Here is a 115343-nt window from a genome sequence, read left to right on the forward strand (position 1 = left end):
GGTGCTCGTGGGGGGTCGGCGCCCGGGCGTTTGTGGGGGGGGGGGGCCCCCGGGGGGCCCCCCCCCCACCACCCCGCGGCCGCGTGCCGCACCCCACCCTGCGGCCGCGTGCCGCACGCCCCGACGGCGGCCCTGCAGGCCGTCGCCCCAGACGGCGGCCCGTGCCGTCCCGAACAACGGAGTCCGAGCGTGAGCGCACTCCTGCGGCTGACCGGCCGACGCCTGCTCCAGCTGCCCGTCATGATCCTGGGGATCAGCCTGCTGGTCTTCGTGGTGATGTCCTTCTCGAGGATCGACCCCGCCATCAACGCCCTAGGCGAGGGTGCCTCCGTCGAGGCGCGTGAGGCCTTCCGGGCCGCGAACGGCCTCGACGACCCTCTGCTGCTGCGCTACTGGAACTTCCTCGTCGGGCTCGTCCAGCTCGACCTCGGAACGTTCAGCGCCCGCCAGACCCCGGTGGTCGACGAGGTGGCGCGGGCGTTCCCGATCACCCTTCAGCTGACCTTCCTCGGCCTGATCATCGCCGTCGTCGGCGCTCTCGTCCTCGGCATCCTGGCCGCGCTCTACCGCGACCGGTGGCCGGACAAGGCGATCCGCATCATTTCCGTCGGCTCCCTCGCCACGCCGTCCTTCTGGCTCGCAGTGCTCCTCATCCAGGCCTTCACGCTCGGGCTCGGGCTGCTGCCGGCCTCCGGCCCGCTGCCCGCGTTCTCCGAGGACCCGGGCGCCTACCTCGCCCGCATGGCCCTGCCCGCCTTCGCGCTCGGCGTGCCGGTCGTCGGTCAGCTCACCCGCGTGATCCGCACCGCGGTCGTCGAGGAGCTCGACAAGGACTACGTGCGCACCGCGCTCGGCGCCGGCATCCCGCGGTCGGTCGTCGTGGGACGCAACGTGCTGCGCAACGCGCTGATCACGCCGATCACGGTCCTGGGCCTGCGGGTCGGCTACCTCATGGGCGGCGCCGTCGTCATCGAGATCATCTTCGCCCTCCCGGGCATGGGCACCCTCATCCTCAACGGCGTGACCAACAACGAGCCCAACCTCGTCCAGGGCGTGACGCTCACGGTGGCCATGGCCTTCGTCGTCATCAACATCGTGGTCGACCTGCTGTACGTGCTGGTCAACCCCCGCATCAGGACGGTCTGACATGCGACGCAAGCTCACCGAACGTCTCTCCGCCCCGGGCCTGCGCCTGCGGGCCCTCCCCGCCGGCTCGAAGGTGGCGCTGGCCTTCGTCGTCCTCGTGGCGCTCGTGGCGGTCCTCGCGCCGCTGGTCACCGCCCACGGACCGCTGGCCTCCGGCGCGCCGGTGCAGCCGCCCAGCGGCGAGCACTGGTTCGGCACCGACCGCCAGGGCCGCGACATCTTCTCCCGCGTCGCCTACGGCGCCCGCTACTCCCTCGTCATCGGGCTCGGGGCGACGGCGATCGCCCTCGCCGTCGCCGCCGTCCTCGGCTCCGTCGCGGCGACGGCCAAGAAGTGGGTCTCCGAGACGCTCATGCGGGTGCTGGACGTCGTCATGTCCTTCCCCGGCATCGCGCTGGCCGCCGTCTTCGTCACGGTCTTCGGCCGCTCGCTGCCCGTCCTGGTTCTCACCATCGCGTTCCTGTACGTCCCTCAGCTGACCCGGGTGGTCCGCGCGAACGTGCTGGACCAGTACGGGGAGGACTACGTCGCCGCCTCGAAGGTGATGGGCGCGCGCACCTCCTGGGTCCTCGTCAAGCACGTCGCCCGCAACTGCATCGCCCCCGTGATGGTCTTCGCGACCGTCCTGGTGGCCGACGCGATCGTCTTCGAGGCGTCGCTGTCCTTCATCCAGGCCGGCGTGCCCGACCCGGAGCCGTCGTGGGGCAACGTCATCGCCGCCGGGCGCGACCTGGTCATGGCCGGCTACTGGTGGGCGACGTTCTTCCCCGGCCTGGCCATCATGCTGACCGTGCTGTGCCTGAACATCCTCTCCGAGGGCATGACCGACGCGATGGTCGCCCCCAGGGGCAAGAAGATCGTGGAGACCCCCGCCGAGGCCGCCCTCGCGGCCGCCGCCGGCGAAGAGGTCGCCGTCGCCGGGGAGCCCGCGGTCGAGGCCGCCACGGCCGAGGTGCCGCTCGAGGAGCGGCTCGCGGAGCTGCGCGCCGTGGAGGCCGCCCGCACGGACCGCCTCCAGTACACCGGCGACGCGGAGCCGCTGCTCGAGGTGGAGGACCTGTGCATCCGCTTCCCCGAGCGCCACGGCGACGTGGACGTCGTCGACCACGTGTCCTTCTCGGTCCGCCCGGGCGAGACCATGGCGCTCGTGGGGGAGTCCGGCTGCGGCAAGTCGATCACCTCGCTCGCGATCATGGGGCTGCTCGACCGCAGCGCCGAGATCGGCGGCCAGATCCGCTACCGCGGCACGAACCTGCTCGACCTCTCGCCGCGGCAGCGCGCCGGGCTGCGCGGGCGGGACCTGGCGATGATCTACCAGGACGCGCTGTCCTCGCTGAACCCCTCGATGCTGATCTCCGCGCAGATGAAGCAGCTGACCCGCCGGGGCGGGACGCGGACCGCCGAGGAGCTCCTCGAGCTGGTGGGACTCGACCCGGCCCGCACGCTCAAGAGCTACCCGCACGAGCTCTCCGGCGGCCAGCGCCAGCGCGTCCTCATCGCCATGGCCCTGACCCGCGACCCGAAGCTGGTCATCGCCGACGAACCGACCACCGCGCTGGACGTCACGGTGCAGAAGCAGGTGATCGACCTCCTCAACGACCTGCGCGAGAAGCTGGGCTTCGCGATGGTGTTCGTCAGCCACGACCTGGCGCTCGTGGCCAAGGTGGCTCACCGGGTCACGGTCATGTACGCCGGCCAGGTGGTCGAGCAGGCGCCGACGAGCGAGCTGCTGACGAACCCTCGGCACGAGTACACGCGCGGCCTCCTCGGCTCGGTGCTCTCGATCGAGTCCGGCGCCGACCGCCTCCACCAGGTGGCCGGGACGGTGCCCTCGCCGCGCGAGTTCCCCGCGGGCGACCGGTTCGCGCCGCGGTCCTCGCGGCCCGACGTCGGCCTGGACGAGCGGCCCGTGATGCGGGAGCTCCCCGGGCGCGACCACCGCTACGCCGCCCACGCCAGCGACCCCGAGCTCGTCGTCCCCGGAGGTGTCCGATGACCGCCACGCAGGCTGCCCCGCCCCGTCCCCGGGACGGCGACGTCCCGATCGTCGCGGTCCGCGACGTGCACGTGGTCTACAAGAGCCGACTCGGCGGGATGTTCTCCGCACAGCGGGTCCGCGCCGTCGACGGTGTCTCGTTCGAGGTCCGCCGCGGCGAGACGCTCGGCATCGTCGGGGAGTCCGGGTGCGGGAAGTCCACCACCGCCCGCGTGCTCACCGGCCTCGAGGAGCCCACCTCCGGCCAGGTGTTCTTCCGGGGCGAGCCGGCCACCCGGCGGACCGCCGCGGACCGGAAGCGGTTCGGCCGGGTCGTCTCGGTCGTCTTCCAGGACCCGGCGACCGCGCTGAACGCCCGCATGCTGGTCCGCGACACCCTGCGCGACCCGCTCGACGTCCACCGCGTGGGGACGCCCGCCCAGCGTGCGGCGCGCGTGAAGGACCTCGTGGCGATGGTGGGCCTGCCGACCTCGGCGCTGGACGCCCGGCCGAGCCAGCTCTCCGGCGGCCAGCGCCAGCGCGTGGCCATCGCCCGCGCCCTTGCGCTCGCCCCGGAGATCATCGTGGCCGACGAGCCCACCTCCGCGCTCGACGTCTCCGTGCGCGCGCAGATCCTCAACCTGCTCATGGACCTCAAGAACCAGCTCGGCCTGTCCATGGTGTTCATCTCCCACGACATCCAGACCGTGCGCTACATCTCCGACCGGATCGTCGTGATGAACGCCGGACGCATCGTCGAGGAGGGGACCCCGGCGCAGATCTTCGAGCAGGCGCAGGACCCCTACACCCGCACGCTCATGGGGGCCGCGCCCTCGCTGCTCCACCCGGCCCGCTGACCGCGGCGCCCCGACCCTGTCCGAGCCGTCCGGCTCACCGAGAAATGGAGTCATCGTGACCGTCGCCCGCCTGCGTGGCATCGTCCCGCCCGTCGTCACCCCGTTCACCGCCGAGGGCGACGTCGACGTGCCCTCCCTCGAGCGCGTCACCGAGCACCTGCTCGCCTCGGGCGTGCACGGCGTGTTCGTCCTGGGCTCGACCGGCGAGGTCGCCTACCTCACCGACGACCAGCGCGACCTGGTGGTACGCACGGTCGTCGGGACCGTCGCCGGCCGCGTCCCCGTCCTCGCTGGCGCCATCGACCTGACCTCGGCCCGCGTGGTCGAGCAGGTGCGCCGGTCGGTCGCGGCTGGCGTGGACGCCGTCGTCGCCACCGCCCCCGTCTACGCGATCAACGACGCCGCCGAGATCGAGGACCACTTCCGCGCCGTCGCGGCCGCCTCCGAGGTGCCGGTGTTCGCCTACGACATCCCGGTGCGGGTGAAGGTCAAGCTCGGCGCCGACCTGCTCGTGCGGCTGGGCATCGAGGGCGTCCTCGCCGGCGTGAAGGACTCCTCGGGCGACGACGTCGGCTTCCGCCGGCTCGTCGCGGCGAACGCGGCGGCGGGCTCGCCGCTGACCCTCTTCACGGGCCACGAGGTGGTCGTCGACGGCATGCTGCTCCTCGGCGCCGACGGCGTGGTTCCCGGCCTGGCGAACGTCGACGCCGCCGGCTACGCCCGCCTGTGGGACCGCGCCGAGGCCGGCGACTGGGCCGGCGCCCGCGCCGAGCAGGACCGCCTCGCCGGGCTCTTCGAGATCGTCTTCCAGGCGGCGGGCCGCTCCGGCGACGCCGCCGGCGTGGGCGCCTTCAAGGTCGCGATGCAGCGTCAGGGCCTCATCGACACCGCCACCATGGCGTTCCCGGTGCGCGCCCTGGACGGCGCGGTCGCCGGGCGCATCGAGGAGATCACCCGGGCGGCGGGGCTCCTCGCGGCGCCGGAGGCGTCCCTCTCCGCGCGGTGAGCCGGATGACCGGCACGCCCCCGCTCGACGACGCCGTGGTGATCGGCGTCGACCTGGGCGGCACGAAGACGGCCGCCGCCGCGGTGTCCCGCGACGGCGCCGTCGGGCCCCTCCGCACGGTGCCGACCCCCGCCCGGGCCGGCCCCGGCCCGATCCTCGACGCCGTGGCCGGCCTCGTCCGCGAGGTCGCCGCCGGCGCGGGCGGACCGGTGCTCGGCCTCGGGGTCGGCACCGCCGGCGTCGTCGACGTGTTTACCGGCACGATCGTCTCCGCCACCGACGCGATCGCCGGCTGGACCGGCACGGACGTCGCGGGCGGGCTGCGGGACCGGCTCGCCGACCTGGCGCTCGGCGGCGTCCACGTCGAGAACGACGTCGACGCCCACGCCGCCGGGGAGGCCTGGCGCGGCGCGGCCGCGGGCCTGCCGAGCGTCCTCATGGTCGCCGTCGGGACCGGCGTGGGGGGCGCCGTCGTCCTGGACGGCCGGCCCCTGCGCGGCGCCCACCACGTGGCCGGGGAGATCGGGCACCTGCCCACCCCGGGGGCCGAGGGCCTGCGGTGCACGTGCGGGCGGCCCGGGCACCTCGAGGCGCTCGGCGCCGGACCCGCGCTGCATCGCCACTACCTCGCCCTGGGCGGGGACGCCGCCAGCCCGGACACCCGCGACGTCGTCGCCCGGGCCGACGCCGGCGAGGAGACGGCCGTCCGCGCGGTGCGCGAGTCGGCCGCCGCCGTGGGCCGGGCCACCGCGGCCGTCGTCACGGTGCTCGACCCCGCCGCCGTCGTGGTCGGCGGCGGCATGGCCGGCGCCGGACGACTGTGGTGGGAGGCGATGGAATCGACCCTGCGCGGCGAGCTCATCGCCCCGCTGGCCGGGCTGCCGGTGCTGCCGGCCGCCCTCGGCGGGTCGGCCGCCGTGGTCGGAGCGGCCCGCGGCGCCTGGGACCTGCTGCCGAGAACGTCCCCGGCCGGCGCGCCGGGAGAGGAAGGAAACCCGTGAACCCCCTGATCGAGTCCCTGCGCGGCCGGCTGGTCGTCTCCTGCCAGGCCTACCCGGGCGAGCCGATGCGCGACCCGCGCACCATGGCCCAGGTCGCGGCCGCCGTCGTCGAGGGTGGGGCCGCCGCCGTGCGCGCCCAGGGCGTCGAGGACGTCCGCCAGGTCGTCGCCGCCGTCGACGTGCCCGTCATCGGGCTGTGGAAGGACGGCGACGACGGGGTCTACATCACCCCCACCCTGGACCACGCCGTGGCGGTGGCCGAGGCCGGCGCGCAGATCGTCGCGCTCGACGGCACCCGGCGGCCGCGCCCCGACGGGCGCACCCTCGCCGAGACGGTCGGCGCGCTCCGCGAGCGCTCCGACGTCCTCGTGATGGCCGACTGCGGGTCCCTCGCGGACGCGCTGGAGGCCGAACGGGCCGGCGTCGACATCCTGGGCACCACCCTGGCCGGGTACAGCGGCGAGCGGCCCCGCACCGACGGGCCGGACTACGACCTGGTGGACGAGATGGTCACCGCCTGCCGCCTGCCCGTCATGGTCGAGGGCCGCGTGCACAGCCCGGCGCAGGCCGCCGAGGCGCTCGGCCGCGGGGCCTTCGCCGTCTGCGTCGGCACCGCGATCACCCACCCCACCACGATCACGGGATGGTTCGCCGAGGCGGTCGCCGGCGCGCGTTGAGCCGCCCGCCGCCTACCAGCGGTGGTGCACCTCGGCGCGGATCCGCTCGTCGTAGAGCGCGGCGACAGCCTCGAGCAGCTCCTCGGACAGCGGCTCGAGGTCGGCGGCCGCCGCGTTGGCGCGCGCCTGCTCGGCGCTGCGGGCCCCCGGGATGACGGTCGTGACGCCCTCCTGCTGGATCACCCAGCGCAGGGCCACCTGGGCCGGCGTGGCGCCCTCGGGGCCCAGCTCGGCGACGAGGCGGGAGAACTCCTGGGCGGCCGCCACCCCGGTGGCGAAGTCGACGCCGGAGAAGGTCTCGCCGATGTCGAACTGCTCGCCGTTGCGGTTGTAGGTGCGGTGGTCCGTCTCCGCGAACGTCGTCCCGGCCGTGTACCGCCCCGAGAGCAGGCCCGAGGCGAGCGGGACGCGGGCGATGATGCCGACGCCCTCCTCGACGGCGCGGGGGAGCACCTCCTCGAGGGGCTTGCGGCGGAAGGCGTTGAGGATGATCTGGACGCTGACGGGGTGGAGCGCGTCGATGGCCGCGAGCGCCTGGTCGGACGTCTCCACGCTGACGCCGTACGCGGCGATCCGCTCCTCGGCGACCAGCGTCTCGAGCGCCTCGAACACCGCCGGCGAGGTCAGGACCTCGGAGGGCGGGCAGTGCAGCTGCACCAGGTCGAGGCGGTCGACGCCCAGGTTGGTGCGCGACCGGTCGGTCCACCCGCGGAACGCGGCCAGGTTGTAGGACTCCGGCACCTGCTCCGCGCGCCTGCCCATCTTGGTGGCGACCGTGAGCTCGACGCCCGGGTTCTCGCGGAGGAACGCCCCGATCAGGCGTTCGCTGCGCCCGTCGCCGTAGACGTCGGCGGTGTCCAGGAACGTCACGCCGGAGTCGACCGCCGCCGCCAGCACGCCGCGGGCCTGCTCCTCGTCGATCTCGCCCCACTCGGTCCCCAGCTGCCACGTGCCCAGGCCGACCACCGAGACCTCACGTCCCGACCCGCCCAGCGTGCGCTCCTCCATACCGTCCTCCTGACGTGTTCGCGTGCGTCCCATCCTGCCGTGGCCGGACGGTTCCCGCCCCGGCAGCCGGTGTGACGGATGTGACTGCAGTGACGGGCGCAGCCGCCTCCGGCACCCCGGGAACCGCGAAGACACGCGGAAAAACGGCGCGTTAGATGCGACAACGGCGCCGACGTGTGCGTAGTGTCGGCGCAGCGGCACCAGCAACGGGTGCCCGAACCCGAACGATGAGAGGGATTTCATGTCCGTCAACCGCACCGAGCTCGTCGCCGCCGTCGCCGAGCGTTCCTCGCTGACCAAGACCCAGGCCGACGCCGCGCTGTCCGCGCTGCAGGAGGTCCTCGTGGACTCGCTCGGCAAGGGCGAGGCCGTCAAGGTCACCGGCCTGCTGAGCGTCGAGCGCGTCGAGCGCGCCGCCCGCACGGGCCGCAACCCCCGCACCGGCGAGGAGATCCAGATCCCCGCCGGCTACGGCGTCAAGATCTCCGCCGGCTCGGCTCTGAAGAAGGCCGTCGCCAAGTGACCCTGCGCTGAGACGCGCCGGGAGCGGGCAGGACCGAGGACGGTCCTGCCCGCTCCTGCATGTCCTGACGCCGTGCGACCGGCCGACCTGACGACCCACGGGCGCCGGAGACGTCTGATGTCTCGTCGGCCGGGCGGTAGGGTGGCGGTGCCGGAGACCGTCCGGTACCGCTCGAGGGGAATGGGGTAGCCCGTGCAGGTCGTCATCCAGCCGGACGCGGAGGCCATCGCCACGCTCGTCGCCGACGAGATCGAGCGGCTGCTCAGGGAACGGCCCGAGACCGTGCTCGGCCTCGCGACCGGGTCCAGCCCGCTGGCCATCTACGACGAGCTCGTGCGCCGGCACGAGGCCGGCCGCATCTCGTTCGCGCGGTCCCGGGCCTTCATGCTCGACGAGTACGTCGGCCTCCCGGACGACCACCCCGAGCGCTACCGCAACGTCATCGAGCGGGAGATCGCGGGCCGCGTCGACTTCGCCCCGGGCGCCGTGCAGGGGCCCGACGGCAACGCCGAGGACATCCCCGCGGCGTGCGCGCAGTACGAGGCCGCTATCGCCGGCGCGGGCGGCGTGGACCTGCAGATCCTCGGGATCGGCAGCGACGGCCACATCGCGTTCAACGAGCCGGGCTCGTCCCTCGCGTCCCGCACCCGCATCAAGACCCTGACCTCCCAAACGCGCCGGGACAACGCCCGGTTCTTCGACGGCGACGTGGACGCGGTGCCGCACCACTGCCTCACCCAGGGGCTGGCCACCATCATGTCGGCGCGCCACCTCGTCCTGGTCGCCACCGGCGCCGGGAAGGCCGAGGCCGTCCACCACCTCGTCGAGGGCCCCGTCAGCGCCATGTGGCCCGCCACGGTCATGCAGCACCACCCGCGCGCCACGGTCCTCCTCGATGCGGCCGCGGCGTCCCGGCTCCAGCTCGGGGACTACTACCGCGAGGTGTTCGCCAACAAGCCCGCGTGGCAGGGGCTGTGACGGCGCGCACGCCCCGTCCCCACCACGGCCGCGTGCTTAGACTGTCCGCATGAGCTCGACGACCCCCTCCTCACCGTCCGGCCCGCAGCAGCCCGCAGCGCCGTCCTCCCCGGCCGGCGGCACCGGGGTCCTCGAGCGCGAGGAGCTCCGCGAGCAGGTCTCGCCCGGGGACGACGAGCGGTACGCGCACTACGTGCGCAAGGACAAGATCACCGCCTCCGCCGTCTCCGGCCAGCCCGTCATCGCGCTGTGCGGGAAGGTGTGGACCCCCGGGCGCGACCCGCGGAAGTACCCCGTGTGCCCCACCTGCAAGGCCATCTACGAGGGCATGAGCGACGGCGCCGACTCCGGTTCCGGCAAGGGCCGCGGCTGGCCGTTCGGCCGCAAGGGCGGCGCCTCGGGAAGCGGGGAGTGACCGCCCCGCACCTGCGCAGGTCGACGCCGACCCACCCAGCCGGACCCGCCGCCGTCTCCACGGCCGCGGCCGAGCAGCTGTCGCCCGCCTACCCGGCGCGCGCAGCCTGGGGGACCGCGTCGCGCCTGCGCGCGTGGCAGGCGGAGGCGCTCCAGCTCTACCTGGAGAGGCAGCCGCAGGACTTCCTCGCCGTCGCCACGCCGGGCGCCGGAAAGACCACCTTCGCCCTGCGCATCGCGACCGAGCTGCTCGCCTCCGGGACCGTCCGGCGTATCACGGTGGTGTGCCCCACGGAGCACCTCAAGACGCAGTGGGCCGATGCCGCCGCCCGCGTGGGCGTGCAGCTCGACCCCAACTTCAAGAACGCCCAGGGCCGGCACGGGGCGAGCTTCGACGGCGTGGCCCTGACGTACGCGCAGGTCGCGGCGAACGCGGCGCTGCACCGGGCGCGCACCTCGGCCGAGCCGACGCTCGTGATCCTCGACGAGGTCCACCACGGCGGCGACGCGCTGAGCTGGGGTGACGCCGTGCGCGAGGCCTTCGAGCCCGCGCGGCGGCGGCTGGCGCTGACGGGGACGCCGTTCCGCTCCGACACCGCCGCCATCCCCTTCGTCGAGTACGCGCGGGACAAGGACGGGATCCGGCGCTCGAAGGCCGACTACTCCTACAACTACGGCGACGCGCTGCGCGACGGCGTGGTGCGCCCGGTCATCTTCCTGAGCTACTCGGGGCAGATGCGTTGGCGCACCAAGGCCGGGGACGAGGTCTCGGCCACCCTCGGCGAGCCGCTCACCAAGGACATGACCGCCCAGGCCTGGCGCACGGCGCTCGACCCGAAGGGCGAGTGGATCCCGGCGGTCCTGCAGGCCGCCGACCAGCGGCTGACCGAGGTACGGCGCAGCGTCCCCGACGCCGGCGGCCTCGTCATCGCGACCGACCAGACGGCGGCCCGCGCCTACGCCAGGACGCTCCACAGCATCACCGGTGAGAAGGCCGTGACCGTCCTGTCCGACGACGACGGCGCCAACCAGCGCATCGAGGACTTCGCCGCCGGCGACCAGCGCTGGATGGTCGCCGTGCGCATGGTGTCCGAGGGTGTCGACGTGCCCCGGCTCGCGGTCGGCGTGTACGCCACGGCCACCTCGACCCCGCTGTTCTTCGCCCAGGCCGTGGGACGCTTCGTGCGCGCCCGGCGCCGCGGCGAGACCGCCTCCGTGTTCCTGCCCTCCGTGCAGCACCTGCTGGGGCTGGCGAACGAGCTGGAGATCGAGCGCGACCACGCGCTGGACCGGGTGCTCACCGCGGAGGAGAAGGGCGCCTTCTTCAACCCGGAGGACGCCCTCGTCGCGGCGGCCAACAAGACCGAGCAGGCCAGCGACGGCCTGCTCCCGGGGTTCGAGGCCCTCGAGGCCCAGGCCACCTTCGACAAGGTCCTCTTCGACGGCGGCGAGTTCGGCACCGGCGCGGAGGTCGGGTCGGTCGAGGAGCAGGAGTTCCTCGGCATCCCCGGCCTGCTCGAGCCCGAGCAGGTCACCTCGCTCCTGCGGGCCCGCCAGGCGGAGCAGGTCAGGACGCAGAAGCGCCAGGCCACGGCGGACGCCGCCCGGCGCACGAACGCCGGGGTGGACGACCACCGTCGTCGCCAGGCGGCCCGCAAGGAGCTGTCGACCCTGGTCTCGGCCTGGTCGCGGCGGTCCGGCAAGCCGCACGGCGTCGTGCACACGGAGCTGCGCAGCCGCTGCGGGGGCCCGGAGGTCGCCCTGGCGCGCACGGAGGAGATCGAGGCGCGCATCGCGATGCTGCGCGAGTGGTTCGTCGGACGCGGCTGAAATCGCGTCAGAATCGTTTCAGGATGCGGTCAGTCCCGAGTGCTGGGACGCTTGTCGCATCGTGCAGGCGGGACTTCCGGTCCTGCCCCTCAAGTAGAAAGGGCGTGCCGTGAACATCTGGCTCATCCTCATCATCGTCGGCGTCGTCATGCTCATCCTGGGCGTGGCCGTCGAGGCCGCGCAGGTTCTCCTCTGGATCGGCATCGCCGTGCTCGTGATCTCGCTGATCATGTCCTTCGTGTCGCGGGGCAGGAACAGGGTCTGACCCACCTGCCGGCGGCGCTGCCCGCCGGTCAGCACGATGAGGCCGCCCCGCTCGGGGCGGCCTCTCCGTGTCTACGGGGTCGATGTCTACGGGCGTCAACGTGTGTGCGGGCGCCGACGTGTTGGGGGCGTCGACGGGGCGCCACGACGGTGGGCCGTGCTCCGGCCGACGTCAGATGATCGCGGCGGGGTCGCGGTCGTCCGCGGGGAAGATGTCCACGTGCCGGGTCGGGATCGCGGGCTCGCCCTCGCTGAGGCGCCACCCCGCGTAGGGCAGCTCGGCGCGGGAGGCGAGGTGCCGCTGGGCGGCTGCGGCGAGCGTGCCGTCGTCGCAGTGCTCGGCGACGGTCTCGCCCTCCCGGACCAGCTCCACCTGCAGCGGCCGCGCCCCGGCCCGCTCGAGCTCGGCCAGCCCGTCCTCGAACCTCTCGCAGGAGACGACGAGCTCCTCGGCGGCGCGGCCGTCGTCGTCCAGCACGCGGCCGGCCACCTTCAGCCCGCCCACCGAGGCCTTGGACTTCGAGGCCTTGGCCACCTCGTGCATCCGGCCGTCCGCACCCTCGCGGGCCACGAGCTTGTAGACCAGCTCCGCCGTCGGGTGCCCGGAGCCCGTCACGAGCTTGGTCCCCACGCCGTAGGAGTCCACCGGGGCTGCGTTGAGGGCGGCGATGGCGTACTCGTCAAGGTCGGAGGTCACGGTGATCCTCGTCGTCGTCGCGCCGAGCTCGTCCAGCTGCTTGCGCACGGTGAATGCCTGGGCCACCAGGTCGCCCGAGTCGAGGCGCACGGCGCCGAGCTCGCCCCCCGCCGCCCGCGCCGCCGCGACTGCGCGCTCCACGCCCCGCGTGACGTCGTACGTGTCGACCAGCAGCGTCGTGCCGGGGCCCATCGTGGCGACCTGCGCGGCGAACGCGGCCTCCTCGTCGTCGTGGACGAGGGTGAAGGAGTGGGCCGCGGTGCCGATGGCCCGGATCCCGTAGGAGCGTCCGGCCTCGAGGACGGACGTGCCCACGAACCCGCCGACGACGGCCGCCCGGGCCGCGGCCACGGCGGCTCCCTCGTGGGTTCGGCGGGCGCCCATCTCGAGGCAGGGCCGGCCGTGGGCGGCCATCGTCATGCGCGAGGCGGCGGCGGCGACGGCGCTGTCGTGGTTGAGGATGGAGAGGATGACGGTCTCGAGGACGACGGCGTCCGCGAAGGTGCCCTCGACCGTCATGATCGGCGAGCCGGGGAAGAAGCACTCACCCTCCGCGTAGCCCCGGACGGTGCCGCGGAAGCGGTAGTCGCGCAGGAGGTCGAGCGTCTCCTGCCCGACGATCCCGGCCTCGGCGAGGTAGTCGATCTCCTCGGGCCCGAACCGGAAGGCCCGCACGGCGTCCAGGACGCGTGCGGTGCCGGCCACCACGCCGTAACGGCGCCCGGCGGGCAGCCGCCGGGTGAAGACCTCGAAGACGCTGCGCCGGCCGGCGGCGCCGGAACGCACGGCGCCCTCGATCATGGTGAGCTCGTACATGTCCGTCAGCAGTGCCGTGCTGCCCAGGGTCCGCATGGGGTCACGTTAGCGGCCGGGCCCTCGCGTCGCCCCGGCTGGCCGACGGGCGGCGAGCGGAGCCCCGGCCACCTCGTAGTCTGGAGAGGTGAGTGTCACCCACCTGGCCGCCGCCCCCGCCGAGCAGGAGTCGACGGCCCAGGAGAGCCAGGTGGTGCCCGACCGCGTCTGGCGCACCGTGGTGTGGGACGACCCGGTGAACCTCATGAGCTACGTCACCTATGTGTTCCAGTCGTACTTCGGCTACGACGAGCCGACCGCGAGCCGGCTCATGATGCAGGTCCACACCCGTGGGCGCGCCGTCGTCTCCACCGGGCACCGCGAGCAGATGGAGGTCGACGTGCAGGCCATGCACGGGTTCGGGCTGTGGGCGACCCTCGAGCAGGAGGGTGAGTAGCTTGCACGCCTTCCTGCCCGTCCCCGGCGGGTACGCCTCCCGCCTGGACGACGTCGAGCGCACGATCATCGCCCGCCTCGTCCGCGACACCGCCGAACTGCTCGGGACGCGGTTCGAAGGCGCGGGCGAGACCCCCGCGCCGCGCCACACCGCCGGCGAGGACCCCTCGCCGCGCCACACCGCCGGCGAGGACCCCTCGCCGTGCCACGCCACCGGCGAGGCCCCCGCGCCGCGCCACACCGCCGGCGAGGACCCCTCGCCGCGCCACGCCGCCGGCGACGACGCCGTGCTCGCGGCCCTCGACTTCGAGCCGGCGTCCGACCGCGCCCCGGACGCGCCGTCGGACCCTGCCCTGGCGCGCCTGCTGCCGCCGATGAGCCACGACGACCCGGCCCTCTCGGCCGAGCTCCGCGCGCTGACGGAGGGCTCCCTGCGGGCCGGGAAGGTCTCCCGGCTCGAGGCGGTCTGGCGCGAGCTGGCCGAACCGGCCGTCCGGCCCGACGCCGTCGTGGTCCACGCCGGCCAGGAGGGCAGGTGGCTCGCCGCCCTCACCGACGTCCGGCTCGTCCTCGCGAGCCGGCTCGGGATCTCCGACGAGGCAGACGCGGAGGCGGTGTACGACCGGGCGCACGGGGAGGGGGCGGCGGAGGACGAGCGCGACGAGGTCACCGACGCCCTCGCCACGATGTACGCCGCGCTGACGTGGTGGCAGGAGTCACTGCTGGAGGCTATGTCCCGGACAAGGCGCGGCCGTTAGGCTCCAAAACCGTGGACGACGCACCCATCGGCATCTTCGACTCGGGCGTGGGCGGTCTGACCGTGGCACGCGCGGTGATCGACCAGCTGCCGGGGGAGTCCGTCCTGTACCTGGGCGACACGGCCAACACCCCGTACGGGCCCAAGCCCATCGCGCAGGTGCGCGCGCTGGCGCTCGAGGTCATGGACCGCCTGGTGGTCTCGGGCGTCAAGATGCTCGTCATCGCCTGCAACTCCGCCTCCGCGGCCGTGCTGCGCGACGCCCGCGAGCGCTACTCGATCGACGCCGGCGTGCCCGTGGTCGAGGTCATCCAGCCGGCCGTGCGGCGCGCGGTGGCCGCCACGCGCACCGGCCGGGTGGGCGTCATCGGCACCCGCGCGACGATCGACTCGGGCGCCTACCGAGACGCGTTCGCCGCCGCCCCGCAGCTGCAGCTGACGATGGCCGCGGCCCCCCGGTTCGTCGAGTTCGTGGAGCGGGGCGTGACGTCCGGCCCCGAGGTGCTCGCCGCCGCCAAGGAGTACCTCGCGCCGGTGAGGGCCGCCGGGGTCGACACCCTCGTGCTGGGCTGCACGCACTACCCGCTCCTGACCGGCGTCATCTCCTACGTCATGGGCGAGGGCGTCACGCTGGTCTCCTCCGCCGAGGAGACCGCCAAGGACGTGTACCGCACCCTCGTGGCCCACGACCTGCTGCGCGACCCGACGACGCCGCCGCCCCCGCACCGCTTCCTCGCCACCGGTGAGCCGGGGTCGTTCGCCCGGCTGGCCCGCCGCTTCCTCGGGCCCGAGGTCACCGAGGTCCACGCGGCCGACGAGCTGGCGGGTACCCGATGAGGCTGACCGTCATCGGCTGCTCGGGGTCCATGTCGGGGCCGGCGTCGGCCGCCTCGTGCTACCTCGTCCAGGCCGACGGGACCGACGACTCCGGCCGGCCCCGCACCTGGTCCCTCCTCATGGACCTCGGCTCCGGCGCCATGGGTGCCCTGCTCAACCACGTCGACCCCGCCGAGGTCGACCTCCTCGCGCTGTCCCACCTCCACGCCGACCACATGGTCGACATGATCGGCATGCAGGTCTACCGCCGCTGGCACCCCGTCGGCGGTCTCGCCCCGCTGCCCGTGCTGGCCCCGGCCGGCGCCCTCGACCGCGTGCGCGGCGTCGGCGGTGACGACGAGAGCGAGACCTACGCCGGGGAGTTCACCTTCGCCGAGCACCGCCCCGGCGCCCCGGTGCGGGTGGGGCCGCTCACGGTCGAGTCCTTCCCCGTCAACCACCCGGTGCCCGCCTACGGCCTCCGCGTCACGGGGCCGAGCTCGCGGCCGGGCGGCCCGCAGCGCGTGACCCTGGCCTACACGGGCGACACCGACCTGTGCGACCAGCTGCTCCACCTCGCCGCGGACGTGGACCTGCTGCTCAGCGAGGCCGCGTTCCAGGAGGGGCGCGACACGGTGCGCGGCGTGCACCTGACGGGCCGGCGGGCGGGCCAGCTCGCCGCCTCCGCGAACGTCCGCCGCCTCGTGCTGACCCACCTCCAGCCCTGGACGGACCCCGAGGTGGTCCGCGACGAGGCCCACGAGGCGTTCCGCGGTCCGGTCGACGTGGCCGCGCCGGGCACCCGCTGGGTGCTCTGAGCCGCCCGTCCCGGCCGCGTCCGGGGCGTCTCACCGCAGACGCCCCGCGGACGAGAGCTGCGCCGTCGTCGGTAGCCTGGTCGGCATGAGCGACGCTCCCCGACGTGACCCCCTGCCCGTCGACCGGCACTCCCGCGGCGCCGCCAAGCACGAGATCCCGGACGCGATGCGCCAGGACGTGCGGCTGCTCGGCGGCCTGCTGGGCCAGGTGCTCCGCGAGTACGGCAGCGCGGGCCTGTTCGAGGACGTCGAGGCGCTGCGCGAGCTCGCCATCGCCGCGCTCGAGGACCCGGGCAACGACGCGCTGAGCCGGGCCGAAGAGCTCGTGGACTCCTTCTCGGCGGAGCGTGCCGAGGAGGTGGCCCGGGCCTTCACCTGCTACTTCCACCTCACGAACCTCGCCGAGGAGCAGCAGCGCGTCCGCATGCTGCGGTCCCGCGACGGGGAGGTGCCGCTGGCGGAGCAGCGCGCCTCCGACTCCGTGGCCGCGGCGTTCACGCACCTGGCCGAGGAGGTCGGTCAGGAGGAGGCCGAGCGGCGGCTGTCCGGGCTCGAGTTCCACCCGGTCCTCACGGCGCACCCCACGGAGGCGCGGCGCAACGCGGTCGCGGCGTCGGTGCGGCGCCTCGGGATCCTGCTCGACCAGCGGGACGACCCCCGGCTGGGACCGGGGGCGCTGGAGGAGAACCGGCGCGAGCTGCTCGAGGAGGTCGACAGCATGTGGCGCACCGCCCAGCTGCGCCCCTCCAACCCCTCGCCCCTGGACGAGGTCCGCACCTCCCTGGCGGTCTTCGACTCCTCGCTCGTCGACGTCTTCGTCGCCTCCTACCGCCGCCTCGACGATTGGATGCAGGGCGAGGAGCGGGGGCTGCGCGCGCCGAAGGCGCCGGCATTCGTGCGCCTGGGCACCTGGATCGGCGGGGACCGCGACGGCAACCCGAACGTCACGGCCTCCGTCACCCGCCAGGCGGCGGCGCAGTCCGCGGAGCGCATCCTCACGGCGCTGGAGGCGGCCGCCCGCCGCGTCGGCCTGGCCCTCACGCTCGACGACCGGTTCGCGGCCCCCAGCGCCGCCCTGACCGCGCTCTGGGGCCGTCAGCGCATGCTCAACCAGGAGCTCACCGACCAGATCGCCGCGCACTCTCCGGGGGAGAGCCACCGGCGCGTGCTCCTGTTCGTCACCGAGCGCATCGTGGCCACCCGCCGGCGCAACGCCGACCTCGCCTACCCGGACGCCGCCGCACTGCGGGCCGATCTCGCCGTGGTGCAGGAGTCGCTCGTGGCGGCCGGCGCCGCCCGCGCCGCGTACGGCGACCTGCAGGACCTGATCTGGCTGGTGGAGACCTTCGGCTTCCACCTGTCCGAGATGGAGGTCCGTCAGCACTCCAAGGTCCACCTGCAGACGCTCGCGTGGCTGGACGACCCGGCCTCCGTGCCGGCCCCGGCCGTGCCGCCGGAGGAGGTGCTCGAGACGTTCCGCGCGATCGCCTCGGTGCAGAAGCGCCACGGCGTCGACGCGTGCCGCCGCTACATCATCTCCTTCACCCAGTCCGCGCAGAACGTCGCGGACGTCTACTCCCTCGCCGAGCGCGCGCTCGGGTCCGCGGACGCCGCCCCGGTGCTCGACGTCATCCCCCTGTTCGAGACCTTCGACGACCTGCAGGCGGCGCCCCGCATCCTCGACCAGATGATCCGCCTGGCGCCCGTGCAGCGCCGGCTGGAGCAGACCGGCCGGCGCCTGGAGGTCATGCTCGGCTACTCCGACTCGGCCAAGGACGTCGGCCCCGTCTCGGCGACCCTCGCCCTGTACGAGGCCCAGGCCCGCATTGCCGCCTGGGCCCGGGAGAACGACATCGTCCTGACCCAGTTCCACGGCCGCGGCGGGGCGCTCGGCCGCGGCGGCGGCCCCGCCAACCGCGCCATCCTCGCCCAGCCGCCGCACTCGGTGGACCTGCGCTTCAAGGTCACCGAGCAGGGCGAGGTCATCTCCGCCCGGTACGGCAACCCGGCGATCGCGGTGCGCCACATCGAGCAGGTGGCCGCGGCCACCCTCATGGCGTCGGCGCCCTCGACCGAGCGCCGCAACGCCCAGGCCGCCGAGCGGTACGCCGACCTCGCCGCCCGGCTCGACGCCGTCTCCCGGGAGCGCTTCTTCGGCCTGATCAGGGCCGACGGCTTCGCCCCGTGGTTCGCGGAGGTCACCCCGCAGGAGGAGATCGGCCTGCTCGCCATCGGCTCGCGGCCCGCCCGGCGCGGGCTCAGCGTGGAGTCGCTGGAGGACCTGCGGGCCATCCCGTGGAACTTCGCGTGGACGCAGGCGCGGATCAACCTCACGGGCTGGTTCGGGCTCGGGTCCGCGCTGGACGCGGTCGGCGACCTCGAGCTCCTCCGCCGCGCCTACGGCGAGTGGCCCCTGTTCGCGGCGATGATCGACAACGTCGAGATGTCCCTGGCGAAGACCGACCGGCGGATCGCCGTGCGCTACCTCGACCTCGGCGACCGGCCCGACCTCGCGGAGATGGTGGTCGAGGAGCTGGACCTCACGACCCGGTGGGTGCTCGACGTCACCGGCCACGGTCGCCTGCTCGAGGGCCACCGGGTGCTCGGCCGCGCCGTGCAGTTGCGCAACCCTTACGTCGACGCGCTGTCCCTGCTCCAGCTCCGGGCGTTGCGCACCCTGCGCGACAGCTCCCGCGAGCTCGACGAGCGGGACGTCGCCGACCAGCAGCGGCTGCTGCTGCTCACCCTCAAGGGTGTCGCGGCCGGCCTGCAGAACACGGGCTGACCGGACCTCCCGCGCCCGCGCCCCGTGGTGCACGCCACGGGCCGCGGGCCAGGCCGTGCCCCGCCGGACGGTAATCTCGAGGTCATGACTTCTCCGGACCTGTCCACGTCCCTGCGCGCCGACGGTCGCCGCCCCGACGAGCTGCGCGAGGTCCGCATCACCCGCGGCTGGCTCGACGCCGCCGAGGGCAGCGTGCTCGTGGAGTTCGGCCGCACCCGCGTGCTGTGCGCGGCGTCGTTCACCGAGGGCGTGCCGCGCTGGCGCCAGGGCTCCGGCGAGGGCTGGGTCACAGCCGAGTACGCGATGCTGCCCCGCGCCACGAACACTCGCAGCCAGCGCGAGTCGGTCAAGGGCCGCGTCGGGGGCCGCACGCACGAGATCTCCCGGCTCGTCGGCCGGTCCCTGCGGGCGATCATCGACGTGGCCGCGCTCGGGGAGAACACCATCGTCCTGGACTGCGACGTCCTCCAGGCCGACGGCGGGACCCGGACCGCGGCCATCACCGGCGCCTACGTGGCCCTCGCCGACGCCGTCGCCTGGGGCACCGAGGCCGGTCACATCCGGCCCTCCCGCAACAAGCCCGTCCTCACCGACTCCGTGGCGGCCGTGTCCGTCGGCATCATCGAGGGGCGTCCCGTCCTCGACCTGCCCTACGTCGAGGACGTGCGCGCGGAGACGGACATGAACGTCGTCGTCACCGGCTCGGGCGACTTCGTCGAGGTGCAGGGGACCGCCGAGGGGGTGCCGTTCAAGCGTGCCGAGCTCGACGCGATGCTCGACCTCGCCGTCGCCGGCACCGCCCGGCTGCGCGACCTCCAGGTCGAGGCGCTCGCCCGGCCGCTGGAGCGCCGCCCGTGAGGCGCGGCGCACCCGCGGGCCAGACGGACGGCGGTGCGCGGCTCGTCCTCGCGACGCACAACCGGCACAAGGTCCGGGAGCTGCGCGAGATCCTGGCTCCGCTGCTGCCGGGCCTCCGCCCGGGCGACGTCGTCGGGGCGGGCGACGTGGGCGCGGAGCCGCCGGTCGAGGACGGCGTCACCTTCGCGGAGAACGCGCTCCTCAAGGCCCGCGCCCTCGCCGCGGCGACGGGCCTGCCCGCCGTCGCCGACGACTCCGGCCTGTGCGTGGACGTGCTCGGCGGCGCCCCCGGGGTCTTCTCGGCCCGGTGGGCCGGCCGGCACGGCGACGACCGCGCTAACCTCGAGCTGCTGCTCGCCCAGCTGGCCGAGGTCCCCGAGGAGCACCGTGGGGCCCACTTCGCCTGCGCGGCGGCCCTGGTCACCCCGTCGGGTCTCGAGGTGGTCGAGGACGGCCGGATGCCCGGCGTCCTGCTGACCGCCCCCCGCGGAGACGGCGGGTTCGGCTACGACCCCATCCTCCGGCCGGCGGGGGAGAGCCGCTCCGCGGCGGAGCTGACGCCGGAGGAGAAGAACGCCATCAGCCACCGCGGCCAGGCGTTCCGGGCGCTCGCGCCGCACATCGCCGCCGCGCTGCGCCGGGGCGCCAGCTGGGGCTGAGCCGCCGCACGGGACGACGGTCCCTCGGAGACCGCCGGGCCGGCTGGTGGACTGGGAGACGGGCACCGAGGACGGTGCCCGTCACCCGCGGCCGACGCGACCCGTCGCCGCCGGAGCGAGAAGGTGAACCATGACCCAGACCCTGCCGCCCACCCCCGCGGCCGACGTCGCCACCACCATGCGGGCCGCCGTCGTCGAGGAGCTCGGCGCACCGCTGACGATCGAGACCCGTGCCGTCCCCGAGCCCGGCCCCTTCCAGGCCCTCGTGAAGGTCGAGTACACCGGTGTGTGCCACACCGACCTGCACGCCGCGCACGGCGACTGGCCGGTCAAGCCGTCGCCGCCGTTCGTCCCCGGCCACGAGGGCGCCGGGACCGTCGTCGCCGTCGGCTCCGCCGTGACCCGCGTGCGGGTCGGCGACCGCGTCGGCAACGCCTGGCTCGCCAGCGCCTGCGGCGAGTGCGAGTACTGCGAGACCGGCTGGGAGACGCTGTGCGAGTCGCAGCAGAACAGCGGGTACTCCGTCGACGGCTCGTTCGGCGAGTACATGCTCGTGGACTCGCGCTACTGCCCGGTCGTCCCCGACGGCGTCGACCTCGCCGCGGCCGCCCCGATCCTGTGCGCCGGCGTCACCGTGTACAAGGGCCTGAAGATGACGGACACCAGGCCCGGCGAGTGGGTGCTGATCTCCGGCATCGGAGGGCTCGGGCACATCGCGGTCCAGTACGCCGTCGCGATGGGCCTGCGGGTCGCCGCGGTGGACGTCGACGACGCCAAGCTCGAGCTGGCCCGCCGCCACGGCGCGGAGGTCACGGTCAACGCCCGCACCGCCGAGGACCCCGCCGCGGCGATCAAGGAGCGCACCGGAGGCGTGCACGGCGCGCTGGTCACCGCGGTCAACGCGCACGCCTTCCCGCAGGCCGTCGGCGCCCTCCGGCGCGGTGGCACGGTCGCCCTCGTGGGGCTCCCGCCCGAGCAGTTCCCGCTGGACATCTTCACCACGGTGCTCCTCGGGCTCACGGTCCGCGGCTCCATCGTCGGGACGCGCAAGGACATGAGCGAGGCGCTCGACTTCTTCGCGCGCGGCAAGATCGCTCCCACCTACACGGTGCGGCCGCTGGCAGAGATCAACGACATCCTCACGGAGATGGAGGAGGGCCGCATCGAGGGCCGGGTGGTGGTGGACGTCCGGGCCTGACGCACGAGCGGCGCACCGTCGCGGCGCCCCGGTCAGCGCGCCGCGGCGGACGACGGCGGCCCGCCGGCTTCCGCCGGCGGGCCGCCGAGCGCGGGCCGGGGGAGTCAGCGCCGGTCACAGGTAACGCGCCTGCCGCTCGTGGCGGCGCTCCTTGATCTCCAGGACGCCGCGCCAGCCCAGGATCAGCACCGCCAGCACCCCGGCGGTCACGAACGGGAAGGCCCCGGACACCCCGCCGCCGGTGACCGCCCGCAGGCCCAGGCCGACCACGGTGGTCACCGCCCACACGATGACGCCGGTGGGCCAGAGGATCAGCGGCAGCGAGCGCACGCCCGGCAGCGCCCAGGCGATGGCCAGGCCGAGGACGAACGGCCACGCGGTCAGCACGAACTCGCCGGCGGGGGATCCGTGCATGACCATGCCGACGATCGTGAACACGACCACGCAGGCGAGGTCGAGGCCGAACCACCTGAGCGGGTTCGTCGCCCCGGGGACGATCGGTTCCGGTGCGGTGTCCATCAGCGCAACCTCCCCAGGTGGGCGAGCGCCTGCTTGAGCAGGATCGCATGCCCCTCGATCATGTCGTTGAGGATCTCGGGCGTGACGGCCTCCGCCGGGGTCAGCCAGGTCAGCTCGAGGGTGTCGTTGGCGGGCTGGCAGTCGCCGACCACGGGGACGACGTACGCGAGCGAGACGGCGTGCTGGCGTGGGTCGTGGAACGGGCCGCCCGGGGTGGGGAAGTACTCGCCGACGGCGTAGGGCACCAGCGACTGCGGCAGCCGAGGCAGCGCCATCGGTCCGAGGTCCTTGTCCAGGTGCCGCGCGAGGGCCTCCCGGATGGTCTCGTGGAAGAGCACCCGCCCGGAGACGAGCGCCCGGGAGATCGTCCCCTCCGACGTCGCCCGCAGCAGCAGGCCGACCGACTCGACCTCGCCGTGGCCGTCCAGGCGCGCCGGCAGGGCGTCGATGTAGAGGATGGGCACCTTTCGGCGCACCTGGTCCAGGTCCTCGGGGGAGAGCCAGGGGCCGAGGTCACCGCTCGCTATGTCGCTCACCCTCTGTTTCTATCGCGCCCGGCGGCCCGGCGCGACAAGGCTGGCCGGGCGGCCCGGGCTGGAGCGTTTCCGGCTTCGTCGTCGGAGACGTCGCGGCCCGGGCCGATGTGGGCGCCCGAACACCCCCGGGACGCCCGCGTGCGTGTGCACCATGGGGTGTCAAATTTCCGAGGAGGTAGCCATGTCGGACGAGGAGCGCTTCCCGGACGGCGCGGTCGTGGCCGGCGTCGACGGGTCGGAGAAGGATCTGCGGGTCGTGGACTGGGCCGCGGCGGAGGCGGGGCGCCGGGGCACCGGGCTCCACCTCCTCTACGCCGTCCCGATGTACACGGGCCCGTCCTACTACGACGTCATGCCGCCCAAGGAGCTGCTGGACGCCGGGAGACGGATCACGCGTGCCGGGGTCGACCACCTGCGGGCGGCGCACCCCGAGCTGGCGGTGACGTCGGAGGTGCTCCGGGCAGACCCGGCCTCGGCGCTGGTCCAGGCGTCCGAGCGTGCTGCGTTGGTCGTCGTCGGGGCGCGGGGGCTGGGCCGCATCGCGGGCCGTGTCCTCGGGTCCGTCTCGCAGAAGGTGGCCGCTCACGCGCACAGTCCCGTGGTGACGGTGCGTGACCTGGCGGCTGTCCCGGACGGGCCAGTCGTCGTCGGGGTGGACCCGGACCACATCGCGCCGGAGGTCATGCGCTTCGCCTTCGCGGAGGCCCAGCAGCGTGGTGTCGGGCTGCGCGTCGTTCACGCGGGTGCCCGCGCCCAGCTGCGGCCCGAGCTCCAGGATCCCCGCATCGACGTGCTGCTCGACGGTGTCGCCGAGAACCGCGCGACCGAGGTGCAGCGGGTCGCGGACGAGTGGTCCGAGCGCTATCCCGATGTGCCGGTCGACGTGCGGATCGTGCGTCGCCACCCCGTCGAGGCCCTGGCGGAGGCGGCGGCCGGCGCGAGCCTGCTGGTCGTGGGGAGCCGGACGCGTGGCGGCCTCGCGAACGTCCGCCTCGGCTCGGTCAGCCGCGGGGTGCTGCACGAGGCGCCCGTCGTGGCGGTCGTCGGGGTCGGTCACGAGCCGGCCAAGGGCACCTGAGTCACGGGACGAGCGAGCAGCGACTGCGAGTCGAGTGCGCGAGAGGGGACTCGAACCCCTACGCCCGAAGGCACCAGGACCTAAACCTGGCGCGGCTGCCAGTTACGCCACTCGCGCTCGCGGGCCAGCCTATCGGGCCGGTCAGGCGACCCCGAGCAGGGTGCGCAGCCGCGCCACGTGGCCGGTGGCCCTCACGTTGTACTGGGCGAGCTCGACCGTCCCGTCCTTGCGGACCACCACGGTCGACCGGATGACGCCGACGTACGTCTTCCCGTAGTTCTTCTTCTCGCCCCAGGCACCGTAGGCCTCGAGCACCCGGTGCTCGGCGTCGGAGGCGAGCGGGAAGGTCAGTCCCTCGGCCTCGGCGAACCGGGCCAGCTTCCCGACGCCGTCGGGAGAGACGCCGACGACGGCGTACCCGGCCCCCTGGAGGGAGGCCAGGGAGTCGCGGAAGTCGCACGCCTCCTTGGTGCACCCGGGCGTCCCCGCCGCCGGGTAGAAGTAGACGACCACGCCCTTCTCCGCGTCGGCCCGCAGCGCGGAGAGCGAGACCTCGCCGCCGTCGGCGGTGGGGAGGGTGAAGTCGGGGGCGATGTCGGCGGGTTCGAGACGAGGCATGTCACTTCCTGGGCAGGGCGGGCTGGCGGCGCCATCCTCTCAGACGGCGGCCGCCGCTCCCGCCACGCCCGGCCTCAGCGCACGTCGCGGCAGCGCCAGGCGGCGTAGACGCTCTCGGCCTCGAGGAGAGCGCCCTGGCCGACCAGGCCGACCGGACGGGCGGGCGCGACGAGCGGCTCCCCGTCCGCGCCGCGGCCGACGACGGGCCCCGCCAGCAGCCAGGCACGCGAACGCTCGGAGAGCAGGTAGGAGTGGCTGACGAGCTGACGGGCCACCCAGACGTTGTCGCCGGCCGGCCACCACGGCTCGGGGCGCAGCGGCCAGCACGCGAGCCCGGGCAGGGGATATCCGCTCTCCTGATGGCGGCTGCCGCTGCGGACGTCCGCCGGTCCGTGGCTGACGCGGAGGAACAGCTCGCCCTCGCGCTGCTGCGCCTGGACGATCTCCCGGACGGTCTCCAGCATGGGCAGGTCCGGCGTCGACCTGTCGTCGTTCTTCGGAATCTCGATCACATCGGCGTACGACATTGTTCGCTCCAGTAGTCGGTGCTCGCACAGGTGCAAGCACTCGCCGCCAGGGTCCGGAGCGGCAGGTCCCGCCGGATGTTCTGGGGCGGGCTGTTACGAAACCGTAACTCGTCCGCCAAAAAGGTGGCAACCGGTCCGTTAGAGCCGCAGGCCCATCCGGACGATCGCCTCGGAGACGTCCCGGACCTTGACGCTGTGGCTGCGCGCGTGGGAGCGGATCCGCTCGAAGGCGCTCTCCACCGACTCGCCGCGGGACTCGGCGACGACGCCCTTGGCCTGCTCGATGACGATCCTGGACTCCAGGGCCTGGGTGAGCTGGTCGTTGAGCTCCTGCTGCTGGTGGTGCGACGAGGCGTTGATCAGGTAGGCCGTGGCCATGTCCCCGAGCAGCGCCGCGGCGGCCAGGTCCTGCTCCGGCCACTCGCGCTGCCCGGCGTACATGGACAGCGCGCCGTACGTGTTGCCCGCCAGCGCCAGGGGCAGGGCGGCGACGGCGAACGTGCCGGACTCCCGGGCGACGACGGCGAGGGCCGGCCACCGCTCCTCCAGCTCTGCCGGACCCGAGACGACGACGGCCGCGCTGCTGCGCACGGCGTCGACGGACGGGCCCACCTGGTGCTCCTCCTGGAACTTCTCGAGCAGGGTGAGGTGCGGAGGGACGACCGTTGCCGCGCGGACCTTGCCGTCCTCGGCCAGCGAGACACCCGCGGCGGTCAGGTGCAGCACCTCCTTGACGCGCACGGCCAGCGCCTCGAGCACCGCGTCGACGTCGTAGGGCCGGATCAGGGCCCGGACGAAGTCGGAGAGGGTCTGGACGAACAGGTCGTGGTCGTACAAGGTCTCCTCCTCCTCGCCGCGGGCTCCGGGATCTGCCGAGGCTAGTTCGGGCGGACGACGGCGGCATCCGGGCGGCTCTCACGCGTCGTCGCGGCCGTCGCCGGCGGGGAACGGTGCCAGCCCCCAGTGACCGAGCTCGACCGCCGCCAGCCTCGCGGTGGTCACGGGGTCTCCGGCCCGCCAGGCCGCGGCGGGTGCCGGCCCGACGGCCGCGAGGACGTCGGGCGGACGCGACGCGAGCGCACGCAGCGCGAGGAGGTCGGCCCCGCCGGGCCCCGCCCCCAGGCGCCGTACGGCGCCGGCCCTCACCGCGTACCGCACGCGCAGGGCCAGCCACGGGAGGAGGACCACCCCGGCGAGCAGGAGCGCGAGGAGGACGGCGACCAGGACCGCGAGGGTCTCGACCAGGGCCGCGCCGTCCACCCCGGCCTCCTGCAGGCGGGCCCCCGAGGCCGCGACGTCGTCGAACGGCTGCCGGAGTCGCTCGCCCAGGAGGGGAAGCTCGCCGGCGCCGCGTCCGGCGTCGCCCATGCCGTCCTCGATGGCGCCGCCCACCTCGGCGACGCGGCGCAGCGGGGCCGCGCCCGCCGCGAGGAACGCGTGGACGGACCGGCCCAGCACCGCGCACCCCACCAACCAGGCGGCCACGAGGACGTCGCCGGCCACCTGGCGCGCGCGGCGGGAGGGCAGGTCGGCGTAGAACGTCATACGGGGGTTCTACCCGGGCGGTACCGGCGGCGCACCCCTGCCGGAGGTGGCGGGGCTGCAGGGTGCCCCCGCACGGCCCCCTCCGGGCGTCACGCGGCACGGCGGCAGGGTGCGTGGGCGAGGGTGTTGTGCGCGAGCGTGCGGCGGCGCACCATGACCGGGTCAGGGCTTGTCCTCCAGCATGCCCGCGCCGCCCTGCCGACACGGGCACCCTCCAGCTCAGGCCACGTCTTCGAGCAAGGGTCTTCCCATGAACGGACCTCGGCGGCTCCTGGCCGCCCTGCTCGTCGCGGTCACCGGCGCCGCGGCGTCGAGCGTCCTCGGCGCACCGAGCCAGGCGCACGGCTCCCGCGGGGACCGCGACCCCGCCGTCGTCGAGCGGTGGAGCGCCATCGCGACCCGCACGGTGGTCGCGGAGAACTCGGTGCGACCGCCGGTCTCCGCCCTGTACACCGCGTTCGCGTCGCTGGCCGTGCACGACGCCGTCGTCGCGGTCGAGGGAGGGTTCGAGCCGTACGCCGACCGACCGCGCGCCCGGCGTGGCTCCTCGTCCGAGGCCGCCGCCGCGACCGCGGCGTACGAGGTGCTCCGTCACTACTTCCCGTCCTCGGCGGATGCGCTGAAGAAGGACTACGACGCCGAGCTGGCCGGCGTCGACGAGGGGCTGGCCGGCGGCGTGCGGGTGGGCCGGGCAGCCGCGGCCACGCTGGTGGAGCTGCGGGCGGACGACGGCCGCGGCGACACGACGGTCACGGTGCCGACGGGTGACGAGCCAGGTGAGTGGGTGGCCACGACCCCGGGCGTGGGCATGTACGCGCCGTGGCTCGGCCACGTGGATCCCCTGGTGATCGACGACGTCGACCGGTTCGAGCTGGCCGGGCCGCCCGCGCTGCGTTCTCGGCAGTACGCGCGCGAGCTCGAGGAGGTCAGGACGTACGGCGCCAGGGACGGCTCCGCGCGGACGCCGGCCCAGACCGGCACGGCGATGTTCTGGACCGTGAACCCCATCGCCCAGCTCCAGCGGGCGACGGGCGACCTCGCGGCCCGCCGCGAGCTCGACATCGCCGAGACCGCCCGCGCCTTCGCGATCCTGGACAGCTCCGTGGCGGACGCGCTCATCGTGGCCTGGCGGGAGAAGCTCGAGCACCCCTTCTGGCGGCCCGAGACAGCGATCCCCCGGGCCGACACCGACGGGAACCGGCGGACGACGGCGGACCCGGACTGGACGCCGCTGACGGCTAGCCCGCCCTACCCCGAGTACCCGAGCGGGCACGCCACCGTCGTCGGGGCCTCGACGGAGGCCCTCGCCGAGGTGTTCGGTCGGCGCCGTCTCGTGGTGAACGTGCCGTCGTTCGTGGAGACGACGCCCGCGCGGCGTTACGAGAGCCTCCGCGAGCTCGACGAGGAGGCGATGGACGCCCGTATCTGGCAGGGCATCCACTTCCGCACGGCCATGGAGGACGCGAACGAGCTCGGCCACGAGGTGGGCGACTGGGTGGCCGACCACCGCTTCGGGCCAACCCGCCGGCACTAGGCGACGGTCCCGCGGCCCGGCTGCCGGGCCTGTACGACGAAGGTCCCCGCCCCGCGGAGCGGGACGAGGACCTTCGGAAGTACACCGCCTGGGACTTGAACCCAGAACCCACTGAATACACGCAGCCGCAGGTCACAAGCCCGGGCGACGACGATATCGACGGCCCTTCGCACCCGCCGTTCCGGCCCCACCTCCGCATCGTCGCCTGACGGGGAGATCCACAAACGGCACCGAGCGCTCACGCCCATACCGCCTTCGCAGCCAGCAGTTCTACACAGCCACACCGACCTCTCGAATGCCGCCCGCCTGTGGAAGCAGGCGGGCGACGGCATGTCCGTCGGGTCACGCTCGTGGCGGTTCATGTCGTTTGGTGCTTGATCGTGAGGTGGATGCGAGATGCGAGAACACTCGGACGGGAGCGGCGTCGCGACGCCGGTGATCGGGAGCTACCTGCTGCCGGAGCACTGGCGAGCGCCGATCACCGGCTGGCTGCGGTGGCTGAAGTCCGACGGCCGGCCCAACGACTCCGTGGCCGTGCGCAGGACGCAGATCACCCGGCTCGCCCGTGAGCGGACCGACCGGGACCCGTGGAGCCTGACCACCCAGGACCTCGCGGAGTGGCTCGCGGAGCACCCCGCCTGGACGCCGTCGTACCGACGTGCCGTGCGCGCCGCCGTCCGAGGTTTCTACGCCTGGGCCCGCGCGGTCGGAATGGTCGACCATGACCCAGCCAGCCTCCTGCCCCGTTCGCGGCCTGGTCACTACCAGCCGCGCCCCATCCCCGACGACGTGGTCGAGCGGGCGATGAGCACCGCGACCCCTCGGGTCAAGTTGATGCTCGAGCTCGCCCGCGACTGCGGCCTGCGCCGGGCCGAGATCGCCGCTGTTCACACCAGCGACGTCGAGCGACACCACGGCATCGATTTCCTGCGGGTCAACGGCAAGGGCCGGCGTGAGCGGCTCGTGCCCATCTCGACGAGCCTGGCCGAGCGCATCCGGGAGCGACCGACGGGCTGGCTCTTCCCGTCACCCCACCGCGCGAGCCACCTGTGCACCGACCGGGTCGGCAAACTCATCACCGCGGCACTGCCGCGACCGTGGACGCCGCACTCTCTCCGACACGGATACGCGACGGCCGCTTACGCGGTCGAGAACGACCTCGTCGCCGTCCGCGACCTCCTCGGACACTCATCGGTCTCCACGACACAGATCTACGTCCTGGCCCCCGCCGGCGCCGTCCTGCGAGCAGGCTCTGGCGCGCGGCTTCACTCTGCGAGAGGCAGTGCAGCGTGATTCCTCAGCGTCGCGACGGCGGCGAACTCGAAGACCGCGAGGCAGAACGGGCGCTCGTCCTTCCGCTATTTCGCTTCTACACACTCGCCGAGGCCGCAGGGCTTCTTGGCATCAGCAAGGCACGGGCATATGGCCTCGTCCATAGCGGGACACTTCCGGCCGAACAGGTCGGGCCACACAGGCAGTGGTGTGTGGACGCCGGAGACCTCATCGCTCTACTTAGGTCTACCCCCAAGCGTTAAGCACAGTACGGCTAGAAGATGAGCAGGTGAAGAAGCGAGAAGCACTAGCTCGGAGGCGGAGGAGCGGTTCAAGGTCTCGGCCTCACCGCGACGCCTAGATTGGCCGAGAAGAGTTACCTATTCATATCGAAACCCGCTCGCACGCTCGTGTGAGAGTCGAGCATCACTCACCCGGCAAGCGCGTCGGAGATGAGACAAGTCAAGAGAGATGACCCGTAGGTGAGGAGTGCGGTCCCGTCCGTGGCGTGGTCAGCAACCTCGCGGTCGAACGTCACACGGTGCTGCTGCCCCTCAACAGTGAGCGTGTACACGTCTGTAGCCTCGGCCGGTTTGAAGTGGTTTGCTGTCAGGGGATTACTCATCAGACGTTCTCGCAGAACGTTCAGTGTGACCTCACCCTCCAGGATCGGCGGTGGGACCATCTCGGCCGGGCCGCCCAGGTCGGTGTTCTGCACCGGGGCAGATTGGACCTCTGCGGCCTGGGTGAGGACCTTCTGCACGCTCTTGCCCAGGTCCTTGTCGTCGATCATCGCGTGCTCTTGGATGATGTTTTCCACCTCCGCCAGGACGGGTTGGGCGTTGCCGACGATGTCGGTGAAGTCGCCGTAATCCTCCTTGATGCCCTCGTAGACGCGCTGCTCGACGGTGCCTGCGTAGAAGTAGTTCGTTATCTCGATGTTCTGGTAGGAGGAGCCGATACGGTCCACGCGGCCGATCCGTTGCTCGACGCGCATCAGGTTCCACGGCATGTCGTAGTTGATGAGACGGCCGCTGGTCTGCAGGTTGAGGCCTTCGCTCATCGAGTCTGTGCCCAGCAGAACGGTGAGCTTCCCAGTGCGGAACAGCTCCTTGATCTCGGTCTTCGTCGCCGGGTCCCACCCTCCGGTGTCAGAGTTGTAGACCTCGCCGCCGCGGCCGGAGTAGCAGCCCACGCGGTTCAGGCCGGCTGCGACCACGCGTGCGCGCACGTAGTCAAGAGTGTCGGTGTACTGAGTGAACACCACGACCGAGTCGTAGGTATGCAACGCCTCCTGCAGGTGGGAGGTCAGTCTGGAGGCTTTTGTGTCCTCGCCGGTGATCTTGCCCAGCTCGTGCAGGAACGAGCGGAGTTCCGTGATTTCGTCCTGGAGGAGGGCGGTGGAGATCTCGAACTCCTCAGGATCGAAGAGCTCGTCCTCGACGTCGTACTGGTCGTCCTCGGTAAGCAGGTCCGCCAGGGACTTGCCCTCTTCCAACACCTCCAGCCGTTTGTTCAAGGACCGTCGAATCGCCTCGAACGATGAGGTCAAGCGCCGTCGATAGATCGTCATGATGAAGCCGAGGGTCTGCTTCTTGTCGGTCTTGTAGGCGTTGTAGTGACGCCGGATGTAGGTCTCGATGCGGTCGTACAGCTCTTGCTCGTCGTCGCCGAGCTCAATGAAGTCGTCCGTGACGTGCCGGTACGGGACTGTCACCTCTGGTGGAAGGATCCCGGCGGCTTGGTAAGCGCGCATCGTCTCCCTGGTGTTGCGGAAGACTCGATCCTTCATTGGTGTATGGCGGCGCAACCACTGATCGATCAGGTCCACCTCGGTATCGGTGAGGTTGTCGACCGTCTCTGGGGGCATCGACTTGTTGTGGAGGTCGGTGACCTTCCTGGAGCTCGCAAACCCGAGCTCGGTTAGCGCGCGTGCCTCCAAGGTCTCGTCGCGACTGGCTTGGGGGTCGGTGAAGTAGTCGCGCAGCATGTGGCACAGGAACGGCCAGGACCGTTCTTTCGGCGGGCGGCGCAGGTTGTTGAAGTAGGAGATGAACTCGGTGGCGCCCTGCCCCCACAGGCCTGGCAGGTCGAGCAGCTCGATCAGGTCCCAAGCCTCGTGAGCGTTCATCTGCATAGGAGTCGCCGACGCCAGGTACAAAGCCTTCCACGACGCCTCGTGGTGCATGGACTGCAATAGCTGGAGCAGCGAGTTCGGAGTGTCCGTCGCCTTGGACCCTCGCCGGCGGGCATGGTGTGACTCGTCCACCAGAACCACGTCCCACGGCCCAGCGGCGAGGATCTCCTTGCGGCGGGACTTACGGCGGGCGAGGTGGGAGGAGGCCAGGACTATCGGGAACGCCGACCACGGGTTCCCGCCGTCCCAGTCGACCTGCTCATTGTTGCGGTCGAAGAAGGTGCCTTTGTCGTAGCGGGAGACGTCCAGGCCGATCTTCTCGGACAGCTCCTCCTGCCACTGGCGCATCACCGTGGCCGGGACGAGCAGGAGCACCCTCTTTGCTGCCCCGGACAGGAACAGTTCGCGAAGGACCAGGCCAGCCTCGATGGTCTTACCTAGACCCACCTCGTCCGCGAACAGGTACCCGCGTGGGTACGTCTCCACGACCCGTTCGACAAGGCGTGACTGGTGGGGAAGAGGTGTGGCAGGGGCGGTCCCCACCGCGGTCCACTGCGATCGAGCTGGGGCGTCCCGCAGCGCGATCAGGTCCTCGCGCGCAGCGACGAGATCCGGCTCCGGCTCAGGTGCAAGGAACTTCCAGATCGGATCCGCCACCGGCGGGGTGTAGTCCGGTGGGCACAGCTTCAGCAGCCGGTCGTCCACGTCCGCCAGGTTCATAACCGCCCACCCAGAGTCCGGGTGACCATTCCAGTGTTTGTCGAACCGGGCTTCGATCCCTACGCCCTGCTCGGACCACACTTCCGCCAGCCAGGACTTAGCCACTGTGAACGTCTCGTGGTTGTACAGCCATCCGGACGCGGACTCGTTCTCCGACCCGATGAACGCCACCTTGTCACCGGCGGTGTCGGTCAAGATTCCGTACTTGGAGTGGAAGTACCCACGAGCCTGGGCCGGCTCCAACGGGTTGCCCTCCGTGTCGATCGGAATGCCGACCTTAATCTGGAGGAGGCCCTCGCGGACCATCCAACCCAGTGCCTGCAGGTACTGATCGCCAACCGGGTCACCGGTGGTGGTGATGTCGGCCGCCTGGGCGGCGTCCCGGATCGCCTCGTTCCGAGCCTTGGCCCCCGCACGGACCGCGGCGACATCGGTTGGAGAGAGCTGTGTCCCGACGATCAACCGCATCCCGCCGTCATGGTCGACCGCGTTGTGCAGGAACGGGACCATGCCCCGGGCGGTTACCTGCAAGACAGAGGAGGAGTAGTAGCCGGCCATCCGGTCGTACCGGAAGGACGCTGCCAGTGCGGGTATGTAGAACCCGGTAAGCGACTTGTCCCCAGTGGAGTACGTGCCTGCCATGGGCAAGTCCCGCAGCCGCCCCAACCGCTCGATGAGGGCGGGGCGGCTCGCGGTTTCGGCTCTGTGCTTGCCGGTCACCGGCTCACAGGCCTTCCAGCTCCAACGAGAGTTCCTCGAACTTCGCGGTGACCTCTTCCACCTCGGCTGGCAAGGTCACGCCAGGCAGGTAGGCGGTCACCAGGGTGTCGAGCAGACCCGCCTCCGGCACCACCCACTCACCCTTGACCCTCGTGCGCGGGATCGCGTTGACCAAGCCCTGTACGGTCGCCAAAAACCGGGCGTCCTCGACCAGGCGGTGACGGTCCAGGAGCGCCTTGGCGGCGTGCGTGCCGTCCATCTCGGCCACATACAGAACCGTGTCGACCGCGTCGATCATCGAGGTGAAGGACTCCGCGTCGGGCCGCACCCCAGGAAGTGTGGCGTCGCCACCCCGCCGAACGCGAGCCGTCGGTGCCAGGAGCGTGACTGTGCCGGTCTTCTTGGTTAGGACCTTCGCCCGTTCCAGGTCCTCCACGCTCTTACCTCCGGTCGCCAGGGCAAGCAGTCGGGCGGTGTCGTACGGGAACTCCCTCGCGGCAAAGATGTCCCAAGCGATCAGCACGAAGTCGGTCAGATCGTCGATCTGTGCGGTCTTGCCGACCAGGCGCTGACGGCGCAGCCGGACGACCTCCGCACGAGCGAGGTCCAAGGCCTCCTCCGGGCGTAGGAGGCGCTCTCGGCCGTTCTCATCCGGGGTGGAGGACATGACGGGCCAGTGCTGGGAGATCACCGACAGGGTCGGCCCGTAGGTGGACAGCAGCAGGTCCACCCCCGCAATGCCGTCGTGCTGGAACCGGGTGACAGCCTCGCGGGCAGCCTCACGAATTTCCAGCTCGATGTCGTCCAGGAACACCGGCGAGGTGTCCGGGCGGGCGGGTTGCTTGCGGCAAACCAGCATGATCGTGGACGCCGCGGAGTTCATGTTCGCCTGATGCAGGGACGTCTCGGACTCGGTGTTCACGGGCCATGAGGTCTCGATAGTGAACCCGGCCTCAAGCAGGCCCATACCCAGCGTGTCCCAGGCCTCGGCGCGCTTGTGAGTGAACATCACCGACAGAACACCGTCATCGCGCAGCACCCTGCGCGCTTCGGTGAAGATGGCGGTCATCTTCGCCTCGTAGTCCAGATCCGCAAGCTCCTTCTTCCGCTTCCCCATCGCGGCGAATCGAGCGTGGTTGGCGACGGCCTCGTTCTCCTTGTCGGTGAGATCGTCGTGGAAGAACCCAGGGATGAGCCGGCCCAGGGTTCGCTTCTCCCAGACGTAGAAGTAGTCCGCGAGCTCGGCGTACATGACGTTGTCGTAGTACGGCGGGTCCATACAGATGTGCGCGAACGCTGCGTCAGGTACCCCGGTGAGATCGCCTGCGCCGCCCTGGGTGACAGTGACGTCCCGGTGAAGCGGCTCGGAAGACGCGATTGTCGGCGCACCAGTGGCATCCACCAACTTTGCGATGCCGCCGTAAGCGTCGACGAGCTGGTCAAGGCACCACCGGTACAACGCCGTGGCACCCTCAAACTCCGCGAACGTCCACTTGAACGCGAAGTCATGACGCTCGAACACGCTTCGCATGACCTGCTTAGAGACGTGCCAAGAGGCGAGGCGTGAGTTGTAGTTCAGTGCCTTTCCCTGCATCAGAGCGAGCTCTACCAAGATGGCCTCAGCGTCATCCCCCGCAGCTGCCCGAACTTCGGGGACTAGTCGTGCGAACTCCTCACCGAAGGTCCCATGCACGAGCGCCTGGCGGGGAGTAAAGAAGTCGGCCCAGTGCGTCATTCCATAGTTGCGGGGGCGCTCGTCGTTGCCCTCGGGGTACTCCTCGACCGGGAGGACGCCGTCGGCTTCCCACTCGGCGCGCGCAGCTTCGAACGCCTCCTGGGCCTTTGCAAGTGCCGCCAGGTCGGTTTCGTTGGGAGCGCGGAAGGCTCGCTTGCCGTCATGCGTGCGTATAGCGACGGCGTACAGCACCTGCCTCATGCGCCCGGCTTGCGCCTCGTCCTTGATGTACCCAGCGTCGATTGGCAGGTAGTCGTACGGGCTGACCGCTGCGCCGCGCATGACGTAACCCGTCGAAGCATCAGCGGCATCGACTTCGCGACCGGTTACGACCGTGAACCTAGGTTCGCGGAGCTCGACACCACCAAGACTGGTGACGACCTCCACGGCTGCTTCCTGCCCCTTGGTCTTGCGGAGCCACTTGTCCTTAATGAGGGGCACGAGACGCCGAGTGCGGGGGCATTCCACGGCATTGGCGAAGAGGTAGGTCGCGACCTGCTCGTTCTTACCGCTCGGGAAGTACTCGATCAGTCGGTCACGAATACGTGCGACGAGGATCTCGCCCCACTTCTTCAGGTCAGCCACCAGGGCGGCGCCGTGGAGGGCGGGTGCCTCGACGCCCGCCTTGAGGACGGACGCCGCGACGGAGTTCAGGTCGTTGGCGAAGGTGGGAATGCCTAGCCGTGCCGAGGTGAACGGGATGCTGCCACCACCGGCAGTCACGTCAGCGACCGTGGGGAGCTCGCCCCAGGTGTGACGCAGGACGGCGTGGAGGAGATCCACATTCGCCCTATCCGGGCTGTTCCGAAAAGCCTGCCTGTAGGTGTACGGGTTCGGGATGCGTACACCCGAGGCCACAGCTGCGTCATAGGCGGTTCGTGCGGTGATGGGGTCACCCCAGATGCCCACGAGGTGAAGGAGCCACCGTCGGTAGGCCGACTCGGTACGCAGTTCTGCTGCATCGGGGAAGGCGTCAGCGAGATCCTGGGACCATGCCGGCAGGAGGCCACCGAGGACGACTGCGGCGGAGGCGACGAGAGGGCGGCGTGCCCACCAGATGTGCAGGAAGTTCAGCGGGGGGAGCGCCGACGCGGCGCCACGTTCGCGGCGGGACTCGATGCCGAGTTCCTGGACGGGGAGCCAGTCCTCGATGAGGACGCGGGGCTGCTGGTTCTCAGTCATGGGAGGGTCCTGTCAGTCATCTGCGAGGAGGACGCGGAGCGCCTTGCGGGCGCGGCCACCCCCTGGGCCAAAGCACTTGGCGTACCAGTAGTAAGTTTCTTCGACGCTCATGGCGTTCACGCCGGCGACGACTGCGCGGATGCGTTCGTGCTTGGTGATGGGCTGGGTCGCCATGAGTGTCAGGGTCAAGCGCACCCCGGCGGCTTCGTTCAGCCGGATGGGTCTCTTGCGGTTGAACGCCAGGGCAGTGGTGGAGTGCCCGGAGGTGCGCACCGCAGTTAGGACGGCGTCGACGACGCGGCCGGTCTGGGCGGCGGTGGTGGTGAGGACCTTGGTGGCGAGGGTGTGTCCGTTGTCCCCGTAGGTCTCCTCGATGACAAGGCCGTAGGTGTCGCCGCGGCCGGGTGTCAGGGTGAGCCGGAATGCGCGGGCCGTGTCTGTCTTGGTTGCGGTCACTTGGTCACGTCCGCGGTGATGTCGACGTGCTGGATGCCGAGGTCCTTGATGACCTTGTGCAGCTGGGACCAGGCTCCGTTGGCGACGTCCACAGACGGCGTGAACACGACCTGGAGTGTCAGAGACCCGTCGACGACCTTGGCGGCCTTCAGTGCCTTGCCGACCTGGTTGTAGATCGACTGGAACTTGGAGCGTTCGGCGGCGCCCTTGAGTATCGCGCCACCGGTCAGGCCGTCGTACTCGGCGGCCAGGTCGACGGTGACGGTGATCTGGTGCTTCGGGAGCATCCCGAGGGCGACGACGGCAAGGTCGATGTCGCCCATGCCGCGGATGTTGTCGGCACTGACTCTGATCGTGGCCTTTGAGATGGTCTGGATCGTGAAGTCTGTGATCTGGTCGGTAATCTGCTGGATCGCGATCCCGCCGGCGCCGGCAGCGTTGAACGTCTTGCCGGTGACGATCCTCTTGGGGATGACGACACCATGCTTGTCAGCCACAGCTCGGGGCATCACGTGCAGGGCGTCTAGACCCTTGTCCCGGATGCTTGACGGGGTCAGGGCATGCACGTCGCCGGCTGTCGGGTCCTGGTCGGTGACGACGATGGTCTCGTACTGCCCGGCTTGGACGGCGCTGGCGAGGACGTCGAGGACCTCTGTCTTCGCCGGTTCTCCACCGGTCTTGGCCTCGAGAGCGGTGCGGATGCTTGCCCCTGTCGTCACCGACTGGGGCAAGACCATGTTCAGGTCCGCGATGGTGGGTTTGCGGACCAGCAGGTTGCGCGTGGTGGCCTCACCGGTAGTCATGAGCTCGACGTCGGGGCGGAACTCAACCTTCAGTCCCTGCATGGTGGTGCCGGTGTGAACCTTGCCGGTGGAGGCGTCGTAGTACACCCAGCCGTCATTGCGGATCCCGTTAGTGATGGCTTCCCGGACCAGGTTGGCGTCCCGGACCATCGGGGAGCCGTGGTCCATCCAGAACCAGTCCAGCATCGCTTGGGTAGTCACCGATTCCTGCCCGGCCGGCCACGTCTTGGACTTCAGGAACGAGGACGTCATGGGGTTCGTGCGGATCTTGTTCTCGTCCTCCAGGAGGGTCAGAACAGCGCGCGTCGCGGTCTTGGTGTCCCCTTGCTGCTGCGGCGGGAGCTCGTGGTGTCGCAGGAAACCGGTGGCCTTGTCCCCGACGGGATAGTAGACGTGCTTGTAGCAGCGGGTAATTGCCACCCTGGCTTCCAGGGCGGCGGACTTCTGGAAGGCGGTGATCTTCTTGTGAATCTCCGGCCCGAACTGCGCCATCCGCGCACTGTCGGCCGCGAGCGTGTCCGCGGCGATCGTGCCCCGGATCCTGTCTTTGAGCGCGTCCACCTGGTTCTCATCAGCGACAGCGAACACGACCGCATTCTTGAACCGGCGCAGCGACCCCGACGACCCGGTGCTCGCCAGGATCTCCTGGAGGAGGCCGGGCGGGGTGTCTGCGATCTTGGCGTTGACGGTCACCTGGTCGTGGTGCATGACCGCCAGGCGCAGGTTGGCCTGGTCGGAAACACTGGCGGGACCGGTGGGAAACAACACGGTGGTAGCACCGCCGTCGTTGGAGAACGCCGTGGTGATGTGGTCGTCCAGGACGGCGGCGACCTGGGTGTTCTGAACGTTGCGCTTCTCTGTTTCAATGATGGCGTTGACATTCGGTTCGACGTTGAAACGGAATCGGGACCCGTCGTAGGACAGGTGCCAGAACACCTTTTCGGCCTCGACCAGGGCCTTCTCGAAGACCGCGGGATCCTCGCCAGGCCGTATCGTCCCCAGGAGCCAGTCGTTTCGGGAGGCGCCGGCGCCGGCCTTCATCTCCAGCGAGTGGGTGAAGACGGTCTGGGCGACGCGGCTGGTGTACGGCGGCCGGCTGGGGAACAGCTTGGCGTCCAGGGCGGCGGCGTGGGAGGTCGGACCGGCGAAGTCGGCGGTGGCAACGTTCTCAAACTCGCCCCTACCCAGACCTTCGGTCAGGTGGGACAGAACGGGCTGGTCGGAGTAGTCAATGTCTCCGACGTTGATCACAGCGGTGGTGTCGCCGTCGAGGTAGGCGTGGTGGACGAGCGCAGCGAGGAGTTTCAGGGCACCTCGGGCGCGCTGGAACTGGGGGATGTCACCGAGGCGCTTGTCGAGGACGCGGACGAGCTCGGGGTGCAGCGGGTAGTACTTCTCGACCTGTTCGGCGTACTGGGCCGGGTGTTCGGCACCACCGGCGAGATCCTCGGTCGTCGACAGATTCTCGTACAGGTTCTTGTACGCGTCGGCGGCTGCCCTGGCGGCCGCTGGGTCGATGGACTTGAACAGCCGCCTCTTGAGAATCTCCCCGATCTCAGAGTCATCAGCGGGACGGATGACCGCCGAAGGCGAGATCGATCGGGCAAGAACGTCCTTGGCTTCCGTAAGGGCGGTGCTGGTGGCCTCGGTGGCCTCGTCGAGCAGCTCGGTAAGCTCGTCTGTCTCCTTGCCAAATGCATTCGCGCTGGCCGCGAGGGTGATGATCACACAGAGCCTGTTGGCAGAATCGGAGGCGACCTCGAACAGGTTCTTGAAGAACACTGGGACCGCTTGGGCACTGCGGCGCACATCCTCGTCTCCGGACGAGGTCAGCTGGCGCAGATACTGGGCTATCTCATCAATGATGACGATGGTCGGTTTGCCGCCGAACGCCTGAGCGATCGTGTGGGTGCCAGGAGCAGAGCGCGAGATGTCGTTAGCGCGCATCGCCTCGTACGCGTCGTCACCGATCTGGGCGGCCATCTCACCCCACAGGGTGAAGGTGCGGTGACCACTTGTCGGGACGCCAGCGACGGGATCTAGGGCGTCGCCCACGAGCGCGGCGACCTGGACAGGACCGTCAGGCAGCACCGAGGTATCCATGAAGGCGTCGAGGTCTTCCGGACGGGCGCCGGTGGCAAGGTGGTAAATCGCGACCAGGTCGTGCGTCTTGCCGCCGCCGAACGATGTGGTCGGGCGAAGAACACCATGTTCCCCCGCGGTGCCCTTGGCCCCCGTGACACGACCGAAGGCCCGAGTGAGCAGAGCGTTGAGACCGCCCGTGGGGTAGGTGATCGCGAAAAATTCGTCCGGCTGCCCGTAGACCGGGTAGTTCGCGGCGTCCCGGACGACCTTGTCAAGCTGGGCGGCGAAGTGATTGCCGTCCAAGCCGCCTTCGAGGATGTCGGCACGTGCTTCGCAGGTCACGCGCAGCGGCACGAGGCTCATCGGGACTCCAGAAGCGTCCGCGGGTCCCCGCCTGGCCGTGTGCGCTGTGGCTTTCGATCCACTGTTCCTCCATGTGACGAAACCTCACGGGGAGACTATCGGGCGGAGGGAGTGGCTAGGGCCACGTTTCGGTCGTAGTTTGCTGCTTATAGGCGCGGGTGCACACAGTTCGATCTCGGGAGCCTTACCACGATGCTGAGTGTGGGTGGGCGAGGAGCGCCCCGAGACTCGGGGCGCTCCTCCGAGCTCGACGGTCGCGGCTCGACAGTTATCGGGCGGTGTTTGGAGCACCTCCGAACCCGAAGTGCCTGAGGAGTTCGGCAGCCTGGCGCACAGCTTCATTGAGTGCTGCGAGGAGGATAGCTCGGACTGACTGCCTGACGGGCGGACTGTTGAAGATACGTGCGAAGAACTGCCTCATTGCACTCTCGCTCTCTCATCGTCGTTCAAGTGGTATCTGTTTGGTCCCCCTAAGGGGTCAGGTAACCAGCCGTGCGCGAAAGTGTCAAGACCATACACACCCCGACCAGGTACCGTTGCCCCATGGACCGGGAGGAGACGCTGCGGGAGCAGAGAGCCCTCGGTGAGGTCATCAAGCAACTTCGAAGCATGAGCCCGAGCCGGAGGCAAGAAGCCTTACCCCAGGAGCGGATGACCAGGCAGGAGTTTGCGGAACTGGTCGGCGTGAGCCCGGTGATGATCGCCAAGATTGAGCAGGGGGCGAAACCGCCTCCCGCCCGCAGGTTGACTGCCATCGCAGCGGCGCTCGGTGTGGACCCGTTCGACCTGTCTGATCGAGGCGCTATGTGGGCGCGCATCCGGGGCACGAGTCTCGCCTCTCAGGCTGCGCTACGACGGATCGCGACGGGGCGCATGCCCACGCCTAACCCGCTCAGGCACGTCTTCGACCTTGCGGTCGGTGATGGGCGAGATTTCGTCCTCATAGCGGAAGCGAAGCAGCTAAACATAGACAGGTACCTATCGACACTGCGCGAGCAAATCCAGCAGCGCGTGGCGCGGGCGGACCTCGGCGAACTAGAGGCAATCGCAGCTTCCCTGGGTGTTCCCACGGTTGCCGATCACACACGGGCAGAAGGCATCCATCCTGTCGATGACATGCCGTGAGACTCGTCCAGTAATGGGTTGGACTGGCGAATGGTGAGATGCCGACCAAGATCGCCGAGGCACTTGCGGGTCACCAGGGCCAGCATCCACGGCCAGCTCAAGTGTGCGCTGCACGGCCGAATAACGCCGGAGTCTCAGCTTCATGGTGACAGCCCTGAGGGCACACGCTTCATCATCGAGCATGATGCACCGGACTCCGTCGACACCTTTACCAGACGGTTGCAGTCAACGCTGACGTTCCGCTTTTCGCCGGCCGATTTCAGGCGCCTGCGGATCAGACTCCATACACAGGGACGAACAGTGCGGCGCCAACGTCGTCGGTTAGCGGCTCGAAGCAATCCACGGAGACGACGTCGCGCACGGCCTGTGGCCATACCTCAGGAGAGGGAGCGAATGAGCTGCCACCAGGTGGAAGTAGTCAACGAGGACAGCATCCGGAAGATTCGCCAGCTCTTCCCCGCCGCCCTTGGGGATCGGAGTTCGCAGGCTCGTCTCGATGTGTCGGCAGTAGAAGCAATGATGAGCCCATGGACGCTCTGATGACATCATCGGCGGGAACGGTGGCCCTTGCACTGGTGACCGCGTGGGTCGGCTACCTACTCGGGGGCAAGCAGGAGCGCGAGAAGGAGAAACGTTCGCGCAACGTGCTGGCTGCTGGCGAGCTGACGGAACCGCTCCGAGAGCTTCAGCGCCTCCTCCGGAGGCTTGGCCGTGACGATGTTGATAAGGCCGAGGTGGTTTCCGCGTTCATCGACTGGTCGTCTGCCTACGACAACCACGCGCACCGACTCCCGGCCAAATGGCGCCACCTCTCGCGGAGCATCCGGGACGCCGCCGGAACCGTGTTTGGTGGCGTGTCACTAGTTCACATCCGCCCGAACCTCGCCCACCTGGAGCTCGGGGAGCCGGATGGCATGTGGCAGGACTACGCTGACGAGTACCTCGAATACGCGGCATCGTGCCTCCTGAAATGGGGCGACTCGAGCAAATCCGCGCCCACAGACTTGATGACCTATGAGGCCTGGCTCGTTTCCACAGGCCGCAGGGAGCCGTACGGGCACAACCGACACGAACCGGACGTCTGAGCCGCAACCGCATGAACGACGGGTCGGTGCGGGCTGAGCAGTGCGGACCGAGGCCCACCTGGCCGGCGTTCCGTAATCCGATCGGCTTACGGGCCAGCCCTGCCACGTGGGCAAGTGAGGTCGCCATGCACCTCGACAGACCTACCGCGCGCTGGGTGGTTCCTACAAGCCCGCCTTGAGCGCTCCGAAGAGCAACAACGTTTCGGCGGCAGTGAGGACGAAGTTTGCGGCCACGCCCCGGCCGTGAGCCCGGCGGTCTTGACGTGAAATGTGGAAGGAATCCACACACCGGCAAATGAGCCGATGGGGGCCCAGCCGGCGAACATGGCGACGGCCCTTAGAGCGACAGCAACGCACTCTCGTTTGCCCGGACCACCTGCGCAGCGTGCTGGCGGGTGCTTCCCCAGAGGTCAGCGAGACCATCGATTGCGTCCGTCACGTCCCAGGGCCGTAGCGGTCGGCGATTCTTCTGCGCGAACGGTCCGTCGGTCTCCACGACCAACCTGTCGGTGGGGATCTCAGAGACCAACGAACGACCTCGCGCCCCGGTGAGCATCGCTGGACCGACGCTGAACCAACATCCTCGTTCTGCCGCTCGGCGAACCTCAGCCTTGGTACCGGAGAACCAGTGCAAGACGACCTTATCCAACCCGGGATAACGGTCCAAGCAGCCGAGAACCTGCGACGCCGCGAGACGGCTGTGCACCGATAGGACCTTGCCTCCCGCCTGCTCACAGGAGCGCAAGACGTGATCGAACACCTGGATCTGCGAATCCCAACTGCTGAGGTGCCGTGGCGAACCATCCAATCCCACCTCACCCACAAACCGGGTCTCCGGCAGCAGACGATCGAACAGGTGCAGCTCTCGGTACCGCGCGCCGGCGAGCTCAGGGTGGAGACCCAGCGCGGTCCGAATCAGCGGTCGTCCCTTGGCCAGACGCGTGGTGCCCGCCCATGCGGCCGGTGTAGTTGTCACCGACAAGACCCCCACTCCACGCCGCTCGAGCTCGTCTGCGACGGCCACGGGATTGGGGTAAAGGTCGAGATGGCAGTGGAAGTCGATCACGCCACACCGTAGTGGTTTAGCAGACCGCCGAGCTCGTCGAGTGCGCGCTCGAGCATCGCTCTCAGGGCCTCGGTGTTCTGGATGTGCGGGGAGATTAGGGCGTTGCCGATCCACCGGTCCAGACCGTGGTCCTGAACCTGGATCCGCGCCCTGGCGATCGCGTGCAGATCCTCTAGGGCGGCACCACTGTAGGCGCCCAAGTCGTGATACCTGTAGGACGTCGTGTCCCGGAACCCCGCCGCGAGGAACGCCGCACGCCGCACGCTGCACGGCACGCACCGCCCGCAGTGCTCGAGCCCGTAACGCTGGTACCGTCCGCAGCTCGTCGACTCGATCGCGAGCTCGGCCAGCAGCTCCTGGTCGGCGCAGTCCAGGATCATCTGGCCCTTGGTCTTCTCCGCATATGGGTTCCGTAGCTCCACCCTGAGTCCGAGGGCGTCCAAGATCCCCTGGAGCTCCCCCAGGTAGTGCGGGTGAGCAGTGCGTGTGCTCAGGCTGCCGATCCGCGCCGCAGTCAGGGCCGGGTTGATCGCGATGAACCCGTTCTCGCAGATGTAGACGGGCACGACCTCTCCGTCCGCGTACCGCTGGGTGGTAGTCGCCGCGAGCACGGCAAAAGCCAGGAAGAGCAGCGACCGCGCCCGCTGGGACTTCTCGCTGGCCGCCCAAGGGGTGCTGACGTTGTGGTTAACCCGGAGGTGGTCGACCGCGGAGACCTTCTTCGCGAACTGAACCTGGTTGGCCTGGTCGCCGCGCACCGTGTGGCTGACGGCGAAGATGTTGGATCCGGACCTGTGGAGGTCGATTACGCCGACGAGGCTGTCGAGACCACCCGACAGGAGCACCGCCGCGTCCGCTGTGGACACGCGAGTCTTCTTCGGCGCCGAGGGCAGGTCGGCACCGCCGACGAACGTGACGGACCAACGATCCGTGGTTAGGAACGCCAGCGTTGACGCGGTCTGCGCACTGAGACCGTCCCACTGCGACGGGTCGCTGACCGCCACTTCCAGCTCGATCTCGCGGGTCCACCCGTCGACGCTCGTGTCCCGGCGGACTGTGAGGTCCGCCGCGACGGCGCTCAGCGCGAGGGAAACAAGGTCCCACGCAACTGGCGACGGCGCGAGGCCCATGCGTCGAACCGCTGCGGCCGCCGCCGCACCGGCCGACACGCCATCAGCGGGAGCCGGCTTGCCGTAGAGCACGACCGGTGTCACCTCCGATGCGGTCGCCACGCCAACGGAAGCCTTCGGACCACAGACGAATTTCACTCCAGGTACCCCTCGAACACCTTGAACGCCTCCCTCAGCGCGCCTTGCGTGAGTCGTGCCAGGTCCGGGCTGGCGGGCGTGCTACCCGAGGCCCAGAGTTTGTCGAACTCGGCGGCGACGGTCGCGGCGATGTACTCCCGCACCTCGGCGAACCGAGCCGACGCGGCCGATGGCGACGACGCATGCTCGTCCAGCTTCTTCCCGAGGTCGAGGCAGAACCGGTTGTAGACGTCCAGCCCGACGAACCGCTCGAGGACGTACTGCCGTTGGGCGTCGTCGAGGTCGAGCAGGTCGGCCTCGGGGTACCGCTCCAGGACGTCCGAAAGTGCGTCGCGGACCGCTCGCCGTGATGACTCGGCGTCCTGTGTGCCGTCGACCGGTCTGATCACCTCGACTATGGCGTCCAGTACGGACTGGGCGTTCTTCCCTCCGGCGATGGCGGCGTCGCGGGCTGCCACCAGGTCCGGTTGCGCGCCTGGCTGCAGCACCGCGCCCAGCCGGGCAGCGGTGCGCGAGGTCCCGTTCAACCTCCGGGCCATCGTGGCCCCACCGCCGTACCCGCTGCGGACGTAGTGCCCAAGGGCACGATGCATCTGCTCGTCGCTGCCGGTGCGCGCGTACCGCCCGATGTTGGTGCGCGCGTCACGGAAGCGTGCCGGGGCGGCGACAGGGATCGTGGCGTCGGGCGGAGGCTCGTCGGGGGACGGCTCACCCTTCGGGGGCTCCGGGGGGATGTCCTCGACCCACGGCGGGACGAGGGCGACGGATGCCGACGGTCCGCTGCTACTTTGCGAGGTTCCCACTTCTGCTCCGCTCGGTTATGGCGGCCTTGATAGGTGCCCTGACGTCGTCGGCCTCTTTCCACGTCTCAAACACCGTCGACGACCACTCCTGGTCGGCGATCTTGGGCACCACGCTGGGGTTGATCTGCGTGTGCGGCCGCTCGATCAGGAACCGGGCGAGCTTCTGACCCCATGCCGGGTCGATCCTCGCCATCGTCAGGCAGGCGTCGAGAATCGCCGGGCTGCCCCAGGACTGGATCGGTCGAGCGAGCGCGAGCAGGCGATCGAGTATGAACCCCTGTTCCACGCTGGGCAGTGCGGCCAGGCGGTCCTTCAGCCGCGCGGACTCGCGCGGGTGCTCGCTGAGCGCGGCAAGCAGCTCCACACCAGCTGCGGAGAGCTTGTCCGAGCCAGTGACGAGCGGTGCCTGCTCACGGCCGACGTAGAGTGCACCGCGCAGGTCGATGCCCGCCAGCTCCGGCTCTAGCCCCAGCCAGTCGCGAACGAACTCCGTGTCCCATCCCTTGGGGAGCTCGGGGTCTGCGCCAGCGGCCACCGCCGCCTCCCACGGTCCGAGGAAAACCGGGTGGCCGTCAGCGTCCTCATTGACCTTCGTCGCAAGCTCGATGAACTGAGCTGGCTCGACCACCCGTTCAAACAGTAGGAGCTTGGCCAGCACCGCCTCGTCCACGTCGACACCCTGGGCCCGCGCGATTGACATCCGGATCGACAGCGCGTTCAAGAAACGCTTGATGAGCCGCGGGTTGCCGACGATATGGGTGGCACCCGTCATCAGCGGTGCCAGACGCTGCGCCGTCTCAAGCCTCGTCAGAAGAGCCGGCGGTAGCGAGTTGTCGACCTGGGTCACGAACGCGTAGTCGACGCGCACACCCTTCCAGGACTCCCGCAGGCCCTTTGCGATCGCTGTTCGCAGCACGTCCTTCCGGGCGGTGTCGAGTTCCATACTGTTGTCAATGAACAGCATCATCATGTAGGCGCGCACCTCTTGAATCCCGAGGGCCGGGACCTTGATGGGCACCTGGATGAGCTTGTCGAAATAGTTCGTCACGAGCTCGTCGTCGTCGAGGCCACCGAAGTGCTTCTTGACGGCCCGCTTGATCATCTCGTCGTCAGCCGCGATGACGAAAGCGGTGTTTTGCAGGAACAGCAGTAGACGAATAGCTTCAAGCGTCGAGATCGCCGTCTCGGGCAGGCAACGGTCCAGGTCGTCAATCAACACCACAAGCGTGACCCCGATAGCCTCGAGCGTCTCCTCGAAGCTCTCGCGAAGCGCCTGGATCTCCTTTGGAGGAGATGCGGTCAGCGCCGGCTTGAGCAGCCCCGTACTAGCGGCGGCAACGGCGCCCCCGACGCTCTCGATCTGCTCCCCGTCTACCGTGCCTGCTCGTACATCGTTGACTAGGTCCGCGATGTCGCCGCCGAGACCCACCGGCGGAATCCCCAGGGCAGCGGCCGCAGCCGGCAGGGCGACGAGCTTCGCCAACCGCAGCCACCGAACCCGCCGGATGAAGTCCTTCACCTTGTCGGTTCCGGACTCCCGGTCCTTAGCGACGGCCTCTAGCTTGGCGGCGATCACGTCGAGCAGCGCCGCGCGGGCGTCGTCGTACCCCTGGTACAACCAGGCGTTGAACTCGACGAACACGAACTCCGTCGGATCTCCGGCGGCTCGCTTCTCGACGAGCGCCGCCCGGGTCAACTGGATCATCGACGACTTACCCACGCCCCAGGCACCTGAGACCCCGACTGAGATCGGCCGCCCCTGCGCCTGGAGGATGAACTCCGCGACGGTGTCGGCGACTCCCTGGAAGTTGAGGAGATCGCGATCGGTCTCATTGTCGGACCACACGTTTACGTGTACCTCTGTTCTTGTCTGTGCCATGGACGTGCTCTTTCCGAGAATAGAGCAGTTTCGGAGCGCGTCAGGCGTTAACCGGGCAGACCAGATCCGCCGCGGGCGGGTCAATGGAGCACGCCACCCGATCCAACGTGCCATTACCGGCGTACCGGCGGCGACGCCGCCACAATGTCTGTCACGGCGCGCGTGGCAGGTCCCGCCGCGGGATTCTCGTCTGTACCGGACTGCGATGCGCTCGACACCTTGCTACCGTCGCTGTTACCGCGGTTCTGGCCCATCACCGAACTGCCGCCTAGTTCTCGCTGCATTTCGTTTCCAGACTCCCCCACGGCTACACACCACGTGATGGCCCAAAGAGGCGAAATCACGCCTATGCACAACCTGAGCAGCACTGGTACGGACCTACACCACGAGCTCCATGAAGCGCCCAGGTTCGGTGCCGCATTCCGGTCGGGACGGTGAGAGGCGTCGCTTCGCTGGCGTCGTATCGTCCCGCTGGCCGAACCGTGGACGGCGCGGTAACCCGCGCTGAGCGCTGGCGTCCCGGAAGGGAATCCTCCTGCGAAGGATCGCATGGCGCTGCGAGGGAACTCGGATCGCCGGCACTTCATGCCGCAGGGGATTGGCCTATCGGGACGTCCGGAGATACCGAGACGCCCAAAATCGTGTACCTGCATGGAGTCGGTGGGCTATCGCTACGAGCGATGGAGCACTCGCATACACTTCGCGAGGGACGAATTGGACCACTAGAACTCCTCTGAATCGGTGGGCCAAACCTGGCCAAGACTGGACAGACCAGCCCTGGCGGCCCGGAGAGTGCTCCACGAGAGGATAACTGGTTATGACGGCAGAGGAGCCAGACAAGTTCGACTACGCCCCGATCGTGATAGAGGTTCTCCGTGAAGCCGGTGGGCTGATCAGCGGGGACGAACTCTATGACAGGGTCATGCGTCACCCCGAAGTTCCCTCCGACGAGCGCGACAACTACTGGGCGCCCCTACCCGGCTTCGAACGATCCTCGCGTGCAGCAACCCAATTGGGGATCATGTCGGATATTGAGACCCGCATGGCCGACGAGCGTGACCGTGGGGACGAGCCAACAATCGCGAATACGCTGGACGGTTACTGGCTTCTCGAACTCGGACCCCTGCCACTCGCGGAGGAACAGCGAAAAAGCGATCATGCCGACGAGCTTGCTCGCTGGCGAGATCAAGAGGCGCGGCGCGCTTGGCCGGCATACGATCCCTATCCAAAGCCGAGCTTGGCCAGCGAGAAAGGACTGCGAGAGGTCGCGGAGCAGCTCGTGGCGCGCAGAAGCATGTTGACTGGGCAGAGAATGGTCTCAGCTGGGCCACCGTCCCTTGCGAAGAAGCTGGCGAAGGGATTCGAAGAGGACGGCTTGCTAGATGAAGCCCGCCGTAGGGGCGAGGAGCGTGCACGGCGTATCGGTGTACTTATGGCGTGGTATGGGGATGCCGTTCGACGCACTGACGGCGCGGACCCGCAAGATCTCTTCATGCTCGCGGGCCTCGACTTCATCCGTGATCCCGAACGGACCCCTGCGCCAACGCGACAGCCGCAACCGACGGAAACACCGGCTCCGGCCACGGAGACCCATTCGATGGGTACACCGAAAGCCACGCAGTCGAGCGGCGGGTGCTACGTCGCAACAAGCGTGTACGGCCACTATGACGCGCCCGAAGTCCGCGTGTTGCGGCAGTGGCGCGATGACGTTCTGTCTCGAAGCCGCCCGGGCAGAATCTTCATCAGGTTCTACTACGCCGCCAGCCCGTGGCTTGTACGTTCGGTAGGGAATCGGCGATGGTTCAGCGCCCCCTCGCGTTGGGCGCTCGACCGACTCGTTCGGCGCCTGGATTCCTAGCGCCCGCGTGAAAGACCGAGGAAGGCAGCCGAGAAGCTAGATCGACACAACCCACGAGGGGTCGGTAGCGATCAGATCAGATGTCGCCCTGCTCTGCGAAATGCGAACATCCTCATTTGCCGCTGGTCGGCACGGGCGGTATGGCGTTCCGGCCATGCCGCGCCGATCTCGCTTGGCTGCCCAAACCGTCTGTGGTCCATCATGCGTAACGGCGGTCCGCCTTCCCGAGCGAAACCTACGCGGAGGCAACTCGCGAAGTCCGCGGCGGACGTGCCGATTCATGGTGTGCATCAAGCCGGCCGGCGGACAGTAACCCGTGCCGTTTAGTTCGCTCGACGGCGGTGTCTATAGTCCACGGTCCGGCCGGGCAATCCTCTCAAGACGAGTAGCCCGGGCACCTATCCCAGACCCGACGACCGTCGCGCGATAGACGGGCGCTCCATCTGGGTGCGCCAACGTTACTTCGACCGACCCCTCGGATGTGGCGACGGTGACGAGTTCCAACTGCGTTGCGTCCAAGTCATACCGAACCGCGAGTCGCTGGCGTACGTGCTGTTCAGCCTCGGCTTCGCTCATGACGCCATCCCCGCCCCGGTGAGTGACCAGACGCTCCACGACGGCCTTGATCGCGTCAGCGAGGTAGGCGGTGGCAATGCCAACGACGATCGCCTCGCCGACCCCCGAGGCGCCCCAATCGAACTCCGTGCGGCGACGTTCTATAACCACGCAATCATGCACGCCGCCGGCTGCCAATGCCTTCCGGATCTCTCCGACGATCGCGGGAACGCTCGGGTACTGACGGGGGTCAATCTCGATCTCTATGTCGAGACCCTCGAGACGCGTTACTGGGTCGAGCAACCCGTAGAACGATATGTCGACGTTGTCGAAGTACGCGTCTGCGGAGTCAGTCATATCCAAATACATACAGCGCGGGACGTCGTTGGCCGAGAAGACTCGCCCGTGACGGCATAGCCCTCTTGTTTCCACGCGGGAGACGCCTCCCCGGCACGGGCCCGGCCCGCAACTGCAGGCCCGCCAGGTTCCGGCTCCCGCTCATGCCGCGATCCGCGCGCTTGTCCCGTCTGAGGATCGTTTTGTGACACCACATGCCGAGCCTGTCATGCTCGGATCACGAGGAGACACTCACCGGCGAGCACTGTAGGAGGAAGCTGGATGGCTGGAGCGCCCTACGTCTCCCACGTCAAACTCTTCGAGAATGCCCACTCGGCCATGCTCTCGGCCATCGAGCTCTTCAACAAGCCTCGCATCGAGTATCGCAACGAGATCACCGTCATTCTCGTCACGACCGCCTGGGAGTTGGCTCTGAAAGGCCTCCTGCGCCACCACAGGGTTCGGATCTTCAAGAAGAAGGAACGCGGTCGACCATACGAGTCCATCGGGCTTGATCAGTGTCTAGCGGTCGTGCGCAACCGCAAGCTGTGGCCCGCACCCCTGGACGGTGCCGCCACCACCGTGAACATCCAGGCCCTGCAGGAGTTCCGAAACCGAGCAATCCACCTTTACAACGCCGACGGTCTCGGCACGGTGATCTACTCCTACCTTCAGCAATCCGTGCTCAACTTCCGGGACTTCCTCGTAGCTGTCAACGGTAGAGACCTCGCGGAGTCGATCACTTGGGACCTTCTGCCGCTAGCCGCCACCACGCCCAGCGAGGCGGTCCAGTTCATGCGGGTCGATCCCGCCGCCAGAGCAGTTCCCGCGATCAACGAGTTCTTAGCGGAGCTGCGCCGAGGTATCGAGTCAGTAGAGGACACGGGCGGGGACACGGGCCGGATCTACACCTACTACGACGTTGCCCTGCACTCGAAGAAGCAGGCAAGCGCAGCCGACCTGTCCGTAGCGGTTGACCAGGACGCGGACGGCAAGGTCCTGCGGCGCACCTACGACCCCAACGACGGGCACCCACTTAACGCCACCACGCTCCTCCAGAAAGTGAACGCGAAGCGCAAGGAGAAGCGTGTCCTGACCACACACGATCGAGACGCAGCCGTATGGCACAGCGGCATGCGGGAGAACTCGAGGTACGCCTGGAAGCACTCGACCGCACTGAGCCATGTGTACTCCCACGACGCCGTCGCGTTCCTGGCCTCCAAGCCTGACACCTACTTCGACGAGGCACGCAAGGCATACAAGGAGCACCTTGCTCGAAGGCGATCCGCTGCGAGGCGCGCGTCGTCCTGACGGCCGGTAAGGCTGAAGGTTCCTGATTTCTTCTCAACACGTCGTTCGAGGGCTGTCCGCAAACGAACGTTTCCGATGTGACCGCCCGAACTTGATTCGTCGTCGTCGGGGCACGATGTCTGCGTCAGTCAGGTGCACCGATCGAGCCGGCGTGGTCCTGCGTGCCATCACCATCTGGGGGGAAGGCATTACGCGGGCCGCGCTGACGGTGTCGGCGTCATCGGCGTCATGGCTCCCGGGTCGTGGTCTCACTGCCGGTGCCGAGGCCGACGAAGGTCGCGGTCTTGCCCTCGAGGGTGATCACGATGTCGACCTCACCCGCGAGCTCGCTGCGTCGCTCGGTAAGACCGAGAGCGTCGAGTGGGGCGCCGACTATCTCCACCGAAGGCTCGGAGCACTGCTCGGGGTCGGAGTCCTCGACCGAGTCGCACAGGAAGGGGACGTCGTCCTCGGTGACCAGGACTGCCTGTACACGCGCCTGCTCGCCCGGTTCGACGCTGGCGAGGGCCTCTCTGATGGAGGTCGGCTCCAGCACGGCGGAGCTGCTGGAGGTGGGCTCGTCAGCGGCCGACGCGTCCTCGACGAAGTCCACCACCCTCTCTTCGACAAACTTAACGACCACGTCAACGTTTCCCTCGAGGGCTCCAGTGTCGCCCTGCTCCACCAGGTCCAACTCGTCCAGCGGGACGCCCTGCACGACGAGGGAGTCCAGTTCTCCGCAGTACGACGGGATCGAGTCCCCGGCTGGCCGGTCGCACAGCCGTGCCTCATCGCGCCAGAAGAACAAGAACGACTGGATCCTTACGACGTCACCCGGTTCGGCGTCTTTCAGCGCTTCATCAACGGTTCGTGCCCCTTGGCCGTCAGTCCGGGGGCGCTCGGCCGTTGAGCTTGAGCATCCCGCCACCAGGAGGAACGCCGCCACTGACGCGACGGCTGTTGCCGCGCGGAACCGACTCATAAGTGGCGCCCCATTGCAGATCACGACCCACTTCCTACCGCGACTGTACCGTGCACCTCGCGCACGGAGAGCCCGATGAGTCGACCGCCCGCCGCCACCACTCCGCCAGCACCGCTACGGCCATCGAACGCGCAGAGAGGGAGAACGCACCCGGGCTAGGGACACGCACCCGACCCAGATTCCAGCAGCCAGCCAATTAAGGGACACGCCCTAGGGCGTGTCTCCTAAACGGGTCGCGTACGGCTTGGAATGCTCGGGTTCGTGTCGCGTACCGCTGTTCTCAGTGATGCAGAGTGGGCGTTAATCGAGCCGCTGATGCCGTCCACGCGGGGAAGGCGTGGTAGGCCCTTCCGGAACCACCGGATGGTGGTCGAGGGCATCATCTACCGCTACCGAACAGGGATCCCTCAGCGGAACATGCGCCGCTAGACGGCATGAGTGGGCGCCGGTGCGGCGCGACCGCAGCAATTTGGACTATGCCAGATGCGGTCGTTCCGTGGAGTGCGCCCAGGGGATGCCTGCTTCCTTGGAGGGAACCCCATCCACCACGTCCCCGCACCGGCGAGAAGGCCCGCGGCCAGCCACCACTTCGATCTCGTTCGAGTTCCGGGTCTAGCACGCTACGCGTGCGGATCCTTAGTGCGTGTGGCGTCGGGGTGTTCCGGCGCCGGCCGTCGGAGATCGATGTCGCCTGGTGAGGGTGGCCGCGATTGGTCCCACACGCGAGCGAAGGCGTCGGCGAGCTGTGGCCAGACGAGACGCTCGCCGTCGTGGACAGAGTGGATCTGATCTGCGAGCGGAGGCTGTACAACGATGTCATGGGGGATGACGCGGCCCGCCTCGTCGCGGCGCCCCAGTGGATCGGGGAAGCGCAGTGCCACGTCCGTGCCGACGCGCCGGCACAGTGCCCTTTCGCCTTCAGCGCCCCCGAATGCGCGTTCGTAAACGGGAAGAGGGTCGGGGTAACCCCCGTCGAGGAGGAACCGAAACCCCCAGGAGCGTCCGCGCGTAGCCCAGACGACTCTCACTTGAGGCTCTTGACGAGGAGGTTATCCCGTACCCCCTGGTCCAGGTCTAGCTTGAACTGCGTCAATGTCGCCCTGAGGTTGTCGCCAGTTACTCGTGCCTCAGCGTTGATGTTCCTGATCTGCGTCTCGCTAAGCTTGAGCAACGCGGCCAACGTTGGCCGCCCGATCCTGGCCAGAAGAGGGCCGACCTTCGGAACTTTCTTCAAGAACTCGTCGATGCCCTTCGCGCGCATGATTAGGGCAGCGAAGACGTCGGCGTTGTCCGCAAGCTTGTCTAGCCACCTGACGGGGATCTCGAACCGCTCGGCCCACCGGGCGAGTCTCTCCAGCGGAAGAAGACACGCCACGGGCAGAAGGAGGCCGAGGCCCACCCGCTCGGTCACTTCGATCCTGCCCGGCTCGAACTTCGCCGACGAGAGCAGCATGAAGTCCTCGCCGATCGATAGCGCTTGGGGAATCTGCACCATCCCCGTGAGCACGTCCTGCAGTGAAGCGAGCTCGCCCGCAGCCTTCTCGATGACGAGGTCTTGGAACCCGTGGACGTCGAACTCTGGGTGAAGGTCGGCTTTCGAAAGGGCCATGATCCAGATGCGGGGGAAACGCACCAGCGGCTCGCCGTCGTCGAGGAGCTCGGTCTTGAGTCGCAGGAGGCCGTCCCTGAGGCCCCAGATGAGCGACTTGAAGTACTTCTCTTCTTCACCCGCGTGGTCGCGGAGTTTCTGTCCGTCGACAAGAACGAGCGCGACGTCCGAACGAAGGAGCAGTCGGAACGTGTCGACGCGGCGACGCGCCTCCTCTTCGCTGCTTGGTTCTTCCTCGAACCACTCGCCGGGATAGTCGTGCCAGACAAGCCGCAGCGCGTCGAAGAGCCTCCCGTTGGCGGTCTTGTCGTCGCCTTGGTTCTTCATCTTGAGCGTGAAGCGGTAGGGCGTCGCCGCGAAGCGGGTGGTCTCGGGCACCCGCGCGTTGTTCTTCATGCCCAGGTAGTTCTGGCGGAGGCGGTTACCCTGGCCGGTGTCGTCGGAGATGACGTGAAACAGGCTCTCCTTCAGGAACGCCTGCTCCTGCGCCGCACCGTAGAACGAGGAGACCAGCACGGTCTTCCCGCTGCCACTCCCGCCGAACACCGCGATGTGCTGTTCCCGGACCCTGATTATTGCTGACACGCGGTGACAGTAGCAGTCAAGAATCGGCCACGTTCCTGCTTGCGGATCCTCCGCCGGACGGCGGTGTTCTGTTGGGTGCGGCGTCGAGTGCAGCAGCAATAGGTCTCATGCTCCTCCTGGACCTGCTGAGTGGCCCAGACTCCTCCTTTCACGCTCACGAGCGAGGCGATGTCGGTGGGTCGTGGGAGGTTTATTGCATGCTGGCTATCTCGATCATTGCTCTCGTCATCTCTGGGTCCGCGTTGCCCTTCACCGTCTGGGCCGCGCGAGCTGCCGCCAAGCAGGCGGAGGCTGCTCGAGTCCAGGCGAGGGCCGCGGAAAGCCAGACAGCGCTCCAACGGGAACAGGTCGCGGCCGCGCGAGAACAGACCGAGCTTCAGCGGCAACTCGCCCAAGAGTCGTCGCAGCCCTACGTGTGGGCGGATATCCAGCCGGACATGCAGCAGGGCACGGTCCTGCACGTCGTCGTCGGCAACAGTGGCCCGACGATGGCGGAGCACATCAGGGTGACATTCGATCCCCCACTACCTGCCGCCCCGCAACAGTCCGACAGAGTCGACCATGTGCAAAAGATTCTCGCCAGCGGCCTTCGGTCACTCGCACCCGGACGCATTCTTCGCTGGACGCTTGGAGCGGGCTACGAACTCTTAGCCAGTGAGGATTCTAAAGTGCGGACGGTACGCGTCGATGCCAGCGGACCCCACGGAGCGGTCCCTGCCACGGAGATCGAGATCGACATCTCGCAGTGGCGTCAGGCGCGCGACGCGCCAGACGGCTCACTCCATCACGTACGTGGGGCCATCAAGGACCTGACCAAGGTCGTCGGCAGCGTCGACAGGACACTCAAGCAGGCGGCGCTGCGATCCCAGGCCTCAGAGCAGCCCGAGTCGATTGAACTCGATGAGTTCGACGCCCCCTTCACGCGACGTCGTCAGATCGTTTCGCAGCAGGACGCGGACTAGGCGCTCGTCAGTGCCACTGGAAGCCTTCGTTAGCAGGAGGAAGGCACCAATATCGATAACCAAGCGGAGTTTGCCGCCCGAAATGGCAGGGAAGTCGGCGAGGAGGAAGCCGTGAAGTTGAGCGGCCATGATCCTGGCACTCAGGTTTGCGCGGCGCTCGTGATGATCGTCGACACGAGGTACTACTCATGCCGAATCCCGCCGCCGAGCGCGGTGGGGGATCCTGATTGGAGAGACGAAGTCCGTGTATCCGCACACGTCCGTCGCAACGGAAAGGGCGTGCAGTGCGCTTTCTCGAATGCCGTCCTGGGACAAGATGGGGCATGACCAGTGACGCGGTGATCGCCGAAGCGCTCGAATCGTTGGCCGGCATGAGGCTTGCACACAGGGACGCGGTCCAGCTCGTACCGAAGCACCCCGGGCTCTATGCGTTCTATGGCGACGACCGCACGTGGTCGGACCTCGGACTGAGTCGCGCCCATGACGGCCAGCCTCTGTACGTCGGCAAGGCGGAGAGAAGTCTGAACGGCCGTGATGTTGGCACTCACTTTGCTGCTGGCAAGACTGGCTCGTCGACCGTCCGACGCAGTCTTGCGGCCCTGCTCGTAGACGAGCTCCGTCTGGTTGCCGTGCCGCGCAACCTGGCCAAGCTTGACGGTAGCGCCAACTTCGGACTCGACGAGGCAAGCGAGGTGCGCTTAAGCGGCTGGATGCAGCAGCGGTTGTCGTTGACCACCTGGAGCAAGCCTGAGGACGCTGTCCTTGACGAAATCGAGACTGCAGTTGTGCGCCGACTACGTCCCCCGCTGAATCTCGACAAGGTCGGGGAGCCCAGGCAGCGACTTCGGGAGGCCAGGAAGCGCATGGCAGACATCGCGAGGGCTGGGCAACCGAGCGATGACCGCGGGGCTGACCCAACGATGTGACTGAGGCGCGCAGGCGGGATATGGAGAAGCCGTCCCGGAGAACGATCGCCCGACGGTGCCTCGCCCTGTCAACGCACGGATACCCACAGCAGCGGCCTTCGAGCGATGCTGCCCTTCCAGTGCTCGATCCGTAGGACCCTCGGGCCCAACGGTCATTCAGCCGCGCCGGACCTCGGATCGATCCACCCACCGTGCGAGAAGGCTGAGAGCGGCCAGCGCCTCAAGGGCCTCGACCTCCATCATTCCGGTATGGCCCGGTGCTTCATGAGCCAGTGGATTGCGGACGGCGCTGAAGAGGCCCTGGCCGTACTGGCTGATGCCGGCGTAGATGGCACGCACAGTCTTCTCGGCAGTGCCCTCGGGTAGCGGGAGCCGCAGTCGCGGGTTGTTCTCATCGGCCGCCTTCTGGCTGAAGAGCTGACCAATCAGATCGCCTTCACCCAGATCGCGTCGACTAACCTTGCCTCGCAATCGGGTGTTGAGGCCCCTGGCGGCTGCGTCGACTGCGTCCTCGTATAAGCCAGCCGTCCAGGCTGGCTTGGCAGAGTCCCAGATCCAGGGGTGGAGACTCGCACCGTCGAGGGTCGGACCTCGGTCTGATAGGTGCTCGTCGAGCTCCCCCTGGGCCTCGAGCACGGCGATGCACCGCTGGGTAGCTTCCCAAATTGCGCGAAATCGATAGCGCTTGTCCTTGTCCTGCTTCTCGTGCCAGTCCGGGGTGTACTTGTCGAGGATCTTTTCGATCACAGCGCTTTGCTTGAGCACCTGGTCCTGCGGGGCGGTGGTCTTGTACGAGTGGAACCCAGCCGTGCCCGGCGGACTGGGCACGAAGATGGGCTTGGCGTCGATCTCGAACTTCCGCAGGTGGTCGAGCGCCCACTCGATGTTCTTGTTCACGTACTCGAGGGTGGCATATCCGCACACGGTCATCGGCAAGCGGAAGACTCGAGTTGTGCGGCGTGGCGGGCCCCGGCCGCACGTCGAGCCTGCCGCACGACGAACGAGCGCCGGGATGGATGTACTGGATCATGGACATGTCCCTGGACTTGCTTCTGGGCAATGCTCGCGCCTGTGCTGCGATCCGCGACGAGGAAAAGGTATAGAGCAAACACGATCAGTGGCATGCGCGGGCGTGTTGCGGGACCCGCCGACGAACCGAATGCCGATCCTTCAAAGCCACGGCTCCGGACCCGCAGCGCGCGCGGGTACGCCAGGAACGAGTACAGGGGAACCCTCTCGGTCGAGCACAAGAACTGGCTCAGGCCCCACACGCCGTCCAATCCGCCAAGCGCCGGAAGACTGCGGGGAATGGCTAGGCGTTCGACACTACCGCAATAGGGTTGAATGGTGACATGGCCGGGACCTTGACCCTCAGCACCTTGCAGCTCCGTACCGGAACGACAGTAGAACTGCCGCCCACCGGCGTTCTCTGCATTGTGGGCGGAAATAATGTGGGCAAGTCGCGCTTGCTCGCTGATATCGGGATGCATCTTACCTCGAGGGACGCCCGCAGCACGCTGGTGCTGGAGAACTTGGAGTACGCCTTCGATGAGGTACCTTCGGACGTTGAGGAATGGCTTCGAAGGCATGCGGTGGTGCACGGTCAACCTGGTGAGGTTCGCCAATACTCGCCCCCGGGCGGCGGCAGCCTCCACGACGCCGCGAACTATGAAATGTTCTTTCGCAATCTGAAAGACTTTTCCTATCTTCTCAGCCCAATGATGTTCAGAGCCATAGACGCATCCGACCGGGCACAGATCGCAACGTCGAGCATGCCAGTTGGCCAGAATGTTGCCCATCCGCTGATCGAGTTGTTTCGTGATGGCGATCTCGAAGAGCGACTCTCGGACATATGCCAACGGACGTTCGGGTTTCCGTTAACTCTCGACCGGGTAAATGGCGAGGTCCTGCTTCGCGTGGGCACTCCGAGCGTGCCGTCGCCGCCACTACAGCATCCCACCCGGGAGTACTCCGATTCCGTTCTCGACCTACCGGCATTACGGGATCAGGGCGACGGCGTTAAAAACTACCTTGGCATGGTGCTGCACATGATGACAGGCACTGAATCTATTACAGTGCTTGATGAGCCGGAGGCCTTTCTCCACCCCGCGCAGGCGCGTGCACTAGGGCGTCATCTCGGAGAGGAAGTAGTAGCGAGGGAGCGACAGCTACTTACCGCGACTCACGACCGCGACTTCGTCTTAGGACTTCTCCAGACAGATTGCCCGGTCATGTTCCTCAGGCTGAACCGCACCGGTGGACTAAGCAGCGCTACAACCTTAGCCCCGGAGAACGTTAAGGCTATCTGGGACAGGCCCGTGCTCAGATACTCGAATATCTTGCAGGGGTTGTTCCATCGCGTGGTGGTGGTCTGCGAAGGGGATGCCGACTGCAGATGGTATTCGGCTGTGCTTGATGTCATGGGCAGGAGTGCAGTGGTTCCGAGCGAGGAAGTGCTTTTCGTTCCCGCAGGCGGGAAGGGACAGGTCCGGAGCAGCCTCGAAGCATTGGGGTCACTCGACGTCACATCGTTCGCGATACTTGACTTCGACGGGATTCTTGACCCCGACTACGTGGTTTCGTTGCTGCGCTCCTTGGGAGGTGATCACGAGGAAGGCGGAAGGCTAGCTCGTGCCATTTCTTCGCAACTCACCTCTTCAGAGCAGCGGAGGTGGGCAAAAGAGAGTGGTCTCGCAGGACTGCCGCCGGGGACGGTAACCGAGATGGCGCACAGGCTAATAGACGTTATGCGAGCAAGTGGTGTACTTATCGTACCGATCGGCGAGTTGGAGTCGTTCGACCGAACGATTGGTGGTCATGGTCCGACTTGGGTCACGGCCGCATTGAGTGCAGAGAAACACCAAGAAAGCGCCGCCTCTAGCGATTTGCTCCGACCGGTTCTCTCTTGCCTGGAGGTTTAGGTCCTTTCTAGCGACCGGCGGCCGATGTCTCAACGTGCCTCTGTCGGCCCACTCCTCGTGTGGAGGGAGCAGGAAGAGGTTGACGCCATGAGCGTTGACCGTCCCGTAAGCCGAACCGCCACCGGGACTGAGTCCAGCATCGGGCCCGGCCTCTATATCTGCGTGGCGGGGATGGTCCCGTGAGGCCCGCCCGCGAAAATGCCCGGTGAAGGGGCGCTATCCGGTGACACTGAAGGGATGAGTGCGCTCAAGATCGGCTACGCCCGCGTCTCTACCAACGAACAAGACCTCACGGCCCAGCGCAACGGGCTGGAAGTCCTCGGCGTGTCGGCCGATCGCATCTACGTAGACCATGGCCTGACCGGCACCACGCGCGCTCGTCCTGGTCTGCGCGAGGCCCTGGCTGCTTGCCGGTCCGGCAACACCCTCGTCGTGACCAAGCTCGATCGGCTTGCCCGCTCAGTCCCTGACGCGCGTGACATCATTGCCGAGCTGACCGCCGGCGGCGTCCACCTACAACTCGGCGGCTCCGTTCACGACCCCACCGATCCCGTCGGCCGGCTGCTGTTCAACGTGCTCGCCATGGTGGCCGAGTTCGAGGCCGACCTAATCCGTGCCCGCACCCGCGAGGGGATGGCCGTCGCGAAGGCGAAGGGCCGGCTGCGAGGCAAGAAACCCAAGCTCACGCCTCGCCAGGAAGCACACCTGGTTTCCTTGGCGCGTGCCGGCGAGCACACCACGCTCGAACTGGCTGAGCTTTTCAACGTCGGCCGCTCCACCGTCTACAGGGCCATCCAGCGAGCTGGCGGGCTTCATCTGACTGCGGTCACTGAGGGGTGACCCGAACAGGTTCTCGTCGGCGCAGACACCCGCGCGTACCGATCCGCTGCCCGACGTGTTGCGCCATGCTCAGACCCTTGGACATACCTGTCGCAAACGCCCGGATGAGGGCTCGGTGCAACAGCGGAAACGCTGGGACTCAGGCCGTCGCATTCGGGTGCACCCCGACGCAACACCAGACAGTCTGTGACTTTCACGGAGTTTCGGAAGGTCGGTGAGCTGAGCGCACCGCGCCACAAGGCGCCTCTACGGCCGCCGGAGAGACAGAGAACTCAACCCGCCGCAGGACCGTCGTCGATTTGTTGCGGGCACAGCATCGCAGATCCACAGGCTCACGTGGCCGGGGGAGATTCGACTGTGCGCTTCGCGACCAGGTGTGGGGTGAGCCCGTGTGCCTGGCCGCTGGCTCGTCTGTATGGATTTAGTTCGGCGGCAACCCGCTACAGGGTGGGGCTCGGCCCTTGCACCACCCTCTCGCTGTCAGTCTGACGTGTTGAGGCGGATCTTCTCCGCGGCCCGCCAAGCCCTCTCTGCGACATGCCTGACCTCATGCATCTCCAGCGACGGCTTTGGAAATATGACCGTCACACACGCTGCTTCATGCGACGATCCGAGGTCGAGAGGTACAGAAACCGCGGCGGTCTGGTAATCGACCACCTCATGACTGTAGGCGTACCGGACCCTGCGAGCCTGGATGGCGTCGGCATCGCCTTCAGGCAAGTCGCGCTGCATGGAGCGCAAAATAGCTCCCGACGCTCCGAGGTTGATCGGATGCCGCAATCCTTCTCGGTAGCGAACGGCAACTCTTACATCCGCAGCCTCGGCCGACATGGCGCAGACGACTTCGTCCGCCTCTCGAACCCCCAAGAATGCCGTGGCTCCGGTCTCTTGCGCCAGATCTTGGAGGATTGGGAGTGCCGCCTCGCGAAGTTCCTTCAGCGCGCTCCGGGCGAGCGTAAGAAGGCGCAAGCTGATCGTGTACCTGCCGCTTGACTCGTGGGGGTCGAGGAGCTTGTGACGGCTCAGGGTTCGCAGTAGCCGATAGGTGACAGCACGGCTGACGCCGATCGATGAAGCAATCTGTTGAGCCGACAGCGGGCGACCAGCCTGGGCGAGCAACTCAATGATCTGGAGGCCGCGGCTGAGGGTAAGAGAAATTGAGGTGTCCGGCTTCGCCACTTCATGGTGATTCACCGTTTAGCCGGCCTCCCTAGTCTTCCAACTCGCCGCGCCAGGTGGTGTTGCCGACGTTCGCCAGCAGACCTTGAAGTCACAGGTCCTTCTCCCTCTTCCCCTCGAACGTGATCCTAGGATAGTGTTCTAACTATCGAACCGCTGTTACAACTATCGTAACACCTGCAGAGAGGCAGGACTCGATGAGTACCGACGTGCCGAAGAGATGGCCGCGCGGCTACCGCTGAGCGGTCCCAAAGCCCAAGGAGCCGACGTGACACGGCGTTGGTGATTCCCCGACCGAGAGGATTTTGCATGTCTGTCGTTGACATCCACACGCACATGGTGAACCAAGAGTGGCTCGACATGCTGTTGGAGCACAGCGCCGGGAAATACACCGTAGGAGAGGTGCCAGGTGGCGACCAGGCTGTATACAAGGGCGGCACTGCCTTTATGACCCTCACTCCGGGAATGTTCGATTACGAAGGTCGAATCCGCGCCATGGACGCCGCCGGCGTCGACGTCTCCGTGATCTCCCTGACCTGTCCAAATGTGTTCTGGGGTGGCCAGGAAATCAGCGAGAGGGCTGCCCGACTTGTCAACGACGACATGGCCCAAGCCCAGGGCGCCTATCCCGACCGGGTGCGCTACTTCGCCAGCATTCCCTGGCAATATCCAGAGCGTGCCGTGGCAGAACTGGAGCGCGCCTGCGGCCAGGGGGCGGTTGGTGTCATGGTTCTGGCCAATATCGATGGGGCGTCGTTGACGGACCCCCGATTCGCGCCGGTATGGGAGGAGATCAACCGCCGTGGGCTGCCGGTGCTGGTGCACCCCGCTTCACCCCCGGGCGTGGAGCAGATGGACATGGATCAGTTCCACCTGGTCTGGAGCGTCGGCTTTACCTTTGACACCACGTTGGCCTTGTCCCGGATGATCATGGACGGCTTTTTCGAGAAGTACACCAATCTCAAGATTATCGGTGGGCACGCCGGGGGCTACCTGCCGTTCGTGATGACGCGGCTGGACCAGGGGTTTCGGTCCTTTGAGTCCTGCCGCGAGAAGATTACGCGGCTGCCGAGCTCCTATCTGAACCAGATCTACGTCGACAGCATTGTCTACGACACCCGCACGCTGAACGCGACCCTGGACATCATGGGGACCGACAACGTGCTTTACGGCACGGACTTCCCGCACAGGAACGGGAAGATGGAGGAGATAACCGAGATTGTCGGGACCCTGCCGGAAAAGCAAAGCTCGAAGATCTTCGGAGCGAACGCCGAGCGCATTTTTAACCTGGTCTGAGCGAGAGCCGAAGGGAGACCGAACGATGTCGTTGACGCGAACCAGCACAGACATGCCTGTCGCCAACGTCCTCATCGGAGGTGTGGTCCTGCCAACGGAGTACATGCCGGTGCGCAACCCGGCCAGGACTGAGGAGGTTGTGGGCCACTGTGCCCTCGGCACCCCGGGTATGGTCCACGAGGCAATCCGACACGCGGAGGCGGCAGCGGCTAACTGGCGCGAACTGGGCTACACCCAGCGCGCCCAGCTGTTGCGCGCGGCCTACCCGCGGTTGCAGGAAACCCTCGCCGACCGGGCAAACCTGCTCACGCGGGAGCAGGGCAAGGTGCTTTGGGAGTCGGTCGCTGATGCCCGAGGGCCGGAGACCATCATCGAGTACTTCGCCGGACTCATTGACGACGGTTACGGGAGAGATGAGCGCACGGACGAGCGAGGCAGGGTGATCGTCCGACGCGTGCCGCGCGGCGTCACGGCGGTCATCGTCCCGTGGAACTACCCGATCTATCTGGCCTGCCAGCACCTGATTCCTGCGCTCATCACGGGCAACACTGTGGTGGTCAAGCCTTCCGAGTATGCCCCGCTGGCCCTGTCCCATACCCTTGCCATCCTCGCTGAAGCGCTCCCGAAAGGTGTGCTCAACGTGGTGCCCGGTGAAGGTCACGTCGCTGGCCGCGCGTTAATTGAGTCCGATGGTGTGAAGAACGTGCTCTTCACCGGCAGTGTGCCGGTCGGCCAGGAAATTCTGCGGGCAAACGCCGAAACTGTGCGGGCCGCCTCTCTGGAGCTCGGCGGCAACGATCCCGCCCTCGTGCTTAGGGACGCCGTCTTCGACGAGAGCACGATGCACGAGATGGTGCGGGGAGTGTTCACGTGCGCCGGGCAGATCTGCTTCAACATCAAGCGGATCTACGTGCCACGCACCCGGATGGCGGAGTTTCTCGAGATGTTCATCGCGGCGGCCGACACAATCGCGGTCGGCGACGGGCTGGACGCGCGCTCCACCATGGGGCCACTGAACAACGCCAACCAGGCAAGCCGGGTTCGCCGCCTGCTCGACGCCGCGCGGGAGGCCGGCGCCACCGTCCAGGCAGTCGGCAGCCAGCTCAACCCCGACAGCTGGGAACGCGGCTACTTCATGCTCCCGCACGTTGTCTCGGATATCGACCACGACCACCCCCTGGTGCAGACCGAGCAATTTGGCCCGGTCGTCCCAGTGCTCCCCTACGACTCCTTGGACGAAGGCATCGCCATGGCCAACGGCACCGAGTACGGCCTGGCGGCCTCGGTGTGGACGGCCGACCCGGAGGCCGGATTGCAGGTGGGGGAGCGGCTGGAAGCCGGCAGCGTCTTCATCAACACCCACCGCCTCGGCGCCTCGGACATGACAATGCCCTTCGGCGGGATGAAGAAGAGTGGCCTCGGCCGCACCCACACCACCATGATCCTGGACGAGTGCACCGAGGCCCAGGCACTGAGTTTCAGAAGCGATGTCTCGGCCTTTCCAGGGCCCGCCCTCGCGGAGCAGGCGCGATGACGCCGGCACGACGGGCGGCCGATGTCCTGGTTGAGGTATTGCAGGACTGGGGCATTGATCGGCTCTTCATCTGCCCTGGCAGTACCGAGGCGGCGGCGCTGGAAGCCCTGTCGGAGGCCGGTATCGCGCTGTACCTGACGACACACGAGTCCGTGACCGTGGCGATGGCCGACGGGTATAGCCGCGCCACCGGTCGCCCGTCGGTGGTGTACCTCCACGCCAACGTCGGGCTCACCAACGGGCTGGCCCACCTGTGGGCCGCCCGTTTGGCCCGCTCGCCCGTAATCGTGCTCAACGGTCTTAAGGCCGCAGGCGTCCAGTCACGCGAAGGTTTCACCACCGCCCCCCATGTCCGGTCCATGGTCCAGGACCATGTGAAGTGGGACTGGGAGACCCTCGAAGCGGACCTGGTCGGGGAAGACCTCAACCGGGCACTCGGCCGAGCGGTACAAGAGCCCGCTGGGCCCACATGGCTCGGACTGCGCCAGGAAGTGATGGAAGCCAAGACGCAGGCCAAGCCGCCCGCAGCCAAGCGGTACACCGGCGCGGCACGCAACCGCCCGGATGAGGCGTCCGTGCGGGCAGCGGCCAGAGCCCTGCGCAGTGCGCAGCACCCACTGCTGGTCGCCGGAACGGACCTGGCACGTCACGGGGCGGGTGAACTCCTGGTCCAGCTTGCCGAGGAGCTCCGTGCCCCGGTGGTGCTGGAAGACCGGCGGAGCTTGGAGCGCGTGAGCTTCCCGACGGGGCACCCGCGCTACGCGGGCCCGTACGATCCCTCAGCGTCAGTGGTGCAGGAGGCCGACACCGTCTTCTTCGCCGGGTGCAATGCCTTCGTGCAGTTCGAGGACGTCGGCCTCCACCAGGTGTCTGACAGCGCAACGATCATCCACAGTCACCCCGACCCGGAGCACCTCAACAGGGTCTACGGCACCGACATCCCCCTGCTCGGCCACCAGGCACTCGCCCTGCAGGACCTGCTCGAGGCCGTCCGGGTCGAAGGCAGCTCGTCAGCTCGCCCGGAGCGGCGCCCTGTCGTCGCCGCACCGGTAGAACCGGCCGAGCTCCGGAAGGCTGCCTTGGCCGAGCCGCAAGGGAATGGTCAGCCGATCAGCCCGGCAGCCGCAGTGGCCACCATCACCGAACTTGTCGCCTCCGACGTCACGATCGTCAATGACTCGACCACGGCCAGCAGCCTGGTGCTACGGATGGCCCCGATCGAGTCGCCCGAGCAGTACCACGGAACTTCTTCCGGCTCATTGGGATGGGGCATGGGGGCCTCCCTCGGCTTCCAGCTGGCCAGTCCCGGCCGAAGAGTGGTGGCAGTCCTGGGCGACGGCGTCTTCCAGTTCGGCATCAACGCCCTATGGACGGCCGCGTACTACGCCATCCCGGTTACGTACGTGGTGCTGAACAACCAGTCCTTCGCAGCCAACGGCGCCGCGATCCAGCGTTACCGCCGTGCAGCGGGACTGGACCCGGACCGGAAACTGCCCGGCGTGGACATCTCCGGTACGGACGTCAGCGCCGCCGCCCGCGCCTTCGGGTTGGAGGCCGTACGCGTCACCGAGCTGTCTGAACTTCGCTCTGCAGTGCAGCGCATGTCCGTAGTTGCCGGACCGTCCTTGGTCGAAGTAATGACCGATCCCGCCGACCTAGGGCCGGCACCCTTCTGATCCGCTGACCCTCTGAGCCAAAGGCGTACTCCAGATGTCGATGTATAAGACCTTGTCAGAGCGCTTCAATCCAAAGCGGAATCGTGCGGGCGACCCGACCACCAGCCACCAGGTCCCCGCCGAAGAGAGCGACCCGGTGGCGCAGAAACACGCCCGCGACAGGGGTGACGGCACGCCACCGTGGTCCGGGCCACGTTGGCTCAACCGCGGCTTCTGGGCAACCGGGATCATGCTCGCGGCTGCGGCCTTCCACCTCTACACCGGCTTCACCGCGCCGCTGCCAAGCATGCAGCAACGTGCTGTGCACCTATCCCTGGGACTCATCGTCGTCTTCCTGCTTTATCCACCGAAGTCCATGGCGGGGGCACGGCCGAACCGTCGAATCGGCGTCGTGGATTTTGTGCTGGTGGTTGCCTCAGCATTTATCGGGGTGGTCATCTACCTGCAGTACAGCGACATCCTCCAGACCATCACTCATGACGACTTCCACGTTGTCCTCGCGTTCATCGCTGCCCTGCTAGTGCTGGAAGGCGCCCGGCGCACCACTGGGCCGGTACTCCCGGCCCTGGCGATCATCGCGATCCTCTACGCGTTGTTCGGCCAGAACCTTGGCGGGCTGTTCCAGCACTCGGGCAGTTCCATCGCTCAGATTGCCGGGAACCTGTTCCTCTCCACCGAAGGCATCCTCGGCCTGGCGATCGGGGTCTCCGCCACCTACGTGGTCCTGTACGTCATCTTCGGATCCCTGCTCCAGCTCTGTGGAGCGGGAGAGTTCATCCTCGAGCAGTCAAAGCTCATGGTCGGGCGCTTCCGCGGCGGCCAGGCCAAGGGCGCCACTATCGCCAGCGGCATGTTCGGCAGCATCTCCGGCAGTCAGGTCGGCAACGTCGCGGCGACGGGTCCCGTAACCATCCCGCTGATGAAGGCCACCGGATTCAGCGCCAAGACGGCCGGCGCCGTGGAGGCCACCGCTTCTACCGGTGGCATGATCATGCCACCGGTCATGGGGGCCACGGCATTCCTCATCGCCGAAATACTGCAAGTGCCCTACGCCGAGATCGCTCTCGCCGCACTTCTCCCGGCACTTCTGTACTACCTGGCCGTGATCTTCACCGTGGACTTCGAGGCGGGCAGGATTGGCCTGAAGGGTGAGCACACCGAGGGGGCCGTTCGTAAGCTCGGAAAGCTCTTCCTGTCCCAGGGCTACCAGCTCATCCCCTTGGCAATCCTGGTGTACCTCCTGATCTTCGCAGGGACGTCCCCGGCCCGGGCGGCCGTCTGGGGCATTGCAGGTGCCGCAGGGATCATCGTCGTCACCGGTCTGGCGACGAAGAACTGGAAAAGCATCTTCCGACTGTTCGCGGCTGGTGCGACCCAGGGCTTCCAAGCCACGTTGATCATCATCATGGCGTGTGGTGCCGCCGGCATCGTGATGGGAATGCTCGGCGTCACCGGGCTCGGCTTCCGGCTGTCCTACATCCTCACGCAACTCGCAGGGGAAAGCGTGCCCCTGCTGCTGGTCCTGACAATGGTCGCCTCGATCATCCTTGGAATGAGCCTCCCCGCCGTGGCGGCCTACCTCATCCTGGCCGTGACCGTGGCACCAGCATTGGCCGACCTCGGTGTGGAACCGGTTGCGGCGCACATGTTCGTCTTCTACTTCGGCGTGCTCTCCGCGATCACGCCACCGGTAGCACTGGCCGCATTCACCGCCGCCGGGATCTCGGGAGCACCACCCCACGCCACGGCGTTCGAGGCGGTTCGCCTCGCTCTCGCGGGATTCCTCATCCCGTATGCGTTTATCTACTCCCCGGGACTGCTGCTCATCGGAGGCCCAAGTGAGATCGCGCAGGCGTTCATTTCCTGCCTGATGGGCATCATCGCGTTGGCGGCAGCGGTGACCGGATACCTGTTTGCCCCGCTGAAGCTGCCATGGCGTGCGCTGTTGTTCGCGGCGGCCGTCGTATTACTGATTCCCGGCACCGTCTCGGACCTCGCCGGAGCGGTACTCCTCGGCGCCACCGCGGCGGTGAGTTGGACGAAACGGCGAAGGAAAGCCTCGGACAGCGTCGAGGAGAAAGTGCCCGCACAACGAGAGCGGGCCTGAACTACACCGCACTGCAGGAACCCAGATCCAATCAAGGAGGCACCATGAGAAGCAAGACACTTGGACAGACCCTCGCAGCTGGAACGGCAATCCTGCTGCTGGCAGCGTGCGGCGGCACCGGCACCGGTGCCGGCGACAGTGCCGACGGCGACAACTACGGCATCGTCCCTATCTACACACCGCGACAGGGAGGCACCGCCTACATCGTCGGCGGAGGCATCGCCAACCTCATCAGCGAGCACGTCGATGGCGCGCAGGCCTCAGTCGAGGCCACCACCGGAACCCTAGAGATGGTTCAGCGGCTCGATGAGCGGATGCAATCCGGGGACCCGGCTTTCACCCTGATGGATACGGCCGGTACCTTGTGGGCCTTCGAGGGGCAAGCACCGTACGAGCAGGAGTACACCGAGCTGCGGGCGCTGACATTCGCAGGCAATTCTGACCTTTACATGGTTACCCGCGCGGACTCCGGGATTGAAAGCTACGCGGATTTGGAGGGTAAGACCATCGGCATCGGCGGGCCCGGCTCACCCACCAACCTCCTGACGGTGGAGGTCCTGGTCGCCCACGGGGTAGAGGAGGGCGAGTACACCGGGGAGTTCCTGGGCTACGAGGACGTCGTGGACGGCCTGTCCAACGGGAGCATCGACGCCGGGGTCCTGGCTGGCTCCCCGCCGGTGTCCGCTTACGCCGAGTTGGCAACGCAGCAGGACGTTCGCATTGTCCCCGTGGACGAGCAGATCGCCGACCAACTGGTGAAGGAGAGGCCGTACTTCTACCGGGGCGTAGTCGAGGCCGGCCAATATCCCGGGGTTGAGGCGGAGATCCCAGTCATGGGCTTTGGGACGAACTTCGTGACACATTCTGAGACGCCGGATGACCTGGTCCGTCAAGTCATGGAAGTTATCTTCGACAACCACGACGCGCTGGTGTCTGTCCACGGCTCCGCCTCAGAGATGACATTGGAGAACGCCAACCGGGCGATCGGCATCCCCTTCCACCCGGCAGCGGAGGAGTACTTGTCCGAGCAAGGCGTCAACGTCGGTGGCCAGTAGCTCGCCGCCGAGTGTAACACCGTTGGTTCGACGTCGAACGTTGACCGACCAGCAGCCACTCGAAGGGCGCCCGGACGGCGCCCTTCGAGTGGTCTTGCAGGGTTACAGTTTGGCTTCACCATTCGGAAGGTCAAAACGCCGACCACATTTGATTCGGCATCGCGACTTGCTGGTAGACAATTCACCCGCTTCTGCCAGAGCCGCCGCCCGCGAGACGCGCGAGTCTGATGGGCGGTGCCGAGGACCTGGAGATTGCGGTCTGCCATTATGTCGACCGCGCCTGAAAAGTGACCCTCGTCGGCGGGGCGGTTTCCGGTCTGGTCGGAACATTCCGGTAATCGTCGGGTGAAGAATGGGCCCGGGGCGGCGTCTGCTGGCGGCCAAGCAGCAGCGCTTCACGGAGTTGCGCGGCCGTGGCATTCGGGCGCGGCGCGGGAGGTGGCGGTGTCGCGAAACCACGGGGAACAGCTGGGCACGCGGGTACAAGTTCTACCGCAAGGACGGCGTCAGGGGGTTCGGCCGCCGCTGGAGCCACTGGCTGTGCGACAGATCAGTCCTAGGTTCTTGCCCCAGGACGCTGGTGCGTGCACCCTTCGCAAGTAGGCATGGGTCTCGAGTTCGAGGCGCACCGGCACGCAACCGCATTGCGGCCCTCGGGCCTGGCTTCGCGGCGGAGCGCCCGCCGGGCGGGGTATTGGCCGACGCAGGGCCCGCCACCATCGCCGGCGCGACGAGCGCATCTACCAGGCCGCTCACCGCTGCGCTCGGGGCGCGACCCCACCGTTGCCCCAACCGCTCGGTCACCGTGCCTGCAGCAGATCAGCCGCCATTATTGATCGTCGCGTGCGCCCACCCCAACCGATCACGCGCGAGCTGCGGCGCAATGCCGGTATGGACCGCTGGGGGAGCCGGCGTCGCCGGGCGTTCCATCCGCGGCATCGCTCAGGCGCTCCACCAGCAGGGATCGGCGCACCCCATCGCCGGGCCCATCAGAAGTTCGACCGGCGACGGCCGCGGTTGGAACAGCCCATGCTCTGCCTTCACCAGCGCACCCTCGGCTGGCTGGCCTGGGCAGCGTGAGGTGAGAGGACGCGCAGAGGCTCATGTAGGGGCAGGGCGAGGTTTTCAGCGTAAACCTTGAGATTGAAAGCCGGGCCGGTCACGTCGTTGGGCGTGAGCGGGCAGTCACCAGCGAGAGCCTTGCGGGCGGCCATATGATCGGCAGGCTTGTTGACCGACTCGACGGCGGTGAGTTGGCCCTGATCGAACGCGAGGACAGAGAACTTGCCGGTTCCGACTTCCCCGCACACCGCGGTCTCGTCACCGGGCCGGGTCAGGCCGGCGATCTGCAGGCGGATCGGGCCCTGCTGGGACCAAAACCAGGGCAGCGCCGCGTAGGGGGCTCGGGAGCCGAGGATCGCGGCGGCTACGTGGCGGGCCTGGTCGGTGGCGTTCTGCACGGACTCCAAACGCACGCGGGTGCTGGCGTGCACGGAAGGGAAGGTGGCGCAGTCGCCCACAGCGTAGACATGGGGGTCACTGGTTCTGAGGTGGGCGTCGACGACGATGCCGTTGTCCACCTGGAGGCCGGCCGCTGCGGCCAGCTCGGTGCGCGGGAGCGCGCCGATGCCAACCAGGACCAGGTCGGCGGGGTAGACCTCCCCGCGGGTGGAGGCCACCGCAAGCACGCGGCCATCGACGCTTTCGAAGCTGTCCACCCCTTCCTCGAGGCGCAGGTCGACGCCCATCCGACGGTGAGCGCTGGCGAGGTACTCCGACATGGCAAGGGACACGGCGCGGCCCAGCACGCGGTTGGCTGTCTCGAGCACCGTCACACCCCGGCCTCGCTTGCGGGCAACGGCGGCCAGTTCGAGGCCGATGAACCCTGCCCCGACCACCACGACCGACTCGGCCCGGTCCAGCGCCCCGCGCAGGACCTGAGCCTCGGTGAGCGTGCGCAGGTGGTGCACGCCGTCCAGGTCCGCCCCGGGCAGGGTCCGGTTAGCAGCCCCGGTCGCCAGTACCAGCGCCTCGTAGTCGAGCACCGACCCGTCTGAAAGGGCCACCGAGCGTGCCGCGAGGTCCAGGCCGGTGGCCGCCAGCCCGGTGCGCAGGTCGATGCCGCAGTCGGCGAAGAACCGATCCCCGCGCAGCGGCAGTGGTTCCCCGGGCCCGCCGGGGCCGAGGTAGTCCTTCGACAACGGCGGGCGCTGGTAGGGCAGCCCCGCCTCCTCGCCCACAACCGTCACCGCACCGGTGTACCCGCCGGCGCGGAGCGAGTCGGCCACCTGCACCCCGGCATGCCCGGCCCCGATCACCACTACCCGGTCCATCGAAAAGCCCTCAGATCTGCCGTGCCGGCACATCGACCTCGATCTCGTCGAGGTGGACGCCCACCTTGATCTGGCAGCCGAGCCGGCTGCGCGCCGCGTCGCGCTCGGCGGCAGTGCACTCGAGCATCTCCTCTTCGTCCTCGCCGACCTCCGGCAAGGCCTCCAGATAGGGCTCCCGGACGTAGACGTGGCAAGTCGCGCACATCGCTTGCCCGCCGCACTCGCCCACGATCCCGGCCACGCCGTTCGTGAGCGCCGCGCGCATCACGCTCGTGCCCGGCTCCACCTCCAAGACCTCTGTGCCGCCACCGTCGTGGAAGTACGTCACCTTCGGCATCACACACGCTCCTTCGTCGGCCGCGACAGGCCGAGGCTATGCGTCCCGGCCCGGGGCCGGCTGGTCAGGGTCAGTCCCACTGGACGGGGAGGCTGAGCATCCCGCGGAAGACCCAGCCGCCGTCGACGGCAGGGTGCTCTCGGTCGAGGCGGAGTTTCGGCAGCTCGGCGAAGAGTCGGGGCATAGCCACGCCGACCACCGAGGCCCGTGCCACCCAGGCGCCTGCGCAGAAGTGGTTGCCGCCGCCGAAGGCGAGGTGCGGTTTGCGGGGGCGGTTGATGTCGTAGGTCTCGGGGCTCTCGAAGACGGCGGGGTCGCGGTTCGCGGCGCCGACGACGACGCCGAGGCGGGCGCCCTTGGGGATGGCGACGCCTTCGAGGACGGTGTCCCGGGTGGCCTCACGTGGGTACATGCTTATGGGCGCAACCCAGCGGATGGACTCCTCGAATGCATCCGACCACCGGTCGCCGTCTTGGACTTGGGCGAGCTGGTCCGGATTCGATAGCAATGCCCACACGGTGGTGCCGAGGGCGTCGCGGGGTTCGTTGAGGCCGCCGCCGATCGTCATCTTGAGGTTGGCGCGGATGGCCTCGAGCGGGATGGACATACTCGAAAGGCGCGAGAGGAGGCTTGCATCTGGCTTCTCGCGGAAGTAGGCGATCATCTCGTCGATCGCCCCATCGACCTCCCGGTAGGATTGTTCTGCCTTCGCCCAGACGTCAGGATCGTCCGCGTAGTTGCCTGTGCCGTCGATAAGCGTTTGCGACCAGCGCTGGAGGTCCGCCTGCGTGGCGTTGTAGAAGCCGATGATGAGGCGGAGGTTTTCCGCGGCGTACGGCGCCGCGAACTCCCGGATGAGGTCGGCGCCCGGCCCCACCTCCTTGAGGCCGGCCAGGTAGGTCGCGGCGTTGCGCCTGAAGACCGCGTCCCAGTGCTGCTTGATGGCCTTAGGCCGCAGCACCCCGCCGTAGGACCGACGCTCGATGTCGTGCTCGGGGTCATCCTTGCGCAGCATGCTGTGCCCCATCGCGCGCTTCATCAGCGAGTTGGTCTCATCGGCGGAGAACGTCTCCTGGTCCTGCTCGACGACGTGGCACGCCTTGTACCCGACGGCCATGTAGCGGTTCACGGCCGGGACCCAGTGCACCGGCGCCTCTGGCCGCAGCCGCTCGTAGATCGGGTACGGGTTGTTGTACAGCTCCGTAATGGTCACCCAGTCGGCCACTGGTACCGGTCGAACGTGCGCTGCCTCTGCGGTCATCTGGCTCTCCTCGTCGATAGCTCCCCGCCACAGGGGCCCGTTCCTGGGCCATGCGACGAGTGTGTCCAGACGGGCTCGTCAGGTAAAGTTCCAATAAGTTCGGTACATCCAACATTGAGGTGGGAATGATGCCGCGTTACACCCTCCGTCAACTGAACTACTTCATGGCAGTGGCCGAGGCGGGCTCGATCACCGGGGCCGCCCAGCGGCTCCACGTGTCGCACACCGCCGTCTCCTCTGCCCTCTCCGAGCTGGAGCGGCTGCTGCACGCGCAGCTGCTCGTCCGGCGCAAGGCCCATGGTGTGACACTGACGCCGACGGGCTCCTACCTGCTCTCCCGGGCGTCCGAACTGCTAGAGGCGGCTGAGGAGCTGGAACTGAGCGTTGCCAGCAGCGGTGAGGAGCTTGTCGGTCCGCTTGTCGTCGGCTCGTACGTGACGGTGGCGCCCACAGTGCTGCCGCCGCTATGGGAGGGGTTCGCCGCGCGGCACCCCAAAGTGGAGCTCACCTTCGTGACCGGCACCCAGGACGAGATCCCCATGCGTCTCCTCGACGGTGAGCTGGACCTAGCGATCGTCTACGACATGGCCTTGCCACGTGGTGTTCGCTCGGTCCTCCTCTACGTCACCACTGCGCACATCATCATGCCGTCGGGGCACCGGCTTGCCGATGCCGAGGCCATTGCGCTCGGCGACCTCGCCGAGGATCCCATGGTGCTGCTTGAGGCGCCGCCGAGCAGCGAGCACACGATGCGGCTCTTCGAGGACGCCGGCGTCGAACCGCGCATCCGGTACCGCACCACCGATTACGAATTCACGCGCTCACTCGTTGCGCGGGGTGTGGGCTACGCGGTGATGGTTCAGCGGCCTGCTGCAGACGTCTCCTACGAAGGCCTGCCGCTAGTAGCCAAGCCCATCGTCCCGCCAGCGCGGCCAGTGCGGGTGCTCATGATCTGGCCCGAGGCCGTGCGGCTCAGCGATAGAGCTCGCGCAATGGTCGTCCTAGCGGCGGACTCAGGCTTACGCAGCGGGACGTCAGCGGCTGCGCGGCCGGCAGGTGTAGCAATCTCGGGGTGACTGCGGCTTTGCCCTGCTGCGGAATTCCAACCGTTGAGCGCGAGTTGGCCCGATGGATTCCGTGAACTAACGCATCGACGAGGGGGGACACGGGGCTGAAGGCCGAGAGCCATTTGGCTCGCCGCCGCGCCGCCCTGTGGAGCCGGTCCCCGGAGGAACGACGGCGGATCGCGCCGTGGTGCTGTGGGTCCGCTGAGGCACCGGCATGACGACCCTGGCCCACCCCCGTCGCGTCCTCGACGTCTCGCTCGTATGAGCGTTGGACCGGATCTTCCCGAGTGTCGAGGCCGCGGCTGCCGTGGGGTGGAACGCCGCGAAGCGCAACCGCTGCCCGACCATGCCTCAGCGAGAGACAGCCGAGGTCGACCCGCAGCTGTGGGAGCAGTACGCGGCCGAGCTGACCGCGATGCGCGAGCAGCTGCGCAGCGTGCCGGGCCACGACCGCGCCACCTAAGCCCAGGTGGCACGGGCAGGCTGGTGACCTGTACCAACGGGTTCGCGCTGGTCGTGCCACTTGAACCGGACCCTCCAGGTTGAGGAACCGCGACCTGGGGGCACCAACTAGTCGGAGAGGACCGGGCTCGCCGTCCGATGAATGGGCTTGCACGTCCACTTGTCGAACAAGGGTGTGAAGCGCGCCCAGCAGTGCGTGATCCGGCGGGGCGGCGAAACTGCTGTTCCGGCCTCAGCAGCGTTCGTTTCCTGGACGAGAACGTGCTTTGTCGGACGCCCCGGTCGCCCCTGAGCCGCATACGAGGGCTGCCGCCCTCCGGTCGCTTCGCTCCCTTCGGTTGCCCTCGGAAAGGCTGCGAACCTTCCAGCCGTGAAGGCGTGGAGTACCTGAGTCGTGCGCTCTTCTGGGCAGTGGCGACGGGAGGGAGCGACGGTCGCCGGATGTTGAAGAGCCTTGGTCGGGTCTTCGACAGTTGAGATGCGACAGTCCGGCCGCATCGCTGATTCTTCCGCGCATGAGTGGCGGGACAGGATTCGTTTCTCGTCTGACCTCCGGGGCGGTTCTACGGCGTCGGGTGCCGGTGACGCCAGTATGTCCGCTCGGCTTCGTACGTTTGCTGGGCCCGCTCCCAGCTTGCGTCGGTGCCGAATGGTTTGTGCCCGAGCCTAAGGCAGGCGCCGCAGAAGATTCCGGTCTCGGGGTATGTGAAGAAGCCTGCGCCGCAGCGTACGCAGATCGGGCCCTGCGGTGGCGCTCCAGCGTCTGGGTAGAGGCGTTCGAGCTTGTCTGAGCCAGCGGCCGCGGCGATGGCCGCTTGTTGCAGTGCAGGGAGCAGCTCTCGGGCGTCCGCGGCCGTCAGAAACCACGGCAAGAGCGAGCGCCCCTCGTCACCGACCGCGGTACCGAGCGCGCAGGCGGTTATCGCTGCGAGGAACCGTCCCAACTGCTCGCCCGCCAGCCGGACGTGCCACTCCGTTCCCTCATGGTCTATCTCGAGAGTGCCGTATCCGGGGTCGTCGAGCATGATGCTGTATTCGGCGCGGAACCAGTAGGTGCTCATTGTTACTCCGTCAGCCGCCCAGCTACGTCGCCTACAGGGCCGACGGTGGCGGGTGCTTGCGCTCGGCTCAAAGATGGGCCACCGCTATCGCCTGGCGCAGATCGGCGTCGGGTAGGGGGGTCGAGACTTCCTCGGTTGCCCTCACCCCTCGCGTCCCTCAACAAGGCAATTGCCTCGCGCAGCCGGTCGGGTTGCAATCCGGACCACCATTGCTCGGCGTGCTCGACAACTGGCAGCGCTTGGTGCCCGGCAGCCCTGAATTCGTCAGCCTTCTTCGGGTGCCGCCCAAGGTCTACGACCTGGAAGGGCGCACCGGCCCGCTCGAGGACGTTCCTCGTCAGTCGGCAGGCCGCACAACTGGGCGTGCCGTAGATGGTGAGCATGGGTCCTCCTCTTGTCTGAATCGACTCGGCAGATCCGCTGGTGCCTTCTGCCAGGCGGTGTACGTGGCCGTTTCTTATGGAGCAACCACCGAGCGATGCGGTGTATTGGACAGACTCGGGCCGACTGCGAGGTCGGGCGTTGCGGGCCTCTGCTCGCGAGTTCGTCGGGTCGTTCTGTGTCCGAGGGTGGTCCGGGCGGAATTCAGTTGAGCCCGCGGTGCTCGTCCGTGTTCGTTCGTCGGGTACGCGGCTCTGAGGCTGTGGAGCGCTGTGACCAGGCGGGGTGCGTCGTCCAGGAAGTTGTAGCGGTTCCATGCGTAGGTTCCGGCATCTGAGTAAGAGATGAGCCAGCGTCCGGAGCTGAGTTGCTTGTTCGCAGCACGAGCAAGTTGCTCGACAACGAACGGCCCGTGGTGGATGAGGCCGCGTAGGGCGATGGCGTCGGGACCTCGAAGCGCCAGTGTTCCTGGTCGTTGTTCGCGGAGGTACTGCCACATGAGTGTGGTCTGAACAAGAGGTGTGGTGTCGCCAAGCACGAGCGCGGATACGTCCCGTGATTCGGGGCGAACCTCCTGTCCGATCCGCGTTGCCAGACTTCGCGCGAGTTCCACGCTGCGCCCGTGCTGGCGGGGCTCCAGGAGAGCGGCTGATGTGAGGAGGATGCGTGCCTGGCCGAGTGCGGTGCGGGCGATGACGTCGGGGCGTATCTCCTCTGCGTGTTCGAGCTGAGCCGGTATCCGGCGCTGTGCTTCGAGAAGCGCTGCAGTAGAGGTGACGGCAAGCGGGCGGGTGGAGCTCGGTGGGACGCGTAGCCCGGAGAGGTCTGGAAGCGCGCCCGCCCGCGAGATTGCGTCCGCTTCGACCGCGAGAAGTGAGGCCGGGCTCCTTTCGGCTTCTGCGAGAGCTCGAGCGACCCGATCGGCACCTTCGCCGTCAGGATGGACGCGCCGCGCGGAGATGAGCAGCTGGCGATCGAGGTTCTGTACGACCGGCGTCATGGCGGCGACGTCTGCGACGAGGCTCCACCGGTGGTGTGGCCCAAAGGCGCTTCTTTCGGCGGCGAGGTCGTGGCGAGCGATGATCGCGGACCGTGCCACATTGCGCCAGATCCCTGCCGTGGCGGAGGATAAACGCTCAGCACGTACGTCCAGAAACGACTGCTGCGTCGGAGTCAAGGGGTAACTCTCGATAGCCTGTCGGAGCGCCTCCACTGGATGGTTCATGACCTCACCCAATGTGACTCGTGAGACGACGTCCGGGCTCTTTGATCGCTTCCCGTGGTCCTGCCCGGTAGCCACTGCCATCGACTCCTGCATGAGCCGGATTGCTTCGTGCCGGCCCATAAGCGCGACGGCCAAACCGACTTCATCGAGGTACCTGGAGCCCAGACTGGTTGACAGGTGTGTCAGGTGTTGGGCCAGCTGTGCGCTCTCCTCTCGGTACGTCATGGCGTTCCGGCCCCATCGACGCCAAGTCGATCGCCCGCAAGTTCTCGGGCGGCGTGGGCTATCGCGGCGGCCTCCTCGATGGAGATGGCTGCCGAAGCCGCCGCCATCAGCGCACTGCGCACTTCTTCGATGTCTGGGACAGGCAGATGGCCAACACTGCCGGTCGGCGGGAACGGTGGATGTAATGCCTCGATGGCCCAGAAGGCGATACCGGCGTCGATGCCCTCAGCCACCATTAGCGCGCCGCCGTGGTCGGCACGGCGCTTGAGCAGTCGGCGGGCAACCGCCATCTGCTCGCTCTGGGGACGCTTTGAGATCCTGTTCATGTCGACGAGTCTTCGTCGGCGGAGCCGAGCGCGTTTGGCGCAGTGTGGACAGCGGTCGACCCCTTCTGGCCCTGTGGATGCGAGTGCACCAAGGGCGAATCCTCTTCCGGCTCCTTATGGGACGAAGTCGAATGCGGCGTGCGCTGCTCCCGCTCCGCGTCCCTACGGATACGCCGTACTTCTCGCGCTTCGATTCCGAGGAGTACAGCCACACGGCTCGGCGTCTCGCCGAGGTTGAGGAGGTCCTGAACCGTTGCGTCCATCCGCTCATCGAGGGCCTGAAGCTTGGTGGCGAGTTCGTCCCGCTCGTCCCCAGCGGTGTAGTACTTCGCAGCAGCCTCCTCAATTAGGCGATCCCGCTTGTCACGCTCGGCGTCGAGCCTCAGCCGTGCACTCCTCGCACGTTCCCTTGCGTCGATCTGACGGTTCGTTCGAGCCACCTTTTGCCTCACTATGCGTAGTTGATGTCGTCATGTTGTGTCATACTCAACATGCAGAGGTCTACACACCTCTTGCACTACTAGTGGCGTCGGGCGCGCACAGGGGGGCAGCGCTGGTGATGACGGTGCACGTGCTCCACGCCGGGGACGGCTACACGTACCTCACGCGTCAGGTTGCCTCGGGCGACACGTCCCGCCGGGCGGGTGAGTCGTTGGCGGACTACTACGCCCACGAGGGCAACCCTCCGGGACGGTGGGTCGGCGCCGGGCTCGCCGGGCTCGGGACTTCCGGGCAGGTCAGCGAGGAGCAGATGAAGGCCCTGTTCGGTGAGGGGTTGCACCCTGATGCGGACCGGCTGATTCGGGAGGCGATGGCCGGCGGGGCGAGCGTGGAGGAGGCGGTCAAGGCGGCCCGCCTGGGGCGCCGGTTCCCACGGTTCGAGCCGGTCGACGACGAGGAGTGGACGAGCTCGATCCGGGCCGCCTACGCGAAGTTCAAGGCCGAGCACGGGCGCGCACCGGAGGCCGGTGTCGAGCGAGACCTGATCCGGTGGGACGTCGCCGGGGCGATCCTGACGGGTCGGTTCGGGCGGGAGCCGGCGGACGCGGAGCGGTCGCACTACCTTGCGCGGCTCGGTCGCCAGCAGCGTCAACCGGTGGCCGGTTACGACCTGGTTTTCACTCCGGCCAAGTCCGTCTCGACGCTGTGGGCGCTGGGGGATGCGGACGTTCGCCGTGAGGTCGCGGCCGCCCACGAGGCTGCGTGGCGGGGTGCGTTCGGGTGGGTCGAGCAGGAGGCCGGCTTGACCCGGGTGGGCACGGGCGGGGCCGCCCAGATCGACACCCGCGGCCTGGTCGCCGCGGCGTTCGACCATGCCGACTCGCGCACCGGGGACCCGAACCTGCACACCCATGTCGCGGTGTCCAACAAGGTCCAGGGCAGCGACGGCAAGTGGCGGGCCCTGGACGCCCGTGTGCTGCACGCCCTGGGGGTGGCGGCGTCGGAGCGGTACAACACGCTCATCGAGGAGGAGCTGCGCAGCCGGCTCGGGGTGCGGTTCGTCGACGAGGACCGAGGCCGCGGCAAGCAGCCGGTGAGAGAGATCGAGGGCATCGATGCCCGGATGCGGGCGGCGTTCTCCTCGCGCCGGGCCGCGATCGAGGAGGTCTACGCCGAGCTCACCGAGCGGTACCGGGCCGACCACGGCCATGAGCCGCCGAAGGCGGTCCAGCTGCGCCTGGCCCAGCAGGCCACCCTGGAGACGCGGGAGGGCAAAGAGGACGGCGTGACGCTGTCCGAGCGGCGGGAGCAGTGGCGCCGCCAGGCCGCCCAGGTGCTCGGCGAGGACCGCCAGGTGGGGGAGATGATCGCCGCCGCGGTGCACCGCGACAGCGGCGAGGACGGGACGGGTGTCGACGTTGACGAGCTCGCCCGTCGGGTCGTCGAAGAGGTCCAGGCCAAGCGTGCGACGTGGAAGCCGTGGCACCTGATGGCCGAGGCGATGCGGCAGGCTCGCCAGCACGCCACCGGGGACCTGGCCGGCGTCGCCGAGCAGGTCACCGCCCGCGCGGAGGCGCTGTCGCTGCGGCTCGACCCGCCCGAGCTGAACCCGGTTCCCGAGGTGCTCCAGCGCGCCGACGGGGAGTCGGTCTACACCGTGCACGGGCAGCGCGTCCTGACCTCCCAGGCCGTGCTGGACGCCGAGCACAATCTCGTCCAGGGCGCGCTGCGCACCGGCGGGCTGGTCGTCGGCGAGCAGCAGTTCAGCGCCGCCCTACGAACGGTGGAGAAGGAGAGCGGGCGCACGCTGAACGACGGTCAGCGAGAGTTGGCGCGCGCGTTCGCCACCTCCGGGCGCGAGCTCGTGGCCGGGATCGGCCCGGCCGGGACCGGGAAGACCACCGCCATGACGGTGTTTGCCCGCGCGGTGGAGAACGCCGGTGGCAGGGTGCTCGCGCTGGCACCGTCGGCGGCCGCGGCGAGCGTGCTGGGCGAGGAGCTCGGGGTGACCGCGGAGACCCTGCACAAGCTCATCCACGCCCACCGGACCGGCGTGGTGACCGAGGCGCTGCGCGTCGACGCCTCGACGGTGCTGCTCGTCGACGAGGCCGGCATGGCGGGCACGCCGCTGCTCGACCAGGCCCTGACCCTGGCGCGGGAGCACGGGGCGAGCGTGCGGCTGCTCGGTGATCCCCAGCAGCTCGCCGCCGTGGAGGCCGGTGGGGCGCTGCGCCTGATCGACGAACGCGTCGGGGCCGTGCGCCTCGAGCAGGTCCACCGGTTCGCTGACCCCGAAGAGGCCGCCGCATCGCTGCGGCTGCGCACGGGAGAGACTGGTGCTGGTGACTTCTACCTCGGGCGTGGACGGGTGCGTGGCGGGACGCGCGAAGCCATGCTCGAGGAGGTCTACGCCGCCTGGTCGGCCGACACCGAGACCGGTCAGGACGCGGTCATGATCGCCGGGTCGAACACCGACGTGACTTCGCTGGCCGGGCAGGCCCGCCGCGACCTGGTCGCGGCCGGCCGGGTCGAGACCGACGGCGTCGTGCTCCACGACGGCAACCAGGCTGGCCGCGGCGACCGGATCGTCACCCGGCTCAACGACCGCACCCTGGCCACCGCGAACGGCAAGGACTTCGTCAAGAACGGCGACGTCTGGGAGGTGCTCGATCGCGCCAACGACGGCCGGCTCCGCGTCCGGCACACCGGCCACCGCGGCACGCTGAACCTGCCCGCCGGTTACGTCGCCGAGAACGTCGAGCTCGCCTACGCCGCCACCGTGCATCGGGTGCAGGGCATGACCGTCGACTCCTCCCACGCCCTGCTCGACGCTAGCACCGACCGCCAGGGCCTCTACACCGCCCTGACCCGCGGCCGCCAGAACAACCGGGCCTATCTGGTCACCGACACATTTCTCGGCGCCGACGGGCACGACGAGGCCGGCCCGGCATGGTCTCCCGCCCAGGTCCTAGCCGGGATCATCGCCCGGGACGGCGCCGCACTCTCGGCAACAACCGCACAGGAGACCGCCTACCGCGAGGCCCACAGCCTCGCCCGCCTGGTCCCCGAGGTCGAAGACGCCCTCGACCGCTTCGGGCACTACCCACCCGGCCTCGAGCCATGGCGCCCCGCCCCGGACGCCCCGGAGTGGATCACCGTGCCCGACCTCAGCAGCCACCCGCAGGTGCGGGAGTGGGCCGCCCGGCACGTCGAACTCATCGAGCAGCGCGTGGATCACCTCGCCGACCTGGCCCTCGCCGGCCGTACCGAATGGAGCCGGCGTCTCGGTCTACCGAGCGACGTGACGGAAGGAGCGGTCGTCGGGGCTCGGCTGGTGGCCGCCTACCGCGACCGGTATGGCATCACCGGTAGCGATCCGCTCGGTACCGAGCCCGAGCACGGCCGCCAGCTGGAGGACTACTGGCGCGCAGTGGCCGGACTGGATCAGATGCACAAAGGCCTGGACCGAAACGATGAGCGTGCACAATCGCTGGCCGGACAGGTCACCGGCGAGAGGCAAGACCAGCGACAGCGCACTTCCTCCGCGGCTGAACTGCTCCGCCGCCGCCCCAACCGCCCCCTGGACCTCAACGACCACGGAGACGAGCACGGCGCGACGGACAGACTCGACCGCGCGCGCGAGCAGCTGCGCAAGCGGCGCGAGACGCGCGGGAAAGCGGACCTGCCAGACAACAACGATGGCACTAAGCACAGGGGGCCACGACGCGGCGGACCGTTATACCTCTAGCCGGTGGTCATCGGCGGTGCGTCGGTTCAGCGTCACGAAGCCGGGAGATTGAGTCAGCCCAGTATCTGATCGACATCAGTCGCTCTGCCGGCCGGTCGACCGGCAGAGCGACTGGGCGTGCGTCTCGACGGGTCGACCCAAACTAGAGAGTGATACGAGCCCTAGAGACCTCCTGCGCAAACCACCGTGTGATCGAGGTGGGGTGCGTGATGGCCGTCCCTACGCACACAGCAAAGGCTCCGCGCTCGAGTGCAATCCGCGCATCATCCGGCGTCTTTATCCGGCCCTCGACGACGAGAGGGAGTTGAGCGAATGCCCTAATCTCGTCAACTAGCGCGAGATCTGGCCCCTGAGTCTTCACTCGATCACCTGTGTAGCCGGAGAGAGTCGTACTCAGGATGTCTACCCGCGCGGACTCTGCGGCTCGCGCATCCTCGGCTGATCCGCAGTCCGCCATTATGAGAGCGTCCGAGTGCTCTCTGATGCGCGCGACCGTTTCAGCGAGGGTGAGACCATCCGGGCGAGCTCGTCTCGTTCCATCGATCGCGACGATGTCTACACCAGTGGATGTTACCGCTCGGGCATGCTCGACAGTGGGCGTGATGTAAACGCCCGAATCCCCGTCCTTCCACAGTCCGATCACAGGTACGGGGACCGTTCCGACGATGGCCCGGAGGTCCTCCACACCCTCCACCCGGACGGCGCAGGCACCGCCGTTGATGACGGATCGTGCCATCTGCGCCATCGTGCGGGGATCCCGCAGTGGCTCCCCCGGGTAGGCCTGGCACGAGACGATGAGCCCGTTGCGAAGCCGTTCGAGGACGGACATCACGCGGTGACCGGCGAGCCGCTCGCCACTGCCGCAACCTGCACCGTGATTCCCTTTGTGACGGCCTCCTCCAGTGCGGCGACCACTTTGACGGCCTTTGCCGCTTCGCGCACCGTCACCGGGACCGCAGCTCCAGTCAGGCAGGACCGAACGAAGGTCTGCAGTTCCACGGCGAGTGCGCCCTGCGGGGAGCCATACAGTGGGGCACCGGCCGGCATCGGGAGCGCGAACTGGTCACCGGCGACATGGATGCCGCTGTCGAATGAGTCGATCGACAATGCTGCCTGTGAGCCGACCAGCCGGAATCGGGCGTCGAGGTCGGTCGGGTAGTCCTCGGGCAGGTTCCAAGACGACTCGACCTGGACTACGCCGCCGCCCGACAATCGAAGGTTGCCGAGTACCGCCATACTCTGTCGTCCGGTTCGTTCCAGCGCCGCTGAGGCGAACCCCTGGACCTCGATCACGTCTTCGCCGGTGATCCACTGCAGAGCGTCGATGTCGTGGATGCCCAGGAAGAACGCGACGCTGACTCGGCCGCCCGCTCGTTCGCCGACGGAGACCTTGTTGTCGCGGCGTAGGTATCCGTGCTGGACCTCACCGAGACCGCCTGCCTTGACCACTTGGCGGGCGTGGTGGTAGCGCGGCTCAAACCGAAGCGTCTGACCGGGCATCACGACGACGTCTGCATTCTCCGCGAGGAGCGTGAGCGCGTCTGCCTCTGCCGGGTCGGTGGTGATCGGCTTCTCCAGGAGGAGGTGAAGCCCTGACTCGATGATGCGCTTGGAGTCGGCGAAGTGGAGGTGATCCGGGGTGCAGAGACTGATGGCGTCGACTGCATTCGCAGCCAGGAGTTCGTCGAGCGTGGCGTAGGCGGTCGCGCCGGTCTGTTCGGCAACGTCAGCGCGGACTTCGTCCCGCGGATCGACGACGGCGGTCAGTACGACGTCGGGCGTCCCCCGGTAGATCCCAACGTGCTCAAGACCGATCGCGCCGAGCCCGACGACGCCGATTCGCAGCGGCGACTTCGCCGCCTGGTGCTGGTTTGTCATTTCACTCCTCCATAGGAAAGGCCGGTGGCCATTTGCTTTCGTGCCAAGATCGCGAATACGACGATCGGCAGCGTCCCGATTACGCCGGCGGCGGTCAGGGTGGACCAGTTGGTGCCGACGAAGCTCAGGAAGCCTGAGACCCTCACGGGCACCGTCTGTGTGGCGCCGCCGGTGATGACGAGCGCGTATAGGTATTCGTTCCACGACTGGATCAAGGACAGGATCAGCGTCGCGAAGATCGCGCCGGTCATGTTCGGCGCCACGCATTGAAGCATCGTGCGCCACTCGCCGGCGCCGTCGATCAGCGCTGCCTCACGAACCTCTCGCGGGAAGTTCACGAGGAACGAACGGAGGATCAGGACGGCGAGCAGGACGGCATAGTAGGAATGGATAAGGGTGATCCCGATGGTGGTGCGCGATAGGCCGAGGTCATCAAAGGTGCGGTAGAGCGGCGTGAGCCCCAACACCGGCGGGACCGTTGTGAGCAGCAGGATCACCAGAGCCACCCGGCGCGAGCCGTTGCTCCTTTCCGGCCAAACCTGCGTGGTCAAGTAGGCCAGGGGCAGGCCGCCGATGACCCCGACGAGGCTTGACACCACCGCGACTATCGTGCTGGTCAGCATTGCCTGCGACATGCCGCCCTCGGTCCAGGCCTGTGCGTAGTTGGACCACTGCGGCGTGAAAATCCACACCGGCTCGGCGCTGAAAGCCTCGACGTCTGACTTCAGTGAAGTGCTAACCAACCATGCCACCGGCGCCAAGCACCAAACGACGAATATATAAACGAGTACGGTCCTGACCTCGCCGATTAGGTGCTTCACTTCTTATCTCCGTCCTGCTTGCCAAACCCCATAATCCGACGCGCCAGCGGGAAGACGAGCACCACGAGCGCGACCGATGTGAGGAGTGCAAGCGCGGTCGAGTAGCCAATGTCGAACACCTCGAACCCGACTCGGTAGACGTAGTTGCTGATCGCCAGTGAGGACGTGCCCGGCCCGCCTTCTGTCATGGTCTGGACAAGCGCAAAAGTCTTGACGGCGTCGATAATTCGTAGCAAGAGCACGATCGACATGACCGGCGCAAGCATTGGCAAAGTGACGTGGCGCAGCATCGTCCACCCGTGTGCGCCGTCAAGTTGTCCGGCCTCGAAGGGCGCGGGGTCGAGCGACTCCAGGCCTGCAAGGACGATAATGACGACGTACGGAGTGTTCTGCCAGACCTCGACAAGGATGACGGCGAACAGCGCCGTGCTCGGGTTCGAAAGGAAGGCGTGGTCTGACCCCAGTCCCAACTGCCCGAGGAAGTAGTTGATCATGCCCGACGTCGGATCCATCAGTAACCGCCAGGTGAGCCCGGCCACTACGGGTGTCAGGACCATTGGCACCAGGATTAGAGCTCTGACGATGCCCTTCCCGAAGAACTTCCGGTGCATGAGGAGGGCGATCGCGACACCGAGCACCATCTCGACACCGACACCAACGGCAACGTACGTCAGGGTAACGACGATTGATTTTAGGAGCGTCGGGTCGGAGAGGGCCCGGGTGAAGTTTTCCAGGCCGACGAATGTTTCGCCGCTCCCAGGGATCAAGAGGTTCTCGCCGTGAAGCGCGAGCCAGATGCCCCTAATCAGAATGACAAGTAGGAACGGGATGATCACGATCCCGGCCGGGATCATCAGCGACAGCGGGGATCCTGTCGCTGACTTGCGGCGTCGCCGTTCCGCTGGGCTGGCGGTGGGCTCGCGTACTCGTTGGTTAAGGGTTAGGCCTGACATGAATCAGTTCTTTTCAGCCGAGCTGCCGGTTGATGTTCTCCGCCGCCATGTTCAGGGCGTCGGAGGCGCTGGTCTGGCCCGACAGAATGTTGGAGAGCGCCTGCCCTGTCTCGACGATGATCACGTTCGCGTTCTGACCGCTCGGAAGGTAGTCGACGTTCCCCGTCTCGAGCTGGGACAGCACGGCTTCCTGGAATGCGCCGTACTTCTCCTGGTACTCCGAGCCCGTCAGCACGGATTCGAGGGTGACGCCGACGGCTTCGGTAGTTGCAACGGCGTTCTCCTGCACGTCGAGACTCGTCGCCCAGGACATGAACTTGTACGTCTCCTCAGGGTTTTCGCTGAAGGAGCTCAGGTATAGCGCGTGCACGTTCAGCGAGTTGTTCGTGTTCTCCCCGGACTCGACGCCGTCCGCGTACGGAATGGCCGCGTACCCGACCTTGCCGGCCACGGTCGACGATTCGGGGTCCTCATTGAAAGGACCGTTGGCCGTCGCATCGATGGTCATTGCTGCCCTGCCCTGCGTGAAGGCAATGCGATTCTGCTCCCAGTCGAAGTTTGCGGCGCCCGAGGCGCCGTACTCTCTCAGGAGCGTCGACCAGTACTCCGCGGCCTCCACTGCCTCGGGGCTGTTGATCGCCGATTTGCCGTCGGCGTCGAAGAAGTCACCGCCGAAGGACCGCAGGAGCCCTGCCCACGGGTACACGCTTTGAATCCCTGGAGCGCCGCGCATGGTGATCCCGGCGACCTCGCCGCCGGAGCCCTCACTGATGGTGCGGGCGGCTTCCATCAACTCGTCGGTCGTCTGCGGCGGGCCGGCGATCCCGTGCTCCTCGAACAGGTCGGTTCGGTACATCAGGAACGTGCTCTCGCCGTAGACAGGCAGGCCGTAAACGGCGCCGTTGTCGGTACTCATCGGTGCGATGTATGGGTCGTAGAACGCGTCGAGGTCTCCGAACTCGGTGTCACTCTCCGCCAACGGCGCTAGGTCCTGGATGTATCCGGACTCGAAGTAGCCACTTCCGTAGACGTTGTCGGTGAAGACGGCGTCGTAGTAGTCGGATTCCTGCGAGAACTCCTGGAGAATCTTGGCTGCCTGGTCGCTGTAGGGGACAGTCTCGATCGTTACATCGATCCCCGTGGACTCCTCAAACTCTGGCAGCATCGTCTTGATGTTGTCCGTATAGGAGATGTCCTCCATGAGGACCGTGATCTTGCCTGAGTCACCTCCCGCCGAGTCATCACTGGTGCCGCACGCGGCGAGGCCGGTGACAAGTGCTGCCGACGTGCCGATAACGAGGAACTTCCTTGTTTGCATCATTCGAACTCCCGGGGACGGAGGGGCGCCTTCATTGGAGCACCCTATGGATCTTGTGAGTACCCTAGGGTGATGGCGGTCACTGTACGGCGCATGTGACGTACAACGCAAACACCCAGTGAACGAGCTGTAGGGGGAAGAGGGAGCGATGACGGCAGACATGCTGATAGGCGTCGACATCGGTGGAACCAAGACTGCTGCGGCGTGGGTCTCGCAGGAGGGGCGCGTGGGTCCGGTTGTTAGTACGCCTACGCCCGCAGCCGACGGGCCGAATGCCGTTTTGGAGACTGTGGTCAGTCTCGTCCAGTCCCTCCTGGGCGATCCTTCCGACCGTGAGGAGGGCCGTAAACGTCACGCTGTCGCGCTCGGAGTCGGGACGGCCGGACTGGTCGACGTGACCACCGGTGTCGTCGTGGGCGCAAACGACACGTTCCCCGGGTGGGTAGGGACGCCGGTAGGCGAGGTGCTCGCAAATCGGCTGCGGCTCCCGGTCCATGTCGAGAATGACGTGGACGCACATGCGGCAGGTGAGGCATGGGTCGGTGCTGCAGCAGGAGCCTCTTCTGCGCTTGTCGTCGCAGTCGGAACTGGTGTGGGGTGCTCCTTGGTGCTGGGCGGGAAACCGCTCCGCGGAGCGCACTCTGGCGCGGGCGAAATTGGCCACATGCCGTGCGCCCTCGCGGCGGGCCTCATGTGTCCGTGCGGACGACCGGGGCATCTGGAGGCGCTAGCCTCAGGGCCCGCCGTGCACCGCGAATACCTCAGAAGAGGCGGAAATCCGGAGTCTCAGGACGCCCCATCAGTCCTCGCTCAAATGAGGAACGGTGATGCCATCGCGTCGGGTGTCGTCAGAGACGCGGCCGTCGCGCTCGGTCAAGCCGTGGCAGGCCTAATCACTGCACTTGACCCGCAGATCGTCGTGGTCGGGGGTGGATTTGCGCTGGCCGATGAGACGTGGTGGGGCTGGCTCGAAGAAGAACTCCGGAGACAGCTCATTGCCCCGCTTGCCACCGTGCCGATTCGTCGGTCGGAACTGGGGGGCGCCGCACCTATCGTAGGTGCAGCAGCGGGAGCGCGCCGGCTGGTCAATGGGGGCCAAGGATGAGTCCTGTGAAGAAGTACGACGCCATTGTCAAAGACCTATTGGCGCTGATTGACACCAAGCGTCCCGGTGACCGCATACCGAGCGAGCAGGAACTCGCTGCTTCGTACAATGTGTCGGCGATGACCGTGCGGCGCGCGATGCAGGTTCTCAATGCGAGCGGACGGACCGTGGGTATACCTGGCAAGGGCACGTTTGTACGTGCGCCTACGGTGTTGAAAGCACTTTCATCAACGTCGTTTAGTGAAACTATACGCGCCTCTGGGAAACGTCCGAGCAGCCGACTTCTGTTGGCGTCGATGGAGCCGGCGAACGAAGAGGAGCGGGAGATCCTTGAACTCGCACCAAATAGTTTGGTCATTCACGTGCATCGCGTACGCTACGGCGACGATGTGCCACTGTGTGTCGAGCGTGCGACTTTGGTGGCAGACCTCTTTCCGGGGCTTCTGGGCCGCGACCTTACGGACTCTCTGTACGCGACCTTGCGCTCTAAGTACGGCACACTAATCTCGAGAACTCGTTTCGAGGTGACTGCAACTTTCGCCGATCGCGAGACATCAGCATTGCTCGAGATTGGGTCTCCAACTCCATGTCTTGAGACCCGCACCGTGAGCAGGAACCAAGACGGTGCGCTGGTCGAGTTCACGACGTCGCTCTACCGTGGGGATATGTATCGACTAGTCCTTGAGACGGGCTCGTAGCATGTCGGGGCCACCTGGCCGATGCGCAGAGTTAGCGTGCGCCATATGAATACATTATTTCAACGTTTGCTGATCGCCCGCTGGCCATAATCGTGATCCGCTAAATGCGCACGTTTGCTGTCAGTTCTGCCCGATGCCGGCGTGACGATTTGCGACCCTCCAAGGTGCGCGCCTCGGGCGGCCATGAAGGGCTCGGGGTCGGTGTGCTCGCCGTTAAGGTAGACACCGAAGTGCAGGTGGCAGTTGGTGGAGTTGCCGTCGTTGCCGACGAGAGCGATGAGCTGGCCGGCGGTGACGTGCTGGCCGGGCCGGGCCAGCAGGCCGCTGGCGTACATGTGGTTGTAGCTGGTCTGGATGCCGTCGCCGTGGTCGAGGACGATGACGTGCCCGGTCAGCCCGAGGCGGGGGTGCGGGCCGCCGGCGTAGGCGATCCGGCCGTCGGCGGCGGCGTAGATCGGTGTCCCGCATGCGGCGCCGAAGTCGGTGCCGGTGTGGAAGCTGGAGCCGAAGAGCAGGCGTGGCCCGTACGGGGAGGTGATGGGTCCGTCGACCGGCGCCATCCACTGCCCGGTGGGTCCGGCCGGTCCCGCTGTGGTGGCGGTGAGGCAGTCCAGTGGCCCGGTTCCGGCGTTCACCGAGGGAGTCGGGGTGACGTTGACGTGCGGGTGGTCGAGGTGGTTGGCGGTGTCCGAGCCGCGGTCGGCCATGGGCTGCCAGCCCTTGTCAGCCTCGGCGGCGCGCCAGATCGCTTGGCGCCAGATGATGTAGTCCACGCTGAGTCGGTCGGTGTGCTCGATGAGGTAGGAGACGATGGCGTCGCCGGTGGCGGTGTCGTCGTGGGTCATGAAGTCCACGGCGAGTCCGGCTGGGTGGCCGCCGGCGTCGACTGCGCTGTCCCGGTAGCCGCCGATCTCGGCGAGGTCGAACCGGGCGCCGACTTCCTCGGCGAGTGCTTGCGTGTGAGGTTTGACCGGGCCGAGCTCGTAGCGATGACCCGGAGTGGGGTCGTCGGTCGTGTCTGTCTGGCTGAGAGCCGTGACGATCTGGACGGCGGCGTCCCAGTAGTCGGCGTAGTGAAGCGGGTCGGCGTTGCGCTGGACCCGGTTGGCGGCCAGCGTGGGTTGGAGGTCGCGCCAGCCCTCGATCTTGTTCAGGGCGTCGAAGAACATGGCGGCCGAGCGGGCGGGGTCCATGCGGTCGGCGTAGGTGCCCCAGGCGCCGTTGTCGCGCTGCTGGAACAGGCCGCGGCTGTCGGGGCCGGCGGCGTCGCCGCGGTCGAGGATCCGCAGGCCGGACTCGCCCATGGCCGTCATGACGCCGATGGTCTGGCCCCAGGCGTCCATGCCGCGCTCGGCGCCCACGCGCATGATCGTGGCGGCGTTTGCCAGCTGCTCGCCGGAGTAGCCGGCGATCTCACCGTCGGGGACGTCGCCGACTGCGAGGGCAGTGCCCGGTGTGCACACGCCCGCGGGGGAGGGCCGGCTCAGGCCCGTGCCGACGAAGAGCACCAGCACGAACCCACCGAGCACGGCGAGCACCGTGCAGACCACGACGGCAGCCTTCTTCACGTGTTTCTCGTCCTCCCCCCGGGACGGGCGTGTTCAGTTGATCGGGTCGGCGTACTCGACCAGCCAGGGATCGGTGGCCCCGGTGCGGGTGAGCGTGACCAGGTACGGGCCGGCGTCGGTCCCGACACGGACCTCGGCGAGCGACGCCGAGCCGGTGTCCAGTACCTCCCCGCCGTCGGTCACGGTCGTGGCCGGCACCGCCGCCGGGTCGACGTAGGCGAAGGTCTCCACTCCGGTGGTGGTCATCAGCCCGGCGATCCCGGCGTGCCACTCCTGAGCGGTCAGGTCAGGGCGGGCGAAGGCGCGCATGAACGCCACCGCCCGGTCTGCGGCCTCCTCGGCCGCGGTCTCGTCCCACGTCGGCGGCGGTCCGATGGGGTCCTGCTCGTGCCCGGTCAGCTCCTCCATCGGCTCGTCCGTCGGCCGGGAGCTCGAGGTGGCCGGTGCGGAGCTCGGTGCCGCCGGTGCGGCGGCCGGCTGCGGCTCGGCCGGGGTCGCCGCGCACCCGGCGGCCGTCAGGATCGCGGCCACCGCGGCCACGATGCCGACGGTGCGGCGCGGCGTCACCGCTCCTCCTCGTCGGCAGGGAGGGACTGTGCGACGAACTCGTGGAACGTCTCGTCGGCCTGCCAGGCTGGGGCGGTCCACTGGTGGTCCTGGTGGCCGTCGTCGCATCCGGAGAAGACCTTGAGGTGCCGGAGCCGGTCGAGGGTCGGCCACAGGGACCGCTCGTGCCAGTCGACCAGGGCGGGCGAGGGCTCGGCCGCGGACTCGTTGTAGGCGCCCTGGTGGGCGACCATCAGGGCGGTGAGCTGCTCGACGGCGACGGGGTGGCGGTACCAGCACGGCGGGAGGCGGTACTCCCGGCCGGGCAGGTTGGACAGGTATCGGGCGGTGAGCCAGGCGACGAACTCGGCGAGCTCTTCCCACAGGACGATCTGGCGGTCCCGGTCCAGGCGGGTCCACAGCCACGGCCCGCCGGCGGGCCGCTCCGAGACGGCATCGATGAGGTCGGCCAGGGCGCCCTCGACGGTCTCGAGCCGCGCCTCGAGGTCGCCGAGGTCTTCGGTGGTCGTCATGCGGTGATGCCCTCCCGTTCCAGCACCCAGGACGTCGAGGTCTTGAGCGCCTCGGCGTCGGAGCGCTTCCACCACGGGGTGAGATCGACGATCCCGCCGGGCAGGTCGCGGTAGAGCAGCAGCGCCCGTCCCTCGGGGATGGTGCGCAGGTCGGAGACGCTGAGCACGCGTTCCTTCTCCGTCGAGACGTTGAACGAGGTCGTCTCGCCGCTGTCGGAGTAGTGGCGGGCGGAACGGGTGACCCGGCGGTCCCCGAGGAGCCGGGACACGGACTCCAGGAAGCCGTCGTTGCTCACCCCGCCCATGAGGAGCTTGACCGCGGCCGCCGCCCAGATGGTCTTGGCGCCCTCGTCGCCGTAGCGGCTGCGCAGCTGGGACTCGTCCTGGACGACCGGCCACACGCTCATCCCGCGGCCGCCGCCGTCGGCCATGAGCTGGGGCAGGTCCGGGATCGGCGCGATGTTGGCGACCTCGTCGAGGACGAACGTGATCGGCGGGTCAAGGCGGCCGGCGGCGGTGCGCTGGGAGGCGAGTCGCCCGGCCCGGACCACCGCGGAGACCAGGGCGGTGATGAGCGGGGCGACGCCGCTGGACCCGCCCTCGGAGAGCAGGTAGAGGGTGTCGGAGGACCGGACGAACCGGTCCGGGTCGAACGCCTCGCCGTCGTCCTGCGGGGGGCAGACGAAGTCGACCACCCGGGGGTCGGCCAGCGGCTTGAGCACCAGCGAGAGGGACATGTCGGTGGAGGAGACGGTCTCCCGGGCCTCGCCCCGGGCGAACTTCTCCAGATCCTTCGCCCAGCCCGGGGCCGCGCCCTCGTGCTCGCGCAGGATCGCGTAGGGGGTCTCGTTGTCGAAGTCCCGCGCCCAGGCGAGGACCTCCCGAATGGTGTGACCACCGAGGTCGGCGGCGTGCAGCAGGCAGCGCAGCACCGTGTCGGCGGCCTCGTGGAAGAAGCCCGCGTTGCGGGAGCCGTCCGTCGGCCGGGCCGCGACCATCGCCTTCGCGCGGTCCATCGCGACCTTGACGTCTGAGCAGCCGGCGACGATGTTCCACCTGGCCGCCTCGGGCCACGCGGAGACGCCCTCGGGGTCGAAGACCCACACCCGGCCACGCTCGGCGCGCCGCTGGGCGGTCACGCGGAACAGGTCGACCTTCGTCGAGGTCGCCACCACCGCGCCCGGGGCGTCGACGACCTGCCCGACGGCGAGATAGGCCGTCTTGCCCTGCCGGGGCGGGGCGATCACGCAGCCGGTGTCCTCGGTGCGGGGGCGCACCGGCTGCCCGTGATAGCTGGCGATCGGCTCCAGGAGCGTCGCGGACGGTCCGCCGGTCGCGCGCTCCTTGAGCGCCTTGCCGGTGACCATGCCCTTCTCGGCCCGGCCGCGGTGGCGCGCCGCCACGGCCGCGACCAGGGCGATGGCGGTGAAAATGACCAGGGCGAACCAGGTCGCCAGGACCACCGGCAGGCTCGCGGTGGTCACGTCCTCGCCGAGGTCGAGCGGCGACAGACGCAGCAGCGCGAGGAGGGTGCGGTCGACGTCGGCGAGCCCCAGGCCCGCCGAGGCCAACCACAGGGTCAGGTGCCAGTAGCCGAGCAGAAGCACGGCGAGCAGTGCGAGCTGGACGTTGGCCTTGGTGCTCGCCTTGATCGGCGGGCGGTTCTCTCTCGTCACCATCAGCGCCGGCCTCCCATCGCCGCGTCGGTCTCTGTCAGCCGCTCCTCGAGGTCGGAGCGCACGTGCTGGACCATCACCTCCGGGGCGGTTCCCCGCTTGAACAGGTGGAACCCGGTCTGCAACGACGGGATGACCTCGGCAGCGTCGGCGGTGAGGTTGAAGTCGCGCACGCACCGCTCGACATCGGCGGCGCGGGACTGGCGGTAGACGTGGACGGTTTGTGCCTCCTGCAGGACCGCCATGGCCGGGGAGGTCACCGGAATGTCGGCGAGCTTGTGGATCGCCACCACCAGGGCCAGGCCGAGGGCGCGGGCGAGTTTCGTGTTCGAGCGCAGCAGGCCGGCGTTCGGGCCGGCGACCAGGTGCCAGCCCTCCTCGACGACGAGGTTGGTCATCTTGCCGCGGTTGCGGCGCAGCGACCCGAGCAGCCACAGGTTCGCGATCGCCATCACGGTCGGGACCGCCGGGCCGTCGTCGGGCAGCTGGGAGATGTCGAAGCTGGTCAGCTTCTCCTCCAGCCGCACGCCCTTGGAGGTCGGTCCGTCGAAGATGCCGCCGTACTCCTCGAGCAGGCCCCCCATCAGGAACCGCACTCCCAGGGCGGCCTCGTGCAGCCGTTCGCGGGCGGCGGCCGAGGCGTCGCCGTAGCCGCCCACGTGGTCGGCCTCGATGTGGCCCAGGTTGGCGAGCACGTCGGGCAGGACCGGCACCCGGCCGTCCACCTCCGCCTGACGCATGGTCAGCCGGTACGCCGAGCGCAGCGCCTCGCGCTCCCACTCGTCCAGCGGCTCGCCGTCCTGTGCGAGCTCGGCGGCGACCTGGAGGAGACGGACCTGGTTCTTCGCCCCGGCGCCGGTGATGATCGGGTCGAGCAGGTTCAGCACGACCCCGTCGCCGTCGGTGCTGAACGTCAACGGCTCACCGCCGAAGAAGCGGACCAGCTCGGCGTACTCGCCCTCACCGCCGCGGTCCTTCTTGTCGAAGATAACCGCGCGGCGGTCCCGCAGGAGCAGCGGGCGCAGCGCGTAGGCGGACTTGCAGACCGAGGACTTGCCCGAGCCGACGTCGCCGACCACCACCACGTTCGGCGAGGAGACGATGCCCTTCTGGTAGGCCACGAACGGGTCGTGGTGGACCCGGGAGGAGCTGAGGCAGTCCAGGCCGACGATGAGCGCCTCGACGTCCGTGGGGGCGGCGACCACACCGGTGTTGAGCACCTCGGCCTGCCGGGTCGTGCTCGGCGCGCCCTGGGCCAGCGGGGCGTAGTAGCCGCGCCTGGCCCAGCCCGGCTTGCGGCGCAGGCGCGTACCGCGCGCGTTGTGCGGGGTCAGACCTTCCTCCCGCGGGGGTGGCGGCGGGGGCGGCGCGAGCAGCCGGCGTCGCCGCTTGGTCTCCTTGGCCGGCGGTGTGGTCGGTGCCTGGTTCTGGACCGCGAGCTCGCGCTGGGCGCGGCGCGTGGCCGGGATGTTCGTGGTCGTCACAGAGCCTCCTTCGCGCCATGGCCGGACAGGGCGCTCATCACGCGGTCTCCGGCCGAGAACAGCGGGGTCCTGATGCCCCGCACGATCGGCCACGTGCACCCCGAGGCCGCCGCCTGATAGGTGTCGAGCCACTCCAGGCGCTCGATGCCCAGGTCGCGCTCGGCGATCGCGGCTGCGTGGCGGGCGGCGCGGCCGAGCTCTTCCCGGGTGCGGGCGCTGATCGTGAGGTAGCCGGCCCACTCCACCCCGGCGTTGTGCTGCCCCGGGCGCAGGTCGGCGGCCCGGCGCTGCGCGGCGCTGAGGCGCAGCTCGTTCTCCTCGTCCAGCAGGCGCCCGTCCTGGTTGCGGGCCACCCGGTCGGCCGCATCGCGGGTCAGGTCCGAGCGGGCGGCCCCGCGGGCCTGTCGGGCGGGGATGATCCACGTCTGAAAGCTGAGCGTGAGCAGCGTGCCGTCCGGGCCGCCGGAGAGCATCGGGGTCAGCCACATCGACGTGCGCGGTACCGTGGCCAAGGCGTCGGCGCTGATCCGTGCGGTGCGGTGCCACCACTGCGCCTCCTCCCCGGTGGCCGAGTCGGTCGCCGTGACCACGTGGGCGGAGTACTCGTCGCGGCTCGGCAGCCCGAACCGGTCCGGGTCGACGTCGGCGACCTGGTCGATCGGCCGGGAGGGGTCCTGCATGTGCAGCATCACCGCAGCGACCTGCGCGGCGCTGAGCGCCCGCACCTGCACGTGGCGCGCCTGGCGCAGCCCCCGGGCGATCGAGGCGATCTCCGTGGTCATGAACGCCCGCCACCCGTCCCGACCCTCGCCGAACCGGGCGGCCGCGGCGTGGAAGGCCGCGCTCAGCGGCCAGCGCACCGCGATGTAGTGGCGCTGGACCATGCTCGAGGCGTCGCTGCGCCGGATCAGATCGTCGTAGGACTGTGCGAGCTCGCGCGGCGCCGCGGGGTCGAGGTTCTCCAGCAGCCACGCCTCGTGGCGGGCCGAGTCCGGGGGGAGCACCCGGGTCAGGGACTGGACCACCCGGGCCACGGACTCCTCCGAGCCCAGCGTGGCCAGGAACCGGCCCCACCGGGCGGCGGCCTCTCCCGTGGCCCGGTCGGACTCCAGACCGCGGATCTGCCCGGACACCTCGAAGACCACCGAGAGATAGGCGTTCTCCCCGGTCGGGGCGTGCCAGGCGATGCCCGGCCGGCGCGGCCGCCGCTCGAGCCAGCCCATGCCCTCCGCCCCGTCGGGGACCTCCCGGTACGCCGCGGCCTGCCGGGCCGCGTCCGCGCGCACCTTGCCGTCCCGGGCGCGGGCCTGCGCGGCCAGCGCGTCCCACTCGCCCTGGTCGAAGGGGCGGAACGCGACCGTGCCGGTCCTGTTGCGCTCGAGCCAGCGCCGCCGGGTCACGTACCGCGAGACCACCGAGCCGCGCGCGGTGGCGGCAGTCGCGGCCCAGGTCGCCGCGACGACCACGACGCCGGTGACGAACCCGGCCTCGGCCATCGTCATCGTCAGCACCATCGCGACCAGGACTGCCGCGCCGGCGCTGACCAGGCGCCAGGTCGGCACCGACCCACCCAGCCAGGACCGGCGGCCGGACTCCCCGCCCAGGACCGACGTGCGGCTCATCGCGCACCCCCGGCCGGGTCCTCATCCATCTCCGCGGCCGCGATCTCCCCGCCTCGGGTACCGAAGTCGGCCGCCTTCTTCGTGGCCACGACCGCCACGGCCCCGGCCGCGACCGCGGCACCGGCAGCGGCACCGGAGGAGCCGGCGGCCGCGTTCGACGAGCTGCTTGTCGCGGCCGCACCGTCGGAGCCGGCGGCCGAGCCCTTCGCGGCCGCAGCCTCGGTGGTCGACCCGCCCGCCGAGGTGCTCTTGCCCGCGGCGTCACCATCGTCGCCGCCCTGGCCGTCACTTGCTGCCTGCTGCTTGGCCTCCAACGCCTTCTGGATCGTCCCGCCCTCATCCGCGCGCCGGGACGAGGTCGACGACGAACCCGCCGAATCGCCGCCCGCGTCGTTGTCGGAACCGTCGTCCGGGCCGCCATCGTCGCCCGAGTCGGTGCCGGCGTCGGACCGCTGCGCCCGGTCCTTTGCCCGGCGAGCGGTCTCCGATCCACCCCAGCCGCCGCCCGAGGGGCCGTCGCTGGCGGCCATGCTCAGCGCAGGACCGGCCTGCCCCGCCGTGGTCGGCAGCACCGGCGCGAACCTGAACAGCAGAAACGGCGTCAGGCCGGCCAGGCACAGCGCACACGCGGCCGCCAGATGGTTCGCCAGCGTCGCCACGTCCGGGGTGTCGCTGAGCCACTCGGCCTGGCTCGCCGCCAACCGGTAGGCCAGTCCCAGCACCAGGAACAGCACCGGCTTGGCGGCGATCACACCACCAAGGACCATCAGCAGCCGGGTCGCGATCCGGCGCTGGTCCGGGCTGGCGTACCAGGCCAGGGCGATCGGGACCACGGCGCCACCGATGTAGATGGTGACCATCGTGACGATCAGCATCGCGATGACCAGCACCAGGCCGACGAGCATCAGCACCATCAGGCACAGGGCGACCACCACGCCGCCCGTGACTCCCGAGGCGTCGCTGTCCGCGACCATCTCCGAGATGCTCGAGACGACCTCGTCGGTGGACGACTCGATCGCCCACTTGGCGATGACGTCGCTCAACGAGCCGACGAACTCCAGGACGAACCACCCGGCCGCCGGCCCGAACATCGCCCCGCCCAGGAACAGCACCGAGCCACGGGTGAGCACGTCAGCCACCTGGTTCGAGGAGTACACCCCCTGAGCGCTGCGGACCACCGTCACCAGCAGGAGGAACGCCCACAGGAAGACCCCGAGCGCAAAGCTCACCCGGTACGCATCGAGAAACCATTCCGCGGACAGGTCCGGCTGGGTCGCGTCGAACAACGTCGGCAGCACCGACGAGCTCAGCCCGTGCGCGGCCTCCTGCGTCTTGTCGAACAAGAACCCCAACGGGTCCGAGCCAAAGTCCACGGCCGTCCTGACAGCACGCGCGGTGTTACCGACAGCTTCTCGGCCGGCCTCCACCCAGTTGCCCGCACGCTCGAGCAGACCGCCGCCACCGTCTTCCGAGTTCATCGCTTAGCAACTCCCAGCGAAAGGCTGAGCAATGGATTTGAGGTCCGAGACCTCGCGGCTCGCACTGAAGTCCTTGAGCAGCCACACTCCCGTCGAGCGGTCGAGTGTGTATGTCGCGCCTTGGGCCCACATTTGGCCGGCCTGGTTAGTCACCTCGGGGACCATGAGAAGGACGGAAACGACGACTTCGTCGTCAGTAGAGGACTCGATGAAGTACCCGCCGCCCTCGGTGGTGGCTGCTGGCCCTTCCCGCTCTTCCGGCGCCCCGAGCTCCTCGAAACGTGCCGGCAGACCGGTCACGGTCTCGATGGCGTCGGGAGCCGTGATCGCCTTGAGGACAACCGGGACCTCATCGGCCGGCGGCAATGACTCGTCCGAGCCCGCCCACCTGTCGAACGTGGCGGCGAACTCGGCCGCTCCGACGTCGTCGAGCTGGGCCTGCTGCTGGGCCGTCAGCACGGTCTGAGCGGTGATCGCGGCCCCACCGAGACACCCGTTCGCCACCCGGCCGGCTGTCGGTGTGGCGGTCGGTGCCGTAGCGGTGGTCGGAGCGGGCGAGGGCGCGGCGGTCCCGTCACGCTGGCCATGCAGCCAGGTCAGGGCACCCGCAGTAAATGCCACCACGAGAATGCCGGCGACGATCCACCGCACCCAGCGGCGGCGGTAGCGGAACTGCGGTTCGAAGCTCATCGGCTGCTCCCCCTGTCAGGTGGCCACGGAGAGGATTGCCCCCACGAGGATCGCGAAAGCTGCCACCAACACCAGGCCGATCAGCGCCTTGATCGCGCGGCCGCGACCTTGGGCGTAGTCGTGCGGGTTGTCGCCGGCGTTCGCCATCGTCACCACGCCCTGGAGCAGGAAGAAGATTGCGACGAGGATGCCGATCGCCCACGCGGCGGCGAAGAGTTTCTGCCACCACGCGGTGAACTCGGCACCGAAGATCCCGAAATTGGGGACGATACCGTCGATGGGGTTGTCGATGGCCATGACTGTGGCGCCGGCCGAAATGACGTCGTACACCGCGACCTCCTACTGAGCCTCGTACGCGAGTTGTGCAATGACTGCCGAACCGACCCTCGTCCAGGCGCGCAGCGACCGGTCGGAAAGCGAGGCGAGGGTGATCTCGCCGCCCTCCGCCAGGTGAGGGTCGAAGGGGACTTCGAGAACCGTCGCTCCCTCGCGAGCCAGCCGCTCGAGCTCTCGGCGGACCCGGTGGCTGGCGTCCGCCGGCTTCGGCCGGCCGTCGTCGTTGACGACGATGAGGGGCTTGGCGCTGAGGTGCCTGCCGTGCTCTCCCATGGCGCGTACCGCGGTCAGCACGTCCACCATGTCGAGGAACGGCACCGCCGAGACCTGAACCGGAAGTAGGAGGACGTCCGCTGTCGAGACAGCCGCACAGAACGCGTCGGAGTGGGGGTTGTTTCCCGAGTCGGCGACGGTGACGCGGTAGTACCGGTCAAGAACGGTGCGAACCGCGAGTACGTCCTCGGCCGTCAGCACCGGCCGGTCCCGGACCGATCCGATGAGGTCCGCGTGCGACGTCTGCGGCATGGTGTACCCGCCCAGCTCACCAGCCGATTCGATTGCGTGCAGGCGCTCGATAAGTTCGCCAAGGCCGCGCACGGGAGCACCCTCGGCGCGCTTGCTCAATGCGCCGCTCGCGTCCGAGACCTCGAACGCTGCGACCGAGCCACCTCGGGCAGCGGCGAGGACGCCAGCGAGGACGACCGAGGTCACGGTCTTGCCGACGCCGCCGGACTTGTTGGCGACGAGGACGTTGACGGCCCGAGACCAGGTCGCCTGCCTGATGGTGCGTTCGGCGGCAAGGTGGGCGAGCTCTGCGGCGCCCGGCCGCACTCTGACTATGCCGCCTGTAGCGCGGACGACAGCGCCCCGCCATCCCCACGAGGCGACGGGCTTCATCCCAGAGCCGGGTGGGATCAGGCCGGCTCGTGAGGCCTCTGGCAGGACCAACTGGTGGGCAGGCCACTGAACCCCGGGGAGCTCCGGCGTGATCACGTCCAAGCCAGACCCACTGGCACTCACCGGGTCCGGATCCTGCTCCTCGAACAGGCTGACGCGATGGGCGCCAGCGAACGGGCTTCCCTCAATCGATGGCATCGGAGTTCCCCTCGTTGGATCCAGCCGCTGGTTCGGCGGCCGCTCGGTTACCTAGTGGGCAGGGCCGCGCACCGGTTCGTCTGGCCCATCGTGGGGCGATGCGATGGTGCGGTGTCGGCTGCCTGTGGACAGCCACCTGAATGTCGCCGTCCCTGTGTAAGAGCGTTCGCGAGGACCGAGGCGGACGGCTCCGGGCAATGGCTTCCGTGTGACTCAAGCTGTCCGCCGAGGGGGTGGGCCAGCAGCCACTCCAGGTAGGCATGCCACGCCCTGCGCTGCAGCCTGTAGGCCTCGACTTGGTCGCGCAGTTCGATGTGGGCGCCGAGGTACTCCGCGAGTGTCGGCAGCCGGCCCGGCCGGGCGACAAGCCGGCCTGCGGCTCGCGTCAGGAGGCCGTAGGACAGCAAGATGTCCGTCGCCTCCCTGGCCGCGGTCAGCGACATCCGGCAGACCAAGGAGGCAGACACGGCGGAGTCCGCGCGTCCGTCTTCCACCGCTTCGAAGATCTCCGCGGCGACGTGGCCAAGGGCGCGGAAGGCCGGTCGGAGGGCAAAGACCCGTCGGCGTCCACGAGGTGGCACGGTCGGGCAGAACTCGTCGGGAATGACGAGCAAGTACGTGTCGGCGTGCTCGAGGCGCCCGACCCGGTCGAGCACGACGGGCGGGTCCGGGAGGCTGCGCAGCCACTTCAGGTGCGTGGCCACTGATGTGTGCGACATGCCGGCCGCGACCGCGAGCGACCGGACGCCGAATGCGACGTTCTCACCTCCGCTTTTCACCGCGGCCTCGGCGAGTGCTCTGGCGACCCACCGGGCCGACCGGGCCTGACGCGAGGAGGCGGAGTGGGCGGTGAGCTGACGGTCCGCGGCCGCGAGCCACTGCAGGATGAATTCTCGGTGCGAGCGAGTCTCCCTGGTGGGGGCGTGTGACCCTGCGGGGCTGGTGTAAGAGATACGGCCGTGGCTCTCCCGGTGCGTTGGCGGCGGCTGCTTCAGCCCGTTGGCGGCGAGGAAGCGGTGGGCCTTGTTCCACTCCGATGCGAGCCTGCGGCGGGCGACCGTGCCGGTGTACTTGGCGTAGAACGAGGCCAGTCCGGCCCACCGCCCGTCCTCGACACGGGCAACGACGTCCTGAAATCGCATTCCGATACGCGCGGCGCCGACCAGGACGGCCATGCGGGCCTCGGAGCGGCTCTTGTACGCCTCGGTCGTCCCCTCACGCGCGACCGCCTCGAGACGGGCGAAGAACGGGCGGGTGGTCGAGACGCCGGCCGCAGCCTGTGTGGCCTCGGGCTCCGGTGCCGCCGGCTCGTTCGTGCCTAGCTCATGTCGTTCCTGCTCGAGGCTGCTCCACATACTCAGCCACAGCGATTCGGCGTTTCTCGTGCTCAGGATGAAGCTGGCTTCGTCGATGTCTCCAAGCAGGAGTTGGTAGCCGCCGTGTTTCCATCGCGCTCCAGGGGGGCGGATGCACCCGTGGACGCTGTTGAACACAGAGGGGTCGAGGGATGGGGCGATCGACCGCAGCGCGCGGACGACCTCCCAGGCATCCCGGTACGGCACCGGACCCGCGAGGGGGACGTAGATGTGGTGGCCGCCAGAGGGAGACCGGTCGGTCACATACTTCGCGCCGAACGAGTCGAGCCAGGCGCTGAGTGTGCGCCGGTCCGCCTCAACCTGTTGGGCGCCGTGCCTACCGACGTCGAGGTCGAGGCACAGCGTGTGGATGCACCCGTGTTTGTCCGCGAGCCTGACGGCGGCCGGTGCGCTCGGGAGCGCGGCGGTTAGCGGCCTCTCGGCCCGTTGGGGGTATGTGAACTCACCGGGGCGTCCGGTTCGGACGCCTACGCGCACTCGTGCACGGCCGGCGATCATGGGCGCCAGCGACCAGGCGCGCTCAGCGGTCACCGCGTCCGCGTCGACGCGAAAGTCTGGACCAGCACCGTGGCCCGGCGGTACCGTCGTGGTCACCTTTAACCTCATCTCTGCGGTCGTGTGCGACGGGCGAGGGGGTTGTCAGTGGTCTCGAGCGCCTGCCAGCACTGTGCGGGACCACTACTCGGGACAGGAGGCTCGGCCGTGTGCCGGGCCTTCGGTCTTTGGAGCCTCAGGCCGCGAACGGCAAGGGCATCTGGAAGCCGGGCGGGATCTCTGAGGGAGTTGCTGCGCAGAAGAGCCAGCTCATCTGCTGCCACGTAAGCGCCGCCTTGTCGATGCCGCCCCTGGTGGCGGCCTGCAGCAGCACCGAGCTCTGAGGCCCCCCGCGGCGCGTTCCCACCAGAAGGTTCATAAGGGCCGAGGCGCGTTCGGGGTTGAAACCCAGCGAATGGAGCGTGCCCCCGGGTTCTGCATCCCGTCTGGCGGCGCCGTGCCGGTAGGAAGCCCTCATTCTGACGGCCAGCTCGCCTGCTCGTGCCACAGCCCGCCGTGCACAGGCGCGGCCGAGGCCGTGGTGGGCGAGGAGATCACTGACACCGCTGAGCAGCGGGCCTAGTTCGTCCACCGTGACTGCGGCGGTCGCCTTGGAAGCCACACCGTCGAGCGGGCGCGCGGCTACCTCGAGCTGTCGGAACGTCGTGAAGTCACGGAGGTCCACTGCGACGGTCTCCGCAGCGCGTCGCGCGGAGTGCGGCTGCGCCATGCCGGCCACCCTGGCGGCGGCGTCGTCCTTGGCCGCCTCGCGGGACGCGATCGTGACGACCAGCCCCCATGCGTTTGCCTGCGCCGCGCAGATGCGGTCCGTATGCGTCCGCGCGGCCTCCCATGAGCGGGAGGCGAGGTCCGCGCGAGCCTCGGTGAAATCGACACCGCGCCTGCGTGCCGCGAGACCGCCGACGCGACGAGACGCCTCGGAGACAATCTCGTTACCGACAGCGTGCGCCAGTCCTGAGTCCCAGCCTGCTTCGACAACACCGCGTAACGCGTCGCGGAGTGACTCGTCTGTTGAGACGTCCACCGGCCCGGCAAGACGTGTCATTGCTCGTTTCCTATCGCGCGTGCCGTAGACGGTGACGTGCCGCTGGGTCTGAGCAGCCGCTCGACGTCGAGCTGGCGGAAACGGCGCTGCCCCGTGGGTGTGCGGAAGCCAGCAACCCGGCCATCCCGCTCCCAGCGGCGGACCGTGTCCGTCGAAACACCGAGGATCGCGGCGGCCTGGCCAACAGTGAGTAACCCTCCGCCTGTTTCAGCATGCTTGGGTTTCATAGGTGTACACAAGCATGCATCGACGAAGTAAGTCAACTTAGTTTGCGAGGGTTGCACACATACACATGTGGGTGCATGCTGTAGCGCATGGCTGCTACACAAGGTGAAGTGACCGCATACGTGCCTCAGTGGACGTTTGCGGACAAGCTCAGGAAGGCGCGCCTGTCTGTAGGGCTCGCGCAGATCGCCTTCGCCGAGAAGCTCGGCGTCTCGGCACCTGCGTACGCCCAGTGGGAGGCAGGCCGTAGTAATCCGCGCAACGTCGTCCAGGTGGCCCGGCGCGTGGAGGCAGTGACCCGGGTGTCGGCGGCCTGGTTGCTCGGCCTGTACGAGGAAGGTCCCCGCCCCGCGGAGCGGGACAGGGACCTTCAGAAGTACACCGCCTGGGACTTGAACCCAGAACCCACTGATTAAGAGTCAGTTGCTCTGCCAATTGAGCTAGCGGTGCTCGGTGCGAGATGTGACTTTACCGCACGCCGCAGGAGGCCTCAAAGCCGTGGCCGGGTATACGGCGGGTGATGTCCGGCACACCGGTCCGGCCCGCTCGCCGCCGGGCGTCGGCCTACCGGCGCAGCACCCTCCGGGCCAGGTGGTTGCCGAGGAACTGCACCAGCTGCACGATCACGACGATGACCAGGACGGTGACGTACGTGACCACCCAGTCGAACCGCTGGTAGCCCTGGGTGAGCGCGAAGTTACCGAGGCCGCCGCCGCCCACGATGCCCGCCAGGGCGGACATGTCCACCACGGCGACGAAGAGGAACGTGTAGCCCAGGATCAGCGGCGCCAGCGCCTCCGGGATGATCACCGTGCGGATGATCCGCATGGGGGAGGCGCCCATCGACCGGGCCGCCTCGATCACCCCGGGGTCGAGGGCCACGAGATTCTGCTCTACGATCCGCGCGGTCGCGAAGGAGGCCATGGTCGCCGCCGGCACGATGAAGGCGTCGGTCCCGATCCGCGACCCGGTCAGGGTGATCGTGAGGGGCCCGATCGCGGTGATGAAGATGACGAACGGGATCGGCCGCACGAAGTTCACCAGCACGTTCAGCGCCGCGAAGACGTAGCGGTTCTCGAGCAGGCCGCCCCGCCGGGTTGTGTACAGCACCAGGCCCAGCACGAGCCCGATCGCGCCACCGATCCCGAGCGAGAGCGCGACGATGTAGAGGGTCTCCCAGAACGCCTGGAGGAAGACCGGCCAGTCGTTCGCCCAGTCGAACTTCATGAGCGCTCCCTCCCCGCCAACGACGGGTAGTCCTCGACGGTGGTGAACGTGCGCAGCTCGGCGAGCGCCTGGTCGATGGCCGCCGGCTCGCCGGTCAGGGCGAGCGTCAGCGAGCCGAAGGGGCGCTCACCGATCTCGGTGATCCCGCCGTAGACGATGGCACCGTCCACCTCCCGGTCGGCGATGGTGCGCATGATGCGAGCGGAGGAACCGGTGTCCTCCTGCACCGCGACGGTGACCAGCGTCCCGGGGTGGCTCGCCGCCAGGCGGGCGAGCACCTCGGGGCTCGGCCGGTCGCGCAGCGACGTGCCGACGAAGCGCCGGGTCGCCTCCTGCTGCGGGCGGGAGAAGACGTCGTAGACGGCGCCCATCTCGACGACCCGCCCGTGCTCCATGACCGCCACCCGGTCGCACAGGTACTTCACCACGTCCATCTCGTGCGTGATCACCACGATCGTCAGGCCAAGCTCGGAGTTCACCCGGCGCAGCAGCCCCAGCACCTCGCGGGTGGTCTCCGGGTCGAGCGCGGAGGTCGCCTCGTCGGCCAGCAGGATCTTCGGATGGCTGGCGAGCGCGCGGGCGATGCCGACGCGCTGCTTCTGCCCGCCGGAGAGCTCCGCCGGCCGCGCCTGCGCCTTGTCCGAGAGGCCGACGAACTGCAGCAGCTCGGCCACCCGGGCCCGTCGGCGGTCGGCCTCCCACCCGGCCACCCGCAGCGGGTACGCCACGTTCTCCGAGACGGACTTGGAGGAGAAGAGGTTGAACTGCTGGAACACCATGCCGATGTCCGTGCGCAGCGGCCGCAGCTGCTTCTCGCTGAGGGAGGAGACGGTGTGGCCGTGCACCCACACGGTCCCGGAGGTCGCCCGCTCCAGGCCGTTGATGAGCCGGACGAGCGTGGACTTTCCGGCACCGGAGTAGCCGATGACCCCGAAGATCTCGCCCTCGTCGATGTCGAGCGTGACGTCCTCGACGGCGTGCACGGCCTTCGGTCCCTCGCCGAAGGTCTTGTGCACGCCGTCGAACCGGATGATCGGACTCATGCGCCCATCTTCCCGGCGACGGGCGTCCGCCGCCCGGCGGGTGTCATTCGGCGATGCTCGCCTGGACCTCGGCGAGGATCTCCTGGAGCTCCTCGGCGCTCTGGTCGGCCAGCGAGGCGGTGCCGCCCGCGGACTCCTGCAGCGCCTCGGTCACCCCGGGGGACTTGTGAATCTCGACGAGCTGCTGGTACGTCTCGTTGTCGGCGTCCTCGGCGCGCGAGACCCACACGTTGATGTACGGGCGGGCGCCCTCGGACTCGGCGCTGTCGGCGAAGAGCGCGTCCTCGGGGTTGAGGCCGGCGTCGTCGATGAAGTCGTTGTTGACGATGGAGGCGTCGACCGAGTCGAGGGAGACGACCGTCTGGTTCGCGTCGACGGGCGTGACGGTGACCTTCGACTCCTCCGCGACGACGTCCGTCGGGTCGGGCACGACGCCCGCGTCGTCGGCGAGGGTGACGAGGCCGGCCTCCTCGAGGACGAAGAGGGCGCGGGCCTGGTTGGTGACGTCGTTCGGGATCGCGATCTCGCCGCCCTCGGGGATGTCCTCGACCGCGTCGTGCTTCAGGGAGTACAGCGCGAGCGGGTACACGGCGGTGGCGCCGATCGGGGTCAGGTCCTGCCCGTCGGCCTCGTTGTACTGGGCCAGGTAGAGGATGTGCTGGAACTGGTTGAGGTCGAGGTCGCCGTCCGTGAGCGCCGGGTTGGGCTGGGTGTACTCGGTGAAGTCGACGATCTCGACGGCGATGCCCTCCTCCTCGGCGAGGTCCTCGAAGATGGGCCACTGCGGGTCCGAGGCACCGACCACGCCGATGCGCACGGGGTTGTCCTCGGTGCCCTTCTCGGCACTGTCGGCGTCCGAGCCGCCACAGGCGGCCAGGGTGAGGGCGAGGGCGGCGGACGCTCCGAGAGCGGCGCGGCGGCGCAGGTTGAGCATGTCAGTCCTTCGGGGTCGGTCCGGCCCGCCGGAGGGTGACGGGGACCGGGGAGCCACCCGGATCGGCGGCTCGACTGCATCCAGGGAACCTTGTGAGGACCCCTGCCCGAAAGCCATGGACCCCTACGTCTCAGATGATGAGCGGCTGTCGGTGCTTGTTGAGTCGTACCTCACACTGCCGTTCCCGCGGTGGGTCGCCCCCGAGGCCCGCGGCTGGCCGCCGTCTGCGCCGGAGCGGGGCGCGCGGTAGGTTGACCGCGTGTCAAAGCCGATCGTGACCCTCGCAACCTGCGCGGCGCTGCCCCAGCTCTCCGAGGATGATGCCCCCCTGCCCGACGCGCTGGCCGAGCGCGGCATCGAGCCGCGCGTCGCCGTCTGGGACGACCCGAGCGTGGACTGGTCCGCGGCGGGGACCGTCGTCGTCCGTTCCGTCAGCGACTACGCGCCCCGGCGTGAGGAGTTCGTGCGCTGGGCCGAGTCCGTGCCCCGGATCTGCAACCACGCCGACGTCATCCGCTGGAACACGGACAAGCATTACCTGCTCGAGCTGGAGAAGCGCGGGATGCCGACCATCCCGACCGTGTGGCTCGAGCCGGAGCGCAACCTCAGCAAGCACCAGGTGCACACGCGCTTTCCCGCGGGCGGGGACTTCGTGGTCAAGCCGGCCGTCTCCTCCGGCGCCCACGACACGGGTCGCTACACCGCGGTGGACGCCGTCTCCCGCCAGCAGGCGATCGGGCACGCGATGGACCTGCTCTCGCAGGGGCGGGCCGTCATGGTGCAGCGCTACCTGGAGTCGGTCGACCAGCGTGGCGAGACGGCGCTGATCTTCATGAACGGGCTGGTCTCGCACGCCGTCGAGAAGGAGGCCATGCTCCACGGGCCCTTCCGCGGCGAGGTGGACGCCCCGGAGGAGGTCGCGCACGCCCGGCAGGCCACCGAGGCCGAGTGGCGCCTCGGCGAGGAGGCCCGCAAGGCGATCCACTCCTACATCAAGGAACGGATGGGCCGCGACGAGCAGCTCACCTTCTGCCGCATCGACGTCGTCGAGGGCGAGGACGGCTTGCACGTCATGGAGGTGGGGCTGGTGGACGCCTCGCTCTACCTGTCCACCACGCCGGGCGCGGTGGACAACTTCGCCGACGCGATCGCGGTGCGCGCCTTCTGGTGACGAGGCGCCCGGACCGGGCGTGAACGAGGAAGGGCGGGCCGCCGGAGCGGCCCGCCCTTCCTGAATGGGGTGAGTGACGGGACTTGAACCCGCGACATCCGCGACCACAACGCGGCGCTCTACCAGCTGAGCTACACCCACCATCGCTGCACGCGATCACCCGCGGCAACAGTGGACGAGCATAGCCGATCTGCGGGGTCCGGCTGTAACTCGTCCGCCGTGGTCTGGGTCACGCCGGCGCGTCGGCGCTCCGCCCGAGCCCGGCCGCCGCGGCGCCGTGGGCGGCGTCCTCGGTGGCCTTCTCCTCGAGCGCCGCCTCCTGCGCCAGCGCCTCGACGACGGCGGAGGTGGGGGCCGCGGCCACCGCGGCGGCAGCCGCCCGGGCGGTGGGGGAGTCGGGCCCCTCGTCCTCCGGGAACAGCACGGCGCGGTAGTACCGCAGCTCGTCGATCGACTCGAGGATGTCGGCCAGCGCGCGGTGCCCGCCGTTCTTGGCCGGGGACTGGAAGTACGCCCGCGGGTACCAGCGGCGCGCGAGCTCCTTGATCGAGGAGACGTCGATGATCCGGTAGTGCAGGTGGTCGACCAGCTCGGGCATGTCGCGGGCGAGGAACGACCGGTCCGTGCCGACGGAGTTGCCCGCCAGCGGGGCCCTGCGCGGCTCCGGCACCCACCGGCGCACGTACTCGAGCACCTTCTCCTGCGCGTCGGCCATGGTCAGGCCCGCGGCGAGCTCCTCGAGCAGCCCGGAGGTGGTGTGCATCGTCCGCACGACGTCGTTCATCTGCTCCACCGACCCCGGGGTGGGGGCGATGACCAGGTCGATGCCGGCGTCGACCGGGACGAGCTCCGAGTCGGTGACGACGACGGCCACCTCGATGAGGGCGTCCTTCTCGAGGTCCAGCCCGGTCATCTCGCAGTCGATCCAGACGATCGGGTCCGTGGGTGCGGTGTTTCGGCTCACCGGGCCAGGGTACGGCGCACCCAACCGGACTCGAACCTGCAACCTGACTGGACCCTGCGGGATGCGAAGCCTCACCCGGCGACATCGGCGCGCTTTCACAAGACCGTACGGGGACGAGCGCCTGCGCAGGCTAACCTTTCTGCCCGAGCCCCCGTAGCTCAGCGGATAGAGCACCCGCCTTCTAAGCGGATGGCCGCAGGTTCGAACCCTGCCGGGGGCGCAGTTCTGCCCGGGCCGATACCCGGCGCGCGGCGCGCTTGCGCCGGGACCGCGCGCCGATCACCGACAATGGGCCGGTGACAACGCTGAACCTTGATCGCCGTGCCGCACCCGGGGACGGTTCGGCGCCGGACGAGGACGGGGCGGGGGCCCGCGGCCCGCGCGTCTCCGTCGTCACCGACCTGCAGGCGGACGTCGACCGCGTCGCGTTCCCCCTCGACCTGCCCGGCGCGACCGAGCTGCGGGAGCTGCGCGAGCAGGTCCTCACGCAGACCGGCGCCCGCCTCCTCCCGCGCCTCCGCCGCACCGACGCCCCCGCCGTCGTCGTGCTCGGCGGCTCCTCCGGCGTCGGCAAGTCCACCGTCCTGAACTCCCTGCTCGGCGACGAGGTCAGCGACGCCGGCGTCCTGCGGCCCACCACCCGCCGCGCCGTCGTCGCGGTCCACCCCGTCGACGCGCCCGCCCTCGACGGCCAGCCGCTCGCGGAGCTGGCCACGGTGGTCACCCACCCCGAGGTGCCCGCCGGGCTCGCCCTCCTCGACGCGCCCGACCTGAACTCCGTGCACGCGAGCAACCGCTCGCTCGCCAACCGGCTCCTGGAGACGGCCGACCTGTGGGTGTTCGTCACCACGGCGTCGCGTTACGGCGACGCGCTGCCCTGGCACCTGCTCACCGAGGCGCACGGGCGCGGCATCTCCACCGCCGTCGTCCTCAACCGGCTGCCGGCGCGGGTCCGCGTCCCCGTGCGCCGGGACCTGCTCGAGCGCATGGACGCCCTCGGCCTCGGCTCCGCACCGCTCTTCGTCGTCCCCGAGACCGGGCCCCGCGAGGGCCCGCTCGACCCCGGCGTCGTGGCCGAGCTGAAGGAGTGGCTCGCGCTGGTGGCGGACCGGCGCCGGTCCGCGGGCCTCGTGCGCCGGACCACCCGCGGGGTGTGGGGCGGGCTGCGCGAGCAGCTCCTGGCCCTGGCTGCCGGCGCCGACGCGCAGGTCGAGGCGGTGGAGACCCTCCGCCGGCTCGCCGAGGAGGCGTCCGAGGCTCCCGTCCGCGCGTTGACGGACGCGCTGCGCGAGGGGCGGGCCGGCCTCGGCGCCCCTGCCACCCGGTGGCTGTCCCTGGCCTCCACCGGCGGCCACCTCGCCCCTCTGGTCCAGGAGGGCGCGCGCGTGCGCCACGGCCGCAACGGGCGGGACCTGGCCGCGCGCGACGCGGCCGTCTCGGCCCTGGCCGAGGAGGCGGCAGCGGCGGTGGTGCTGGTGGTGGCCGACGCGATCCGGGGCGCCGCCGACGGCGTCCGGCGAGCCTGGGAGCCGGCGTCGTCCGGGGCGCGCGGGCTGGGCCCGGCGGTGCCGGAGCCGGCCCGCGGCCGCAGCCTCGGCGCCGCTCGCGAGGTGGTCGAGCAGTGGCGCGCCGGCGTGCGGGCCGCGGTGCCCGACGGCGGAGCCGCGCAGGTGCTCGGACCTGCCGGTCTTGCCGGGCTCGTCGTCGCCGCGGCCGCCGGCGTCGCGGGCGCCGACGGTGCGGCCCGGCGGCTGACCGGCGGCGACACGCTGGTCGACGCCGCCCGGACGGACCTGGTCCAGCGCGCCGGTGCCGTCGTGCGCGCGACCGTCGAGCCCTACCTGACGGAGCTGGACGCGCTCCCGGTGCAGCCGGGCACCGCGCTCCGGCTCCGGGCGACCGAGCTCAAGGAGCACGCATGACCACGATCACCTCCCGACGCGCCGACGTCCTCCCGGACGTGGACGTCGACCTCGACGCCACCACGCTCGCCGAGCGCGCCGACACCCTCGCGCTGGCGCTCGACGCCGCGGGAGGCCTCGTCGACCCGCTGGACGCGGCCCGGGCCCACGCCGACCTGGACGCGGTCGCCGAGCGCCTCGCCCTCGGCGGGGACCGCACCGTCGTCGCCCTGGTCGGCGGGACCGGCTCGGGCAAGTCCTCCCTCTTCAACGCGATCTCCGGCCTGGAGTTCGCGGACGTCGGTGCGCTGCGCCCCACCACGGAGGTCGCGGCGGCCTGCGTGTGGGGCGGCGAGGCGGACCAGCTGCTCGACTTCCTCCAGGTCTCCCCGGACCGGCGCATCCAGCGTGAGTCGGAGCTCGACGGCGACCACGAGCGCGCGCTCGGCGGCATGGTCCTCCTCGACCTGCCCGACCACGACTCCGTCGCGGTGGAGCACGCCGTGCAGGTCGACCGCCTCCTGCCGCTCGTCGACCTGCTGGTGTGGGTCGTGGACCCGCAGAAGTACGCGGACAACGCGCTCCACGAGCGCTACCTCAGCGCGCTCGCGGGACGCAGCGAGAGCATGCTCGTGCTCGTCAACCAGGCGGACACCCTGACGGCGGGGGCGGTCGAGCGCGTCGTCGAGGACGTCCGCCAGCTCCTCGCCGCGGACGGGCTGCCCGACGTCCGCGTGCTCGCGACCTCGGCGCTGGCGCACGCCGGCATCGACGAGGTCCGCGCGGTCCTCGCGGAGGCGGTCGGCCGGCCCTCGGTGTCGGTCCGGACCGCGCTGGCGGAGGTGGACGCGGTCTCCGCGCGGCTGGCCCACGCGGTGGGGGATCGGGAGGCGGACCTTGACGACGTCGGAGACGTCGCCGAGGAGCTGGCTCGCGCCGCCGGCGTGGACGCCGTGGCCGACTCGGTGCGGACGGCCGTCGGCGCGTCCCGCGGCGGTGCGGTGGCCCCGCCCGAGCCGCCCGCGGACGCGACCGTCGCCGCCGTGCGTGACGGCTGGGTCGGCCGTGCCCAGGAGGGGCTGCCCGGCCCCTGGGCCGCCGCCGTCGACGCCGCGGTCCCCGGCCCCGCCGTCCTGCGGGAGGCGGTGGTCTTAGCCGTCGGGGAGGTCCCGCTGCCGCCCGCCCGGTCCGGGCGTGCGGGCCGGTTCGTCGCGGCGGCCGCGGCCCTGACCGCCGGCGCCGTCGTGTGGCTGGTGCTGGCGCTGCTGCTGTCGCTGCCGTGGCTGGCCGTGGCGGTGCCGCCGGTGGCCGGGCTCGTCGCCGCGTGGTTCCTGCTCTCCTGCGCCGCCTCGGTCCGGCGCGAGGACGCCTCGGCGGCCGCCGAGGCGTACCGGTCGGCCGTGCTGGACCGCACCGCCGCGGTGGTCCGCGAGACGCTCGCCGAGCCGGCTCGTGACGTCCTGCGCCGGCACCGCACGCTCCGCGCCGCGCTCGGCCGCTGACTCCACAGCCCACGGGCGGTGCCGCCGCGTCCACAGGACCGGGACCGGCGGCCGCCGGGGCCGGCCCGGGTACGGAACCGTGCCGTTCAGGGCCGGCGCCCGGCCGGCCCGCGAGCCGAGGAGCGAGCATGAGCAACGAGATCCAGATCACCGTGCGCGGCTGGATGGGCAGCGACCCCGTCCGCCACGTCGGGCCGACCGGCGTCACCCTCGCGATGTTCCGCGTGGGGTCGACGCCGCGTCTGCGCGACCGCGCCACCGGGGAGTTCCGCGACGGCGAGACCCAGTGGTTCACGGTCAAGGCGTGGCGCGACCTGGCCGAGAACGTCATCGCCAGCCTCAAGAAGGGCATGCCGGTGATCCTGCGGGGCACCCTGCGCACGGAGACGTGGCAGGGCGAGAACGGCGAGCGCTCGGCCAACGTCATCTCCGTCGACTCCATCGGCGCCGACCTCGGCACGGGCACCGCGCAGTTCGTCCGGACCGTGCGCGCCTCGGCGGCCGCGGAGCCCGGGGCCGGGGACGGGTCGGCCACCGGCGGGGACGCCACGCAGAGCCCGGGCGCGGGCCTGACCGGACCGGACGGGACCCGCTTCACCGGTCAGGAGCTGCCGGACGACCCGGACGAGGGCCTGGCCGACGAGCTGGCGGAGGAGCTCGCCGAGGCGGACGGGTACGCGCTGGCCTGAGTCAACGCGTCCAGAGCCGAGCGAGCGGGGAGTCGTCGAGACGCTCGCCCAGCTCCGCGACGGACCGGTACACCGCCACGGCGCCGGCGTCGGTGAGCTCGGCGGCGCTGATGCCGCCGGTGAGGACGCCGACGCACGGCACGCCGGCGCGGCCGCACGCCTCGACGTCCCACACGGAGTCGCCCACGAACACGGCGCGGTCGGCCGTGACGCCGGCCGTGTCCAGCGCGGCACGGACGAGGTCGGGTGCCGGTTTGGCGTCCTCCACGTCGGCGGCCGCGGTGACGCCGTCGACGTCGAGGTCGAGCACCCTGCGCAGGTGCTCCAGCTCGTCCGGGGAGGCCGAGGTCGAGACGACGACGCGTTGGCCCCGCTCGTGCAGCGCCCGGACGAGCTCGACCACCCCGTCGAGCCGGCGCAGCCGGTCTGCCGTCCGGCCGTAGAGGTCGGCATGGAGCTCACGCACCCGCGCCCCGACCTCCCGTGCGGCGTCCTCACCGAGCAGCTCCGGCACCAGGAGCTCGGAGCCCATGCCGATCCGGCGGTGGATCCGCCACGCGTCGACAGGGTGCCCCACCTGCGCGAACGCCCGTGACCAGGCGTCGACGTGGAGGTAGTTGGAGTCCACCAGGGTGCCGTCGGCGTCGAGCAGGACGGCGCCTGGCCAGGAGTCGGTCATGGGGCAGTGCTACCGCCACGGGGCCCGGCCCGCATCTCAGCGGGGGAGGAGCGGCCGGGCCCGCGTGGCCTACCCTGGAAGCCGAAGAGGCCGCCCGCCGGGCGGCCGAGAACCACGTACGCGATGCGGAGAGCAGTGGCTGAGTACATCTACTCCATGGTGCGGGCCCGTAAGGCCCACGGTGACAAGGTCATCCTCGACGACGTCACCATGGCGTTCCTGCCCGGCGCGAAGATCGGCATGGTCGGTCCCAACGGCGCCGGCAAGTCGACGATCCTGAAGATCATGGCGGGGCTGGACACCCCCTCCAACGGCGAGGCGCGCCTCACGCCCGGCTACACGGTGGGCATCCTGCAGCAGGAGCCGCCGCTGAACGAGGAGAAGACGGTCCTGGGCAACGTCCAGGAGGGTGTGGCGGAGATCCTCGGCAAGGTCCAGCGCTTCAACGAGATCGGCGAGCTGATGGCCGACCCGGACGCCGACTTCGACTCGCTCATGGACGAGATGGGCAAGCTCCAGACCGAGATCGACGCGGCCAACGCGTGGGACCTGGACTCCCAGCTCGCCCAGGCGATGGACGCCCTGCGCTGCCCGCCGCCGGACGCCGACGTCTCCGTCCTCTCCGGCGGTGAGCGCCGCCGCGTGGCGCTGTGCAAGCTCCTGCTCGAGCAGCCCGACCTGCTGCTGCTCGACGAGCCCACCAACCACCTGGACGCGGAGTCGGTGCAGTGGCTCGAGCAGCACCTGTCCAAGTACCCCGGCGCGGTCATCGCCGTCACCCACGACCGGTACTTCCTCGACCACGTGGCCGAGTGGATCGCCGAGGTCGACCGCGGTCGCCTCTACCCGTACGAGGGCAACTACTCCACCTACCTGGAGAAGAAGGCCGCCCGTCTCGACGTCCAGGGCAAGAAGGACGCGAAGCTCCAGAAGCGCCTCAGGGAGGAGCTGGAGTGGGTGCGGTCCTCGGCCAAGGGACGTCAGACGAAGTCCAAGGCGCGACTCGCGCGCTACGAGGAGATGGCCGCGGAGGCCGAGCGCACCCGCAAGCTCGACTTCGAGGAGATCCAGATCCCGCCGGGCCCGCGTCTGGGCTCGGTCGTCATCGAGGCCAAGGACCTGCGCAAGGGGTTCGGCGACCGCCTCCTCATCGACGGCCTGTCCTTCTCGCTGCCCCCCAACGGCATCGTCGGGGTCATCGGCCCCAACGGCGTCGGCAAGACCACGCTCTTCAAGACGATCGTGGGCATGGAGAGCCTGGACGACGGCGACCTCAAGATCGGCGAGACCGTCAAGATCTCCTACGTCGACCAGTCCCGCGGCGGCATCGACCCGAACAAGACGCTCTGGGAGGTCGTCTCCGACGGGCTCGACTTCATCCAGGTCGGCAACGTCGAGATGCCCTCGCGCGCCTACGTCTCGGCGTTCGGCTTCAAGGGCCCGGACCAGCAGAAGCCGGCCGGCGTGCTCTCCGGCGGTGAGCGCAACCGGCTGAACCTCGCGCTCACCCTCAAGCAGGGCGGCAACCTGCTCCTGCTCGACGAGCCCACGAACGACCTCGACGTCGAGACTCTCGGCTCGCTCGAGAACGCCCTGCTGGAGTTCCCGGGCTGCGCCGTCGTCGTCTCCCACGACCGGTGGTTCCTCGACCGCGTCGCCACGCACATCCTCGCCTGGGAGGGCGACGAGGAGAACCCGGCGAAGTGGTACTGGTTCGAGGGCAACTTCGAGTCCTACGAGCAGAACAAGGTCGAGCGTCTCGGCGCCGACGCGGCCCGCCCGCACTCGGTGACCTACCGCAAGCTCACCCGCGACTGACCGGTTCCCTCCCGGCCCCGGCCCTGGCCCCCGGCCGGGCAGGCCGACGGACCCGCACGGCCGCCGCCGAGTCGTCTCGGCGGCGGCCGTCCCGCGTCCGCGCCTGAGGACCCTAGGCTGACGGGGAAGTCCGACGAGAGGAACCCATGGCCCGGCTGACCATCCCGCTGCACATCCGGTGGAGCGACATCGACGGCTACCAGCACGTCAACAACGCCAAGATGTTCACCCTCCTGGAGGAGGCGCGCATCGCGGCGTTCTGGGCCTCGGTCCCCGGGGACGCCCGCCTCGACGCCGTCGGCGGGGGCGTCGACCCCGTCCACCACCCGGCGGACGACCGCGCGCCGGGGACGAAGATCCTGGCCACCGGGCCGGGCTCCGGCACCAACACCTACATCGCGCGGCAGGAGATCGAGTACCTGGCGCCCCTGCCTTACACGCTGCGGCCCGTCGAGGTGCAGCTGTGGATCTCTCACCTCGGCGGCGCCAGCATCGACGTCTGCTACGAGATCCCAGGCCCCGACGGCGACCCGGCGGTGCGCGCGATGACCACCCTGGTCCTCATCGACGAGGAGACGGAGAAGCCGCGGCGCATGACCCCGGCGGAGCGCGCCAGCTGGGAGCCGTACCTGGACGAGCCGGTCCCGTTCCGGCGCCGCGGCCGCTGAGGCGTCACCGGCGGGCACGCCCGCCCACCCGTGCAGAGCCTCGCCCGTCCGCCCGGCAGCGGCCGGTGCGTCACCCGAGCAGCTCGAGGACCGCTCTCTCGACGGCCCCGTGCGTGTCGGGCGGCGCCGGGTCGCCCGGGTTGTCCGCCCGCCGCGCGAGCCGGAGGTCGATCGTCCGGCCGCGCTCGGCGAGGTCGAGCACCCGGGAGTCGATGTAGGACGACCGGCTGACGGCGGGGGTGTTGCCCAGGTACTGCGCCACGGCCTTCACCGCCTCCCGCTCCGCCCGTTTCCGCGCGGTGCGCGTGGTGGCTCCCGGGGCGCGGACCGCCAGCTCGAGCGCGGCGAGCACCGTGCCGTGCCAGGTGCGGAAGTCCTTGGCCGACGCGTCCGGCCCCAGCCGCTCCTTGACGTACTCGTTGATGTCGGCGCTGGTCACGTCGACCCACTCGCCGCGGCGCCGGTACGCGAGCAGCTCCTCGCCGCCGCCCCGGCGCCGGCGCATCATCGTCAGCGGCTCGACGAGCGCCTCGTCGCGCAGCACGAGTCGCCGGGACTGCCCGGACTTGGCCAGGTAGGCGAACGTCATCTCCCCG

At 69.0% G+C, this 115343-nt stretch carries 101 protein-coding genes and 4 tRNA genes (1 of these 105 running past the window's edge); 49 read left to right on the forward strand and 56 right to left on the reverse strand.

The window, feature by feature from the left end; translation table 11 throughout:
• The first annotated feature begins 189 nt into the window (after positions 1-189).
• Genes KZX45_RS08015 through KZX45_RS08040 form a run of 6 tightly spaced genes read left to right on the forward strand, consistent with a single transcriptional unit; the run spans position 190 to position 6662 of the window.
• Complete coding sequence (locus KZX45_RS08015) at positions 190-1146, forward strand: ABC transporter permease (RefSeq protein ID WP_248257209.1); 957 nt, start codon at positions 190-192, stop codon at positions 1144-1146.
• A gap of 1 nt (position 1147) precedes the next feature.
• On the forward strand, positions 1148-3142 hold the full coding sequence (locus KZX45_RS08020) for a dipeptide/oligopeptide/nickel ABC transporter permease/ATP-binding protein (protein WP_248257210.1): 1995 nt from the start codon (positions 1148-1150) through the stop codon (positions 3140-3142).
• Positions 3139-3978: an ATP-binding cassette domain-containing protein gene (locus KZX45_RS08025; protein WP_248257211.1), complete on the forward strand. Its 840-nt coding sequence runs from the start codon at positions 3139-3141 to the stop codon at positions 3976-3978. The genes KZX45_RS08020 and KZX45_RS08025 overlap by 4 nt, the downstream gene beginning before the upstream one ends.
• 52 nt (positions 3979-4030) lie before the next feature.
• Entirely contained in the window at positions 4031-4984 is a 954-nt protein-coding gene (locus KZX45_RS08030; RefSeq protein WP_374112578.1) for a dihydrodipicolinate synthase family protein, read from the forward strand.
• Between the two features lie 5 nt (positions 4985-4989).
• Positions 4990-5985: an ROK family protein gene (locus tag KZX45_RS08035; protein ID WP_248257213.1), complete on the forward strand. Its 996-nt coding sequence runs from the start codon at positions 4990-4992 to the stop codon at positions 5983-5985.
• Positions 5982-6662, forward strand: coding sequence for an N-acetylmannosamine-6-phosphate 2-epimerase (locus tag KZX45_RS08040; protein ID WP_248257214.1), 681 nt, complete (start codon positions 5982-5984; stop codon positions 6660-6662). Before KZX45_RS08035 ends, KZX45_RS08040 begins: the two co-directional genes overlap by 4 nt.
• A 12-nt stretch (positions 6663-6674) precedes the next feature.
• On the opposite strand, the gene KZX45_RS08045 is transcribed toward KZX45_RS08040, so the two are convergent.
• Positions 6675-7670 (reverse strand): aldo/keto reductase, encoded by a 996-nt coding sequence (locus KZX45_RS08045; RefSeq protein ID WP_248257215.1) that lies wholly within the window; start codon positions 7668-7670, stop codon positions 6675-6677.
• Between the two features lie 241 nt (positions 7671-7911).
• On the opposite strand from KZX45_RS08045, the gene KZX45_RS08050 reads away from it, so the two are divergent.
• The 5 genes from KZX45_RS08050 to KZX45_RS08070 all read left to right on the forward strand — a co-directional run bounded on the left by KZX45_RS08050 (position 7912) and on the right by KZX45_RS08070 (position 11680).
• Positions 7912-8193, forward strand: a complete 282-nt coding sequence (locus tag KZX45_RS08050) for an HU family DNA-binding protein (protein ID WP_152194886.1) — start codon at positions 7912-7914, stop codon at positions 8191-8193.
• A gap of 192 nt (positions 8194-8385) precedes the next feature.
• Entirely contained in the window at positions 8386-9171 is a 786-nt protein-coding gene (gene nagB, locus KZX45_RS08055; protein ID WP_248257216.1) for a glucosamine-6-phosphate deaminase, read from the forward strand.
• Between the two features lie 49 nt (positions 9172-9220).
• Complete coding sequence (locus KZX45_RS08060; RefSeq protein ID WP_248257217.1) at positions 9221-9586, forward strand: DUF3039 domain-containing protein; 366 nt, start codon at positions 9221-9223, stop codon at positions 9584-9586.
• Complete coding sequence (locus KZX45_RS08065) at positions 9583-11415, forward strand: DEAD/DEAH box helicase (RefSeq protein ID WP_248257218.1); 1833 nt, start codon at positions 9583-9585, stop codon at positions 11413-11415. Before KZX45_RS08060 ends, KZX45_RS08065 begins: the two co-directional genes overlap by 4 nt.
• 109 nt (positions 11416-11524) lie before the next feature.
• Complete coding sequence (locus tag KZX45_RS08070; RefSeq protein ID WP_248257219.1) at positions 11525-11680, forward strand: hypothetical protein; 156 nt, start codon at positions 11525-11527, stop codon at positions 11678-11680.
• A gap of 171 nt (positions 11681-11851) precedes the next feature.
• Here the strand turns inward: KZX45_RS08070 and KZX45_RS08075 are convergent, their stop codons facing one another.
• A complete protein-coding gene (locus KZX45_RS08075; RefSeq protein WP_248257220.1) occupies positions 11852-13228 on the reverse strand; it encodes a nicotinate phosphoribosyltransferase in 1377 nt (458 codons plus the stop codon).
• Between the two features lie 88 nt (positions 13229-13316).
• On the opposite strand from KZX45_RS08075, the gene clpS reads away from it, so the two are divergent.
• The 8 genes from clpS (at position 13317) to adhP (ending at position 21515) form a co-directional block, all read left to right on the forward strand.
• The gene (gene clpS / locus KZX45_RS08080) at positions 13317-13625 is read left to right on the forward strand and encodes an ATP-dependent Clp protease adapter ClpS (RefSeq protein WP_374112572.1); all 309 of its coding nucleotides are present in this window, start codon (positions 13317-13319) and stop codon (positions 13623-13625) included.
• Positions 13618-14382 carry a DUF2017 family protein gene (locus tag KZX45_RS08085; protein ID WP_248257221.1) on the forward strand — a complete coding sequence of 255 codons (765 nt, stop codon included), beginning with the start codon at positions 13618-13620 and terminating at the stop codon, positions 14380-14382. Before clpS ends, KZX45_RS08085 begins: the two co-directional genes overlap by 8 nt.
• An 11-nt stretch (positions 14383-14393) precedes the next feature.
• Positions 14394-15218, forward strand: a complete 825-nt coding sequence (gene murI / locus KZX45_RS08090) for a glutamate racemase (protein ID WP_248257222.1) — start codon at positions 14394-14396, stop codon at positions 15216-15218.
• Positions 15215-16015: an MBL fold metallo-hydrolase gene (locus KZX45_RS08095; RefSeq protein WP_248257223.1), complete on the forward strand. Its 801-nt coding sequence runs from the start codon at positions 15215-15217 to the stop codon at positions 16013-16015. The genes murI and KZX45_RS08095 overlap by 4 nt, the downstream gene beginning before the upstream one ends.
• An 85-nt stretch (positions 16016-16100) precedes the next feature.
• Positions 16101-18800 (forward strand): phosphoenolpyruvate carboxylase, encoded by a 2700-nt coding sequence (locus KZX45_RS08100; RefSeq protein ID WP_248257224.1) that lies wholly within the window; start codon positions 16101-16103, stop codon positions 18798-18800.
• An 84-nt stretch (positions 18801-18884) separates the two neighbouring features.
• Entirely contained in the window at positions 18885-19658 is a 774-nt protein-coding gene (gene rph / locus KZX45_RS08105; protein WP_282453446.1) for a ribonuclease PH, read from the forward strand.
• Positions 19655-20317 (forward strand): RdgB/HAM1 family non-canonical purine NTP pyrophosphatase, encoded by a 663-nt coding sequence (rdgB, locus tag KZX45_RS08110; RefSeq protein ID WP_248257225.1) that lies wholly within the window; start codon positions 19655-19657, stop codon positions 20315-20317. Before rph ends, rdgB begins: the two co-directional genes overlap by 4 nt.
• A 130-nt stretch (positions 20318-20447) precedes the next feature.
• Positions 20448-21515: an alcohol dehydrogenase AdhP gene (gene adhP / locus KZX45_RS08115; RefSeq protein WP_248257226.1), complete on the forward strand. Its 1068-nt coding sequence runs from the start codon at positions 20448-20450 to the stop codon at positions 21513-21515.
• A 114-nt stretch (positions 21516-21629) separates the two neighbouring features.
• Here adhP and KZX45_RS08120 read toward each other — a convergent pair whose 3' ends face one another.
• Both KZX45_RS08120 and KZX45_RS08125 read right to left on the reverse strand, forming a co-directional pair.
• Positions 21630-22034, reverse strand: coding sequence for a DUF3054 domain-containing protein (locus KZX45_RS08120; protein WP_248257227.1), 405 nt, complete (start codon positions 22032-22034; stop codon positions 21630-21632).
• Positions 22034-22570 (reverse strand): NUDIX hydrolase family protein, encoded by a 537-nt coding sequence (locus KZX45_RS08125; protein ID WP_248257228.1) that lies wholly within the window; start codon positions 22568-22570, stop codon positions 22034-22036. The genes KZX45_RS08120 and KZX45_RS08125 overlap by 1 nt, the downstream gene beginning before the upstream one ends.
• A 181-nt stretch (positions 22571-22751) precedes the next feature.
• On the opposite strand from KZX45_RS08125, the gene KZX45_RS08130 reads away from it, so the two are divergent.
• Positions 22752-23648 carry a universal stress protein gene (locus KZX45_RS08130; RefSeq protein WP_248257229.1) on the forward strand — a complete coding sequence of 299 codons (897 nt, stop codon included), beginning with the start codon at positions 22752-22754 and terminating at the stop codon, positions 23646-23648.
• A gap of 35 nt (positions 23649-23683) precedes the next feature.
• Here KZX45_RS08130 and KZX45_RS08135 read toward each other — a convergent pair.
• The 5 genes from KZX45_RS08135 to KZX45_RS08155 all read right to left on the reverse strand — a co-directional run bounded on the left by KZX45_RS08135 (position 23684) and on the right by KZX45_RS08155 (position 26338).
• Positions 23684-23765: transfer RNA gene (locus tag KZX45_RS08135), tRNA-Leu, on the reverse strand.
• Between the two features lie 24 nt (positions 23766-23789).
• Positions 23790-24266 (reverse strand): peroxiredoxin, encoded by a 477-nt coding sequence (locus KZX45_RS08140; RefSeq protein WP_248257230.1) that lies wholly within the window; start codon positions 24264-24266, stop codon positions 23790-23792.
• Between the two features lie 74 nt (positions 24267-24340).
• Positions 24341-24793, reverse strand: a complete 453-nt coding sequence (locus tag KZX45_RS08145; protein ID WP_248257231.1) for a DUF6098 family protein — start codon at positions 24791-24793, stop codon at positions 24341-24343.
• 138 nt (positions 24794-24931) lie between these two features.
• Positions 24932-25630 (reverse strand): GAF and ANTAR domain-containing protein, encoded by a 699-nt coding sequence (locus KZX45_RS08150; RefSeq protein ID WP_248257232.1) that lies wholly within the window; start codon positions 25628-25630, stop codon positions 24932-24934.
• 78 nt (positions 25631-25708) lie between these two features.
• Positions 25709-26338 (reverse strand): hypothetical protein, encoded by a 630-nt coding sequence (locus tag KZX45_RS08155; RefSeq protein ID WP_248257233.1) that lies wholly within the window; start codon positions 26336-26338, stop codon positions 25709-25711.
• 250 nt (positions 26339-26588) lie between these two features.
• Here KZX45_RS08155 and KZX45_RS08160 point away from each other — a divergent pair, with 250 nt between their 5' ends.
• The 3 genes from KZX45_RS08160 (at position 26589) to KZX45_RS20450 (ending at position 29407) form a co-directional block, all read left to right on the forward strand.
• Entirely contained in the window at positions 26589-27872 is a 1284-nt protein-coding gene (locus KZX45_RS08160; RefSeq protein WP_248257234.1) for a vanadium-dependent haloperoxidase, read from the forward strand.
• A gap of 396 nt (positions 27873-28268) precedes the next feature.
• A complete protein-coding gene (locus KZX45_RS08165; RefSeq protein ID WP_248257235.1) occupies positions 28269-29165 on the forward strand; it encodes a tyrosine-type recombinase/integrase in 897 nt (298 codons plus the stop codon).
• Positions 29162-29407, forward strand: coding sequence for a helix-turn-helix domain-containing protein (locus KZX45_RS20450; RefSeq protein WP_374112573.1), 246 nt, complete (start codon positions 29162-29164; stop codon positions 29405-29407). Before KZX45_RS08165 ends, KZX45_RS20450 begins: the two co-directional genes overlap by 4 nt.
• 167 nt (positions 29408-29574) lie before the next feature.
• Here KZX45_RS20450 and KZX45_RS08170 read toward each other — a convergent pair whose 3' ends face one another.
• Genes KZX45_RS08170 through KZX45_RS08185 form a run of 4 tightly spaced genes read right to left on the reverse strand, consistent with a single transcriptional unit; the run spans position 29575 to position 39345 of the window.
• Positions 29575-32721, reverse strand: a complete 3147-nt coding sequence (locus tag KZX45_RS08170; protein WP_248257236.1) for an SNF2-related protein — start codon at positions 32719-32721, stop codon at positions 29575-29577.
• Positions 32722-32725: 4 nt separating this feature from the next.
• Positions 32726-35638: a DUF1156 domain-containing protein gene (locus KZX45_RS08175; RefSeq protein ID WP_248257237.1), complete on the reverse strand. Its 2913-nt coding sequence runs from the start codon at positions 35636-35638 to the stop codon at positions 32726-32728.
• 12 nt (positions 35639-35650) lie between these two features.
• The gene (locus KZX45_RS08180) at positions 35651-36094 is read right to left on the reverse strand and encodes a hypothetical protein (protein ID WP_248257238.1); all 444 of its coding nucleotides are present in this window, start codon (positions 36092-36094) and stop codon (positions 35651-35653) included.
• Complete coding sequence (locus KZX45_RS08185) at positions 36091-39345, reverse strand: ATP-binding protein (RefSeq protein ID WP_248257239.1); 3255 nt, start codon at positions 39343-39345, stop codon at positions 36091-36093. Before KZX45_RS08185 ends, KZX45_RS08180 begins: the two co-directional genes overlap by 4 nt.
• A 543-nt stretch (positions 39346-39888) precedes the next feature.
• Between KZX45_RS08185 and KZX45_RS08190 the strand changes: the two genes are divergently transcribed.
• Together KZX45_RS08190 and KZX45_RS08195 are read left to right on the forward strand one after the other, a co-directional pair.
• Entirely contained in the window at positions 39889-40470 is a 582-nt protein-coding gene (locus KZX45_RS08190; protein ID WP_248257240.1) for a helix-turn-helix domain-containing protein, read from the forward strand.
• A gap of 527 nt (positions 40471-40997) precedes the next feature.
• A complete protein-coding gene (locus KZX45_RS08195) occupies positions 40998-41555 on the forward strand; it encodes a hypothetical protein (RefSeq protein WP_248257241.1) in 558 nt (185 codons plus the stop codon).
• 337 nt (positions 41556-41892) lie between these two features.
• Here the strand turns inward: KZX45_RS08195 and qatD are convergent, their stop codons facing one another.
• From qatD to KZX45_RS08215, 4 genes are all read right to left on the reverse strand, one after another.
• Positions 41893-42621, reverse strand: coding sequence for a Qat anti-phage system TatD family nuclease QatD (qatD, locus tag KZX45_RS20225; RefSeq protein WP_248257242.1), 729 nt, complete (start codon positions 42619-42621; stop codon positions 41893-41895).
• On the reverse strand, positions 42618-43853 hold the full coding sequence (qatC, locus tag KZX45_RS20230) for a Qat anti-phage system QueC-like protein QatC (protein WP_248257243.1): 1236 nt from the start codon (positions 43851-43853) through the stop codon (positions 42618-42620). The genes qatD and qatC overlap by 4 nt, the downstream gene beginning before the upstream one ends.
• A 32-nt stretch (positions 43854-43885) precedes the next feature.
• Positions 43886-44482, reverse strand: a complete 597-nt coding sequence (gene qatB / locus KZX45_RS08210; RefSeq protein ID WP_308221720.1) for a Qat anti-phage system associated protein QatB — start codon at positions 44480-44482, stop codon at positions 43886-43888.
• 190 nt (positions 44483-44672) lie between these two features.
• A complete protein-coding gene (locus KZX45_RS08215) occupies positions 44673-46571 on the reverse strand; it encodes a P-loop NTPase fold protein (protein ID WP_248257245.1) in 1899 nt (632 codons plus the stop codon).
• 817 nt (positions 46572-47388) lie between these two features.
• Between KZX45_RS08215 and KZX45_RS08220 the strand changes: the two genes are divergently transcribed.
• Positions 47389-48429 (forward strand): CFI-box-CTERM domain-containing protein, encoded by a 1041-nt coding sequence (locus tag KZX45_RS08220; RefSeq protein WP_248257246.1) that lies wholly within the window; start codon positions 47389-47391, stop codon positions 48427-48429.
• 345 nt (positions 48430-48774) lie between these two features.
• Here the strand turns inward: KZX45_RS08220 and KZX45_RS08225 are convergent, their stop codons facing one another.
• Positions 48775-49341 (reverse strand): hypothetical protein, encoded by a 567-nt coding sequence (locus KZX45_RS08225; protein ID WP_248257247.1) that lies wholly within the window; start codon positions 49339-49341, stop codon positions 48775-48777.
• 261 nt (positions 49342-49602) lie between these two features.
• Between KZX45_RS08225 and KZX45_RS08230 the strand changes: the two genes are divergently transcribed.
• The gene (locus KZX45_RS08230) at positions 49603-50631 is read left to right on the forward strand and encodes a DUF3644 domain-containing protein (protein ID WP_248257248.1); all 1029 of its coding nucleotides are present in this window, start codon (positions 49603-49605) and stop codon (positions 50629-50631) included.
• Between the two features lie 226 nt (positions 50632-50857).
• Here the strand turns inward: KZX45_RS08230 and KZX45_RS08235 are convergent, their stop codons facing one another.
• Positions 50858-51592 (reverse strand): hypothetical protein, encoded by a 735-nt coding sequence (locus KZX45_RS08235; protein WP_248257249.1) that lies wholly within the window; start codon positions 51590-51592, stop codon positions 50858-50860.
• A 249-nt stretch (positions 51593-51841) separates the two neighbouring features.
• Here KZX45_RS08235 and KZX45_RS08240 point away from each other — a divergent pair, with 249 nt between their 5' ends.
• Positions 51842-52021, forward strand: a complete 180-nt coding sequence (locus KZX45_RS08240; protein WP_374112574.1) for a transposase — start codon at positions 51842-51844, stop codon at positions 52019-52021.
• A gap of 595 nt (positions 52022-52616) precedes the next feature.
• Here KZX45_RS08240 and KZX45_RS08245 read toward each other — a convergent pair.
• The gene (locus tag KZX45_RS08245; protein ID WP_248257250.1) at positions 52617-53786 is read right to left on the reverse strand and encodes an ATP/GTP-binding protein; all 1170 of its coding nucleotides are present in this window, start codon (positions 53784-53786) and stop codon (positions 52617-52619) included.
• Between the two features lie 197 nt (positions 53787-53983).
• Here KZX45_RS08245 and KZX45_RS08250 point away from each other — a divergent pair, with 197 nt between their 5' ends.
• The gene (locus tag KZX45_RS08250) at positions 53984-54748 is read left to right on the forward strand and encodes a hypothetical protein (protein ID WP_248257251.1); all 765 of its coding nucleotides are present in this window, start codon (positions 53984-53986) and stop codon (positions 54746-54748) included.
• A 323-nt stretch (positions 54749-55071) separates the two neighbouring features.
• Complete coding sequence (locus tag KZX45_RS08255; protein ID WP_248257252.1) at positions 55072-55674, forward strand: GIY-YIG nuclease family protein; 603 nt, start codon at positions 55072-55074, stop codon at positions 55672-55674.
• Positions 55675-55830: 156 nt separating this feature from the next.
• Here the strand turns inward: KZX45_RS08255 and KZX45_RS08260 are convergent, their stop codons facing one another.
• Positions 55831-56571 (reverse strand): TIGR02391 family protein, encoded by a 741-nt coding sequence (locus KZX45_RS08260; protein ID WP_248257253.1) that lies wholly within the window; start codon positions 56569-56571, stop codon positions 55831-55833.
• 455 nt (positions 56572-57026) lie between these two features.
• Between KZX45_RS08260 and KZX45_RS08265 the strand changes: the two genes are divergently transcribed.
• Together KZX45_RS08265 and KZX45_RS08270 are read left to right on the forward strand one after the other, a co-directional pair.
• Positions 57027-58595, forward strand: a complete 1569-nt coding sequence (locus KZX45_RS08265; RefSeq protein WP_248257254.1) for an AAA family ATPase — start codon at positions 57027-57029, stop codon at positions 58593-58595.
• A gap of 237 nt (positions 58596-58832) precedes the next feature.
• The gene (locus tag KZX45_RS08270) at positions 58833-59435 is read left to right on the forward strand and encodes a recombinase family protein (RefSeq protein WP_248257255.1); all 603 of its coding nucleotides are present in this window, start codon (positions 58833-58835) and stop codon (positions 59433-59435) included.
• Positions 59436-59915: 480 nt separating this feature from the next.
• Here the strand turns inward: KZX45_RS08270 and KZX45_RS08275 are convergent, their stop codons facing one another.
• Positions 59916-60629: an IclR family transcriptional regulator gene (locus KZX45_RS08275; RefSeq protein WP_248257256.1), complete on the reverse strand. Its 714-nt coding sequence runs from the start codon at positions 60627-60629 to the stop codon at positions 59916-59918.
• Between the two features lie 294 nt (positions 60630-60923).
• On the opposite strand from KZX45_RS08275, the gene KZX45_RS08280 reads away from it, so the two are divergent.
• Genes KZX45_RS08280 through KZX45_RS08300 form a run of 5 tightly spaced genes read left to right on the forward strand, consistent with a single transcriptional unit; the run spans position 60924 to position 68282 of the window.
• Positions 60924-61910 carry an amidohydrolase family protein gene (locus KZX45_RS08280; RefSeq protein WP_248257257.1) on the forward strand — a complete coding sequence of 329 codons (987 nt, stop codon included), beginning with the start codon at positions 60924-60926 and terminating at the stop codon, positions 61908-61910.
• A gap of 52 nt (positions 61911-61962) precedes the next feature.
• Entirely contained in the window at positions 61963-63444 is a 1482-nt protein-coding gene (locus KZX45_RS08285; RefSeq protein ID WP_248257258.1) for an aldehyde dehydrogenase, read from the forward strand.
• Positions 63441-65120 carry a thiamine pyrophosphate-binding protein gene (locus KZX45_RS08290; RefSeq protein WP_248257259.1) on the forward strand — a complete coding sequence of 560 codons (1680 nt, stop codon included), beginning with the start codon at positions 63441-63443 and terminating at the stop codon, positions 65118-65120. Before KZX45_RS08285 ends, KZX45_RS08290 begins: the two co-directional genes overlap by 4 nt.
• A gap of 34 nt (positions 65121-65154) precedes the next feature.
• Complete coding sequence (locus tag KZX45_RS08295) at positions 65155-67227, forward strand: TRAP transporter permease (protein ID WP_248257260.1); 2073 nt, start codon at positions 65155-65157, stop codon at positions 67225-67227.
• A gap of 44 nt (positions 67228-67271) precedes the next feature.
• On the forward strand, positions 67272-68282 hold the full coding sequence (locus KZX45_RS08300; protein ID WP_248257261.1) for a TAXI family TRAP transporter solute-binding subunit: 1011 nt from the start codon (positions 67272-67274) through the stop codon (positions 68280-68282).
• Between the two features lie 1040 nt (positions 68283-69322).
• On the opposite strand, the gene KZX45_RS08305 is transcribed toward KZX45_RS08300, so the two are convergent.
• The 3 genes from KZX45_RS08305 to KZX45_RS08315 form a co-directional block, all read right to left on the reverse strand.
• The gene (locus tag KZX45_RS08305) at positions 69323-70615 is read right to left on the reverse strand and encodes an NAD(P)/FAD-dependent oxidoreductase (protein WP_248257262.1); all 1293 of its coding nucleotides are present in this window, start codon (positions 70613-70615) and stop codon (positions 69323-69325) included.
• A gap of 10 nt (positions 70616-70625) precedes the next feature.
• Positions 70626-70952 (reverse strand): 2Fe-2S iron-sulfur cluster-binding protein, encoded by a 327-nt coding sequence (locus KZX45_RS08310; RefSeq protein WP_248257263.1) that lies wholly within the window; start codon positions 70950-70952, stop codon positions 70626-70628.
• Positions 70953-71022: 70 nt separating this feature from the next.
• On the reverse strand, positions 71023-72213 hold the full coding sequence (locus tag KZX45_RS08315) for a cytochrome P450 (RefSeq protein ID WP_248257264.1): 1191 nt from the start codon (positions 72211-72213) through the stop codon (positions 71023-71025).
• 128 nt (positions 72214-72341) lie between these two features.
• Between KZX45_RS08315 and KZX45_RS08320 the strand changes: the two genes are divergently transcribed.
• Positions 72342-73289, forward strand: coding sequence for a LysR family transcriptional regulator (locus tag KZX45_RS08320; RefSeq protein WP_248257265.1), 948 nt, complete (start codon positions 72342-72344; stop codon positions 73287-73289).
• Between the two features lie 1016 nt (positions 73290-74305).
• On the opposite strand, the gene KZX45_RS08325 is transcribed toward KZX45_RS08320, so the two are convergent.
• From KZX45_RS08325 to KZX45_RS08340, 5 genes are all read right to left on the reverse strand, one after another.
• Complete coding sequence (locus KZX45_RS08325; protein ID WP_248257266.1) at positions 74306-74803, reverse strand: hypothetical protein; 498 nt, start codon at positions 74801-74803, stop codon at positions 74306-74308.
• Between the two features lie 2 nt (positions 74804-74805).
• Positions 74806-75186 (reverse strand): glutaredoxin family protein, encoded by a 381-nt coding sequence (locus tag KZX45_RS20455; protein ID WP_374112575.1) that lies wholly within the window; start codon positions 75184-75186, stop codon positions 74806-74808.
• 74 nt (positions 75187-75260) lie between these two features.
• Complete coding sequence (locus KZX45_RS08330) at positions 75261-76634, reverse strand: hypothetical protein (RefSeq protein ID WP_248257267.1); 1374 nt, start codon at positions 76632-76634, stop codon at positions 75261-75263.
• Positions 76631-76960: a hypothetical protein gene (locus KZX45_RS08335; RefSeq protein WP_248257268.1), complete on the reverse strand. Its 330-nt coding sequence runs from the start codon at positions 76958-76960 to the stop codon at positions 76631-76633. The genes KZX45_RS08330 and KZX45_RS08335 overlap by 4 nt, the downstream gene beginning before the upstream one ends.
• Positions 76957-77400: a hypothetical protein gene (locus KZX45_RS08340; RefSeq protein ID WP_248257269.1), complete on the reverse strand. Its 444-nt coding sequence runs from the start codon at positions 77398-77400 to the stop codon at positions 76957-76959. The genes KZX45_RS08335 and KZX45_RS08340 overlap by 4 nt, the downstream gene beginning before the upstream one ends.
• 119 nt (positions 77401-77519) lie before the next feature.
• Here KZX45_RS08340 and mobF point away from each other — a divergent pair, with 119 nt between their 5' ends.
• Positions 77520-81149: a MobF family relaxase gene (gene mobF / locus KZX45_RS08345; RefSeq protein ID WP_248257270.1), complete on the forward strand. Its 3630-nt coding sequence runs from the start codon at positions 77520-77522 to the stop codon at positions 81147-81149.
• A gap of 142 nt (positions 81150-81291) precedes the next feature.
• On the opposite strand, the gene KZX45_RS08350 is transcribed toward mobF, so the two are convergent.
• The 5 genes from KZX45_RS08350 to KZX45_RS08370 form a co-directional block, all read right to left on the reverse strand.
• Complete coding sequence (locus KZX45_RS08350) at positions 81292-81978, reverse strand: N-acetylmannosamine-6-phosphate 2-epimerase (protein ID WP_248257412.1); 687 nt, start codon at positions 81976-81978, stop codon at positions 81292-81294.
• Positions 81978-83027, reverse strand: coding sequence for a Gfo/Idh/MocA family protein (locus tag KZX45_RS08355; protein WP_248257271.1), 1050 nt, complete (start codon positions 83025-83027; stop codon positions 81978-81980). Before KZX45_RS08355 ends, KZX45_RS08350 begins: the two co-directional genes overlap by 1 nt.
• Positions 83024-83848: a carbohydrate ABC transporter permease gene (locus KZX45_RS08360; RefSeq protein WP_248257272.1), complete on the reverse strand. Its 825-nt coding sequence runs from the start codon at positions 83846-83848 to the stop codon at positions 83024-83026. Before KZX45_RS08360 ends, KZX45_RS08355 begins: the two co-directional genes overlap by 4 nt.
• Entirely contained in the window at positions 83845-84702 is an 858-nt protein-coding gene (locus tag KZX45_RS08365; RefSeq protein WP_248257273.1) for a carbohydrate ABC transporter permease, read from the reverse strand. Before KZX45_RS08365 ends, KZX45_RS08360 begins: the two co-directional genes overlap by 4 nt.
• A 112-nt stretch (positions 84703-84814) precedes the next feature.
• The gene (locus KZX45_RS08370; protein WP_248257274.1) at positions 84815-86119 is read right to left on the reverse strand and encodes an ABC transporter substrate-binding protein; all 1305 of its coding nucleotides are present in this window, start codon (positions 86117-86119) and stop codon (positions 84815-84817) included.
• A 160-nt stretch (positions 86120-86279) separates the two neighbouring features.
• Between KZX45_RS08370 and KZX45_RS08375 the strand changes: the two genes are divergently transcribed.
• Positions 86280-87224, forward strand: a complete 945-nt coding sequence (locus tag KZX45_RS08375; RefSeq protein ID WP_248257413.1) for an ROK family protein — start codon at positions 86280-86282, stop codon at positions 87222-87224.
• A 5-nt stretch (positions 87225-87229) separates the two neighbouring features.
• Positions 87230-87922 (forward strand): GntR family transcriptional regulator, encoded by a 693-nt coding sequence (locus KZX45_RS08380; RefSeq protein ID WP_248257275.1) that lies wholly within the window; start codon positions 87230-87232, stop codon positions 87920-87922.
• Between the two features lie 59 nt (positions 87923-87981).
• On the opposite strand, the gene KZX45_RS20235 is transcribed toward KZX45_RS08380, so the two are convergent.
• The 13 genes from KZX45_RS20235 to KZX45_RS20240 all read right to left on the reverse strand — a co-directional run bounded on the left by KZX45_RS20235 (position 87982) and on the right by KZX45_RS20240 (position 102153).
• On the reverse strand, positions 87982-89490 hold the full coding sequence (locus KZX45_RS20235; RefSeq protein WP_248257276.1) for a M23 family metallopeptidase: 1509 nt from the start codon (positions 89488-89490) through the stop codon (positions 87982-87984).
• Positions 89491-89523: 33 nt separating this feature from the next.
• Positions 89524-90057: a hypothetical protein gene (locus KZX45_RS08390; RefSeq protein WP_248257277.1), complete on the reverse strand. Its 534-nt coding sequence runs from the start codon at positions 90055-90057 to the stop codon at positions 89524-89526.
• Positions 90054-90569: a hypothetical protein gene (locus KZX45_RS08395; RefSeq protein WP_248257278.1), complete on the reverse strand. Its 516-nt coding sequence runs from the start codon at positions 90567-90569 to the stop codon at positions 90054-90056. The genes KZX45_RS08390 and KZX45_RS08395 overlap by 4 nt, the downstream gene beginning before the upstream one ends.
• On the reverse strand, positions 90566-92248 hold the full coding sequence (locus KZX45_RS08400; protein WP_248257279.1) for a type IV secretory system conjugative DNA transfer family protein: 1683 nt from the start codon (positions 92246-92248) through the stop codon (positions 90566-90568). The genes KZX45_RS08395 and KZX45_RS08400 overlap by 4 nt, the downstream gene beginning before the upstream one ends.
• Entirely contained in the window at positions 92248-93729 is a 1482-nt protein-coding gene (locus KZX45_RS08405) for an ATP/GTP-binding protein (protein ID WP_248257280.1), read from the reverse strand. Before KZX45_RS08405 ends, KZX45_RS08400 begins: the two co-directional genes overlap by 1 nt.
• Positions 93726-95351, reverse strand: a complete 1626-nt coding sequence (locus KZX45_RS08410) for an SCO6880 family protein (protein ID WP_248257281.1) — start codon at positions 95349-95351, stop codon at positions 93726-93728. The genes KZX45_RS08405 and KZX45_RS08410 overlap by 4 nt, the downstream gene beginning before the upstream one ends.
• Positions 95348-96829, reverse strand: a complete 1482-nt coding sequence (locus KZX45_RS08415) for a type IV secretion system protein (protein ID WP_248257282.1) — start codon at positions 96827-96829, stop codon at positions 95348-95350. The genes KZX45_RS08410 and KZX45_RS08415 overlap by 4 nt, the downstream gene beginning before the upstream one ends.
• Before the next feature lie 3 nt (positions 96830-96832).
• Positions 96833-97519, reverse strand: a complete 687-nt coding sequence (locus KZX45_RS08420; RefSeq protein WP_248257283.1) for a hypothetical protein — start codon at positions 97517-97519, stop codon at positions 96833-96835.
• A gap of 15 nt (positions 97520-97534) precedes the next feature.
• Positions 97535-97849, reverse strand: coding sequence for a pilin (locus KZX45_RS08425; RefSeq protein ID WP_248257284.1), 315 nt, complete (start codon positions 97847-97849; stop codon positions 97535-97537).
• A gap of 9 nt (positions 97850-97858) precedes the next feature.
• Complete coding sequence (locus KZX45_RS08430; protein ID WP_248257285.1) at positions 97859-98950, reverse strand: ParA family protein; 1092 nt, start codon at positions 98948-98950, stop codon at positions 97859-97861.
• Positions 98951-98997: 47 nt separating this feature from the next.
• On the reverse strand, positions 98998-100920 hold the full coding sequence (locus tag KZX45_RS08435) for a hypothetical protein (RefSeq protein ID WP_248257286.1): 1923 nt from the start codon (positions 100918-100920) through the stop codon (positions 98998-99000).
• Between the two features lie 136 nt (positions 100921-101056).
• Complete coding sequence (locus KZX45_RS08440) at positions 101057-101926, reverse strand: hypothetical protein (RefSeq protein WP_248257287.1); 870 nt, start codon at positions 101924-101926, stop codon at positions 101057-101059.
• Positions 101923-102153 (reverse strand): helix-turn-helix domain-containing protein, encoded by a 231-nt coding sequence (locus KZX45_RS20240; RefSeq protein ID WP_308221721.1) that lies wholly within the window; start codon positions 102151-102153, stop codon positions 101923-101925. The genes KZX45_RS08440 and KZX45_RS20240 overlap by 4 nt, the downstream gene beginning before the upstream one ends.
• A gap of 87 nt (positions 102154-102240) precedes the next feature.
• On the opposite strand from KZX45_RS20240, the gene KZX45_RS20460 reads away from it, so the two are divergent.
• Positions 102241-102567 (forward strand): helix-turn-helix domain-containing protein, encoded by a 327-nt coding sequence (locus KZX45_RS20460; protein WP_374112579.1) that lies wholly within the window; start codon positions 102241-102243, stop codon positions 102565-102567.
• Here KZX45_RS20460 and KZX45_RS08445 read toward each other — a convergent pair.
• The 4 genes from KZX45_RS08445 to KZX45_RS08460 form a co-directional block, all read right to left on the reverse strand.
• A tRNA-Lys gene (locus KZX45_RS08445) sits at positions 102529-102601 on the reverse strand. The two genes, KZX45_RS20460 and KZX45_RS08445, sit on opposite strands and share 39 nt — an antisense overlap.
• 114 nt (positions 102602-102715) lie before the next feature.
• Positions 102716-103378, reverse strand: coding sequence for a methionine ABC transporter permease (locus tag KZX45_RS08450; RefSeq protein WP_248257288.1), 663 nt, complete (start codon positions 103376-103378; stop codon positions 102716-102718).
• Positions 103375-104421, reverse strand: a complete 1047-nt coding sequence (locus KZX45_RS08455; protein ID WP_248257289.1) for a methionine ABC transporter ATP-binding protein — start codon at positions 104419-104421, stop codon at positions 103375-103377. The genes KZX45_RS08450 and KZX45_RS08455 overlap by 4 nt, the downstream gene beginning before the upstream one ends.
• 43 nt (positions 104422-104464) lie before the next feature.
• The gene (locus KZX45_RS08460) at positions 104465-105355 is read right to left on the reverse strand and encodes a MetQ/NlpA family ABC transporter substrate-binding protein (protein ID WP_248257290.1); all 891 of its coding nucleotides are present in this window, start codon (positions 105353-105355) and stop codon (positions 104465-104467) included.
• A gap of 259 nt (positions 105356-105614) precedes the next feature.
• Between KZX45_RS08460 and KZX45_RS08465 the strand changes: the two genes are divergently transcribed.
• The gene (locus KZX45_RS08465; RefSeq protein ID WP_248257291.1) at positions 105615-106526 is read left to right on the forward strand and encodes a hypothetical protein; all 912 of its coding nucleotides are present in this window, start codon (positions 105615-105617) and stop codon (positions 106524-106526) included.
• Positions 106527-106591: 65 nt separating this feature from the next.
• Here KZX45_RS08465 and KZX45_RS08470 read toward each other — a convergent pair.
• A tRNA-His gene (locus KZX45_RS08470) sits at positions 106592-106667 on the reverse strand.
• Positions 106668-106755: 88 nt separating this feature from the next.
• Positions 106756-107490 carry an oligoribonuclease gene (gene orn / locus KZX45_RS08475; RefSeq protein WP_248257292.1) on the reverse strand — a complete coding sequence of 245 codons (735 nt, stop codon included), beginning with the start codon at positions 107488-107490 and terminating at the stop codon, positions 106756-106758.
• A gap of 147 nt (positions 107491-107637) precedes the next feature.
• Between orn and KZX45_RS08480 the strand changes: the two genes are divergently transcribed.
• From KZX45_RS08480 to ssb, 4 genes are all read left to right on the forward strand, one after another.
• A tRNA-Arg gene (locus KZX45_RS08480) sits at positions 107638-107710 on the forward strand.
• Between the two features lie 76 nt (positions 107711-107786).
• A complete protein-coding gene (locus tag KZX45_RS08485) occupies positions 107787-109412 on the forward strand; it encodes a hypothetical protein (RefSeq protein WP_248257293.1) in 1626 nt (541 codons plus the stop codon).
• On the forward strand, positions 109409-110893 hold the full coding sequence (locus KZX45_RS08490) for a GTPase (protein ID WP_248257294.1): 1485 nt from the start codon (positions 109409-109411) through the stop codon (positions 110891-110893). The genes KZX45_RS08485 and KZX45_RS08490 overlap by 4 nt, the downstream gene beginning before the upstream one ends.
• 128 nt (positions 110894-111021) lie before the next feature.
• Complete coding sequence (ssb, locus tag KZX45_RS08495) at positions 111022-111582, forward strand: single-stranded DNA-binding protein (RefSeq protein ID WP_248257295.1); 561 nt, start codon at positions 111022-111024, stop codon at positions 111580-111582.
• A 1-nt stretch (position 111583) separates the two neighbouring features.
• Here ssb and KZX45_RS08500 read toward each other — a convergent pair whose 3' ends face one another.
• Positions 111584-112261 carry an HAD family hydrolase gene (locus KZX45_RS08500; protein WP_248257296.1) on the reverse strand — a complete coding sequence of 226 codons (678 nt, stop codon included), beginning with the start codon at positions 112259-112261 and terminating at the stop codon, positions 111584-111586.
• A 135-nt stretch (positions 112262-112396) separates the two neighbouring features.
• Here KZX45_RS08500 and ettA point away from each other — a divergent pair, with 135 nt between their 5' ends.
• Positions 112397-114079 carry an energy-dependent translational throttle protein EttA gene (gene ettA / locus KZX45_RS08505; RefSeq protein WP_248257297.1) on the forward strand — a complete coding sequence of 561 codons (1683 nt, stop codon included), beginning with the start codon at positions 112397-112399 and terminating at the stop codon, positions 114077-114079.
• 146 nt (positions 114080-114225) lie between these two features.
• On the forward strand, positions 114226-114747 hold the full coding sequence (locus KZX45_RS08510; RefSeq protein ID WP_248257298.1) for a thioesterase family protein: 522 nt from the start codon (positions 114226-114228) through the stop codon (positions 114745-114747).
• Positions 114748-114817: 70 nt separating this feature from the next.
• Here KZX45_RS08510 and KZX45_RS08515 read toward each other — a convergent pair whose 3' ends face one another.
• Positions 114818-115343, reverse strand: the 3' portion of a protein-coding gene (locus KZX45_RS08515; protein WP_248257299.1) for a DNA topoisomerase IB. It continues 491 nt past the right edge of the window; the window shows 526 of its 1017 coding nt (coding positions 492-1017); the start codon falls outside the window, past its right edge; the stop codon is at positions 114818-114820.

Source organism: Georgenia sp. EYE_87, from assembly GCF_023148685.1.
In the GTDB taxonomy this organism is placed as follows: domain Bacteria; phylum Actinomycetota; class Actinomycetes; order Actinomycetales; family Actinomycetaceae; genus Georgenia.

Bases quoted from the DNA above. Each gene is read 5' to 3' on its own strand.
- KZX45_RS08020 (WP_248257210.1), top strand. From the start codon at position 1,148: ATGCGACGCAAGCTCACCGAACGTCTCTCCGCCCCGGGCCTGCGCCTG.
- KZX45_RS08025 (WP_248257211.1), top strand. From the start codon at position 3,139: ATGACCGCCACGCAGGCTGCCCCGCCCCGTCCCCGGGACGGCGACGTC.
- KZX45_RS08035 (WP_248257213.1), top strand. From the start codon at position 4,990: ATGACCGGCACGCCCCCGCTCGACGACGCCGTGGTGATCGGCGTCGAC.
- KZX45_RS08045 (WP_248257215.1), bottom strand. From the start codon at position 7,670: ATGGAGGAGCGCACGCTGGGCGGGTCGGGACGTGAGGTCTCGGTGGTC.
- KZX45_RS08050 (WP_152194886.1), top strand. From the start codon at position 7,912: ATGTCCGTCAACCGCACCGAGCTCGTCGCCGCCGTCGCCGAGCGTTCC.
- KZX45_RS08060 (WP_248257217.1), top strand. From the start codon at position 9,221: ATGAGCTCGACGACCCCCTCCTCACCGTCCGGCCCGCAGCAGCCCGCA.
- KZX45_RS08075 (WP_248257220.1), bottom strand. From the start codon at position 13,228: ATGCGGACCCTGGGCAGCACGGCACTGCTGACGGACATGTACGAGCTC.
- KZX45_RS08095 (WP_248257223.1), top strand. From the start codon at position 15,215: ATGAGGCTGACCGTCATCGGCTGCTCGGGGTCCATGTCGGGGCCGGCG.
- KZX45_RS08100 (WP_248257224.1), top strand. From the start codon at position 16,101: ATGAGCGACGCTCCCCGACGTGACCCCCTGCCCGTCGACCGGCACTCC.
- rph (WP_282453446.1), top strand. From the start codon at position 18,885: ATGACTTCTCCGGACCTGTCCACGTCCCTGCGCGCCGACGGTCGCCGC.
- adhP (WP_248257226.1), top strand. From the start codon at position 20,448: ATGACCCAGACCCTGCCGCCCACCCCCGCGGCCGACGTCGCCACCACC.
- KZX45_RS08120 (WP_248257227.1), bottom strand. From the start codon at position 22,034: ATGGACACCGCACCGGAACCGATCGTCCCCGGGGCGACGAACCCGCTC.
- KZX45_RS08130 (WP_248257229.1), top strand. From the start codon at position 22,752: ATGTCGGACGAGGAGCGCTTCCCGGACGGCGCGGTCGTGGCCGGCGTC.
- KZX45_RS08140 (WP_248257230.1), bottom strand. From the start codon at position 24,266: ATGCCTCGTCTCGAACCCGCCGACATCGCCCCCGACTTCACCCTCCCC.
- KZX45_RS08145 (WP_248257231.1), bottom strand. From the start codon at position 24,793: ATGTCGTACGCCGATGTGATCGAGATTCCGAAGAACGACGACAGGTCG.
- KZX45_RS08155 (WP_248257233.1), bottom strand. From the start codon at position 26,338: ATGACGTTCTACGCCGACCTGCCCTCCCGCCGCGCGCGCCAGGTGGCC.
- KZX45_RS08160 (WP_248257234.1), top strand. From the start codon at position 26,589: ATGAACGGACCTCGGCGGCTCCTGGCCGCCCTGCTCGTCGCGGTCACC.
- KZX45_RS08165 (WP_248257235.1), top strand. From the start codon at position 28,269: ATGCGAGAACACTCGGACGGGAGCGGCGTCGCGACGCCGGTGATCGGG.
- KZX45_RS08175 (WP_248257237.1), bottom strand. From the start codon at position 35,638: ATGACTGAGAACCAGCAGCCCCGCGTCCTCATCGAGGACTGGCTCCCC.
- KZX45_RS08185 (WP_248257239.1), bottom strand. From the start codon at position 39,345: ATGAGCCTCGTGCCGCTGCGCGTGACCTGCGAAGCACGTGCCGACATC.
- KZX45_RS08190 (WP_248257240.1), top strand. From the start codon at position 39,889: ATGGACCGGGAGGAGACGCTGCGGGAGCAGAGAGCCCTCGGTGAGGTC.
- KZX45_RS08195 (WP_248257241.1), top strand. From the start codon at position 40,998: ATGGACGCTCTGATGACATCATCGGCGGGAACGGTGGCCCTTGCACTG.
- qatB (WP_308221720.1), bottom strand. From the start codon at position 44,482: ATGCATCGTGCCCTTGGGCACTACGTCCGCAGCGGGTACGGCGGTGGG.
- KZX45_RS08215 (WP_248257245.1), bottom strand. From the start codon at position 46,571: ATGGCACAGACAAGAACAGAGGTACACGTAAACGTGTGGTCCGACAAT.
- KZX45_RS08220 (WP_248257246.1), top strand. From the start codon at position 47,389: ATGACGGCAGAGGAGCCAGACAAGTTCGACTACGCCCCGATCGTGATA.
- KZX45_RS08225 (WP_248257247.1), bottom strand. From the start codon at position 49,341: ATGACTGACTCCGCAGACGCGTACTTCGACAACGTCGACATATCGTTC.
- KZX45_RS08230 (WP_248257248.1), top strand. From the start codon at position 49,603: ATGGCTGGAGCGCCCTACGTCTCCCACGTCAAACTCTTCGAGAATGCC.
- KZX45_RS08235 (WP_248257249.1), bottom strand. From the start codon at position 51,592: ATGAGTCGGTTCCGCGCGGCAACAGCCGTCGCGTCAGTGGCGGCGTTC.
- KZX45_RS08240 (WP_374112574.1), top strand. From the start codon at position 51,842: ATGCTCGGGTTCGTGTCGCGTACCGCTGTTCTCAGTGATGCAGAGTGG.
- KZX45_RS08250 (WP_248257251.1), top strand. From the start codon at position 53,984: ATGCTGGCTATCTCGATCATTGCTCTCGTCATCTCTGGGTCCGCGTTG.
- KZX45_RS08255 (WP_248257252.1), top strand. From the start codon at position 55,072: ATGACCAGTGACGCGGTGATCGCCGAAGCGCTCGAATCGTTGGCCGGC.
- KZX45_RS08265 (WP_248257254.1), top strand. From the start codon at position 57,027: ATGGCCGGGACCTTGACCCTCAGCACCTTGCAGCTCCGTACCGGAACG.
- KZX45_RS08270 (WP_248257255.1), top strand. From the start codon at position 58,833: ATGAGTGCGCTCAAGATCGGCTACGCCCGCGTCTCTACCAACGAACAA.
- KZX45_RS08280 (WP_248257257.1), top strand. From the start codon at position 60,924: ATGTCTGTCGTTGACATCCACACGCACATGGTGAACCAAGAGTGGCTC.
- KZX45_RS08285 (WP_248257258.1), top strand. From the start codon at position 61,963: ATGCCTGTCGCCAACGTCCTCATCGGAGGTGTGGTCCTGCCAACGGAG.
- KZX45_RS08290 (WP_248257259.1), top strand. From the start codon at position 63,441: ATGACGCCGGCACGACGGGCGGCCGATGTCCTGGTTGAGGTATTGCAG.
- KZX45_RS08295 (WP_248257260.1), top strand. From the start codon at position 65,155: ATGTCGATGTATAAGACCTTGTCAGAGCGCTTCAATCCAAAGCGGAAT.
- KZX45_RS08300 (WP_248257261.1), top strand. From the start codon at position 67,272: ATGAGAAGCAAGACACTTGGACAGACCCTCGCAGCTGGAACGGCAATC.
- KZX45_RS08305 (WP_248257262.1), bottom strand. From the start codon at position 70,615: ATGGACCGGGTAGTGGTGATCGGGGCCGGGCATGCCGGGGTGCAGGTG.
- KZX45_RS08310 (WP_248257263.1), bottom strand. From the start codon at position 70,952: ATGCCGAAGGTGACGTACTTCCACGACGGTGGCGGCACAGAGGTCTTG.
- KZX45_RS08315 (WP_248257264.1), bottom strand. From the start codon at position 72,213: ATGACCGCAGAGGCAGCGCACGTTCGACCGGTACCAGTGGCCGACTGG.
- KZX45_RS08320 (WP_248257265.1), top strand. From the start codon at position 72,342: ATGCCGCGTTACACCCTCCGTCAACTGAACTACTTCATGGCAGTGGCC.
- KZX45_RS08325 (WP_248257266.1), bottom strand. From the start codon at position 74,803: ATGAGCACCTACTGGTTCCGCGCCGAATACAGCATCATGCTCGACGAC.
- KZX45_RS20455 (WP_374112575.1), bottom strand. From the start codon at position 75,186: ATGCTCACCATCTACGGCACGCCCAGTTGTGCGGCCTGCCGACTGACG.
- KZX45_RS08330 (WP_248257267.1), bottom strand. From the start codon at position 76,634: ATGACGTACCGAGAGGAGAGCGCACAGCTGGCCCAACACCTGACACAC.
- KZX45_RS08335 (WP_248257268.1), bottom strand. From the start codon at position 76,960: ATGAACAGGATCTCAAAGCGTCCCCAGAGCGAGCAGATGGCGGTTGCC.
- mobF (WP_248257270.1), top strand. From the start codon at position 77,520: ATGACGGTGCACGTGCTCCACGCCGGGGACGGCTACACGTACCTCACG.
- KZX45_RS08350 (WP_248257412.1), bottom strand. From the start codon at position 81,978: ATGTCCGTCCTCGAACGGCTTCGCAACGGGCTCATCGTCTCGTGCCAG.
- KZX45_RS08355 (WP_248257271.1), bottom strand. From the start codon at position 83,027: ATGACAAACCAGCACCAGGCGGCGAAGTCGCCGCTGCGAATCGGCGTC.
- KZX45_RS08365 (WP_248257273.1), bottom strand. From the start codon at position 84,702: ATGATCCCGGCCGGGATCGTGATCATCCCGTTCCTACTTGTCATTCTG.
- KZX45_RS08370 (WP_248257274.1), bottom strand. From the start codon at position 86,119: ATGCAAACAAGGAAGTTCCTCGTTATCGGCACGTCGGCAGCACTTGTC.
- KZX45_RS08375 (WP_248257413.1), top strand. From the start codon at position 86,280: ATGCTGATAGGCGTCGACATCGGTGGAACCAAGACTGCTGCGGCGTGG.
- KZX45_RS08395 (WP_248257278.1), bottom strand. From the start codon at position 90,569: ATGACGACCACCGAAGACCTCGGCGACCTCGAGGCGCGGCTCGAGACC.
- KZX45_RS08400 (WP_248257279.1), bottom strand. From the start codon at position 92,248: ATGGTGACGAGAGAGAACCGCCCGCCGATCAAGGCGAGCACCAAGGCC.
- KZX45_RS08410 (WP_248257281.1), bottom strand. From the start codon at position 95,351: ATGAGCCGCACGTCGGTCCTGGGCGGGGAGTCCGGCCGCCGGTCCTGG.
- KZX45_RS08415 (WP_248257282.1), bottom strand. From the start codon at position 96,829: ATGAACTCGGAAGACGGTGGCGGCGGTCTGCTCGAGCGTGCGGGCAAC.
- KZX45_RS08420 (WP_248257283.1), bottom strand. From the start codon at position 97,519: ATGAGCTTCGAACCGCAGTTCCGCTACCGCCGCCGCTGGGTGCGGTGG.
- KZX45_RS08430 (WP_248257285.1), bottom strand. From the start codon at position 98,950: ATGCCATCGATTGAGGGAAGCCCGTTCGCTGGCGCCCATCGCGTCAGC.
- KZX45_RS08440 (WP_248257287.1), bottom strand. From the start codon at position 101,926: ATGACACGTCTTGCCGGGCCGGTGGACGTCTCAACAGACGAGTCACTC.
- KZX45_RS20240 (WP_308221721.1), bottom strand. From the start codon at position 102,153: ATGAAACCCAAGCATGCTGAAACAGGCGGAGGGTTACTCACTGTTGGC.
- KZX45_RS20460 (WP_374112579.1), top strand. From the start codon at position 102,241: ATGGCTGCTACACAAGGTGAAGTGACCGCATACGTGCCTCAGTGGACG.
- KZX45_RS08450 (WP_248257288.1), bottom strand. From the start codon at position 103,378: ATGAAGTTCGACTGGGCGAACGACTGGCCGGTCTTCCTCCAGGCGTTC.
- KZX45_RS08455 (WP_248257289.1), bottom strand. From the start codon at position 104,421: ATGAGTCCGATCATCCGGTTCGACGGCGTGCACAAGACCTTCGGCGAG.
- KZX45_RS08460 (WP_248257290.1), bottom strand. From the start codon at position 105,355: ATGCTCAACCTGCGCCGCCGCGCCGCTCTCGGAGCGTCCGCCGCCCTC.
- KZX45_RS08490 (WP_248257294.1), top strand. From the start codon at position 109,409: ATGACCACGATCACCTCCCGACGCGCCGACGTCCTCCCGGACGTGGAC.
- ssb (WP_248257295.1), top strand. From the start codon at position 111,022: ATGAGCAACGAGATCCAGATCACCGTGCGCGGCTGGATGGGCAGCGAC.
- KZX45_RS08500 (WP_248257296.1), bottom strand. From the start codon at position 112,261: ATGACCGACTCCTGGCCAGGCGCCGTCCTGCTCGACGCCGACGGCACC.
- KZX45_RS08510 (WP_248257298.1), top strand. From the start codon at position 114,226: ATGGCCCGGCTGACCATCCCGCTGCACATCCGGTGGAGCGACATCGAC.